General features: G+C 37.0%; 75 protein-coding genes and 2 tRNA genes (2 of these 77 cut by a window edge). 23 read left to right on the forward strand and 54 right to left on the reverse strand.

Annotated features, from left to right (window positions below):
* The 6 genes from GQ45_RS10160 to GQ45_RS10185 form a co-directional block, all read left to right on the forward strand.
* A protein-coding gene (locus tag GQ45_RS10160; RefSeq protein ID WP_047417502.1) for an aspartate-semialdehyde dehydrogenase crosses the window boundary here: on the forward strand, positions 1–429 show its 3' portion. 561 nt of this gene lie to the left of the window's left edge; 429 of the gene's 990 nt are visible here — the last part of the coding sequence; its start codon lies beyond the left edge, outside the window; its stop codon occupies positions 427–429.
* Between the two features lie 92 nt (positions 430–521).
* The gene (locus tag GQ45_RS10165) at positions 522–2,681 is read left to right on the forward strand and encodes a prolyl oligopeptidase family protein (RefSeq protein ID WP_047417504.1); all 2,160 of its coding nucleotides are present in this window, start codon (positions 522–524) and stop codon (positions 2,679–2,681) included.
* 99 nt (positions 2,682–2,780) lie between these two features.
* Positions 2,781–3,758, forward strand: coding sequence for an ABC transporter ATP-binding protein (locus tag GQ45_RS10170; protein WP_047417507.1), 978 nt, complete (start codon positions 2,781–2,783; stop codon positions 3,756–3,758).
* 2 nt (positions 3,759–3,760) lie between these two features.
* Positions 3,761–4,162 carry an alternative ribosome rescue aminoacyl-tRNA hydrolase ArfB gene (arfB, locus tag GQ45_RS10175; protein ID WP_047417509.1) on the forward strand — a complete coding sequence of 134 codons (402 nt, stop codon included), beginning with the start codon at positions 3,761–3,763 and terminating at the stop codon, positions 4,160–4,162.
* 62 nt (positions 4,163–4,224) lie between these two features.
* Positions 4,225–4,740, forward strand: a complete 516-nt coding sequence (locus GQ45_RS10180) for a DUF3124 domain-containing protein (RefSeq protein ID WP_047417512.1) — start codon at positions 4,225–4,227, stop codon at positions 4,738–4,740.
* Positions 4,741–4,791: 51 nt separating this feature from the next.
* Entirely contained in the window at positions 4,792–5,256 is a 465-nt protein-coding gene (locus GQ45_RS10185) for an FKBP-type peptidyl-prolyl cis-trans isomerase (protein WP_047417515.1), read from the forward strand.
* Positions 5,257–5,288: 32 nt separating this feature from the next.
* On the opposite strand, the gene GQ45_RS10190 is transcribed toward GQ45_RS10185, so the two are convergent.
* The 3 genes from GQ45_RS10190 to GQ45_RS10200 all read right to left on the reverse strand — a co-directional run bounded on the left by GQ45_RS10190 (position 5,289) and on the right by GQ45_RS10200 (position 8,336).
* Positions 5,289–5,744, reverse strand: coding sequence for a 3-oxoacyl-ACP synthase (locus GQ45_RS10190; RefSeq protein WP_047417517.1), 456 nt, complete (start codon positions 5,742–5,744; stop codon positions 5,289–5,291).
* 68 nt (positions 5,745–5,812) lie between these two features.
* Positions 5,813–6,925, reverse strand: a complete 1,113-nt coding sequence (locus GQ45_RS10195) for an FAD-binding oxidoreductase (protein WP_047417519.1) — start codon at positions 6,923–6,925, stop codon at positions 5,813–5,815.
* A 118-nt stretch (positions 6,926–7,043) separates the two neighbouring features.
* Positions 7,044–8,336, reverse strand: a complete 1,293-nt coding sequence (locus GQ45_RS10200) for a M20/M25/M40 family metallo-hydrolase (protein ID WP_047417522.1) — start codon at positions 8,334–8,336, stop codon at positions 7,044–7,046.
* A 360-nt stretch (positions 8,337–8,696) separates the two neighbouring features.
* Between GQ45_RS10200 and GQ45_RS10205 the strand changes: the two genes are divergently transcribed.
* Genes GQ45_RS10205 through GQ45_RS10215 form a run of 3 tightly spaced genes read left to right on the forward strand, consistent with a single transcriptional unit; the run spans position 8,697 to position 14,423 of the window.
* Entirely contained in the window at positions 8,697–9,794 is a 1,098-nt protein-coding gene (locus tag GQ45_RS10205; RefSeq protein ID WP_231555182.1) for a M14 family metallopeptidase, read from the forward strand.
* Positions 9,795–9,811: 17 nt separating this feature from the next.
* Positions 9,812–13,012, forward strand: a complete 3,201-nt coding sequence (locus GQ45_RS10210) for a SusC/RagA family TonB-linked outer membrane protein (RefSeq protein WP_052188189.1) — start codon at positions 9,812–9,814, stop codon at positions 13,010–13,012.
* 10 nt (positions 13,013–13,022) lie between these two features.
* The gene (locus GQ45_RS10215) at positions 13,023–14,423 is read left to right on the forward strand and encodes a SusD/RagB family nutrient-binding outer membrane lipoprotein (protein WP_047417526.1); all 1,401 of its coding nucleotides are present in this window, start codon (positions 13,023–13,025) and stop codon (positions 14,421–14,423) included.
* 290 nt (positions 14,424–14,713) lie between these two features.
* Here GQ45_RS10215 and accC read toward each other — a convergent pair whose 3' ends face one another.
* The 6 genes from accC to pdxA all read right to left on the reverse strand — a co-directional run bounded on the left by accC (position 14,714) and on the right by pdxA (position 19,790).
* Positions 14,714–16,063, reverse strand: a complete 1,350-nt coding sequence (gene accC / locus GQ45_RS10220) for an acetyl-CoA carboxylase biotin carboxylase subunit (RefSeq protein ID WP_047417529.1) — start codon at positions 16,061–16,063, stop codon at positions 14,714–14,716.
* A gap of 89 nt (positions 16,064–16,152) precedes the next feature.
* Positions 16,153–16,647 carry an acetyl-CoA carboxylase biotin carboxyl carrier protein gene (gene accB / locus GQ45_RS10225; protein ID WP_047417532.1) on the reverse strand — a complete coding sequence of 165 codons (495 nt, stop codon included), beginning with the start codon at positions 16,645–16,647 and terminating at the stop codon, positions 16,153–16,155.
* Positions 16,648–16,676: 29 nt separating this feature from the next.
* Positions 16,677–17,675 (reverse strand): beta-ketoacyl-ACP synthase III, encoded by a 999-nt coding sequence (locus GQ45_RS10230; RefSeq protein WP_047417534.1) that lies wholly within the window; start codon positions 17,673–17,675, stop codon positions 16,677–16,679.
* A 183-nt stretch (positions 17,676–17,858) separates the two neighbouring features.
* A complete protein-coding gene (gene rpmF / locus GQ45_RS10235) occupies positions 17,859–18,056 on the reverse strand; it encodes a 50S ribosomal protein L32 (protein ID WP_047417537.1) in 198 nt (65 codons plus the stop codon).
* An 8-nt stretch (positions 18,057–18,064) separates the two neighbouring features.
* Entirely contained in the window at positions 18,065–18,601 is a 537-nt protein-coding gene (locus GQ45_RS10240) for a DUF177 domain-containing protein (protein WP_047417540.1), read from the reverse strand.
* A 130-nt stretch (positions 18,602–18,731) separates the two neighbouring features.
* Positions 18,732–19,790 carry a 4-hydroxythreonine-4-phosphate dehydrogenase PdxA gene (pdxA, locus tag GQ45_RS10245; RefSeq protein WP_047417542.1) on the reverse strand — a complete coding sequence of 353 codons (1,059 nt, stop codon included), beginning with the start codon at positions 19,788–19,790 and terminating at the stop codon, positions 18,732–18,734.
* 58 nt (positions 19,791–19,848) lie between these two features.
* Between pdxA and GQ45_RS10250 the strand changes: the two genes are divergently transcribed.
* The gene (locus GQ45_RS10250; RefSeq protein WP_047417545.1) at positions 19,849–20,436 is read left to right on the forward strand and encodes a riboflavin synthase; all 588 of its coding nucleotides are present in this window, start codon (positions 19,849–19,851) and stop codon (positions 20,434–20,436) included.
* Positions 20,437–20,602: 166 nt separating this feature from the next.
* On the opposite strand, the gene GQ45_RS10255 is transcribed toward GQ45_RS10250, so the two are convergent.
* From GQ45_RS10255 to GQ45_RS10275, 5 genes are read right to left on the reverse strand one after another with little or no spacing between them, the layout of a single operon-like run.
* Positions 20,603–21,799 (reverse strand): hypothetical protein, encoded by a 1,197-nt coding sequence (locus tag GQ45_RS10255; protein WP_047417548.1) that lies wholly within the window; start codon positions 21,797–21,799, stop codon positions 20,603–20,605.
* Entirely contained in the window at positions 21,796–22,635 is an 840-nt protein-coding gene (locus GQ45_RS10260) for a type 1 glutamine amidotransferase (protein WP_047417550.1), read from the reverse strand. The genes GQ45_RS10255 and GQ45_RS10260 overlap by 4 nt, the downstream gene beginning before the upstream one ends.
* A 41-nt stretch (positions 22,636–22,676) precedes the next feature.
* Positions 22,677–23,774, reverse strand: coding sequence for a carboxylate-amine ligase (locus GQ45_RS10265; protein WP_047417553.1), 1,098 nt, complete (start codon positions 23,772–23,774; stop codon positions 22,677–22,679).
* 23 nt (positions 23,775–23,797) lie between these two features.
* Entirely contained in the window at positions 23,798–24,898 is a 1,101-nt protein-coding gene (locus tag GQ45_RS10270) for a RimK family alpha-L-glutamate ligase (protein WP_047417555.1), read from the reverse strand.
* Positions 24,899–24,919: 21 nt separating this feature from the next.
* Positions 24,920–25,630: an alpha/beta hydrolase-fold protein gene (locus tag GQ45_RS10275; protein WP_047417558.1), complete on the reverse strand. Its 711-nt coding sequence runs from the start codon at positions 25,628–25,630 to the stop codon at positions 24,920–24,922.
* 125 nt (positions 25,631–25,755) lie between these two features.
* On the opposite strand from GQ45_RS10275, the gene GQ45_RS10280 reads away from it, so the two are divergent.
* Entirely contained in the window at positions 25,756–26,565 is an 810-nt protein-coding gene (locus GQ45_RS10280) for an esterase family protein (protein ID WP_052188190.1), read from the forward strand.
* 7 nt (positions 26,566–26,572) lie between these two features.
* Here GQ45_RS10280 and GQ45_RS10285 read toward each other — a convergent pair whose 3' ends face one another.
* Together GQ45_RS10285 and GQ45_RS10290 are read right to left on the reverse strand one after the other, a co-directional pair.
* Positions 26,573–26,812 (reverse strand): DUF2007 domain-containing protein, encoded by a 240-nt coding sequence (locus tag GQ45_RS10285; RefSeq protein ID WP_047417561.1) that lies wholly within the window; start codon positions 26,810–26,812, stop codon positions 26,573–26,575.
* Positions 26,813–26,855: 43 nt separating this feature from the next.
* Complete coding sequence (locus GQ45_RS10290; RefSeq protein ID WP_047417564.1) at positions 26,856–27,947, reverse strand: acyltransferase family protein; 1,092 nt, start codon at positions 27,945–27,947, stop codon at positions 26,856–26,858.
* A 250-nt stretch (positions 27,948–28,197) separates the two neighbouring features.
* Between GQ45_RS10290 and GQ45_RS10295 the strand changes: the two genes are divergently transcribed.
* Positions 28,198–28,953, forward strand: a complete 756-nt coding sequence (locus GQ45_RS10295) for a sulfite exporter TauE/SafE family protein (protein ID WP_047417567.1) — start codon at positions 28,198–28,200, stop codon at positions 28,951–28,953.
* A gap of 42 nt (positions 28,954–28,995) precedes the next feature.
* Here GQ45_RS10295 and GQ45_RS10300 read toward each other — a convergent pair whose 3' ends face one another.
* From GQ45_RS10300 to GQ45_RS10400, 21 genes are all read right to left on the reverse strand, one after another.
* On the reverse strand, positions 28,996–30,450 hold the full coding sequence (locus GQ45_RS10300; protein ID WP_047417568.1) for a DASS family sodium-coupled anion symporter: 1,455 nt from the start codon (positions 30,448–30,450) through the stop codon (positions 28,996–28,998).
* Positions 30,451–30,583: 133 nt separating this feature from the next.
* Positions 30,584–31,363 (reverse strand): zinc-dependent peptidase, encoded by a 780-nt coding sequence (locus tag GQ45_RS10305; protein WP_047417569.1) that lies wholly within the window; start codon positions 31,361–31,363, stop codon positions 30,584–30,586.
* 94 nt (positions 31,364–31,457) lie between these two features.
* Positions 31,458–34,094: a glucosidase gene (locus GQ45_RS10310; RefSeq protein ID WP_047417572.1), complete on the reverse strand. Its 2,637-nt coding sequence runs from the start codon at positions 34,092–34,094 to the stop codon at positions 31,458–31,460.
* A gap of 370 nt (positions 34,095–34,464) precedes the next feature.
* A complete protein-coding gene (locus GQ45_RS10315) occupies positions 34,465–35,361 on the reverse strand; it encodes a DMT family transporter (RefSeq protein ID WP_047417573.1) in 897 nt (298 codons plus the stop codon).
* Positions 35,362–35,478: 117 nt separating this feature from the next.
* Positions 35,479–35,549 (reverse strand) — tRNA-Cys (locus tag GQ45_RS10320).
* A gap of 230 nt (positions 35,550–35,779) precedes the next feature.
* Positions 35,780–36,136: a dihydroneopterin aldolase gene (gene folB, locus GQ45_RS10325; protein ID WP_047417576.1), complete on the reverse strand. Its 357-nt coding sequence runs from the start codon at positions 36,134–36,136 to the stop codon at positions 35,780–35,782.
* 66 nt (positions 36,137–36,202) lie between these two features.
* Positions 36,203–37,153, reverse strand: a complete 951-nt coding sequence (locus GQ45_RS10330; protein WP_047420284.1) for a type IX secretion system membrane protein PorP/SprF — start codon at positions 37,151–37,153, stop codon at positions 36,203–36,205.
* Between the two features lie 20 nt (positions 37,154–37,173).
* On the reverse strand, positions 37,174–51,717 hold the full coding sequence (locus GQ45_RS10335) for a T9SS type B sorting domain-containing protein (RefSeq protein WP_052188191.1): 14,544 nt from the start codon (positions 51,715–51,717) through the stop codon (positions 37,174–37,176).
* Positions 51,718–52,375: 658 nt separating this feature from the next.
* Entirely contained in the window at positions 52,376–69,535 is a 17,160-nt protein-coding gene (locus GQ45_RS18015) for a T9SS type B sorting domain-containing protein (protein ID WP_197056940.1), read from the reverse strand.
* Between the two features lie 594 nt (positions 69,536–70,129).
* Entirely contained in the window at positions 70,130–70,897 is a 768-nt protein-coding gene (locus GQ45_RS10345; RefSeq protein ID WP_047417584.1) for a hypothetical protein, read from the reverse strand.
* A 110-nt stretch (positions 70,898–71,007) separates the two neighbouring features.
* The gene (locus GQ45_RS10350; RefSeq protein ID WP_156125409.1) at positions 71,008–71,946 is read right to left on the reverse strand and encodes a hypothetical protein; all 939 of its coding nucleotides are present in this window, start codon (positions 71,944–71,946) and stop codon (positions 71,008–71,010) included.
* 455 nt (positions 71,947–72,401) lie between these two features.
* A complete protein-coding gene (locus GQ45_RS10355) occupies positions 72,402–73,391 on the reverse strand; it encodes a 2-hydroxyacid dehydrogenase (RefSeq protein WP_047417589.1) in 990 nt (329 codons plus the stop codon).
* A gap of 129 nt (positions 73,392–73,520) precedes the next feature.
* On the reverse strand, positions 73,521–75,248 hold the full coding sequence (locus GQ45_RS10360) for an amidohydrolase (RefSeq protein WP_047417590.1): 1,728 nt from the start codon (positions 75,246–75,248) through the stop codon (positions 73,521–73,523).
* Between the two features lie 129 nt (positions 75,249–75,377).
* Entirely contained in the window at positions 75,378–76,913 is a 1,536-nt protein-coding gene (locus GQ45_RS10365) for an amidase (RefSeq protein ID WP_047417591.1), read from the reverse strand.
* A gap of 324 nt (positions 76,914–77,237) precedes the next feature.
* The gene (locus GQ45_RS10370; protein ID WP_047417592.1) at positions 77,238–78,047 is read right to left on the reverse strand and encodes an SDR family oxidoreductase; all 810 of its coding nucleotides are present in this window, start codon (positions 78,045–78,047) and stop codon (positions 77,238–77,240) included.
* Positions 78,048–78,155: 108 nt separating this feature from the next.
* Entirely contained in the window at positions 78,156–79,112 is a 957-nt protein-coding gene (locus GQ45_RS10375; RefSeq protein ID WP_047417594.1) for an alpha/beta hydrolase, read from the reverse strand.
* Between the two features lie 205 nt (positions 79,113–79,317).
* Entirely contained in the window at positions 79,318–79,824 is a 507-nt protein-coding gene (locus GQ45_RS10380) for a GNAT family N-acetyltransferase (protein WP_047417597.1), read from the reverse strand.
* 129 nt (positions 79,825–79,953) lie between these two features.
* A complete protein-coding gene (locus GQ45_RS10385; RefSeq protein ID WP_047417599.1) occupies positions 79,954–80,511 on the reverse strand; it encodes a hypothetical protein in 558 nt (185 codons plus the stop codon).
* 150 nt (positions 80,512–80,661) lie between these two features.
* Positions 80,662–81,450: a PhzF family phenazine biosynthesis protein gene (locus GQ45_RS10390; protein WP_047417601.1), complete on the reverse strand. Its 789-nt coding sequence runs from the start codon at positions 81,448–81,450 to the stop codon at positions 80,662–80,664.
* A 191-nt stretch (positions 81,451–81,641) separates the two neighbouring features.
* On the reverse strand, positions 81,642–82,496 hold the full coding sequence (locus GQ45_RS10395) for a cyanophycinase (protein ID WP_047417607.1): 855 nt from the start codon (positions 82,494–82,496) through the stop codon (positions 81,642–81,644).
* Positions 82,497–82,621: 125 nt separating this feature from the next.
* Entirely contained in the window at positions 82,622–83,230 is a 609-nt protein-coding gene (locus GQ45_RS10400) for a heme-binding protein (RefSeq protein ID WP_231555183.1), read from the reverse strand.
* A 334-nt stretch (positions 83,231–83,564) separates the two neighbouring features.
* Here GQ45_RS10400 and GQ45_RS10405 point away from each other — a divergent pair, with 334 nt between their 5' ends.
* Positions 83,565–84,728, forward strand: a complete 1,164-nt coding sequence (locus tag GQ45_RS10405; RefSeq protein WP_047417609.1) for a hypothetical protein — start codon at positions 83,565–83,567, stop codon at positions 84,726–84,728.
* Positions 84,729–85,167: 439 nt separating this feature from the next.
* On the opposite strand, the gene GQ45_RS10410 is transcribed toward GQ45_RS10405, so the two are convergent.
* The 10 genes from GQ45_RS10410 to rnpA form a co-directional block, all read right to left on the reverse strand.
* Complete coding sequence (locus GQ45_RS10410) at positions 85,168–85,611, reverse strand: hypothetical protein (protein WP_047417610.1); 444 nt, start codon at positions 85,609–85,611, stop codon at positions 85,168–85,170.
* Between the two features lie 384 nt (positions 85,612–85,995).
* Complete coding sequence (locus GQ45_RS17615) at positions 85,996–86,718, reverse strand: DUF6090 family protein (RefSeq protein WP_052188192.1); 723 nt, start codon at positions 86,716–86,718, stop codon at positions 85,996–85,998.
* 306 nt (positions 86,719–87,024) lie between these two features.
* Complete coding sequence (locus tag GQ45_RS10420) at positions 87,025–87,288, reverse strand: hypothetical protein (protein WP_231555184.1); 264 nt, start codon at positions 87,286–87,288, stop codon at positions 87,025–87,027.
* A 103-nt stretch (positions 87,289–87,391) separates the two neighbouring features.
* Positions 87,392–88,933: a M20/M25/M40 family metallo-hydrolase gene (locus GQ45_RS10425; protein WP_047417612.1), complete on the reverse strand. Its 1,542-nt coding sequence runs from the start codon at positions 88,931–88,933 to the stop codon at positions 87,392–87,394.
* 307 nt (positions 88,934–89,240) lie between these two features.
* Entirely contained in the window at positions 89,241–89,489 is a 249-nt protein-coding gene (locus GQ45_RS10430) for a hypothetical protein (protein WP_047417615.1), read from the reverse strand.
* Positions 89,490–89,680: 191 nt separating this feature from the next.
* Entirely contained in the window at positions 89,681–90,913 is a 1,233-nt protein-coding gene (locus GQ45_RS10440; RefSeq protein WP_052188193.1) for a serine hydrolase, read from the reverse strand.
* 277 nt (positions 90,914–91,190) lie between these two features.
* Complete coding sequence (locus tag GQ45_RS10445) at positions 91,191–91,781, reverse strand: YdeI family protein (RefSeq protein WP_047417617.1); 591 nt, start codon at positions 91,779–91,781, stop codon at positions 91,191–91,193.
* 21 nt (positions 91,782–91,802) lie between these two features.
* Positions 91,803–92,462 carry a DNA alkylation repair protein gene (locus GQ45_RS10450; protein ID WP_081980971.1) on the reverse strand — a complete coding sequence of 220 codons (660 nt, stop codon included), beginning with the start codon at positions 92,460–92,462 and terminating at the stop codon, positions 91,803–91,805.
* Positions 92,463–92,934: 472 nt separating this feature from the next.
* Positions 92,935–94,563: a S41 family peptidase gene (locus tag GQ45_RS10455; RefSeq protein ID WP_047417624.1), complete on the reverse strand. Its 1,629-nt coding sequence runs from the start codon at positions 94,561–94,563 to the stop codon at positions 92,935–92,937.
* Positions 94,564–94,647: 84 nt separating this feature from the next.
* The gene (gene rnpA, locus GQ45_RS10460; protein ID WP_047417627.1) at positions 94,648–95,037 is read right to left on the reverse strand and encodes a ribonuclease P protein component; all 390 of its coding nucleotides are present in this window, start codon (positions 95,035–95,037) and stop codon (positions 94,648–94,650) included.
* A gap of 255 nt (positions 95,038–95,292) precedes the next feature.
* Between rnpA and GQ45_RS10465 the strand changes: the two genes are divergently transcribed.
* Positions 95,293–95,622 (forward strand): hypothetical protein, encoded by a 330-nt coding sequence (locus GQ45_RS10465; protein ID WP_047417630.1) that lies wholly within the window; start codon positions 95,293–95,295, stop codon positions 95,620–95,622.
* 27 nt (positions 95,623–95,649) lie between these two features.
* On the opposite strand, the gene GQ45_RS10470 is transcribed toward GQ45_RS10465, so the two are convergent.
* The 3 genes from GQ45_RS10470 to GQ45_RS10480 form a co-directional block, all read right to left on the reverse strand.
* Positions 95,650–97,497, reverse strand: coding sequence for a M1 family metallopeptidase (locus GQ45_RS10470; RefSeq protein ID WP_047417632.1), 1,848 nt, complete (start codon positions 97,495–97,497; stop codon positions 95,650–95,652).
* Between the two features lie 96 nt (positions 97,498–97,593).
* Positions 97,594–99,231, reverse strand: a complete 1,638-nt coding sequence (locus tag GQ45_RS10475; RefSeq protein ID WP_047417634.1) for a S8 family peptidase — start codon at positions 99,229–99,231, stop codon at positions 97,594–97,596.
* A 56-nt stretch (positions 99,232–99,287) separates the two neighbouring features.
* Positions 99,288–100,151 (reverse strand): MBL fold metallo-hydrolase, encoded by an 864-nt coding sequence (locus tag GQ45_RS10480; protein ID WP_047417635.1) that lies wholly within the window; start codon positions 100,149–100,151, stop codon positions 99,288–99,290.
* A 189-nt stretch (positions 100,152–100,340) separates the two neighbouring features.
* On the opposite strand from GQ45_RS10480, the gene GQ45_RS10485 reads away from it, so the two are divergent.
* Positions 100,341–102,212 (forward strand): sodium:proton antiporter, encoded by a 1,872-nt coding sequence (locus tag GQ45_RS10485; protein ID WP_047417636.1) that lies wholly within the window; start codon positions 100,341–100,343, stop codon positions 102,210–102,212.
* Positions 102,213–102,308: 96 nt separating this feature from the next.
* Here GQ45_RS10485 and lepA read toward each other — a convergent pair whose 3' ends face one another.
* Complete coding sequence (lepA, locus tag GQ45_RS10490; protein WP_047417637.1) at positions 102,309–104,105, reverse strand: translation elongation factor 4; 1,797 nt, start codon at positions 104,103–104,105, stop codon at positions 102,309–102,311.
* A 225-nt stretch (positions 104,106–104,330) separates the two neighbouring features.
* Between lepA and GQ45_RS10495 the strand changes: the two genes are divergently transcribed.
* Entirely contained in the window at positions 104,331–106,751 is a 2,421-nt protein-coding gene (locus GQ45_RS10495; protein WP_231555185.1) for an outer membrane beta-barrel family protein, read from the forward strand.
* A 282-nt stretch (positions 106,752–107,033) separates the two neighbouring features.
* On the opposite strand, the gene GQ45_RS10500 is transcribed toward GQ45_RS10495, so the two are convergent.
* Complete coding sequence (locus GQ45_RS10500; RefSeq protein WP_047417638.1) at positions 107,034–108,143, reverse strand: PD40 domain-containing protein; 1,110 nt, start codon at positions 108,141–108,143, stop codon at positions 107,034–107,036.
* A 32-nt stretch (positions 108,144–108,175) separates the two neighbouring features.
* Between GQ45_RS10500 and GQ45_RS10505 the strand changes: the two genes are divergently transcribed.
* Both GQ45_RS10505 and dusB read left to right on the forward strand, forming a co-directional pair.
* On the forward strand, positions 108,176–109,399 hold the full coding sequence (locus GQ45_RS10505; RefSeq protein WP_047417639.1) for a M28 family peptidase: 1,224 nt from the start codon (positions 108,176–108,178) through the stop codon (positions 109,397–109,399).
* A gap of 85 nt (positions 109,400–109,484) precedes the next feature.
* Positions 109,485–110,477, forward strand: coding sequence for a tRNA dihydrouridine synthase DusB (gene dusB, locus GQ45_RS10510; RefSeq protein WP_047420299.1), 993 nt, complete (start codon positions 109,485–109,487; stop codon positions 110,475–110,477).
* 103 nt (positions 110,478–110,580) lie between these two features.
* Here the strand turns inward: dusB and GQ45_RS10515 are convergent, their stop codons facing one another.
* Both GQ45_RS10515 and rbfA read right to left on the reverse strand, forming a co-directional pair.
* Positions 110,581–111,783: an ABC transporter permease gene (locus GQ45_RS10515; RefSeq protein ID WP_047417640.1), complete on the reverse strand. Its 1,203-nt coding sequence runs from the start codon at positions 111,781–111,783 to the stop codon at positions 110,581–110,583.
* A 1-nt stretch (position 111,784) separates the two neighbouring features.
* Positions 111,785–112,177, reverse strand: coding sequence for a 30S ribosome-binding factor RbfA (gene rbfA, locus GQ45_RS10520; protein ID WP_047417641.1), 393 nt, complete (start codon positions 112,175–112,177; stop codon positions 111,785–111,787).
* Positions 112,178–112,247: 70 nt separating this feature from the next.
* Between rbfA and mce the strand changes: the two genes are divergently transcribed.
* From mce to GQ45_RS10545, 5 genes are all read left to right on the forward strand, one after another.
* On the forward strand, positions 112,248–112,646 hold the full coding sequence (gene mce, locus GQ45_RS10525) for a methylmalonyl-CoA epimerase (RefSeq protein ID WP_047420301.1): 399 nt from the start codon (positions 112,248–112,250) through the stop codon (positions 112,644–112,646).
* 234 nt (positions 112,647–112,880) lie between these two features.
* A tRNA-Ile gene (locus tag GQ45_RS10530) sits at positions 112,881–112,954 on the forward strand.
* Between the two features lie 340 nt (positions 112,955–113,294).
* Positions 113,295–113,753, forward strand: coding sequence for a hypothetical protein (locus GQ45_RS10535; RefSeq protein WP_047417643.1), 459 nt, complete (start codon positions 113,295–113,297; stop codon positions 113,751–113,753).
* 154 nt (positions 113,754–113,907) lie between these two features.
* A complete protein-coding gene (locus GQ45_RS17620; RefSeq protein ID WP_052188195.1) occupies positions 113,908–114,207 on the forward strand; it encodes an AlpA family transcriptional regulator in 300 nt (99 codons plus the stop codon).
* Positions 114,204–115,343, forward strand: partial view of a primase-helicase family protein gene (locus GQ45_RS10545; protein ID WP_047417644.1) — the 5' portion only. The gene runs 57 nt beyond the window's last position; only the first 1,140 of its 1,197 coding nucleotides appear in the window; it begins with the start codon at positions 114,204–114,206; its stop codon lies off the right edge, out of view. Before GQ45_RS17620 ends, GQ45_RS10545 begins: the two co-directional genes overlap by 4 nt.

A 115,343-nucleotide genomic window follows, 5' to 3' on the forward strand; every position in this document is an offset into this window, starting at 1 on the left:
ATTCCACATTGTGATGTTTTCCTAGAAAACGGCTACACCAAAGAAGAAATGAAATTAGCGCGTGAACCACAAAAAATATTTAACGATAAAACCTTCTCGGTAACCGCCACAGCGGTACGGATTCCTACTGCTGGTGGGCACTCTGAATCTGTAAATGTTGAATTTGAAAACGATTTTGATTTGGCAGAAGTCCGTAAATTATTACGTGAAGCTTCAGGGGTTATTGTACAAGATAACCCAGATACCAACACCTACCCAATGCCTATTTATGCCCATGATAAAGATGATGTTTTCGTAGGTAGAATTCGTAGAGATGAAACACAAAGAAATACCTTAAATATGTGGATTGTAGCTGATAATCTAAGAAAAGGTGCAGCGACTAATGCCGTACAAATTGGAGAATATTTAATCGCCAACGGATTAGTTTAAATTTAAAATATTAAAATGTGTTAAAACCTTTGTAATTAGAATATTACAAAGGTTTTTTTCTTGTATTTTTAGAACAACTAAATATACTTAAAATGAAAAACCTAACAATTATGGCACTTGCAGCATTGACAATTGTAAGTTGTGATACAACTCCTAAAAAAGAAAAAATTATTGTGAATTATCCTACAACTGCAAAAGTTGACACTGTTGATACTTATTTTGATATCGCTGTCAATGACCCTTTTAGATGGCTTGAAGATGATAGAAGTACCGAAACTGAAGCTTGGGTAAAAGAGCAAAATAAGGTTACTTACGGCTATTTAGACAATATTCCATTTCGGGCAGCTCTTAAAAAAAGATTGGAAAAATTATGGAATTATGAAAAACTAGGTTCGCCTTTTAAAGAAGGCGAGTACACTTATTTTTCTAAAAACGACGGCCTTCAAAATCAATCAGTCATCTATCGTAAAAAAGGGGATAGTGAAGATGCTGAAATTTTTCTTGACCCAAATACCTTTTCAAAAGATGGCACTACGTCTTTAGCGGGTTTAAGTTTTTCTAAAGATGGCTCTCTTGCTGCGTATTCTCTTTCTGAAGGTGGCAGCGATTGGCGAAAAGTGATTGTAATGAATGCAGCCAGTAAAGAAATAATTGAAGACACGCTTGTTGATATAAAATTTTCTGGTGTTTCCTGGAAAGCGAATGACGGTTTTTATTATTCTAGTTATGATAAACCGAAAGGAAGCGAGCTTTCTGCTAAAACAGATCAACATAAATTATACTACCATAAATTAGGTACTTCTCAAAAAGAGGATGAATTAATTTATGGCGGTGTTGCTGCTGAAAAACATCGTTATGTAAGTGGTACTGTTTCGGAAGATGGTCGTTATTTGTTTATATATCCAAGAATATCTACCTCAGGTAGTAAACTTTTAATGCGTGATTTATCTGATCCAAATGCACTTTTTGTAACAATTTTAGGCGACACTTCTACCGATAGTTATGTGGTTGAAAATGTAGGTTCAAAATTGTTTATAATGACCAACAAAGACGCACCCAACCAAAAAGTAGTCACCGTGGATGCTAAAAACCCAACACCAGAAAATTGGGTAGATTTTATTCCCGAAACCAATAATGTCCTTTCCATAGGAACAGGGGGTGGTTATTTTTTTGCTGAGTATATGGTTGATGCTATCTCAAAAGTTTTACAGTATGATTATGATGGCAAACTAGTTCGAGAAGTAAAACTACCTGGTGTAGGTTCCGCTGGAGGTTTTGGCGGTAAAAAAGAAGATAAAGAATTTTATTTTTCATTTACCAATTACAGCACCCCTGGTTCATCGTATAAATATAATGTTGAAACTGGCGAATATGTACAGTATTGGAAACCTAATATTGATTTTAACCCTTCGGATTACGAGTCGAAACAAGTATTTTATACCTCAAAAGACGGTACCAAAGTGCCCATGATGATTACGTACAAAAAAGGCTTAGCATTAAATGGTAAAAACCCCACGATACTTTACGGGTATGGTGGATTTAATGTCAGCCTAACCCCATCATTTAGTATCACAAATGCCATTTGGATGGAACAAGGTGGGGTCTATGCCGTTCCAAATTTACGCGGTGGTGGTGAATATGGTAAAAAATGGCATGATGCAGGCACTAAAACTCAAAAACAAAATGTGTTCGACGATTTTATAGCAGCTGCTGAATATCTCATCAAAGAAAAATATACCTCATCAGATCATTTAGCCATCAAAGGAGGTTCAAATGGTGGTTTATTAGTTGGTGCAACCATGACACAACGTCCAGATTTAATGAAAGTAGCACTACCTGCTGTAGGCGTTTTAGATATGTTGCGCTACCATACCTTTACCGCAGGAGCTGGATGGGCTTATGATTACGGTACAGCCGAAGATAGTAAAGAAATGTTTGAGTACATTAAAGCGTATTCGCCTATTCATAATGTAAAAGAAGGCATGGCATACCCTGCAACAATGATCACTACTGGCGATCATGATGATCGTGTTGTACCAGCGCATAGTTTTAAATTTGCCGCTGCACTTCAGGAAAAACAAATCGGAGACAACCCAACCTTAATAAGAATTGATGTAAATGCTGGTCACGGTGCTGGAAAGTCAACCGAAGCCATAATTAACGAACAAGTAGATGTAATGGCATTTACCTTGTTTAATATGGGATACGATGCATTGCCGAACCAAGCTGTATTAAAAGAGTTTAAGGAGTAAGTGTACTTTAAAGAATTTAGTTTTGATGAACATCTAAAATCCGTTTTATTATAAAACGGATTTTTTTATGCTAATTTTGCAACAGATTTAAACTAAAACATGTTACAGGTCTCAAGGCTTTCTTTTTCGTACGGTGCATCACCCATTCTTTCGAATATCAATTTTAAAGTAACTAAAGGAGCACATATTTCTATAATTGGGGAAAGTGGCTGTGGTAAAAGCACTTTACTCAAGTTACTATACGGAATTCTTCAGCCTAATGAAGGTGCTATATTTTGGGGAGAACACAAGATTTTAGGTCCAGATTTTAAATTAGTGCCTGGAGAAGTATTTATAAAATATTTATCTCAAGATTTTGATTTAATGCCCTTTATTTCGGTAGAGGAAAATGTAAGTCAGTTTTTATCAGTATTTTACCCTGAGGAACTCGAAAAACGAACCTACGAGCTATTAGAAATGATAGAAATGACCTCTTTTGCAAAAACCAAGGTTAAGTATTTAAGTGGAGGACAACAACAAAGAGTTGCACTAGCTAGGGTTTTAGCTCAAAAACCCGAACTCATACTTTTAGACGAACCTTTTAGCCACATTGATCATGCTAGAAAAAATAATTTAAGGCGAAGACTTTTCGAATATTTAAAAAAGGAAGAAATTACATGTATTGTTGCTTCTCACGACACTAACGATATACTCTCGTTCGCAGATGAAGTTATCGTCCTTAAGGATAACCATATTATAGCTAAAGATACGCCTGAAACATTGTACCATTTTCCGAAAAAAAAGTATATCGCCTCCTTATTTGGCGATGTCAATGAAATTGCTATTGAAAAACTAAAGCCCTATGCTACTATTGATAAATCAGTATTGTTATACCCCTCTGAATTAAGTATTTCAGATAAAAACGGACTCAAAATAAGTGTACAAAAATCGTACTTTAAAGGATCTTATTATTTAATAGAAGGGGCCTTGAATGCTACAGAAACTATTCTATTTAATTCAGAAAAACCATATGAAACAAACACCATCGTGTATTTAAATGTCGCTTTAGAAATTATAAATAATAGGCTAAAAAACTAATCGTGAACAAGGAGAACATTATTCAAGAGTTACAGTTTAAAGCAATTCGTAGCAGTGGTGCAGGCGGTCAGCATGTAAATAAGGTTGCTACCAAAATAGCACTTGTTTTTGATGTTCCTAATTCTAAAAGTTTAAACGATAGCGAAAAAGAAAAGATAGGGTTAAAATTAAAAAACAGACTCACGAAAGATAATATTTTATGGTTGCAATGTGATGAAAGCAGAAGTCAGTTTCGGAATAAAGAATTAGCCATTAAGCGTTTTTTTAAATTACTAGAAAACACTTTCAAAGAACCTAAGAAGCGCAAGGCGACAAAACCTAGTAAATCTGCAATTGAAAAAAGATTAAAATCAAAAAAGAAGTCGGCAGAAAAAAAAGTAAACAGAAATAAACCTGAATGGTAATACTCTTTTATTGTGCACTAAGTAATTAAGATTGTTTATTTTTATATATCAATTAAAATACCATGAAAAATCACCTTCCCATACTACTTTTAAGCAGCCTATTAATCTTAAATTCTTGCGGAGAAAAAGAAGAAGAAAAGGCCAAAAAAAACCTTGATTGGAGCACAAGAGTATTGACCCATAAGCTATCTGATAGTCTACTTAGCGGAAGTACCTATTTATCTATTTATTCTCAAATATACAGTGAAACAGAACATTTAACACACGATTTAACCGCAACTGTAAGTATTAGAAATACGAGTAGAACAGATACTATATATATTACAAAAGCTGATTATTTCGATACTAAAGGGCAATATATTAGGCATTATATTGATAAAACTATCTATTTAAATCCTTTAGAAACTACTGCAATAGTCATTAGCGAGAGAGATAAAGAAGGAGGTACTGGTGCTAATTTTATCTTTGATTGGAAAGTAAAAAACAATACGCCAGAACCGCTTTTTGAGGGTATCATGATTTCTACTTCAGGGTCTCAAGGTTTATCTTTCACTACACAAGGCAAAAGAATAGAATAATACATGTGAGTATTTAATTATATTTGCGCTAAAAACAACTAAAATTATCCTATGAAATATTGTTTACTTTTTGTGTGCCTTTTATTAAGTATAAGTTCTTGTAGTGAGGACAAAGAAAACCAAACCATTAAAGATTATTCCGCACAAAACGAGCTAGAAATACAAGCCTATGTAGCAGAAAATAATTTAATGGCTACCAGAAGCAATAGTGGCTTATATTATGTCATTGACAATCCTGGCACAGGGCAACAACCTGTTAGCAATTCAAGAGTCACGGTCATTTATAAAGGATACTATCTGAACGGAAAAGTGTTTGATGATAGTAATGGCGATGGCGTAACTTTTGGTTTAAACCAAGTGATTCCAGGTTGGACAGAAGGTATTACCTATTTTAAAGAAGGAGGTAGCGGAACCCTTATTGTTCCTTCGCAGTTAGGATATGGTAGTTTAGATTATAGAGGAATTCCTGGAGGCTCTGTCTTAATTTTTGATATTACCTTGAGTAGTGTAAACTAGAATAATTAAAAAAATTACGGAGATGCTATATCTTATAGAATTTCCGTAATTTTTATTTCGTTTTCATTAAACCTAACAGTAGCTCCTACTTCCTTTCCAAATAACAGTTGCCCAATTGGGGTTTCAGAAGAAATACAATACACAGATAACCCATCTGCTTTAAATTCCCCTGCCGAAATAGCTAAGAAATAATTCGCCTTTGTTGTTTTTACCAAATTACCCAAGCCCACATAATCTGACTTTGTTTTTATATTCACAAATTCAAGCACTTTAGCCATTTTTTGAGCCTCAGCCAATTGTACCCCTGATTTTTCAATGTCTAGTTGTAGCATGGCACGACCTGTTTCATGTTTATCACCTGAGCTACTTTTAGTTTCATCATCAAGAGCCTCGTTTAAATCTGCAATAGCCGTTAAAATTCTAGCTATTCTGCTGTCTGCAAAAGACCTACAGAAAGCAAACAATTGGCTTTTAAGATTTTGTTCCATAATTATAAGTGATTATTGAAATTATAAAAATTTAATAAAAAGTATGTTACCTTTTTAAAAGTGCAAAGCTAGATTAATTCTGCCAATTCTTTACCAACAATACTCCCAATTGCAATTCCCATACCACCTAATCTAATTCCGCAGTAGGTATGGTTGCTCAGTTGCTGAATTATGGGACGTTTCTGAATTCCCATCCCCATAATTCCGCTCCATCGATGTTCAATTTCAAAAGCAGTTTCTGGTAGTATTATCTCCCGAAGCATGGTTTCTAATTGGTTCTGAATTAGTGTTGTTTCGCCAAAAGTCATCGTTTCTTCGCCCTTAAAATCTAAATTTCTACCGCCGCCGAATAGAATTCTATCGTCTATATTTCTGAAATAATAATAGCCTTCGTCTACATGAAAAGTACCTTTAACATGCAAATTTTTTATGGGTTTGGTAATTAAAACTTGCGCTCTTGCAGGTTTTATATCTTGGTTTAATAAGGTGGATGCAAAGCCGTTGGTAGCAATAATCAACTTTTTAGTTGTAAACTCGAAGAGGTTCGTTTTAACGGAAACATGCGCTTCGCCTTCAACAAAACTTTCCACGGCAATAGCATTTAGGATGCTAATTCCTTTATGTTGTACCTTCTTTAAAAGCGTATACATCATTTTACCTGTATCGATTTGGGATTCAAAATCGCTGGTGATGTACTGATCTTGAATCCCTTTAAATTGAAAACTATTGTGATGTTTTTTAAAGGAATCGGCCTTAAATACAGGATGTAAAAGCGTATTTACACGTTCTAAATTCGCTATACAGTTTTCAAAAAGTACCTCTTGTTTATCCAAAAAGACTTCATGACCCCCAAGATTTTGAAAATCTATATTTTTATCTCCTAAATTTTTACGCAATAACTGAACACCATCCCATCTTTTTTGTACCAGTTGTACAACATCTTCTTCGGAGTGGGTTTGTAAGTCTGCTAAGACCTCAGAAATACTTCCGAAGCAAGCAAAACCTGCATTTTTAGTGCTAGCACCTTGTGGCAACATGCCTTTTTCTAAAATTAAAATTCTAGCGTTCGGATGTGCTTCTTTTAAAAATAAGGCACAATTAAGGCCAACAATACCAGATCCAACGATGGTAAAATCTATATTGTGGAGCCACGTTTTATATTCCCAATAGCTTAGGTTCATACGAAATAATTATGGCTATAAAGATACAACATAGCATTGGCCATCAATAAGCTAAAAATATACTACTTTTTAAAAATAAAAACGACTAAAGTTTCAAATGCTATCTACGTTTTAACGCTTATTTGGCTAAACCTGCTTCAGACAAGGTGATGAGTAAGGCCAATTGAATAGCTTCTGCACCATTTTTATTGATGAACCATTCGTTTAGAGAATGAGCCCCACCACCTTCGCCGCCTCGACCAATACAAATTGCAGGTATATTCATAGCTATAGGAATACTCGCATTTGTGGAACCAATAGTTAGTTCAGGAGTAATACCAAAGGTTTTCGTTGCCGCCATAGCACGTTGAATTAATGGTATACTTTCTGACAACTCTCCTGACGGTCGATCCCCAATTTTTTGAAGTTCTACGGTTATTTTATCTTTTATATTCGTTGCATTGTAGGCTGCAACAGCTTTGCTTACTGAATTTTTAAAGATAACTTCTATTTCATCTAATTTTTGTGCAGAAACAGAACGCATATCAACTTCCATTGTAGATTCAAAAGGAATTGAATTTACCGAAGTTCCACCTCCGATAACGCCAACATTAAAGCTTGTTTTAGGGCCTGAGCTGGTAAAGGCTGATGCTGCGGTGGTAAACTCATCAATCACTTTACCTAAAGCGTGATGCGGATTTGCCAAACCAAAGCTACCCCAAGAATGTCCGCCTGGGCCAGTTAAAATAACTTTATACCTTTTTGAACCCAAAGCTGCATTGTTAATTCGGCCTATATCACCTCCATCAATAGAAATCCAAGAATCAATTTTCAAATCTGATTTTTGAAACAAATGTTTCATCCCTCTTAAATCACCTAGGCCTTCTTCCCCAACAGAACCCACAAATAAGATATCATTTTCAGTTTTAATTTTTGCTTGGTTCATGGCTTTTAATACGGCTATGACCATAGACAAACCTCTTGTGTCATCGCCAATACCTGGTGCTTTTAAAGTGTCGCCCACCTTTTTTACAGTAACATCGGTTCCTTCTGGGAAAACAACATCCAAATGGGCGTCTAAACCCACTAATTTTTTTCCTGTTGTTCCTTTTCTTAGCGCTAATACATTCCCAACTTCATCGACCCAGACCGAATCAGCTCCCGCGTTTTCAATCATTTTTTTAAATAATAAGCCTCGTTCCGTTTCTTTAAAGGGTGGTGCAATAAGCTCAGTAAGCTCAATCATTTGGCTTATGGTTTCTTCGTCGTTATTTTGAATAAAACTATACGCTGCTTTTACCTGTTTGTTTTTTACGAGCTTATCAAGTTCTACGGTGTATTTTTTATCTATTGTAGCTTCATTCTGAGAAAATGCTTTGGTATAACAAGAAAGTACCACTAAAAAGATGCATACGTAATTAAAATTTTTCATACTCATGTTGTTTGTATTTTTTATGAATTACAAATTAGTTAAAATAGTAGACTCCAATTAAATTCAAGCTATCTGCTTTATGTCTTTTATCGTGTTTATAAGATATAAACAAAAATGGTCATAATATTTAGGTTTATGATAAAAAAGTTATCAACCTTATTAAAATTATTTATGATTGTTATAATATTTTGTTATACATTTAACTACTATTTAACATAATTTTAAGTGAAAAGATTAAACAAAATCTCAATCCTTACCCTCCTAGTATTTTTGATGCTTAACTCCTGTGGGGTTAAAAGAATAAATTTCGAAACACCAGTTGACACCAAAACAAGGCCTATTGTTTTACAAAAAAAACAAATGTACACCATAGATAAATTGGGGGTACATGCTAGCAATGATTTTGACGGAGCAAGGCTAAATGGTTTTGAACAAAAAAATGATTCTACGGTGATCGTAAAAATAATACCAGAAAACACACCCATAAACAATAGTCCCTATTACGCTTTTAGTACTTGGTCTAACGAGCCAAAACCTGTGTATTATACTTTTGAATATCCTGAAGGATACAAACACAGGTATTTTCCAAAATTAAAAGTTGATGGCCACTGGACCATCATAGATTCTAGCGCCGTTTTTGAAAATGATACAATAGTAACCATAAAACTAAATGTAACTAAAAGTCCAATAATAGTTGCAGCTCAAGAAATACAGTCCTCTACCCATGTAAAAGAGTGGTATATAAATTTGGCCAATGAAAACAAGAGCACTATTAAAATAGGTAGTGTTGGAAAATCAAAACTAAATAGAAACTTACCTGTTTTAGATATTGGCATAGGTGAGCCTAAAAATAAAGAAATTATTGTGTTATTAACACGACAGCATCCTCCAGAAGTTACAGGCTATTTTGCTTTTCAAGAATTCTTAAAGACAGTTACAAACAAGTCTGATTTGTCTACTGCTTTTTTGGAAAAATACCGTGTTATTGCATTCCCAATAATGAATCCGGATGGCGTTGATCTTGGGCATTGGCGACATAATGCAGGGGGTATTGATCTCAATCGAGATTGGTCAAAATACCACCAACCAGAAATTAAAAATGCAGTTACTTTTATTACTAAAGAATTAAAGCAAAACAATTCAAAATTAATTTTGGGTCTAGATTTTCATTCCACTTGGTATGACGTTTTTTATACCAATGAAATTAGAGAAGAAACTAGCTTGCCCGACTTTATTTCAAATTGGTTTAAAAAATTAGAGGAAAACATAACGAATTACAAGGTAAACGAGCAGTCAGCAAATAGTACAAAGCCTGTGTCAAAAGGTTGGTTTTTAATGGCGCATAGTGCCGTTGGTATTACCTATGAAATGGGTGATGCCACGCCCAAAGAAACAATACAAGAAATCGGCAAAGCAGCCGCAGAACAAATGATGAACCTCCTTTTAATAAATAACTAACTTAAAATCTTAATTCTATGCAAAAACTATTTTTAATATTACTAATCGCTATAGGAGCGATTTTTAACGGTAATTCCCAGACTATTTCAGGGAATGTAAGTGATCAGTCAGGACCTTTGCCTGGTGCCTCAGTTTTAATAAAAGGCACAACTCAAGGGGCGACTACAGATTTTGATGGTAACTATACTATTGATGCCACTACAGGTCAGATATTAGTATTTTCTTATATCGGCTATAAATCTGAAGAAATAGTTGTCGGGAGTCAAAAGACAATTAATGTAACACTAAAAGAAGATGCTGAAGCTTTAGACGAGGTAGTGGTTTCTGTACTTGGTTTTAAAGAAAAAAGAGATAATGTAGCTTCAACATATTCTGTAATTGGTGCTGAAAGTGTAACGCGATCAAAAGAACCCACTTTAATAAATGGACTAGCGGGTAAAGCGGCTGGTGTAAATATTACTGGGACAAGCGCCGATCCAGGAGCAGGTTCAAACATACAAATTAGAGGGGTGAGTTCCATAAATGGGAGTGCTCCTTTAATTGTTGTGGATGGTATCCCTATTAACAATAGTAATCTTGAAGGTTTTGGTAGCGATGCTGATGCTGGGGTTTCACAACAATCTAGATTAAATGACATTAACCCTGACGACATTGAAAGTATTCAGGTTTTTAAAGGAGCGTCTGCCGGATCTTTGTATGGCTCTAGAGCTTTGGGGGGGGTGATTGTAATTACGACAAAAAGAGGAAAAGCAGGTAAATTAAAAGCATCATTTAGCTCTTCAATCTCAGTCGACCAAATAAATAGAGTTCACTCTTTACAACAAAATTACGGTCAAGGTACTGGAGGTAACTATAGCCCGACGGCGGCAAATTCTTGGGGTGATAAAATTGCGGATCGTTCTGGAGCAGAAGATGTTTTTAATACCTCTGGCAGGTATTTTGAAGCAGCGAATGGCAACCGTTACTATCCCTTAGCTTCGGGTGGTAAAAATTCAAGAGCTGTTTTTAGCGACAGTAATTTTGATCAAGTTTTTCAAAATGGCCTAGCACAAGACACTAAAATAAGCCTCTCTGGGGGTACTGAAAAAGCTACCTTTTACTTCAGTGCAGCGCACCTAGATCAAGTGGGTATTATGAAAAATAGTGATTACAAAAGAAACTCATTAAGCTTTGGAAATACCTATAAATTTAACGATTGGTTAAGCACCTCAGCGAAAATTGCTTATACCAATAGTAGTTCAAACAGAATTCAGCAAGGTTCTAATACCGCAGGTATTTATTTGGGTTTATTAAGAAATCCAGCAGATTTTGATATTAGTGATTACATTGGAACCTATTACGATAACAATGGAAACCCAACGCCCTTTAGACATAGAAGTTACAGAAGGTATTTAGGTGATACTGCTAACCCAACCTATAACAACCCGTTATGGACTATATATGAACAAACTAGTGATACAAAAGTGGAACGTTTTTTAAGTTCTATTGATTTTAATATCAATGCTGCACCGTGGCTAAACTTTGTTATTAGAGGTGGTCTAGATTATTTTAACGATGATCGGGTTTATTTTCAACCCTTATTTTCAGGTGATGGCGCTAACAACGGTCGCTACAAAAATGAAATTTTTCAAAATAAAGAAATATCAACCGACTTTATTTCTTTAATGAACTTTCAACTGTCAGAAGGTTTAAGCACCAATATTACTTTAGGAGCAGCTTTAAATGATAGAACAAGAAAGCAAACTTACGTTGAGGCTATAGACTTTTTATACAATAGTAGATTACAAAACCCGTCTATTTCAAATAACATTGACACCCAACAAAGAGACTTAATTTTAAGAAATGTTCGTTTTTATGGGCAGACCGCTTTTGAGTTTCAAGATCTTATGAACCTTAATTTAGGTCTTACCTACGAGGATGCTTCTTCTAGTTCAAAATCTATCATGTATCCTAGTGCAGAATTTGCCTTAAAGTTTAGCAATCTATTTGATTTAAGTACCAGTAGTGCCTTATCATTTGCAAAGTTACGTTTGGCCTATGGAGAAGTAGGATTAGCTCCAGATGCACATAATTTTGAAACAGGTTATGAAACGGCTTCGTATTCGACCTATTCAGATGCTATTTCTTTATTTGCTTTTGGCGGTGGTTTTAGACTAAATGATGACCAAGGAAATCCAAATTTAGAATTTGAAAAGAAAAGAGAATATGAGATAGGTTTAGATTTTAGATTTTTTAGAAATAGACTGTCTTTATCTGGTACCTATTATTATAACAATACGAGAGACATGATTTTAAACGTTAGCTTAGATCCCTCTTCTGGTTTTGATTCGTTTTTAGGAAATATTGGCGAACTGGAAAACAAAGGACTTGAGCTAGAATTTAATTATGATTTTCTCAAGAAAGAAGACCTAACCTTAAGTTTATTTGGTAATTACTCACAAAACAGAAACGAAATTCTGGATTTAAAAGGCTTTCCTGGTCCTAATTTTAGTCCTGGCTCCTCTATTAATGTAACGGCACTGGTGGGGCAACCTGTTAGTGTTTTAACAGGTAGTGCAGCATTGCGTAATACAGATGGGAGTTTAGATTTGGATGCCAACGGTTTTCCTCAATTAGATACTTCTGGAGATAAGGTTTTGGGTGATCCCAACCCGGATTGGAAAGGGGCTTTAGGATTTAGAGCTAACTATAAAAATTTATCCCTAAATGTTTTGTTTGAAACTAGCCAAGGAAATGATATTGGTGAAAGAACTCGTTATGTACTTTATGGTTTTGGAACACATGGTGATGTTGGCAATGAAGTAACCTTAACACAAGATTTAATAAATAGTGCAGGTACCACCTTTGCAGCTGGATCAACAGTTCGTGGTAACATTCAAGATTTTGGAGGGGGTCCAGTTTTACTTGATGAAAGCTGGTACACTAGTCTTGGTGGTGGTTTTGGTGGTTCTGTGATTAATGAGTTTGCTATCGGAGATGCTAGCTGGACGCGTTTACGAGAATTGAGTTTGGCCTATACCTTAGATGGTAAAGGCATCAAAAAAACAGGCTTAGAATCGATCCAAATTTCTGCAACAGGTAGAAACCTATTTTTATGGACGAAAATTGATGGCATTGACCCAGATGTAAGTCAATTCTCAGGACTGGGTAAAGGATTAGATTATTTTACCAATCCTAGTTCAAAATCTGTTGTTTTTGGTATAACTATTAACTATTAAAAATATAACTATGAAAAAATATATTAACAAAATAATATATAGCATGTTGCTCCTTTCTTTTATAGGTTGTGACTCCTATTTAGATGTAAACGAAGATCCTAACGTGGCGATAGACGTTCCTCCCATCTTAATTTTTAAAGGGATGGAATTAGCCGATGTTCAAATCAACTCTGGTCATTTAATGCGAATTTCTCAAATGTGGTCAGGTCAAATGAGAGGTATAAATAGTTTGTACCAAAGAATTAATGATTATAATATTGCACCCGAAGAATCAAATTCTAACTGGGCACATTTGTACCACGGCGTTATCACTCAAAATAGGATTATTCAAGAAACTTCAGACGATAACCTTTTAAAAGGAATGGCCAACGTGCTTGAAGCTCATGCTATAGGGACTTCTGCATCGCTTTTTGGAGACATCCCCTATTCTGATGTTGGAAATCCAGAAGGTGCTGCATTTGATGGTCAATTAAGCATTTTTGAAGCCGCTCAGATACTTTTAACAGAAGCCATCGCCCAACTTGGAAACGTCCCTACAACGAGGCGGTTTTCAGACGATATTCTATTAGGAGGAAGATCTGTTTCTTGGATTCAAGTAGCCTATACCTTAAAAGCGCGCTACTATTTAATGAATGGTCAATATGGGGAAGCCTATCAAAATGCACTCCTGGGAGTCAATGCTGCAACCAATTCTTTACGCTATGCAGCTTCCTATGCTGAATATGGTACATCTGACGAAAACAGTAGCTTATATAACCTTATTTTAAGAGGTAGTAGAGCTGGAGATTTAACTACGGATGGTTCGTATATTCAAGACATTCTTTTAAACCCATTAAATGTTACTTCAAGAAATAATGCAAAAACCAATGAATCAAAAAGAAGAGATTTTTATGTTTTAGATCAAGCAAAAATTAACGCAAACAGGTTAAGTGCAGGAAATGCCACTATGCCCTTAGTTACTTATGAAGAGAACTTAATGATTTTGGCAGAAACTGGATTCAGAACAGTAAATTTCGATGAAGGTTTAACACAGTTAAATAGATTAAGAACCTATTTATCTAGTGCCACTGCCTTTGCCGGAGATGCGGGATTAACTTCTTTGTATGCTGCATACGATGTGACAGATTTTGCACCTGGAGGGATAGAGAATACAGATAATATAACTGCGGACAAAGCCCTGCTGCGAGAAATTCTAGAAGAAAAATACGTATCAACTTTTGGTACTATTTTACCTTTTGATGACTTTAGGAGAATTCGCAAAACGGATAGTGATATCGCTTTACCACTGCCAATTAATGCAGGAACTATTTATCCCGAGCGTTTTTTAATTGCACAGGATGAAATTAATGGAAATTCGAAGGCACCAAGCCCTATTCCTGATATTTTCCAAAAGACCGCAGTACATCAATAAAAACAAAAGCCCCAAAAACTTAATTTTGGGGCTTTTTATATCGGTATCTATCAAGGAATAACACTACTTGTTTATCTATCTTATTCGTAAAGTAATCAAACTATTTTTAAACTAGTCTTTTGTCCAAAGCGATTTCACTTTTTAGAGCGTACCCATAAATTTAAAGTACGTTTAACCAACCTTTAAACCCCCAAGAAAAATAAAGATACCTCTGGGACACTATTGTTTTCCTATACATAAGTTCTATACGCTGCTAAAAAAAACTCCGATAGACTTATCGGAGTTTTTTGTTATTCTGTGGCTGGATTCATTTTAAAATCTTCCATAAATTTAGTCGTGTAATTTCCCGCTAAATAATCAGGATGATCCATTAATTGCCTATGAAATGGTATGGTTGTTTTAATTCCTTCTATAACAAACTCATCTAAAGCCCGTTTCATTTTATTAATAGCCTCTTCCCTTGTTTGTGCTGTTGTAATTAGCTTTGCGATCATCGAATCATAATTCGGCGGAATAGTATACCCACTGTATACATGGGTGTCTAAACGTATTCCATGTCCTCCTGGCGTATGCAAGGTGGTAATTTTACCTGGAGAAGGTCGAAATTCATGATAAGGATCCTCAGCATTAATTCTACATTCAATAGAGTGTAATTTTGGTAAATAGTTTTTACCAGAAATTGGAACACCAGCAGCCACTAAAATCTGCTCTCTAATTAAATCGTAATCTATTACTTGTTCTGTAATAGGATGTTCTACTTGGATCCGGGTATTCATTTCCATAAAGTAGAAGTTACGGTGTTTATCTACTAAAAATTCTATAGTACCCGCACCTTCATACTTAATAAACTCAGCCGCTTTTACAGCAGCAGCTCCCATATCTTCACGAAGCTTATCGGTCATAAAAGGAGACGGAGTTTCTTCGGTTAATTTTTGGTGACGACGTTGAATAGAACAATCTCGTTCCGATAAATGACAGGCTTTACCATACTGGTCACCGACAATTTGGATTTCTATGTGACGCGGCTCTTCAATTAATTTTTCCATATACATAGCTCCATTTCCAAAAGCAGCTGATGCTTCTTGAACGGCACTATTATATAAGTCTTCCATTTTTTCTTCGCTCCAAACGGCACGCATTCCTTTTCCACCACCACCAGCAGTTGCTTTTATCATAACGGGATATCCCATTTTTTTAGCTACTTTTTTGGCATCAGTTACATCTTTTAACAAACCTTCTGAACCGGGTACGCAAGGTACCCCTGCTTCTTTCATGGTTTGTTTAGCCGTTGCTTTATCGCCCATCTTATCGATTTGGTCTCCTGAAGCTCCTATAAATTTAATCTCGTGCTCTGCACAAATTCTAGAAAATTTAGAGTTCTCAGATAAAAACCCATATCCTGGATGTATCGCATCTGCGTTTGTGATTTCGGCAGCCGCAATGATGTTCGGAATCTTTAAATAAGATTCACTACTCGCTGCTGGTCCTATACAAACAGCTTCATCGGCAAACCTTACATGTAAACTCTCTTCGTCTGCTTTGGAATAAACAGCAACTGTTTTAATTCCCATCTCTTTGCACGTTCTAATAATTCGCAAAGCTATTTCGCCTCTATTAGCAATTAATATTTTTTTGAACATCTCTTTTTGTTTTAAATTTTAAGTTTTAAGTTTTAAAGGGTTTAAATACCAATTTGTGGTGTATTTTACATTTTAAGACTTAAAATTTACTAAGATGGATCTACCAGGAATAATGGTTGATCAAATTCTACTGGAGAAGAATCGTCTACTAAAACTTTAACAATTTTTCCAGAAATTTCTGACTCAATGTCATTAAATAATTTCATTGCTTCAATAATACAAAGTACATCACCTTTCTTTATAGTGCTCCCTACTTCTACAAAAACAGGTTTTTCGGGTGATGATTTTCTATAAAAAGTACCGATAATAGGTGACTTTATGGTAACATATTTATCATTTTCAGCTTTTTCTGCATTTGCTTTAGTTTCTGCGGCAGATAGTTCTTCATGTACAGCTGAAGGAGCAGATGGCATCATTTGATTTTGTGCCATTGGTACCTGCTGTACATAAGTCGTTGGTTCACCATATGATCCTGCAGCACCTGTTCGGATGGTAATTTTGATGTCTTCCATCTCTAATTTAACCTCGCTAGCACCTGATTTAGCTACAAATTTAATCAAGCTTTGAATTTCTTTAATGTCCATCGAATTCTTGTTTAATTTAGTTGATTTTGTTAGTTGTTATTATATGCCCATTTTAAATAAATAGATCCCCAAGTAAAACCGCCACCAAAAGCAGCAAACACAAGGTTATCTCCCTTTTTTAATTGGCCCTCATAATCATTTAATAATAATGGCAGTGTGGCCGATGTTGTATTGCCATATTTTTGAATATTCATCATGACCTTATCGTGATCCAGACCCATTCTATTGGCTGTTGCGTCAATAATCCGCTTGTTGGCCTGATGCGGAACTAACCAATTGACATCGGCATCAGTTAAATTGTTGCGCTCCATAATTTTGGCAGCGGCATCGGCCATATTTGATACTGCAAATTTAAATACCGTTTTACCGTCTTGAAAAATAAAATGTTGTTTGTTTTTTACTGTTTCTTCGGACGCTGGCATAATAGAGCCCCCAGCATTCATATTTAAAAAATTACGACCAACACCGTCAGAACGTAAATATTCGTCTTGTACGCCTAGGCCATCTGTATTGGGTTCAAAAAGTACGGCACCAGCACCATCACCAAAAATGATACAGGTGGTTCTGTCCGTATAATCAATAATCGACGACATTTTATCCGCTCCTATTAATAGCACTTTTTTATACCTGCCGGATGCTACAAAGCTTGCTGCCGTTGACATGCCGAATAAAAAGCTTGAACAAGCGGCTAACAAATCAAAAGCAAATGCATTGGTAGCGCCAATTTCAGATGCAACATATGCCGCTGTAGAAGCGACTAATGTATCTGGTGTTGCGGTACCTACTAAAACTAAATCAATTTCTTTAGGGTCTATATTCCCTTTTTTTATTAAGTCTTCCGCAGCTCTTATGGCCATAAATGACGTTCCTGCCCCTTCTTCCTTAAGGATTCTTCTCTCCTTAATACCAGTCCTTGATGTTATCCATTCGTCATTAGTATCTACTAATTCCTCTAACATCTTGTTGGTCATAATAAAATCAGGAACATATGCTCCTACCGCCGTAATGGCCGCCGTTAGTTTACTCATTCCGTAAAGGTTTTTGCCCTGAAAACTTTAAAAAAAGCCATAAATTTCGTGAAAATTAGTGATTTTTAACGACTTTTTGCAACTTTTTATCTAAAAGCTATTGTTTTAACAATTTAAATAGTCTTCATAAAAAAACTCCTACTTAAAATAAGTAGGAGTCTTTGTACTGCTATAAGATACGAATTAAGCGGCTACTTCTTCAGTAGTATCGATTAAAACCTGACCTCTGTAATATAATTTACCTTCATGCCAGTGTGCTCTATGGTACAAATGCATTTCTCCAGTAGTTGGGTCTTTTGCAAGTGTTGGGGCAACAGCCTTATAATGTGTTCTTCTTTTGTCTCTTCTTGTTTTGGAAATTTTCCGTTTTGGATGTGCCATTTTACAACTTATTTATCCGTTAATAACTTTTTTAATGAATCCCATCGCGGATCCGTTTTTTTATCTTTAGTTTCTTTTATTTCTTTTGGATGCAATTCTTCTAGTTTGTCTAATGTTTCAGATTCTAAAGTACCATCTTCTACTCCTGGATGTACTTTTTTCAAAGGAACTGCTAACACTAACATTTCGTAAACATATTGCGAAATTTCTACTTGATATTCTCCGTGTGGAAGAATTAAAATTTCATCATTGTCATTATTGAACTCTTCTCCAAACTTAACCACTAACTTTAAATCAGCAGTTATGGGTTGGTCATAGGGTTCATTGGTAACATCACAATAAACATTTACCGTACCGTTTGCAGTCATTACTAACTCCAGCATGGTACTCGATTTATTTAAATCTACTACTAAATCAATAGTAGCCTCATTAAACTCATTATATTCAAAAGATTCAAAGAACGTATTGTTAACCTTAAAATCAAATTCATGTGCTCCTATCTTCAATCCTGAAAAAGGAATCATAAACTCTCTATGCTTCTTCATGTTTGACACTTAATTTTAGTGCTCCAGCCATTCAAAGGCGGGTGCAAAGATACTATTATTTTACTAAAACCCAACTTTTTAAAATAAAAAAATCTAAATGAATAAACTCAGCTTTGAGCTTATTCAATTTTTACCTAAACTCTCTTTTTAAACGCGATTTTTTTAAGGGGTTTGCGGTTAATTCGCTATACTCTTTTCTGTTTCTAAAAATTTCAATTGCGGTAAAAACAGCTTCTTTAAAAGAGCTATAATCTGCCTTTCCTTTTCCTGCAATTTCATAGGCCGTACCATGATCCGGCGATGTGCGCACCTTGTTTAGCCCAGCCGTATAATTTACCCCCTTCCCGAAAGATAAGGTTTTAAAAGGAATTAGTCCTTGATCGTGGTAAGCCGCTAATATAGCATCAAAATTTTTATAGCCATCGGAACCAAAAAAACTATCTGCGGAATAAGGTCCATATATTAATTGTCCATTATCAAACAATTCTCGAATTACAGGCTTTAAGATTTCATCATCTTCATTTCCAATAACCCCGTTATCACCACTATGAGGGTTAATCCCTAAAAGTGCAATTTTTGGTTTGCTGATCCCAAAATCTATCTTTAAAGATTTTTCAATGGTATTTATTTTACTTTTAATCAATTCAGGTGTTATCGCTTTCGCTACATCTTTAACGGCGATATGATCTGTTAAAAGCCCTACTCTTAATTCATCGGTGACCATAAACATTAAACTTTCTCCCTCCAATTCATGGGCCAAATAATCGGTATGGCCAGGAAATTTAAAATCTTCAGCCTGAATATTATTTTTGTTGATGGGTGCTGTTACTAAAACATCTATATCTCCATTTTTTAATGCTTGCACAGCTGCTTTTAACGATTTTAGGGCATAGTCTCCTGCCTCTTTTGTAGCTACTCCAAATTCAATTTTTGGGATTTCTTTCCAAACATTGACTACATTTAGTTTTCCGTCTATAGCTTTCGAGGCCTCTTGAATTCCATTATAGTTGATCTCTAATCCTAATTCTGACTTTTGGTAGCTTATCGTTTTATTCGATGCGAAAATAACTGGCGTACAAAAATCCAACATTCTTATATCTTCAAAAGTCTTTAGAACCACTTCGCAACCTATTCCGTTTAAATCGCCAATAGAAACCCCAAGTTTTATTTTTTGTCTATCCTCTGCCATGTTATTAATTGGTTTATGCTAAATTTACACTACAAAATTAGGTATTTAAAACGACAACATGTTTACTGGGATTATTGAAACTTTAGGAGAGGTTATAGAATTAAGAAATGAGGGGTCTAATTTACATCTTACGGTGAAATCGACGATAAGCCCAGAATTAAAAATAGATCAAAGCGTAGCGCATAATGGTGTTTGCTTAACAGTGGTTTCGACTAAAAACAACACCTACACTGTTACCGCTATTGAAGAAACCTTACAAAAAACAAATTTAGAGCATTTAGCGGTGGGTGATTTTGTAAATTTAGAGCGCGCCATGATTTTAGGATCTCGCTTAGACGGACATATAGTTCAAGGGCATGTAGATCAAACTGGTGTTTGCACTTCAGTCGAAGAAAAAGAGGGAAGCTGGTTTTTTACTTTCGAATACCGTACTGATTTGAACAATCATACTATTGAAAAAGGTTCTATTACCATTGATGGCACTAGTTTAACGGTCGTAGACTCTGGCAAAAACACCTTTAGTGTTGCAATCATACCCTATACCTATGAACATACCCGATTTAACACCTATAAAATTGGAACTGTTGTCAACCTAGAATTTGATGTTATTGGCAAGTATGTGGCAAAATTAATGGCGGTAAGGTAATCTTTAAAGCTTAACAGAAGGTGAAGCTCTTGTGCCTCTCTGGGCAACCCAGCTAGGATTTAAAAATTCTCCTAGTTTCACATTGAAGTATAAACTTCCATGGTTGAAGCAATTTAAAATTTAACTTGCCACACTTTACCTATACTTTTAGCAGAAAACTTAAGTCTTATTCCTCAAAGAAACTTATGGAGCTCCCAATCCAAGTGTCTTTGGTTTGGAAAGACACGTTTATTAAATCTCCTTTGCTCATTCGGGTTAAATTTACGACCGGTTTAAACCTATTTTCTGCTGTATTCCAAACAAATAAAATACGCAACTCTACCTTTGAGTTGGTTTCGGACGGTGTTTTTATTAAGGAAGCGTAGGTCACTTTTTTTTGTAATATATAGTTTTGTTTGTCTTTAATTTTATTTATTTCTTCTTGAGTTGGATTTAAATTAACCCCTTTTCCCGCAAAGGAAAACAAGGGTTTTAAAACGTATTCTTGCAAAGCAATAGTTTCTGGAAAATCATTTAAGTAATATGATTTTGGAATGTAGGTATGCGCTAACAAAGGCATCATACATTTTGAAATGATAAAAAACCAATCTGGGTGTGTTACCCATTGTACCTCAAGGTCATCATTAAGATTAAAGCCTAATTTGAGATCTTTTGCAGCTTGAATTTCGTCAAAAATTACACGATTATAAATTCTATGAATAGGGGTTTTTGATCCGTTACGCTCGTAGAATAACTTTTTGCCTTCTTTTATAACCTTCGTGATACAAACCACAGGGATTCCCAAAGCTTTTTGGGTGGCCCAAAAGTCGATTCTCGTTTTTTGCTTTTCAGGAAATAACTCTAATAGAATTACATTTTCAGGCTTTTCATTACCTAATATAACCGTTTTTAATTCTTCTAAATAACTAGCCTCATCTAATCCACTAAAAAAATAATGAAGCTTATTTTTAGCTATGCTTGGAAAGTTATTTAAATAGGCCTTACCTAAAAAAGGCTGATAAAAAAATAGGGTTGGAAATGCTTGTAATTCAATTAATTGAGGAACAATTTCGCCATCAAGGCCTTCACAAAGTCCAAAATCTATCGCTAAAAAATGAGGCTTGTTTAAAGGCGCAGGCGATTGTAAGTTTTTTGGAATAAACGTATTTCTAATCTTTTGTATATCGATACTTTCGAGTTGTTCTAGAATGGCATCACAAGCATCAAACACTTTGGTTTTAAGTTCCTTTGAGATAAACACAGGTGTTTCTGATAAGCGAAAAGCTGTGGGTTCGCCAAATGCCGCAACAATATCTTTTTGTACATTTTCGTAAAGCTCTTCTCTAAAATTTTGATTAAAAGCTTCTCTTATTTTTGGTATCATACAGTTAATAGTAATGATTCTTTGATGGCAATAGCAGCTTGTTGTAGAAAATTAGGAATAATTATAGCGTTCGTTTTTGCTATTTTAGTTTCATCATCTAAAAAGTTGATCATTTCTAAATACTTCTTTTTTCCAAATTTTTTTATGATTTGGGCTCTTTTCTCTTCTTTTTGAAAGTGCCTTAACATGCCTTCCGCATCAGCTTCGGGATGAAATTGAGTGCCAAATATTTCTTTAGTGAACCTAATTGCCATAACCGCACGTTCTAAAGGGATATGGGGTCTTGATTTTTCTATACAAAGTACGCGGCCATCTAAACTGTCTAGTTTCCAGTCTTTAGGGCCAATAACCTGATAATCTCGAGAGTCAACAGCATAAAAAGGATCACCAAGACCCATTAATACGGGTTCTTGTTCTCCACTTTTGGTTCTCGACATCGGTAAAACACCAAACGAGGTTGAACGTCTTTTTGTTACTTTAGCCAAATCCCAATGCAGGCACGCCAATTGAAATGAATGACAGATTAAAAAGGCGTGTTTCTTTTTATAGTGGCTAAGGTTGTAATTTAAAATATCATCTAACAAACCAAAAAACAAAGGCTCCCATGCTGCTCCTGCGATTAAGGGAGAACCTGGCCCACCTGACGAAATAAAAATATCATAGGCGTCCACATTAGGAATTTCATTTTTAACACGAACATCAAAAATAGCATAACTGCCTGTAGTAGTATCTTGTGCTAAAAAGTTCTCCACCAACAATTTTATACAGCGCATACCTTCGTTAGCATGCCCCGCATTCATATCTAAAACTGCTATTCTTAAACCTTGAGTATTCATTATTTTTTTTAAGGGGACGAAATTACGTTATAAATTAAACATTACAATCCCTTTTTTGTTTCTTCTACCACGTATTTCATTACTTGTTTTAGATCTTTTGTCTTTTCAAATATTCTTAATTGACGATCTGCGCCTGAACCTTGTTGTAGCATTTGGTAAACAAAGTTAACCTCGTTTCTGCATCCCAATTCGTCTACAACATCATCAATAAATTCTAGAAGCTCATTAATTAAAGTTTCATAAGGCACCTCTTCTTCTTTTCCAAAATCGATAAGTTTGGCTTCAATGCCCCACCTAGCGGCCCTCCATTTATTTTCATTAATTAAAATTCTTCGATAGGATCTAAAGCTTTGGTTTTTTTGATGTAGTTTGCTTAATTTGGCAATAATACATTGCATTATTGCTGCAACACAGGTTACCTCATCAACCGTCATCATCATGTCACAGATTCTAAATTCTACCGTTGGATAAACGGGATGTAAGCGAATGTCCCACCATATTTTTTTGCCATTGTCGATACAATTTGTTTTTACAAGCACCTCAACAAACTTATCATATTCAGCAACACTTGCAAAATAAGGGGGAATCCCCGTTCTAGGGAATTTATCAAAAACTTTAGAACGAAATGACTTAAACCCAGTTTCTCGACCTTCCCAAAAAGGAGAATTAGTAGAAAGTGCATACAAATGAGGTAAAAAATACCGCGCAATATTCATAATTTGTAAGCCCTCTTCTCGACTGGGAATACACACATGTACGTGCATTCCAAAAATTAGATTTGATCTTGCCACATCCTTCATTTCGGCAATTAGTTGATCGTAACGCGGATCTGGCGTTATTAATTGCTCGCTCCAATGGGAAAAAGGATGAGTCCCTGCCGCTGCAACTTTTAAATCTTCTTTCGCGGCTAGTTCAATAATTTGTTGTCTTAAGTACGAAATTTCATCACGTGCTTCAGTGATATTTTCACAGATATTCGTGCCCATTTCGACCACAGACTGATGCATTTCTTCTTTAATACGTTCTTTTAAAAAAATTTTACCACCTTCTAAAATTTTCGACATTTGAGAGCGAAGCTTTAGAGAGTCTCCTTCTAAAATTTGGAATTCTTCTTCAATCCCAATTGTAAATTTATGCATGGGTATCTTGGTTTTTAAAACTACTATTTACTTTTTTTAGCCGTTGATGTTTTTTTTATGGGTGCCTTTTTAACAGCTTTTGGTTTTGGTTTAGGCATTGTTGGTTTTATAACCGTTTTCTTTGCTTCTGCCGCATTTTTTAAATTTGGCTTTTTTGGTGCTTTTTTTGATGGCGACACACAGTTTTCAATAAAAGACCCCCAAGAGGTATTGTTCTGCTTTGGCTTGTGAGCGAGGGCTTTTTCTACAGCTAATTTTGCAGAATGCATAACAATCCAATCAAAATTTTCTTGTCCTACAGAATTAATATCTGCATCAGGAGCAGGGTTGCAAAAATCAATGGCATAAGGGATGCCATTGCGTACGGCAAATTCTACGGTATTAAAATCGTAGCCTAAAGCTTTGTTTAATTTTAAAGTATAGTCATGAATGGTTTTCATTAACTTTTTATGCTCTTCACCTTTGGTTTTTGGTTCAGTTGCATACCGGGCATGAAATTCATTTCTGGGCTCATACGGCATAATATGTACATACTTTTGGCCTAATGAATACACGCGGTAATAGTCATCAAAAATAATTTCTTCTTGCAACATCATGACCAATTGTTCGGTTTCTTCATGCTTTGCAAAAAGATCGTCCATATTTTCAACGCGATACACACTCTTCCATCCGCCTCCGTCGTGAGGTTTCATATAAGCAGGAAAACCAATGTAATTAAAAATATACTCCCAATCTAAAGGAGCTACCAGGTTTCTAAAAGAAGTGTCCGAGGTATTGTCGGGCCTTACTTTTGAAGGTAACAGTACGGTTTTAGGAACAGGAATCCCCAACTGCATCGCCAAACAATTATTAAAAAATTTTTCATCTGCACTCCACCAAAATGGATTATTAATCACCGTGGTTCCCAATAAGGCCGCATTTTTTAAATAGGCCCTGTAAAAAGGTACTTCTTGTGAAATTCTATCCACTATAACATGGTAACCATAGTCGATACCTTGTTGTACTTTATCAATTTTAACAGCTTCTGCAATTACTTTTCCATTCCCTAATTCGTTTACTTTATCAATAAAGGCCCATGGAAACGTATCTTCCATGCCGAATAATATTCCTACTTTTTTTACCATTTTTTCTAATGTTTTTAGTTCTTAAAAATAATTTTCTATGTATTCCGGAAATACCATTTTCCACAAAGGCCAATCATGCGATATCCATTTTTTTTCATCATACCAATGGGTAATGCCTTTTTCATTTAAAATAGCAGACATTCGTTTATTTTTGTCAAGACAAATATCCCAGTCAGAAGTGCTTAAAACAATCTGCATATGTTCAAATTTCCAGCCTTCCTCATGTTGCATAAATTCATCTGGACAATTATAATAAATACGCATATCATCTAAGAGCGGTGTCATATTTCTTATGCTAAAAGCGGCACTCATGGCTATTAAATGACTCACTAGATCGGGGAATCTAAAAGCGGTATTGGCGGCATGGTATCCTCCAAAACTTACCCCCGCAACCGCAATTCTGTGCACGTTACACTCTTTCTGAATGTAGGGTATTAATTCATCTTTCAAAAACTGCATATACAATTCATAGTTGTGTATTTTTGTTGCAGAATCCATATGGTCATCATAAAACGAAATCATATCAATCGTTTCGACATTATATAGCTTAATACGCCCTTGGTCTACATACTTCATTACCGATGCAGATAAGCCAAAATCTGTATTTTGTGTATATTGCCCCCCTGAAGAAGGAAACATTAAAATAGGGTAGCCCCAGTGACCCGAAATTTCCAAATTAATATTTCTTCCTAAGGTATTTGAATAATAAGGAATGTGATTTATGTTTGCCATCGTACTTTTATTAAATATAGCCTAAATATTTTATTTTTTAATGTCAAAGAGCCATTTAATTAATAAATAGTCTTAAAATACCATAGTATTCTTAAAAAAGAAAACGCACATTATAAAATATAATAATGAATTTTGAAATTGATTACATAAGTGCTAAAGGAGGATTTTTTTCAGCTTCCTTACATAGAAAAGTAACTTTTAGATTAGTTGCACCTTCTATGTATACCCATGCAAGCCATACGTTTCCTGTACTATTGATGAATGATGGTCAGGATTACACAAATATGCATTTAGAAAAAATCTTAACTGCCGCTTTCAACGATAAGAAAATTTCTCCATTTGTTTATGTAGGTATTGAGGCTAATGAAAACCGAATTCAAGAATATGGAACAAGCATTTCGGCTGATTTTAAAGGAAGAGGCTCAAAAGCACATGATTATGCGAAATTTATTGTTGAGGAATTCATTCCTTTTTTACAAAAAGAGTACAAAATCTCAACAAACAATGAAGATTGGGTGTATGCGGGCATGTCATTAGGGGGCTTATCGGCCATGGATATTGTTTTAAATCATTCTCATAAATTTGGAAAAGTTGGAGTTTTTAGTGGTTCTTTTTGGTGGCGAAACAAGGCCTATATAAAAAATGATAAGGCAGATCGAAGCAGACTAATTTTAGAAGTCATAAAGAATTCAAGGTTCGCCTCTCATCTTAAATTTTGGTTTCAGTGCGGGTCTGAAGATGAAAAAGCGGATAGAAATGGCAATGGGATTATTGACGCTATTGATGACACACAAGAGGTCATAAAAGAATTGAAATTAAAAGGCTATAAAGCACCGAAAGCAATTAGCTATGTAGAAATTTCGGGAGGTAAACACGATTTGCATACGTGGAGTCAGGCATTTCCAAAATTTATCCGTTGGGCATTTGGCAAATAGTAATACATCACTTTTGTTTCTGAGCGATAAACGCTTGTACTATTTTTTCTGCTTTCTCTTTATCAACTTCTTGTACAGACAATCTTATTGTAGATTGTGTTCCGCCCACAAAACCAGCAATAACACCTGAGTTCTGTTCATTTTTTTCTATAACACCAATTCCCGCCTCTTCCAATAAGCCTTTTAAAAGAATTACTGATACTTGGTTTCCGCTATAAATCTTAGTGTACTTATTGCTATCACTCATAAACTATGTTTTTTTAAAGATATTGTTTCTATCGTATTTAAGACTATACTTTAATAAAAATTTGTCTTTTGTACAAAAAATAGGCTAGCCCTAAGTAAAAACTTGTAACCGACAGCGCATAGAGCAAGGATGAGGCTTGCAAAGAGATCCCCTCGTATACATAAAAGGTGTGAAATAACCATGAATGGATTGAAGTTCCGGAAGCATCAACCTTTATAAGTCCAAACAACTTAGCTATAAAACTTGATACAAAGAAAACAGCAATGGCATTTGCTCCTGCATACCTAAAGGCAGTCCCAAATTTTATTTTTTTGATGTCTGTACAATAATAAATTAGGGCTAAAATTAAATTAGACCATCCCGCCGTGACTAGAACAAAACTACTTGACCATAGCGCTTTATTAATTGGAAAAATAAGATCCCAAAAATGACCAATCAGCAGTAATGATCCACCAATACCCATTAAAATAGTGGCCTTTTTTTCTTGTTTTGAATTTAAAATTAGCCCTGTAAAAATGCCTAAAATACAACTTGCTACAGCAGGAATGGTACTTAAAAACCCTTCTGGATCGAAGTCTTTTTTCCACATATGGTTACCTAAAACTTTCAAATCTATATAATTTGCTAAATTATTAGGAGCCCTTTCAAAAGTAGATGCTACGCCTTCGACAGGAATAAAACCCATAGCTAACCAATAGCCTATTAAAATAAAAATGGTGATTGAGATTAGTGTCTTCCACTTAAAATTAATGAATAGTATGGATGTGATAAAGAAAACAACCCCTATTCGCTGTAAAACTCCCGGAAATCTAATACTTGAAAATTCCTTAAAAAAAGGAAACGTAATGGTAAAAGCCCCCAGAAAAAGTCCCAGTGCTATTAGTTTTAAACTTCTGACTGTAATTTTTTTATAGGTATTTGCAGTTGCTGTTTTGTTTTGATACGCAAAGGCGATAGAAGTGCCCACAATAAATAAAAAAAAGGGAAAAACTAAATCTGTTGGGGTATAGCCATGCCAATCCGCATGTAAAAAAGGAGCATAAACGGCGCCCCATGTACCTGGATTGTTTACTAGGATCATTAAGACAATGGTCATTCCTCTAAAAATATCAACCGCTACAATCCGATTTTTCATTGCTGATCTTTTTTACTGCGTTTAAAGTTAACTATTTTACTTTAGTTTGATATACACCTCGCAGTAGATACACCATCCTATAATATTTAGAAAGGGGGTACTCCTTCATTATATTTCTTTTTGTCTTTCCTTAGCGAAGCTATGGGCCTTACAACGTTTGGCATAAAATAACAAACTAATGGTCGGCGAATCCTAAAAAATCTAAATCAGTTCAATACTTTTGCTTTTTAACCTTAATAAAAAACTTTCGGTGTTCTACGCATTAGCTGCAAATACAACAACAACTTCATGGGTTTTGGCCTTTTTGGCAGCGTTTATTTTAGGTATTTCAAAGTCTGGAATTAAAGGAATTGCTATCATCATTGTAACGCTTATGGCCCTTGCGTTTGGAGCTAAAGAATCTACTGGTTTAATTGTTCCTTTATTAATTGTCGGCGATATTTTTGCGGTAATCTATTACAACCGTCACGCCCAATGGAATTATATTGTTAGATTTTTACCATGGATGGTATTTGGGGTTTTAATCGGCGTTTTTATAGGGAAAGACTTGGATGAAGAAACCTTTAAATACGGAATGTCTTTTATTATTCTCGGGAGTGTTATTATAATGTATTGGTGGGATCAACGTAGCTCTAAAAACGTTCCAACGCATTGGGCTTTTGGTAGTTCTATAGGTATCTTGGCTGGGATTACCACTATGATTGGAAACCTTGCTGGCGCATTTTCCAACATTTTTTTCTTGGCGATGCGATTACCTAAAAATGAATTTATTGGTACGGCAGCTTGGTTATTTTTTATTGTCAATGTTTTTAAACTGCCGTTTCATGTTTTCGTTTGGCACACCATCACTCCAGAAACCTTACTCATAAATCTAAAATTAGTTCCTGCCATTGCAGTGGGACTATTTGTGGGTGTGCGCTTAGTTAAAATCATAAAAGATGGCTTTTACCGGAAAATGATTCTTGTTTTAACGGCTTTAGGCGCCTTATTGATTTTACTTCAATAATCCCTACTTGGTGCTAAGCGAGAGCCTCATAAAACCTCGTGATTAAAATGCGAAACTATCCAAATCCCAAAGAAGGGGCAACACAAAATACACTATAAGGGTTAGTAAAATTATAGATATTAAATTCATCCAAAATCCTGCTTTTATCATATCGGCAATTTTTAAGTAGCCAGACCCAAATACTACTGCGTTTGGTGGCGTTGCTACCGGGAGCATAAAAGCACAAGATGCTGCAACGGTAGTAGCTACCATTAATATAAACGGATTTACATTGAGGTTTAAGGCTATAGGAGCTAAAATGGGCATCAGCATGGCGGTCGTCGCTAAGTTTGAGGTTACTTCCGTTAAGAAATTTACTGCAGCTATGATGATTAAAATTAACAAGAAAAAAGATAACCCTTCTAATAATCCCATTTGATTGCCAAGCCAAACCGCTAAACCTGTTGTTTCAAAACCTGTTGCTAGCGCCATACCACCTCCGAATAAAAGAATAATTCCCCAAGGGATTTTTATGGCATCTGACCAAATAATTAATGGTTTATTTTTCTTGCTCGATGGCAAAACAAAGAGTACTACTGCTGCCGTAATAGCAATGACAGTATCGTCAATACCTGGAATTAATTTTTGAAGAATAAAAGACCGGGTTATCCAACATAAGGCGGTTAGTATAAAAACTAAAAAAACAATTTTTTCTTCTTTTTTAATGGGTCCTAGTTCTAGTAAAAGTCGTTTTATTTCTTGTTTTCCTCCAGGAAATTCGGTTTGCTTAAAAGTGTAGGCAACTCGCGTTAAGTACAACCAAGCAATACCCAGTAATACAATAGATATAGGCAATCCAAATTTTATCCACTGCGAAAATGTAATTTCTATACCGTAAGTTTTTTGAACAAAGCCGGCAAAAACAAGGTTGGGTGGTGTGCCAATTAGGGTGGCAATACCCCCTATAGATGCGGCATAGGCGATACTTAGCATTAATGTTTTTCCAAAAATAGAATTTTCATTTTCATCGGTGGTAGGGTTGTCTTTGAGCGTTGAAACTATAGACATCCCCATGGGTAACATCATCACAGCGGTTGCTGTGTTTGAAATCCACATCGATAAAAAAGCTGTAGCCACCATAAACCCTAGAATGATCCGATAAATATTAGTTCCTATAAGGTTGATGATATTGAGGGCCATTCTTTTATGCAAGTTCCATTTCTCAATGGCGATGGCTAGAATAAAACCTCCTAAGTATAAAAAAACATATTTATCGCCAAAAGCAGCTGTGGTTTCGCTACTATTTAAAATTCCGGTTGCAGGAAATAGTATAATAGGCAAAAGGGAGGTTACGGCAATGGGAACCGCTTCGGATATCCACCAAATAGCAATCCATAGGGTGATACCTACCATGATAAAAGCATTACTCGACATTCCTACAGGTGGCTGAAGAATCAAAAACACTATAAAAACTAAAGGACCGAGGAGTAAGGAAAGTAACTTTTTGCTCAAATTCATGGGATAGCTAGTTATAAATATAAAATAAAGCTAAAGATAGAAAAGATGACGTACATAATACATTTCTTTTATGGCCATGAACCTATAGACCATTAAGTGTATCATTATCAGGTTTGAAATAGGATGTCAACTTTTAAGCTTTAGGGTCTTGCGCATAAATTTTACTCATCAGTGCATATAAGTCTGGATGCTTTTTTTTAAATTTTTTAGGTTGATTAAAAAAGTATTCACTAGCTACGCTTAAAAATTCGATTTTACTTGTTGCGCCATAGGGGTTTATGTCTGAGTCATTTTCTTTGATGTCGGTAATCTCTTCGTGCATGGCATTTAACCAAGGTAGTACAAATTGTTGTTGCATTAAACTTTCTGGAATTCCGTCTACAGCACCGTCCGCTTTATCAATTAAGTGCACAAACTCATGAATACCTACATTACTTTTACTTTGCTGTTGACTAAACCCCGCTCGTAAGGCAGACAGTGAAAGTATCATCAAACGGTTCATGGTGCCCGAACCTACTTTCCCTAAAATATTTCTTTTTTCACCTTCAAATTGATGGTCTTCATTAAAGGCGTCCTTATAAAGTAATACTTCGTTGATATTTCGATATCGTAGCCCAGCGAAACCAAAGAGAGGAATTACGGCACTTGATGCTACCAACAATCGATCTGTATCGTCAATTTCCACTTTTACACCTGTAATGCTTACCGTATTAAAAAAATACAAAATTTCTTCCTCAAATCTGAGCTTTTCTGGAGCGGATAAAGCCGCATAAAAATAGACCTTATCGTTTAAAATAGCACTCCAATGCTGATCGAAAGACTTATTTTTAGTCGGTTTTTTACCAAACCAAATATTCCAAAGTAAAATAAACATCAACAAAAAAGGCAATGCCCAAAGAATCCACATGTACATAATTAAAATTTTAAGTGCTGAGTTTTAAGTTAATCACATAAAGTTCAGGTGTCAACTTCAAGCACAAGTTTAAAAAAACACCATCAACAAACAACTATTTATCAGGCTGTATTTCATCAATTAAATTAGACACCAACGAGGTCCATCCCGTTTGGTGTGATGCTCCTATTCCGCGCCCATTATCGCCATCAAAATACTCGTAATACAATATTAAATCTTTAAAATCTTCACGGGCATAAGTTTCTTTATGTAAAGCATGCACAATCCTATCTCCATGTTCATCCTTCTCAAAAATAGCAATCAACCTTTTGCTAATCTCAATACTAATTTCTTGAAGTGTTAGTCGTTTTTTACTCCCCGTAGGGTATTCAAATTTTAAACTATCACCAGCATAGGAATGATATTCTTTTAAGGCTTGAATAAATAAGTAATTCATAGGAAACCAAACTGGTCCACGCCAGTTTGAATTACCCCCAAATAGCGGTGTTGTTGATTCATTAGGTTCATAACTTATACTAAATGTATCGCCATTTATTCCTATATAATAGGGTTTTTCATGAATTTTTGAAAGGGAACGAATACCGAAGGGACTTAAAAATTCTTTTTCGTCTAAAAGCACATTCACTAGAATTTTCATTCTGTCTTTCGGTACTAAAGATAGTAGCAAATCATTGCCGTCTGCAAACTCTTGTACCACCGGGTATTTTAAGCGTTTCATTCTATGGTTTTTAAACCACTGAACTGCTCGTTTAAACTTTGGAAGTTTTTCTAGGGTTTCTTTTTTGATGCAAAGCACGGCCGCAATAGATAACATACCCGCGATAGAGCGCACTTTTATAGACGTAGCATTACCATTGGGTAGTATTAATTTATCATAAAAGAAGCTTTCTTGTTCGTCCCAAATTCCTTTGTTTTCGATACTCATTTTATTTAAAGCCTCGGCAATAAAAATAAAATGACCAAAATATTTAATGGCCATATCATCATAAGACTCGTCTTCTAAAGCCAATTCGATACTTATTTCGAGCATATTTAAGCAATACAATGCCATCCAAGCAGTACCATCTACTTGATCTAAAGTGCCGCCTCCTGGAACACCATGACTTCTATCGAAAACCCCAATATTATCTAAACCTAAAAATCCACCTTCAAAAACATTATTTTGACTCCCGTCAATACGATTTACCCACCAGGTAAAATTTAATGCTAGTTTATTAAACATCCGTTTTAAAAACTGACGATCTGCTATTCCAGTTTTTTCTTTTTCGATTTTGTAAATTCTTAGCGTTGCCCAGGCTTGAACAGGTGGATTTACATCGCTAAAATTCCATTCATATGCCGGAATTTGGCCGTTAGGCGCCATATACCATTCTCTGGTAAACAACAACAATTGTTCTTTAGCAAAATGAGGATCAATTAATGCCATGGTCACACAGTGAAAAGCTGAATCCCATGCCGCATACCATGGGTATTCCCAGGCATCGGGCATGAGCATAATATCATGATTTCTAAGGGTTTTCCAAGTATTATTTCTACCACTTAAGCGTTCCTGCGCAGGAATAGACGCTTTTGGATCCCCATCAAGCCAACGCTCCACATCGTAATTATAATACTTTTTTGACCACAGTAGACCAGCAAAAGCTTGTTTTTGAATTTCTTGCTGTTCTTTGTCTTCTAGTTTGTTGTCATAAAAAATAGCACATTCTTCCTGCCTTTGCTTAAAAATATGATCAAAATCATCATTAAACGGATTTTTAACAGCATTTTTACTAAGCCTTAGTTTCACCACCTCTGTGGCGCCCGCAGCAATATTTAATTGATAAAGGGGTGCAAATTTTGTCCCTTTTTCAATCGCAGTTGGCAAGCTATAATCGCCCGAAGTTACTGCCTTATGAAATAAATCTTTTTTATAGGGGCTGTCATTTTTAGCCATAAAAACGGCTTCCCTATTGGTTTCATTCTCAGTAAATAAGAGTTCGGAAGCTTCTTCAAAATACAAATTATACTCCCCAACAAAGCAATGCTTAACACGTACATAAGGTACGCCGTTCTGCTTTTTTTTCTCAATACTTGGCTTCTCAGGCATTTCCCGAAAACTCCAATAATTCCTAACCCACAAGGTGGGTAACACGTGAATCGGTGCCTTTTTTTTGCCTTTATTGCTAATACTAATTTTGATTAAAATATCTTCATTATCAGCCTTTCCATATTCGGTAACCACATCAAAATAAGCCTTTTCGTCGAAAATACCCGTATCTAATAACTCGTACTCAAGCTCGTTTCTATTTCTTTTCGCGTTTTCTTCAACCAGTTTCTCGTAAGGAAATTCTTGTTGCGGATACTTATACAAATGTTTCATATAAGAATGCGAAGGGGTATTTTCTAAGTAGTAATACAACTCTTTAACATCTTCCCCATGGTTTCCTTGTGGGCCTGTAAGCCCAAATAAACGCTCTTTTAGTATCCTGTCCTTACCATTCCATAATGAAACACCAAAACAAATATTACTGTATCGGTCCGATATGCCAGCCAACCCGTCTTCTCCCCATCGATATGCTCTACTTCTAGCGTGTTCATGAGGAAAATAATTCCAGGCATCACCATTTGCGCTATAATCTTCACGAACTGTTCCCCATTGTCGTTCACTTAAATAGGGACCCCATTTTAACCAATCTTTTTCTTTACTGTAATTAGCCTCTATACGCTGGTCTTCTGCTGTGTTTTTATTCATATCAAAAAATGATTCTGGAAACTGCTCTAAAAAAGTTTGACTACCCTCTTTAACCCACTAAGTGTTGATTCAAAAAAGCAGCGCTTTTTTTGTGATCTTAAATACATTTCATTTAGAGCAGCGCAAAAATAACACTCATGAGGCTAAAAGGAGTCTTTATTCGCTTACTTTTTCTGATTGAAACCAATTTTGAACATCCAAATGAGACTTAATGACAAAAAAGTACTATTGATAACACCACAGCAGCTGTTCTGGTTTCGGCGATAAAAAAGGTGAGTTAACTCACTTTTATAGCCCCTATAGTTCTAATAAGTACCTTCCCCAATCCATATAAGGTCGGAGATTTTTTCCTTTACTGCAGTAGACAGTGCTATTTTATGGATAATTTTCTTTTAGAAAATAAATTTTGAAATGTGATAGGTTTGTCTATAAACGTAATACCGATTCCTACTAAAAGCACTAGCCCACCCAAAATCATTTGCAGACTGATTGCTTCATTTAAAAATAACCAGGCTAAAAGAGCTGTGATAAAAGCCTGTGCCAAAAGACTTAAAGACACTCTTGTAGTTCTAATATGCTTTATGGCATAGCTCAGTGAAAACCAAGCTAAAAGCTGACAAACAACAGCTTGTATGATTAGTACCATCCAAGTTTTTAGCGTATAGCCATAAAAATCCTCTCCTGCTGCAAAGTTTATAAAACCTAAAAAAATAGCCGACGAAAAAAGGCTCATAAACATAAAACTAAGGATGTTTACTTGGGCCAATACACGTTTAGAAATTAATAAATAAAAAGCATAAAACACGCCTGACAATAGACCAAAGATAAATGCACGGTTAAATTGAAATGCTATAAAAAATTGGAAGCCAACAATCGTAATCATACCTAAAAGCGCTATTAAAGTGCCCATCCAAAAATTAGAGGAAGGTTTGTTTTTTAAAAATAAAAAAGTAATAATTCCCACCCAAATAGGCGATAAATTTGTGAGAAGCGAAGCCTGAGTTGCTGTAGATTCTACTATAGCGATGTTCCAAAATGCCACATCGCATCCAAATAATACTCCACTCAAAAGTGCTAAAAGTGTTAAGGATAAGCTTGGTAGCTTCCATTGATTTTTCCAAAGCACCACAGGTAAAAGCACGATAAATGCTATGGCCATTCGGTAAAAGGCTGAAATTAAACCTGAGGTATATCCTAATTTTACCAAAAGAGGGAAAATTGAAATACATAAAATACCGACTGCTAAAGCCATTCTAGGTTTCTTCATTGCCTTATTTTAATCTGAAATTGTGCAACTAAATTAAAATCAGTTGATTAACTGTGTATAAGATAGTCCTCTTTAAAACAAAAAATCCCCTTCTAAAATAGAAGAGGATTCTTAAAGAGGCATCGAGCGGATTCGAACCGCTGTACAAGCTTTTGCAGAGCTCTGCCTAGCCACTCGGCCACAATGCCTTTTTGCGAATGCAAATTTACAAAAATTTATGAGTAAGTGTAAAAATACTTACATAAAAAAAGCCCTTTCTTTCTATTAAAAAAAGAGCGGGCTTCTCTGAGGCATCGAGTGGACTCGAACCACTATGGAAGTTCTTGCGGAACTTTGTCTATCCAATTCGACCACAATGCCTTTTAATGTTACAAAGATGCTGTTTTATTTACAAAACATAAAACCAAAAAGGTGTATTTCAACGAGTTAATTGTAAGTTTATCGAAACCATTTCAACGTCTCCGTTAATAGGCGGGTTAATTTTTGATACCCTAACTTCTGCTTTAGAAACTGAACCACAGGAATCAAAAATTCGGTCTAAGATACGTTTTGCCACATGTTCTAACAGCTTTGATTTAATCGCCATTTCTTCTTTTACGATGTGATTGATCAGCACATAATCAACGGTATCCTCGAGGTCATCGGATATTGATGCTTTCGTTAAATCGGCAACAAGCTCAACATCAACGCTATAGTCACTCCCAATAATACTTTCTTCTCTTAAACACCCATGATAGGCATACACTTTAATATTGCTTAGCTTAATTTTTCCCATACTTGTTTTTTTGCAAAGCTAGTAAAACCCTAGTTTTAATTCGGGAACATTATGGCTAAAGGGCATTTAGTAGGTACATCTACAATTACTTATTCCTTGAAATAAATCTACACCTAAGGTTACCACATGGGTTCCAGTACTATAATTACTTATTTCATTTAATTGAATTTGGTAGGAATAGCCAAAATATAAATTATTCTTTTTGAAACCGAAAAGAGGTGTTAAAAAGTTAGGAGATCCTGGCTGCTCAATTAAAACTCGATAACTTAAACCTAAATAGTAATAATCTTCAAAATCATAAAATCTAAATTTCAAGTTAAAATCTGTTTCAGATCTATTGTCACTTTCAAACATTTTAAAAAGTAAAGAGGGTTCTATTTCTAAATCACTGGTTTTGCTTTTTTTATAGCGATAACCCGTATACAAATAATAGTTTCTTAACCTGTTTGGTTCAAAAGTTACATTGAAACCAGTAAGATCTTTGTCAAGTATATTTGAAACATTAAGGCTAAAGTAAAAATTAGCTTTTCGATACAACAGACCAACATCTAAATTGTGATTTGTTGTTGAACGGTCATCGGTAACGCTTGGGTCTCCACCTGAATCAATAAACTCTTGAATGTCGATTCTAAATTGATTAAAATTATAGGATAGCCCAAAAGATAAAAATTCATCATCGTAGCGGTCTAAGGTTAAATGATGCGCAAATGAAAGTCTTGCTCCTTGCTGTTTTGTATATCCGTTTCTATCATTGTATAAAAAAACACCTACTCCAGATCTATTGCCTAACCTCATATCAGCGGCCAAGGATTGTGTATCAGGGGCATCTTTGATACCTACCCACTGCGTTAAACCATTGACACGTATTTTAACATGATCACCAATACCCGCATAAGTAGGCGATAACACAAATGGGTTATCTGCCAAATATTGGGAGAGCTGGGGAGAGTTAAGCTCTTGAGCTTTACTTAAAAAAGTAAACAAAAGAAATACTCCTGTTATTATTATTTTCTTCATGACACTGTAGGTTAAATTCATTATCTATATAAGGTAAAATGGCCAACAAATTCTCTCTCATCGTTTTCACCTTGTAGCTTAATTACATACCAGTAATCTCCTGTAGGAAGATCACTGTTTTCGTAAATACCTTCCCATCCTGGATCATTTTGACCCATGCGATATATCTCTCTTCCATAACGGTCAAAAATTACGGTTATTATATTCGGGAAGCCTTCTAAGTTTCTTGGTTTCCAAATATCATTGTTACCATCTGCATCTGGAGTAAAGAAATTAGGGATTTCTATATCGATAAATTCCATTTCTATCGTGGCTATAACCTCACAACCATTACCATCGACCACTCTAACGGTATACGTTGCAGTACGATTAATAAAGTAGGTATTGTCATCCCCATTATCAACAGCATCAAAGTAAAAGGTATAATTCCCATCTCCGCCACTGGCAACAGCCGTTATTTCGTTGATATTATTGTTCTCTAGGCTTAACACCAAAGGATCAAAATTTTCTATAGTGAATGGTATTATCTCCACACAACCATTTAACGAAATAATTAAAGTATGATTCCCTGCAGGAATATTTGTGAAACTAGGTTCTAAACGAACATCCGTGGAGTTTACATCATCTAATTGATACAATACAGCTCCTGCTACTGATGGGTCATCCAATGTTACCATCAAATAATTATCAGGCACAGTTGCCGTACATTCATACATTGGTGCCACTGTTGCTTTAATATTCACTCCTGGGTCAACAATGACTTGAACACTGTTTTCACAACCTAAAGCATCAAGAACATAAACAGTATGTGTGCCCGATGGTAAATTGGTATACGAAAATAGGTCAGCTACATAATTGGTATTGTCTAATCGCGTACTGTAGGGAGCAAGGCCTCCAGTGATCACAAGGTCAATAACACCATCGCTATCGCCCAAACAAGTTTCACCCGCTGCAGTAGCATCAATAGCTATCTCGCTAGACTCAGCTATCGTATATTCTGTTTGTACAAAACAACCATTGGCATCTTGGGCAATTACCGTATAGGTACCTGGTGCTAAATTATCAAACTGATTAATATCATCAAATTGAGCCAAGTTTGGAGAAATTGCATATTGGTAATTTCCAGATCCACCTGATAAGGACACGTGGATATACCCCGTGTTTTCACCAAAACAAATCATGGCCGAATAATCATCCGTATACACTAAAGGTGCTGGCTCTGTTACAGTAATGACAGCGCTAATGGCTTCACAATCGCCACTGGTTACTTTTACATAATAATCACCCGCAATTAAATTTCTAAATACCCCATTAGCACTTGGTCCTTGTAGTGGCGTTGTGCTCGTTGGGCTGGCTAACAATTCATATTGATAATTGCCCAAACCGCCACTTCCTCTAGCTATTAAAATAGCGGAATTGTCTCCACTACAATTCACCGAAGCTGCAGAAGCGTCAATAGTAATAACTAGGGGTTCTACGGTATCCGCTGTAATCTCATTCGATAAAATAGACGTACAGTTGAACGCATCTTGAACATAATAGCGATAGGTTCCAGCCCCAGCATTACCCGAAGGCAAACTATTAAATACATGTTGATTACCGCTATTAAACGGAATAAAGCTTACACCATCAGTACTGTAATTGTAAGGCGCTGTTCCACCATTGGCGGTTAACAATAATTCTAAATCATCCACACAGCTTATAGCTTGAGTCATCGTTAATGATCCAAAAACATCTACAGGATCTGAAATTATTGCTATAGGGGTTTCTGAAATACAGCGAACCGAATCACTAACACTAATACTATAGCGACCTGAGAATAACCCTGTGAAACTATTAGCACTCTGAGCTACCGAGGTAGAAATAATTACCGTACCCGTAACATCGTAGGTGTTTAATCGGTACTGTAAAGCACCTAAACCACCTGAAGTTACCGTTGCAGTTACTATTCCTGTATCATCGCCATAACAATCCAAAACTATGTCTGCTGAAATAGTAGCAACAATTGGTGCTGGTTGTAGTAAAGTTATGGCATCTGTAAATAAACACCCAAAACTATCGGTAACGTTTACCGTAAAATTTCCAGCTGATAAGCCTGTAAAAATATAGGCATCAACCCCCGCTTGTGTGAAGGTTTGTGTCGATGAGCTAATCGTAATCGTGTACGAACCTTTGCCACCTGAAGGGTCCACTAATATGCTACCTCTGTTATTGTCACAAGTAACGTTTGATTGTTCACTTATCACTGCGGTAATCGGGAATTCAGGCGTAAGTATCGTTACGGCATTAGAATTATCAGAACAGAAGGTGCTTGTTGCATCGGTTTCTATAATCTGAACATAATAACTACCCCCAAGTAAATTGTCTATAACTAAGGGTGTTGAGGTATTCCCTGATAGAACGGCTGAAACAGAAGTTCCGTCTGCTCTAAATACTTGATAGCTATACCCCCCTGTATAATTAGCAATGCTTACGTTAAAACTTCCACCGTTTACAGCATCATTTAAGCAGGTTTCATCGGTGGCTTTCACCGCAGTTACTTCAATAACTTTAGGGTCTGAAACTACGTGCGTTGTTGTTAATATACAACCCGTATCTGTATTGGTAATTGTAATTACATAATTACCAATACCTAAGCCTGTAAAGTTTTCTGAGGCATTCGTTGAATTTATTGTTTGGTTGTAACCGTTTGGTCCTGTCACCACATACGATAAGTTGGGCGTAGCACTTGCAGGTGAAATCGTCACCCCAACAGTAATTTCTTCATCATTACCATTACAAGTCACAGTATCAACAAGACCAACAGTTGGCGTATTAATGCCTACAAAAGGAGCTATGCTAGCCGTTGTGGAAGCCGAACATCCCATATCATCGTAAACAGTAATCGTATAATTACCACCCAATACATTGGTTTCGGTATATATTGAATTGCTACCATCTTGTACCGGAGTACTTGGCGTTGCATCATTGACAAACACATAGCGCACATAGGTACTAGAGCCCCCAGTTACTAATCCAGTAATATCAATTGTAGCATAGTTCGTTGTATTTCCTGAAGTACAATCAAACTCAGACACTACAGGTGCCGAAATGACTACTGCCGCGGTAGGCTGACTTATGGTTTGGACTACTGTTGTTGTACAACTATTGCTTCCCGTTACGCTAATGGTATACCCAGCTCCTACCGTATTCGCTAAGCCTGTAAATTCAGCACTTGTAGTAGTACTACTTGTAGGATTTATTACGATAGCTGTACCATCTCTATCGGTAATTTGGAATACATACGGATCAATACCATTGTCTAAAACACGAACGGATATCGTACCGTCAGCAGCATTAAAACAAGTAACATTGGTAACGGCATCAATAGTTGGTGTTGGTGGTTGTACCGCAGCTGCTAAGCTTTGTCTGATGGTTTCAGAACACGTACCATCGGTAATGATAAACGTATATTCGCCCACTTGTGTTAAGCCTGTAAATATTCCGTCTGCATTTGGTGTTAATGCGCTACCATCAGGGAAAGTTCCTGAATATGCATAGGTACCTGAACCACCTGTTTGAGAAATAGTTATTTGCCCACTTGGATCAAGGGTACAGTCTATCGGTTTCACTATGGTAGCTAAAGGCACTAATTCATCATATAAAGTAATGGCATTCGCTGTAGCTGTAGCACAGCCCCATTGATCAGAAACGATTACTTGGTATTGACCAGCACCTAAGTTGCTAAATGTAGCTGTAGTTTGTAAGGCTCTTAAGTTTACATAAGCTGTACCATCCCAGCGTTGTAATTGGTAGCTATAATTACTTCCTTGCCCCCCAACTTGATTCATAACTTGCAACTCACCTTCAAAATTAGTACAGTTTTCATTGTTTAATTGTAGATCGGCCGTAATCGGTGTTGGAACAGCTAAAGTAATGTCTGTTAATTGTAAAGGGCAGCCGCGACTATCTATTACCCATATTTCATAGGTGCCTGCTCCTAAGTTTTCAAATCTAGGATTCGCTACATAGTTTGTTGCATCATTTGGATCTGGATTGGCAGTTGTACTTACATAATACGCATAGCCTCCCCAACCACCAGTAACATTGGTAATTTCGATAACTCCGTCAGCACCAGGAACACAAGTAATCGGTGTTACCATTGGTATTCCCGCTGCTAATGCAGAGCTTGGTTCAGAAATACTGAAATCTCTTCTGTTGTCGCATGTAGGTACCCCATCTTGTGTAAAGCTTACGTAATAATCACCAGCGATTAAACCTGTTACAGTTAAAGCTGCAGAAGTTCCTGTAATTCCTGTTGTTGTAGTATCACTATTGAATACTTCCCAAGAATACGTACCCGCATAGGATGCATCATTGACCGTAAATGTAGCGGTACCTGTGGCAGACCCCACACAAATAACGTCTGTAGTAACAGGTGTGCCGACTGTAAAAGTATTCGGGTTGGTAATATTGATAGAAGTAAATAATTCACAATCCGTATCTATATGTCGTACGATGAAATTATGTGTTCCTTCTGCTAAACCAGCAAATACATTTGATGGCTGCCAAGTGGTACCATTATCAATACTAAATTCAAATCTAGTGGCATCATTAATAGTAGAAGCAACAGCAATAGTCACTTCTCCGTCATTACCCGGAGTACAAGTAATGGCACTTGAAATAGTAGCATTAATGGTTAATAATTTATCAAAAGCAGCTATGCTTGCTGTAGTTGTCCCTATACAACCATTGGCATCATAAACTGATATATTATAAGTACCACCAAGTCTGTTGGTTTCTATATATACATTGTTTGCACCGTCTTGAACAATTGTTGAAGTAGCAGTGTTTTCAAAAACGTATCTAACATAAGTTCCAGAACCACCCGAAATATTAGCTGGGTTAACCGTTATAGTGGCATTAGTATCAGTATTGGTGTTTGGAGTACATTCAAAGGGTACAATATCCACCAATGGATCAACAGTTACTACAATAGCATTAGGCTCTGAAATGGTAATAGCAACATCAAATGTACAAGCATTCGTTCCAATACCTCTTACGATATAATTATTAGGCGCTAAGTCAGAAAAAGTTTGTGTTGCAGCATCAAAAGTAAAATCAGCAGCAGCCACTAATGGATTCCCAGCAGTTGCATAGCGTAATTCATAGCTTAAAGGATTAATGCCGTTATTGGTTTGATTTAAGGTAATGGTACCATCATTAGCCCCATTGCACGTAAGCTCCGTATGAGTTTCGGTGAAAATAGGTTGAATAGCCGCTGGAACATTTACGGTAAACGTTCTGTTGCATACCGCACTGTTAGCTGTTGCTGTATCATAAATAGTAATGATATAATCTCCAGCAGTACTAGCACTATATACAAACGGACTCGTCAAAGTAGTTTGTGCTACCGTTGCAGCTCCTGAAATTGAATATTCATAGTTTCCAGAACCTGTTAATGCTTCAATAGTAATGGTAGCATCTGGTGTTGCAGAACAATCTAATACTTTAGTCAATTCTGCTTTTGCCGAAAGCACTGGGTTAACTATGTAAGCTGCTTGCATAGCCATACAACCGTTACTATCAATGATATACACATCGTAAGAACCTGGTGTAACATTATTAAAAATACCACCATTGTTTACATAGGTACTAGGAGCCGTTGCGCCATTTGTAACAATGGCATACCGAATAGTTCCAGCTCCCGTAGCAGCTACAGTTAATCGTATTGGTGAAGTACAATTGTCTTGTGTGACACTATCTATTGTTGGGTTAGGGCTTAAACCTAAGCTAACCAAAGGTAAGGTTACAGGACAACCATATTGATCGTTAATGGTTACCATATAATCACCCGCTGGTGAATTTACAGGAATGTGTATCGGGTTACTTGTTAAACCTGTTAGAGCAGTAAACCCTACAGGACCCGTTACATCAAAGGTATAAGGCGCACCGCCCCCACCTGTAATTCCAGTGACAGAAATTAAGCCTGGTAAATTACAAGAGATATCTCTAGTCGCTGTAGCGGTAGCCATAATTTCATCTAATTCTTCTACTAAAGCATTTTCACTACCTCCTCTACAAGTATCAGGGGAAGTACCATCGTTTTGAAAAACATCTATATAATATTCCCCTTCCGGTAAATTAGAAACAGAAATCGTATTGTTATAGCCAACATTTATTGCTGGAGCTGGGGCAATAGCACCACTGACCGCAATAGGTGTTGGGTTTCCTAATTGAAAAACTTCCCATCGCATATGTGTACTAGCGGTAGTAGGGTTAAGCGTAAACGTGATTTCGCCATTACCAATACCTGGCGTTGCATTAAAACAACTAGGAGTGACCATTGTTGTTATTTCAATAGGAATATTAGGAACAACATCATTAACATTAACATTACTCTGTCTGATACAACCCGCAGTATCTTCAACATAAAACACATAGGTTCTTCCCGGCACCAATAAAGGCAAACCTGGTAGTTGCGGTGTCGTTGGGTTTATATTTGCAAATGTGTGGGATGTTCCAGACGGTATTCTAGCTGTCCAAATAGGCGTAGATAATCCAAAACTAGCAGGATCATCCGTATAAGTATATCTATAACCATTGGTACCATCTCCGTTACTACCTCTTACGGTAACTTGTAAGTCGTTACAATCTAATATTTGAGGAAATATGGTAATATCTAAATTGTCTAAAGGAAAAGGTATTATATATCTTGGAAAATCTCTTTGACAAATCGTTCCACTGGCTAGAGTCACTCGAATAGATGGATTTACTGGCGTTCCTGAAGCATATCCTCTAAGTTCAGAAGAAGATTGCCATGTGGAACCACCATCAGCACTATATTCTACTGTACCTGCTGAGGTTATTACATTTGTAAATTCAAAGCCATATTCTAAAGGATCAGGATCATCACAGGTTGCTGGCAGTAAAGGTTCTACATCCGCTGTAATTTGAACGGCATTATTGATGATAATCGTTGCAGAAGAAACAGGGCAACCGTCAGTATCAGTAATGTCTATTCTGTAGTCACCAACTCCAATACCAGCGAAGCTGTACGTTGTTGTTCCTACATTTGAATAGCTTACACCGTAATCGATACCGTCAGCTGGTGATAAATCTACTAAAGAATACGTAAAAGGGGCATTCCCACCAGTAACAGTGGCATCGATAGCTCCTAAACCATTAAAACATTCAGGATCCGTGGCTGTTCCAGTCACGGCTAAAGGAGTCGCTGTGGTAATCACAATATCTTCTTGTTCAAAGGAACACAAATGACTTACCCCATTGTTATCGCGAACATACACATCATAACCCAAAGGGTTCGCGGTAGCCATGGCATTAGTTACAATTAAACTATTTGATGTCGTAAAGCTAGTTGGGACAGTGTTTGCAGGAACGATAGCGTACACTAAAGTACCGTTTCCTCCTGTTGCGTTAACGGTAATGCTACCATCTGCACAAGAGCTTACATTTATAGCATCAACAGACACCACTAACTGCGGACTTAAAACTACGGTTTGTTGCACTGCATCACAGCCAAAACCATCCTGAACATCAATCGTATACGAACCATTGGCCAGTCCTGAAAAAATATGTCGAGTGGCTGAGGTATTCCCATTTAACCAAGCACCTCCATCAATTCTAAATTGGAAGTTTCCGTTACCAGGTAATGAGGTAACATCAACTTGAATAGTACCGTCATTGGCACCAGAGTAGCAAGCAGTAGGTAATACATCAAAAGTAGGTACTTGTGGGGCATTGACCGTGACAGTTGGCAATGCCATATTCACACATGATCTACTATCAGTAACTCGCACTACATAATTTTCGGTGGCTGCATTGGCAGGAACATTGGTAAATATAGAAGATGCCTGATAGGCTCTTAAGATGGTTCCAGTATTTGTTTCTAACTGATAGGTATAGGTCGGTGTTCCACCACTGGCTACTGCCGTAATAGTTGCGCCTGTATTATCACAGGTAAATTCGGTGGTTATTGAAGCCGTTGCTGTGATTGCTGTTGGTTCTGTTAAAGTTTGATTTAAAGGCACAGTGCATCCCGTTGGGTTGTTTACATCTCTAACTTCAATCGAATAGGCTTGCGCGGTTAATCCCGTTACCACTTGTGATGTAGTGTGTGGTCCTGAGAATGTTACGCCTCCATCAAGCGTATATTCAAATCCAGCAGCACCAAAGTTGGTCGCATTTATGGTGAAACCTCCGTCAGATCCTGCAAAACAAGAAACATTAACAGGAGCAGAAATAGAAGCATTAAAAGCTCTACCATTGGCTACATTAACTACAATATCCGTAGTACAGCTACTGCCATAATCCACAGTAATCGTATGATTTCCAGGAGTAACGTTAGTAAATACATTAGCAGAGGCGCCTGTTTGAGGTGTTCCACTGTCTAAAGTGTAGGTATAAGAAGCATCAAAAGGAGTAATGGTCATATTTCCTGTGCCATCACAATTATAAGCTACTGCACTAGTTAATATTGGAGCCACGGGTAATGGGTCAATCACCACATTAGCTAGTGAAATAAAACATGTTGGTGCATTGGCATCTCTTACACGTATCGTATAAGAACCATCTGTGAGTCCAGTAAATACAGTTCCACCAGTGGTTGAAGCGGTCCAAGAACCTCCATTGATACTATATTGATAATTCCCTGAGCCACCAGCTGTAGGTGTAATACTACCCACGCTAATCGCTGCTTCACCACCTGGTAAACACGTGTAATCTGTGGTTTGTATGGCTTCGGCAGTAAGTGCTAAAGGTTCATTTACCGTTACACTTAAGGGTTGTGTACACAAATCGGCGTCTTGTACTAATACCGCATAGGTACCTGCAGTTAAATTTGAAAAATTATTTGATGTTTGATACGTAGTCCCATTGTTAATACTATAACGATAAGGTGCATTTCCACCGGTTACTGCTAAGGCAATAGCGCCGTTAGCACCACCAAAACAAGAAACGTCTGTAACCGTTTCTGTAATTACTATAGGTGGATTTTGAGTAATGATGAGATCAACCATTACAGTACAAAAACCAGCTGTACCGCCATTATCTCGTACATATACATCATATGCACCAGCAGCTGAAATAGCTCTTGGATTGGTCGTTGAAAAATCTCCATTGGTTGGTGTTGCTCCATCGGGAACGATAGCATATACATAATTGACATCGCCACCAATTGCTGTAATATTTACATCTGTGGCGCTACCACACGTGGTAATCGCATTTGCTGACGCGCTTAGGCTTAATCTTTCATTAATAGTTATGGTTTGTGCAGCTACTGTACATCCTAATTGGTCTCTTACATTGATGATATATGACCCAGAACCTAAATTAGTGAAGGTATAGGCTGTTGCTGTGGTTGGACTAGGTGCTAAAAATGGTCCATTATTTATGCTAAATAAAAGTCCGCCGTTACCTCCAGTGACATTCACCGCAATAGTACCATCATTGGCACCAGAATAACATTGTGTAGGCGTCGCTGTAAATGTTAGCGCTGACGGAGCTGTAATAGGTATTGCTGTATCTATAAGATTGTCACAGCCTCTAACATCTCTTGCTCTTACCAAATAAGTACCTGCTGGAACATTGGTAAAATTTACTGAAGTTTGATAGGCTCTTGTGATGGTTCCAGAAGTATCTTCTAATTGATATTCATATCCTGCAGTACCTCCTGTTGCACTAGCCGAAATCGTAGCACCCGTGTTTGAACAGGTAAAAGGGGTGCTTACCGAAGCACTAGCTTGAATGGCTGTTGGTTGGGTAATTGTTCTTGTTATTTGTTGTGTACAAGAGATATCATCAATTCTTCTGATATCGATAGTTCTTACACCAGCAGCTAAATTAGCTGTGGTAGTTACAGGTGAAGAAAGCGATGTTACATAGGCACCTCCATCAATGGAATATTCAAAACCTGTGGTTGGGTTAAAGTTTTCTACTTCAAAAGTAATGCTACCATCTGATGCGCCAAAACAGCTCACGTTGGTAGATGAAAGATAATTGGCTTCAAATGCTCTATTCCCTTCAATAATAATAGTAGAATCGATGGAAAGCTCACAAACTTCAGGAATTTGATAAATTTCAATATCGTCGATAGCAAAATCGTTACCACTATTACCCACTTTTTCTGATCGGATCACAAACTCTAAAGTGGTATTATTGCCTGGGTTCAGGTCTACACTAAAGTTTTCCCATTGTTCTGTTTTTGGAATATCGCCAGTTCGGATAGATTGCACAACAGTTCCCGCCGTTGTTCTTATTTCTATCGTTAAATCTGGGTCTAACTGATTATTTGTACTTCTTAGAAGGTTAAAAATATATAATGAAATTCTTAAATCCTGATTTGGAATAACATCATTGATTGGTTTTGAATAAATAATTTGACCCGGACTCGGAGTACCTACATTTATGACTAAATAACGTCCATTGGGATTAGCACCATTGGTGGTATTATCGCCGGGCTGTACCCAAGCACCAAAGGGTGCTACAATGCTGTTGGTAACGGCATATTCAAAATCATTAATTCTGTTGTTGTTATCTCCAGGAGGATTTGTCGTTTGATCTTCATAGGTATATCCTAAAGTATTTGGGTTTGGAACTGTTGTTCCATAGCCAAAATCCTCTACCAATAGTAAACTTGGTGTTGGTGGTACTTGAGAAACATAATTGGTCGTCACTGTATAGGTACCTGGACCTATATTCGTAAACACATTACTCGTTGGGTCAGGACTATTTAAAGTGCCATTTAAGGCATAGGTATAATTGTAGTTTGTAATATCACTTGTTAGGGTAATAACTCCAGTACCATCACAGTTATAATCGGTAACCGCTGTTAATACAGGGTTAACAGGATAGTCTTCTACAAACACATCCATTGGAAATTCACAGCCAACAGCATCTCTAACCACCACCGTATTGTAATTTCCAGGAGGTAAGCTAGCAATACTTGGAGTACCGAAGGTAGCGCCTCCGTCAAAACTATAGGTATATGGTGCTACACCACCTACGACATTGGTAATACGAACTAAAGCCCCTGAAGGATCGCAAGTAACGTCTCGTGCTACTCCTGCTGATGCCGTTAAAGGCGAAGGGTTCGAAATACTGTGATCTAGGGTCGCGCTACATCCAGAATCGTCTAATACCAGAACAGTATAGGTTCCGGCAGCTAAACCGACAAAGGAAGGGGTGTCCTGAAACGTTACACCATTGTTAATACTGTATTGAAAAGGGCCTACGCCATTTACAGTATTGATCGTAATGCCTGCACTACTTGAGTTAGTACAGGTTATTGGGCTATCGTCATTCACAGAAATAGTCATATTTCCGCGATCTTCGAGGGTCACAGCATTTGATATTTTAAAACAGCCATTGGCATCGATAGCTACAAAAGTATATACGCCTTCTTCATTCGGTATTTTAGTATAGACAAAAGGTGCCGAAGGATCTGCTTCTGTGGGACCACCGGATACCGTATAACCAAATTCAAAAATGGGATCAATTTGATAGGCATTTGCGGGAACATTGCTAATATCACTATAGAGTGGCGTTCCATTTTTACTCCAGATAGCATAGCTATAATTAGGATCTACAAATCCTCCTGATGCTGTTAGTTCTATGGTTCCTGGAGAACAGCCTATATTGGATAAGGTTACGGCAGAAAGTAAAACTTCATCTACCTCATTTACGGTAATGTTCTGAGTATCTGTACACCCGTCTTGGGTGGTAACAATGACTGTATAATCGCCCGGGTTTAAGTTGTTAAAGGTATAGTTATTACTTGTTTGAGCTGAAGCAATATTTACTCTGGTGCCAACACCATAAGGGTGATTCACCCCATCATTAAATCGTAAATCATAGGTATAATTTGCTCTTACATTTAATACTTGAACATTTATAGAGCCTAGGGAATTACAATTGGCTGGTGTCGTGGCAAGATCTACATCAAAATTTCGATCTAAAATTCCAATCTCAACACTTTGAAATTGACAAGAATTAGGAATTGGGTTACCAGAACTATTTAATTGACGAACGTCTACGCGATAACTCCCGTTGGTAGCGATATCAAAGCTAGGGCCATTATTAGCGCTAAAAGGTACCACTACAGTATTTGTTGCTGTATTAAATAATTGAAAACCGTACCCTGCTCCTAAATTTGTAACGGTGATATTCCCATTACTAGCACAAAAAATATCTGTTTTAATTGTATTTACCGCTAAATCGTTTTTAAAGGCACTAAAGTAAAAGCGACTTGAACATCCGTTTTGATAGTTGATTACTAATCGGTATTTACCTGTATCTGTTACATTGAAGGCATTCCCTGTCGCCACGGTAGCATAGCAGCTGTTCCCTTTGTTGGGGCATGCTGGATCAGATGATGTACAGGTGCTTTCATCGAGTTGTTGCCACTCTAAACTTTGTGCATCGGGAATATTTATTTGTAAAAGCTCGGTGTCTGTGCTACCACATAAAAATATGTTAGCCATAAATTCACCATCAACAGAACATCTTAAAACTTCACCTTGAATATCATTATTGGGGTCAGCATCACTATTTCTAGCATTAAAAAAATCTAAGATTGGGTTGGTTTGGGTGGTGCCAAAAAGCTCAACGGTTATAATTTCTTGAAATCCTATACAAGGATTAGCAATAATTTTATCAACGATATAATTTCCGGCTTGGGTAACATTAAGCGTACTAAGGTCCCCATCAGGGTTTCCATCGTTGACCACAATATCAACACCAAGATCAATAACATCATTATTATTTACATCTCGGTACCAAATATAATCATCAAAATTATCACCTGCATTGAGCAACACATTGCTACCACATAACTGTACTGTTCTTTTAAATGAACAATTTGAAAGATCGTCCAGTAAAAAGTTGGTAGCTCCAGGGGTAATAAAACCACAATTATCAAAATCAGATACACTAGGATCATCGGTGATAGTAGCACCATTAATTACTCCAGCATAGGTAGAAAAGGCAATATTTTCTATTTGGTTTGAACAAGCGTCCACAAAATCAAAACAATTTTGAGCCACAGTTACCCGCATGCGAATGCTTGTAGCAGGCCCATTTATAAGGACTAAATCGTTGGGAACAGCAAATTCAATTTCATTTAATACACTATTGTATCTATACGTAACTCCGGGAGGAAGACTAAGGTTAATTTGGTCTAAAGTTATATTTGCAGGCAATACGTCACGAATGGTGTAATACCGTTGAAAGGGGTCTGAACTTGCTGGGTTAACTCCTGTGCCATGGTCATTCCCAATATTTTTAAAAGTCAATACATAATCTAAAGTCTGCCCTAAATTAACGCCTAAACCAGTAATGTCGTTTCCTGCAATGTCTTCTACCCTTTTTTCAAGAATAATATCAGGTTCAATTATTTCTACTGAAAAAGTAGTTAAAAAAGCACCATACCCATCCCCTGAAGAGGTAAATCGGAGGGTGGCTCCTGTTTCGTCATTTGGAAGAATATTATTAGAATTGTTGATCAGGTTAAAAAGATCTAAATCAATACCCAATGTATTGGTGCCGTAAGGTGTTCTTGTCGGTACCTCTGCACCGTTGGTGGTAATCGTTGAATTAAAAAAGTTATTTGCAGGGTTTAAGCCCGTAGTTAAATTGGTAAAACCAGGCTTAGAATTTGCCTTGATAAAAAAACGATCGTTCGAAATGCCTCTATCTCCTTCTAGCGCACCTACTCCAATTCTAGCTCTTACTGGAAAAGGATTGGGTAAGGTTTTAAAACCGTTTACGTTGACATCAACATTACCAACAGCTCCTGAAAGTCCGGCATAGCCATCAAATGTAGAGATGAATTTACCAGTTTCTGTAGGGTTTTCGTAAATAACCACGAGGACCCAGCCTGCAGAACTTGAACCGTTTCTTCTTCCTTTTGTAGCCCTTATGTTGGCTACCGTGTATTCTCCGTTCGGGTTGGTATTAGAACGCACTAAATCTGTTACGTTTTTGTAACAGATATACGGAGAGTCTTTAAATGAATTGTTGATATTGACAGGGTCATAACCATCAAAAATAATATCGTCTTCTTGGCCCACGGGGTCTGGAGCTGTATCTGCACTTAAATCGACATACGCTCCTGAAGGCAGTTTAAATTTTATTTGATTCCACTCTTCTATTCTTGGGGTTCCAGAGAATTGTGCACTACCATTTGTGCTCCTCTCATTAGGGTATGTTGCTGCCCAATACAAGCCGGCATAGCGCACTTGTGAACAATTAGGGTCTGCAATAGCAAGCTCAGCACTACTAGAACTAAAGGTAGACGGATCGCCATCGATATCGATATACTCCATCCACAAAGAGTTGTTATTTTCATTGCCATTATAAGGTGTATTAGCTTGGGTTGGATTGGCCTGAGTTGCTCTGTTTAAAATGTTGTTTCCAACAAAAACAATGTCTCCTCTTATCTCTATATTACCTCCAGTAAGCCTTGGCGTAAATGGAACAGCCTCCTGTGCATGTGCTCCAAAAAGAATACAAAACACCAGTATAAAAAAAAGAGTGGTCTGCTTTTTAATCGAAATAGTTTGGTTCATTATGTGCTGATATCTGTAATAATTTTTTTTCTAAAAACCTTTTCGTATAAAACTTGCTTGCGTTTTGTCGATAAGGTCTTAGCAGTAAGTATTTACCAACAAATATGAAACAGAAGCCTTAGCTACAAAATTTAATGTTGTAGCCTAGTTTGTTTATGTTGTGAAAGGCAAATAATTTAAGGTGTCTTCTTTTTAAAAAAGCAATTATTTAGGCTTTTAAGTGGCTTTGTTTTCTAGAAAATCAATTCATAAAACAGTAAAAAGCTGTAGGTTTACTCGTAACTATGGTCTTGAAACGAGTCTTTTAATACTCAGTTTTAGAGAAATCTAAGGACAGATTCCTTTTTAATTTGAGCAGAAAAGCAACACTTAAAACTAAGTTCAACGCACAAAAAAGAGGTGTTAATTTTCTAAAAAGATATGCTTCTGATGAAGGTTAAACTAGGTAAAAAATTGCTTTAAAAAGGGTACTATTGTTCGTTATGTAACAGTTTCTGTTCCTAAATCTAAGGATGATTAGAGCTATCACGTTTGAGTGTTAATTCTAAAGTAAACGAAAAACCTCGAGGCAAAGCCATCGAGGTTTCAGTATCAATACTGATGTACTAAGAATCAAAACCTTTTATCATGATTCTTGGTTCCTATATCTTCATTATCATTATCTATATAAGGTAAAATGACCAACAAATTCTCTCTCATCATTTTCACCTTGTAGCTTAATTACATACCAATAATCTCCTGTCGGAAGCGGATTATTTTGGTAAATACCGTCCCATCCCGTATCATTTGCTCCCATTTTATGTACCACTCTTCCATAACGGTCATATATGATCATTAATATATCCGGGAAGCCTTCTAAGTTTCTAGGTTTCCAAATATCATTGTTACCATCTGCATCTGGGGTAAAGAAATTAGGGATTTCTATATCGATAAATTCCATTTCTATCGTGGCTATAGCCTCACAACCATTACCATCGACCACTCTAACGGTATATGTTGCAGTACGATTAATAAAGTAGGTATTGTCATCCCCATTATCAACAGCATCAAAATAAAAGGTATAATTACCATCTCCGCCACTGGCAACAGCCGTTATTTCGTTGATATTATTGTTCTCTAGGCTTAACACCAAAGGATCAAAATTTTCTATGGTGAATGGTATTATCTCCACACAACCATTTAACGAAATAATTAAAGTATGATTCCCTGCAGGAATATTTGTGAAACTAGGTTCTAAACGAACATCCGTAGAGTTTACATCATCTAATTGATATAACACAGCTCCTGCTACTGATGGGTCATCCAATGTTACCATCAAATAATTATCAGGCACAGTTGCCGTACATTCATACATTGGTGCCACTGTTGCTTTAATATTCACTCCTGGGTCAACCATGACTTGAACACTGTTTTCACAACCTAAAGCATCAAGAACATAAACAGTATGTGTACCCGATGGTAAATTGGTATACGAAAATAGGTCAGCTACATAATTGGTATTGTCTAATCGCGTACTATAGGGAGCAAGGCCTCCAGTGATTACAAGATCAATAGCACCATCGCTATCGCCCAAACAAGTTTCACCCGTTGCCGTAGCATCAATAGCTATCTCGGTAGACTCAGCTATCGTGTATTCTGTTTGTACAAAACAACCGTTGGCATCTTGGGCAATTACCGTATAAGTACCTGGTACTAAATTATCAAACTGATTGATATCGTCAAATTGAGCCAAGTTTGGAGAAATTGCATATTGGTAATTTCCAGATCCCCCTGATAAGGATACGTGGATATACCCCGTATTTTCACCAAAACAAATCATGGCCGAATAATCATCCGTATACACTAAAGGTGCTGGCTCTGTTACAGTAATGACAGCGCTAATGGCTTCACAATCGCCACTGGTTACTTTTACATAATAATCCCCAGCTATTAAATTTCTAAATACCCCATTAGCACTTGGTCCTTGTAATGGCGTTGTGCTCGTTGGACTGTCTAACAATTCATATTGATAATTGCCCAAACCGCCTGTGGCTGTACTTCTAATTGTCGCTGTATTTTCTCCATAACAATTTATAACTGCCGCTGTCCTATCGATAGCGATCTCTAAGGTTGGCACAGCATCAATGGAAACTTGATTTGATATTAAAGCTTCACAACCAAAACTATCAATTACATAATATTGGTATACGCCTACCCCTACCGTAAACGTATGTGTAGATCCTCCAGACATAGGATAAAAAGTAAGGTTATCAGTACTGTACTGGTAAGGCGCTGTTCCGCCCGTTGCCGATAAAGTAATGGTAGCATCATTTTGACATGTAAGGGCAGTTACCTGTACCAAAGAAGCATCAACTTCCGTAGGCTCAGAAATAGTAACCTGTACTGTTTCAAAAGCACAATCCCAACCATCAGATACGGTAATACTATACACTCCAGCGCCTAAATTGTTAAATGTTGGACCTGCTTGGTCTCCACTAGTAAATAATAGTGTTGTGCCAGTAGCATCATAATAATTTAATTGGTATTGGTAACTATTTTGTCCTCCAGTGACGCCAGTTGCGGTTACTGAAGCATCGGTATCGCCAAAACAAACCAAGGTAGTAGTACTTGCTGTAATTCCTGCACTAATGGGTACTGGGGCAATTAAAACTTCTGAATCTGTTATTTGACAACCATTGTTATCTGTAACCACTACAGTATATGTTGCAGCTGATAATTCTATAAAGTTAAAGCTAAACACATTAGTTTCATTGAATACTTCACCCGTTGTTGTGTTGGTCAATTGAATATCGTATGGGCCATACCCACCACTTGGGTCTACTAAAATTTCGCCTTTATCGTTGGTACAGGTAACATCTGCAATTTTATCAACAATAGCGGTTAAAGGCATGTCAGGAGAAATTATAGTAATCATGTTAGAATCTTCTGTACATGAAGGGTATGCCGTTTGAGCTACGCGTACAAAATAGTTGCCACCTGTTAATCCTGTAATAGATAAAGGATTCGTAGCCGTATTCCCTGAGCCAGTTATGGCCGTAGCAGTTCCGTTTGAGTTGTAAACTGTATACGCATACGGACCTGTGTAACCCGAAACGTTAATTTCTACAGTTCCTTCATTACTACCAAAACATACCACAGGAGCTGTCGCCGTAGCCTGAACCCTAATTGTATCATACACAAGAACAGTGTGCTCTATAGTTTCAAAACATCCTGTTACCAGATCAGTTACTCGAATCGTATAGGTTCCTGGTGACGGTAATAGTACAGTAGCTTCAGCTGCGGAAGGAGCGGTAACGGTTTGAGCTATAGCTGTACCCAGTACTTCAAAATATACATTCGTTGGAGTTGAAGCACCTGTTGCCACAACCGTAATTTGTTCTCCTAAATTATCACAAGCTATCGGTACCACATTGGTGATACTCAATGTCATTCTTGCGATCGTATTTATGCTTGCTGAGGCTGTTGTTACACATCCATTAGCATCTCTTATGGTAAAATTGTAAGTAGCATTACTTCCAGTATCTACTACAGAGAATACAGGAGAATTTTGGAAATTTCCACCATTTATGCGATATACATAAGGGGCGGTTCCACCACTAGGGCTTAGGGTGATTTCACCTCTCGCTGCACTATTATCCGCATTACAAGCGAATTCTTGAGTAACAGCAGCAGTAGCTGTTAGTATTGGTGGATTTATAATAGCTACCACTTCGGTTGCCACACAATTTCTATCGGTAGAAACACGCACGGTATACGTATCTGCTGGTAAGTTGTTGAATACAGAACCTGTCTGAGGTCCTCTTATAACACTCATCGTACCATCTAATAATTCATAGGTATAAGGAATATCACCTGCCGTAACACTTACGGTAATACTACCATCACTACCACCATTACAGGATACATCGACCTTGGACGTTGTAAAGGCAACAGGTACTGCAGCATCTAATAAAACTGGAGCATCGATAATACAACTAGAATTAGTATCTGTTGCTCTGACAGTATAATTTCCTGAAGGAATTCCTGTAATGGTAGTACCCGTTATGGTAATTCCTACCACTGGATTTAAAGAAGCATCTAATAAATTATAGGTATAGGTTCCTGAACCTCCAATTGCGGTTACTGTTATACTACCATCGTCATCAGAACAAGAGGGTTCTGTCACCACTTGAGAACTAAGTCCGAGTGGTGCATCTATAGTAATTGTTTCTGTAGCAACGCAACCATTTTTATCGCGGATGCTTATGGTGTTAAGTCCAGAGTTCAATGCTGTCGCGTTATAGGGTAAACCAGCAATATTTTGGAACGCAGCACCATTTATACTAATGGCATACGGTGAAATTCCTAGATCTGTTGCATTGGCAAAATCTACTGTTACCGCAAATTGTCCTTCTGCCACACAGGCATCAACTAAACTCAGTGCAATGGCAGGACTAGAATCTACTACGATAGTGATAGCTAAAACAGGAGATGGGCAACCATTACTGTCTAAAACATATACATCCCAATCTAAACTAATAGCAGGATCTAATTGTGCTGTTGCATTGGCCGTATAGAATCCTATGGGAGAGTTTCCATTTGGAACAAAAGCATACGTATACCCAGGTGTTCCGCCAGAAGCTCTTACGGTTACTTCAGCAAATGCATTACAATTTGCATTACTATTACTTAGCTCAACAACACTAACCGCTGCTGCAGGCGAAGCTATCGTTATGGTATTCGATGTTTTATCACAGAAAGGCGTATCTAAAGCTTCAATTTCTACATAGTAGTTACCCGCCAATAAATTAGAAATGGTCACTACTCCAGGAGCCACACCTGCTGCAGAAATACCCGCAAGCGTTCCGTCACTATTGAAAACAGTATAGGTATAGTTGCCAATATAGTTGGTTACATTAATTTCTAGTTCTCCATCATTACCTCCAAAACAACTAACAGCTGCAGCTGGGGTAGCCACCACATTTATGGTGTTGTATGGGCTAACCGTATAAGGCAATGTTGTAAAGAAACAACCGGTAATATTATCTGTCACTCGGAAGGTGTAATCACCAGGACTTGTCAACACAAAATCAGCGGTATTGCCTACTAAACTTTGTGAAGGACCACTTGGCAATAAAGTATAGGTAAAATCACCAGACCCACCAGATACTGTAACTCGAACAGTTTCAGGATTATCACAAGTAATGGCAATTAGCTGTGCTACCGTTGCATTGGTTAGTACAGGTAAAGCATTAATTGTTTCATTAACTGTAATAATACATCCGTTGGCATCTTTTACTGTGAAAGTAAACGACTGATTGGTACCATTGTCTATGATATCAAAACTGTTATCAGAAACAAAGTTAATACCATCAATACTGTATAGATACGGCGCTGTTCCAGTTCCAGGAGATACGCTTACCGTAATTTCTCCTACCGCAACACTATTGTCTGCATTACATATAAACTCTTGCGTTACCGCTGCAGTAGCCGCTAATTGTGGATTTTCGATGATAGTTACCGAATCTGTTGCTATACAATTTCTATTAGAGGTTACTGTAATAGCATAGGTACCACTCGGTAAGCCACTAAATGAACCTATATTATTGGTAAGTGAAGTTCCAGTACCATTATCAATGGCAAATACATAAGGCGGATTATCATTAACACCAGTAGAAGGATTTACTAATAAAACTGTAATGGATCCATCAGATGCTCCAAAACAACTCACATTTGTAAATTGTGTTGTTTGAAGTGTAACTTCTGTGGGTGCTTCCAATGAAACAGCAACATCTTTACTACAATTTGAAGGCGCACCTAATGTGTCATCTGTTACTCTCACAATGTAATCACCGAATCCTACTCCAGTAAATTGATTGCCAACCGCAGAAATTCCAGCTAAGGTGATACCATCACTTTCATATAATTCGACCGTACTTGAACCAGAGCCACCAGCTACTGTAAATTCAATGACACCATCATTTGTTGTACATGTTGGTTGTGAAAGAACATCGGCCGTTAAAAGAAGCTCAGAAGTAATAACAATAGTTTCTAATTCAGTACATCCATTGGCATCTCTTACGGTGATGTTATGAGAACCAGAACTTAATCCTGTATAGGTATATGGAAAAGCAGATACACTTTGGAAAGTACTGCCATCAATACTTAAACTATAAGGAGCCACACCAAAATTAACAGCATCCATAGAAACAGATACAGTATAGGTATTCTCTACCGCACATGCATCATTTAGCGTTAAGCTAATATCTGGAGTAGTATCTAAAGTAATGCTAATATCTAAAACTTGAGAAATACAACCATTAGCATCTCTAGCATAAACATCCCAGACCAAGCTTGTTGCGGGGTCTAAATTTAAAGTTTCATCTTCCGTGAAAGCCCCAACTAAAGTTGGTGCTGCACTACCATCAACCAATACAGCATAGGTATAACCAGCCGTACCTCCACTGGCTTGTACTACGACAATAGCATCAGAAGAACAGGTTGCAGGTGTATTACTAAGCTCAACTACGATTACTTCTTCAGGCGCATCAATCGTTACCGTGTTTGTCTCTGCAATACATTCTGGGTAGGCAGTTTCTGTAACTCTTACGGTATATGTTCCAGCAGCTAATGTTTGTGGAATCACAAAATTATAAGGATCAGTTGCTGCATTATCACTACCATTAGCGCCTACAACTGGGTTTCCTAAATTATCTAAAACTTGATAATCGAAGGTACCTGTGTATCCTGTAATATTTATTTGTAATTGACCATCACTACTGTCACTACAGGTAGCATCAGTAACCAATAAAGCCGTTACATTAATAAGGTTATAGGGAGCCACATTATGCTCCACGATGACAGTACAATTCGTCGTGAGATCTAGAACTTCATAAACATAATTACCCGGTGTAGTAAGTACGATGTTGGTAGGATCCGCAACAGGAGTTCCACCAGGCAATTCAAAATACGAATAATTACCAGAACCATTTAAAGCCGTTATAGAAATGATTTCTTCTCCGTTAGAACAATCAATGGTTTGTAGTACATTAATAGTTGCGGTCACCTTAGTTACAACAGGCACTGCCACCGAAGTAGTAACAGGACATCCGTTAGCATCTTGTACACTTACAGCAACATTAGGAGATCCATAGGCTACTTGATAGGTATTATTTGGTTGGAACGAACCACCATTAAAACTATATAAATAGTCTGGGCCTGTTCCTGATGGGTTTCCAAAACCATCATCATCTACGGTCACCGTAATGGTACTCGCGGCATCATCACAGGTGTAATCAGAAGCTACTGCTGTAATGGCTAATTGCGTTGGCTCATCTAAGCTTATCGTTGCCACTTCTGTACATCCTTTGGCGGATACTACCGTTACGTTTTGGGTGCCAGCGGTTAGGCCCGTAAAAATGTTTGAAGGCTGACGCGTAATACCGCCATCTAAACTATATTCGTAAGGAGTATCTATATTACCCGGGTCAAGAGTTACCGTAATAGTACCATCATTTCCTCCAAAACAGCTGATGTCTGTTTTGGATAAAGAAAATGTTGGGTCAACCGTAGGAGCTATAGTTGCAGAAACGGTATTGATACAACCTGTTACATTATCTTCAACCTCAAAAGTATAGGTACCACTTGTTAATCCAGTAAATACACCATTATTAACTTGTGTTGGTCCAGCAGGAATTGTTTGGGTATAGGTATAATCTCCAGATCCACCATGTGTAGCGATGGTAATTTCTCCACTATTGGCCGGATCACAGAATTCTTCCCCTGTAACGTTTGCCAAGGACTGCATTGGTGGGAATATGTCTATAGTTTCAGCCACTTCTCCACAACCACTAGAATCGATGACACGAACAGAGTGCGTTCCTGAGTTAAGGTTTGAAATCGTCACGGTATCACCTATATTATTTAATGCCACGGGAGTAAATGCACCCCCATCAACACTCATATAATGCTGACCTACACCGGCACTATCCATCTCTACAACTATTTCATAACTGCCTTCAGTGGTGACACAAACAGTGGCCAAGTCAATTGAAATTGTAGCTTCCGGATCTGTATTAATCGTTATTGTTATTGGTGCTGTTGGGCATCCATTGGCATCTTGTACATAAATATCGTAATCTGCCGGGTACGTTGGCGCTATTATTTGGAAGGTACTCGATTCTGGAAACGTGACAGGTGCTGGATCTCCAGCTGGCACATAGGCGTAGGCATAAGGCGCAGTACCTCCACTAGCTCTTACGGTAACAAAGGAGCCATCTACACAATTGGCATTTGTAGCACTTACGAATTCTAATTGAACAGGTGTAGGTTCTAATATTCTAAATGCATAGGTATTTGAACATGTTGGACCCGTTGCTTCTTCAAAAAATAAGATATAATCGCCAGGCGCTAAATCAGTAATTGTTAATACAGATGTTGGTCCTCCACCTGGTCCGGTTACAGTACCTGTATAGGTGCCTGCCCCAGAAGCTGGATTATTGGTTAGTGCTTCTAAAACACTATAGCTTACATCGGTAACTCCTGCATCATGACCTTCTATTTGGAACGTGATACTACCATCGGTATTTCCAAAACAACTTGCGTTGGTTACTACTGGCGTTGCCACAATAGCAATATTACTGCCTGGTACAGTTGGAATCGTAACCTCAACAAAACTTTCACAGCCATTGCCTGTATCTACAGCCTTAAAGATATAAGTCTGTCCTGGATTTAAATTATTAAACGTAGCGACAACGTCAGTTGCTGGATTTGGTCCCGCTGCTCTAGCGTCTTCATTTATACCTGAACCATAAATTTCAAAAGTATAGTTTCCAGAACCATCGGCTGCAGTTATGTCTACACTGCCGCCTACCGCACAATCTGGAGGCGTAATATTACTGGTTAACGTTAAAAACGGATTCGCAAGAATACGAACAGGGTTTTCATAAAATTCGCACCCCTTAGAATCTACAACGCGAACATAATAATCACCAAATTGTAACCCTTCGAACAGCACATTAGTATCAGGCGTATTTACATACGGATTTGGTGTGGCACCCGTTACGGGAACAATATTGTTTAAACGATCATATAAAGTATAGGTAAAGTTGGCATTTCCACCACTTATAATATCTATTTCGATGGTTCCTGGAGTTACAAATCCTGTTCCACTATCACAAGAAAGCGGAGTCGCTGTTACATTAGCATCAAAAAGTGGTGGGTCCACTAAAGTTACGCTGTAGGTGTTAGAACATCCTTTAGAATCTCTAATCGTATAGGCGTAAGGTATCCCTGCTGAAAGCCCTGAATAAACTCTTTGTGCAGTAAATGGACTACCATTAAAACTGTATTGGTATGCAGGTGTTCCTGTACCGTTTACAGGTACTATTTCAACCACCCCGTCTGCACCACCAAAACAATTTGGATCTGTAGCAATATGTGTAGCTTCTGGATCTATAGCAGCCTGAATATCAACAGTTTCAGAATCTGCAATACAACCAATAGCGTCATATACCCTAAAAATATAATTCCCAGGTGTTGAACTTACAAAGGTAAATGTGTTTGTGGCAGGAGCAATAGCAGCGCCTGGTATAAATGAAGTTCCACCGTTTATGCTATATTCATAACGATCATAATCGGTATAACCCCCTTCAATGGTAACTACAATAGTGGCATCGGTAGGTACCGCACAACTTAAGTCTTTCGTTAATACAGCATTTGCAATTATTAGCCTCGGTGGAATAACGACTTGCAGGGTTGCTGCGCTACAGCCATAAATATCTGTAGCTATAAAATCATAGGTTCCAGGAATTAAGCCTGAAAAAGTATTACTCAGCTGTCTTGCACCGCCATTAACGCTATAGCGATAAGGTGCTACGCCGCCAGTTGCTGTTAAAACAATGGTCACGCCATTAGCATCATAACAAAGGTCAGAACTTGGATCTAGTGCTAAAGTTGGGATCGACGCAGGAGCTATTGTTAGTGGCTTACTAACAATACAACCATTCGCATCACGAACATAGATGTTGTAACTCCCCGCAGGAACATTTGAGAAATTATTATTACTCTGGTACGGCCTAATAATCGTAGGACCAGAAATATCTTCAAGTTGATATTGATAAGAACCCCAACCTCCAACGGCTAAAACGCTAATAGTGGAATTATTTAAACACGTGACATCTGTATTCGTAAACGTAAAGTCTAATGAAAGTGCTGGCTCGCTAATGAAAGCTGGTGCCGTTGTATCACAGGTTGTGGTATCATCAACGACAAACACAACATAGGTATCTGCCGCTAAATTTGGAACAGCTATAGGCGTTGTGGTTGCTATTCCAGAAGCAGATTGTACTACAGTTCCCCCACTGTTTTCAATGGTATAACTATAGGTACTTACAAAATCTCTAACCGTAAATGCAAACTCACCATCAGCATCACCTCTGCAGGTGACGTTATTGACCAATTGATAAAGAACGCTTACTTGTGGAATCGGGTTTATGGTATAATTTTCTTGAAGCACACAGCCTTTGGCATCGGTTACTTCAAAGGTATAGGTGCCTGGAGTTAAAAGAGTAAACGTAGGGTTATTTCCATTATTTGTTACACTTGTTAAAGGGGCAATTATTCTATAGGTAAAAGGTCCGTTACCGTTTGTAACAGCAACAGTTACATCACTTGCAATTGCAGGACATGTTACCGCTGTTGGCGTAAATGAAAGATCTGTTGGTGGATTTAGTGGATCAATTGTTTCCACACTTGTGGTTGTACACATATTTGAATCACGCGCAGTAATGGTATACGTGCCCGCTACTAAGCCTGTAAATGATGTGGTTCCACTAAAATTAACACCATCAATACTATATTGGTAGGGAGCTGTTCCGCCACTAGCCAATGTGCTTACTTCAATAGTAGCCGAATTTGTAATACAATTATAAGCTTGGCTAATCGACGTGTCGAACATAATTGGGGCTGGTTCAGTAAGCAATACTGTCCCAGGAGTACTACATCCTTTACTATCTGTTATGGTATACGCATAGGAAACACCCGCAGATAAACCTGAATATACTTGTTGGGTTGAAGCAGCACTCCCATTAAATACGATGGCATAAGGAGCTGAACCACCTGAAACGGCTAGATTTACACTGCCATTAGCATCTCCGTTACATAAAGGACTTGTTAAAATAGGAGTTGCTGTAGGTGGCGTATTAGGACTAACCACAATATCATTTGTAGTGATACTACATCCTGCCGCATCGCTAATGGTAAACGCATACGTTCCTGAGCTATTCGTAGTAAATGTAAACGGATTAGCAGGTACAGCTGCAGAGGCTTGAAAAGAAATTCCGTTTCTAAAAACTTCATAGGTATACGCCGTTGTTCCGCCTGAAATAGCAATATTTATTTCTGCATTAGGTGAAGCAGAACAATCTAAATCTTTTGCTAATGCTGCATTAGCTGTTAAAGTAGGATTTACTGTTAAAGTAACCGTATCCGTGCAGTTTTTGCTATCTATAACGCCAACGGTATAGGTCCCTGGTGCAAGTCCACTAAACGTAGTACTTGATTGGTACGATGTTCCTCCGTTAATGGTATATTGAAAAGGCGCTTCACCACCAGAAGTTATAGTAGCCGTAAGTGTAAGGCCCGTAGTGCTGTCATAACAGAAACTATTAGGTGAAACACTTAAAACAGGTGCAACTAAAGGCGCTAAAGTAAAAGTATCTGAAATTAGACATCCATTGGCATCGGTTACATTCACTGTATATGCACCTGAAGTATCTGAAATACCGTTAAATATTCCTGTTGTATTGCTGCCTATACTCGTTGCACTAGGATCAAACAATTCATAAGAATAGCTACCCCATCCTCCTGAAACATTAACCGTTACAGCACCTGGAACATTGCCAGATGTTGAACATGACGGATTAGTAACCGTAAAACCATCGATAAGCAACTGTGAAGCAGGTTCACTGACAACGACACTTCCCGTTGCCGTGCAATTTGTTGTGTCATCAGTAACGGTTATGGTATAGGTGCCTGCTAATAATCCTGAAAAGTTTAAAGGATTTGTACTAATTGCCGATTGTGCTGCAATAGCCGTTGGACCCGTAACTGTAAAACTATAATTACCCGAAAATCCGCCTACATTAAATGTAATTTCTCCATTAGCATCGCCCAAACAAGAAACATTACGAACTAAGGTTCCTATAACACTAATGGGTGCTACTGGATTAATGGTATAGTTTTCGGTATAGGTACACCCATTTTCGTCAGTAATTCTAAACGTATAGGTATCTGGTGCTAAATTAGCAAACACATTATTGGTTCCGTTAGGAACAGCAGATGGTGCTATTATTTCATAGGTAATGGTTCCAGAACCACCTGTAGTGGTCAAGGTAACATCAGAGGTCTGAGTAGGACAATTAGGAGCCGTAGCTACAAAACTAATATCGGTTGGCGGTATTAAAGTAGAAACTGTTGTTGAACGCGTAATAATACAGTTATTTGCATCTCTAATAGAAATGGTATAAGTACCTGCACTTAATCCCGTAAATACTCCTGTAGTATTGGTAAAATCAACACCATCTATACTATAGGCATAGGGAGCAACGCCACCTACCACATTAATGGCAGATATGGTTCCACCAATATCATTATTAGACGCATCACAAGCATTATCCACAGTAAGCTCTGCGTCCGAACTCATAGCTGCTGGTTCATTTACCTGTACTGTTCCTGTAAACTCACAGGACTTACTATCTCTAATCGTATACGAATAGGTATTTGCAACTAAGCCAGAATATAAGGTTTGGTTGGTAAATGCACTACCATTAAAACTTATGGTATAGGGTGCTAATCCATCTGCTGGTATAATTTGTACCGAACCATCATTCCCTGCATTGCAACTTACAGCGGTTACATTGGCTGTACCGCTGGGTAAAACAATTGGATTTACGCTTATAATTTCAGTTTGATCAGCACAGGTTTCAGTATCAGTAATTGTAAATTGATACGTACCCGCAGTTGAAGTTGTGTAGGTAAAAGCACTTCCCACTACATTCACTGGTGCACTCGCTGCAGCACCATCAATGGATACGGTATAGGTATAGGCGGCATAACCACCTGTAATCGTAACATTAATAGTAGCATCCGGACTTGCAGTACAGTCTAAATCTTTGGTTAATATAGCTGTAGCCAATAATTCTGGCGCTATGCTTACTGAACTTGAGGTGGCTGTACATCCGTAGGCGTCTGTTACCGTTACCGTATAATTACCCGGTGTAAGGTTATTAAACTGCGGACTATTTTGATTTGCTCCACCATTAAGGCTGTACACAAAAGGTGCAATTCCTCCTGATACATTGGCCGTTAAGCTCACTCCAGAAGCGTCGTAACACAAATCGGTGACAGCATCTAAGCTTACTGTTGGCGCCACTACGGGTGGAATATTAAATGTTTTAGAAAGCACACAACCATTTGCATCTCTAACGGAAATGGTATAGTCTCCAGTAGCGCTAATAGGATTAAAAGAGCTTGTATTTGAGTAGGCGTAAACAATCCCTAAACTTGTTTCAGATAATTGATATTCATAACTACCCCATCCTCCTGTTGCAGTAACATTTGCAGAGGCATCTGATGTACAGGTTAAAGGCGTTGTCGTAAAAGTAAAATCTAGTACTTGAGTAGGTTCACTTACAATTACTGATTCGGTAGACGTACAATTGGTAATATCATCGGTAGTGGTAATCGTATAGGTACCCGCTAATAAACCCGTAAAATTTAGAGGATTTGTGGCTATACCCGATTGTGCAGCAATAGTCGTTGGTCCAGTAATGGTAAAACTATAAGTTCCTGTAAAACCAGTTACATTAAATTGTATTGCACCATCCGCATTCCCTAAACATGAAACATTATTTACCAAAGTACCAATGGTGCTAATAGGGGTTACTGGTGCAATGGTATAATTTTCAGTATACACACAGCCCTTATCATCTGTAACTCTAAACGTATAGGTGTCTGGTGCCAGATTCGTAAACAGGTTACTAGTTCCATTGCTAACAACAACAGGCGCAATAATTTCATAGTTGATAAGACCAGATCCCCCTGTAGCGGTTAAGGTAACATCAGAGGTTTGATTAGGACAATTCGGCGCTGTTGCGGCGAAACTAATATCTGTAGGAGGGTCTAATGCCGCTACTACAATTGAATTTGTTACAAACGTACAGCCTTCAGCATCACGAATCGTAATGGTGTAGGTGCCATTTGTTAAGTTAGCAAAGGTATTCGCTCCAGCCGTAGTATCCGGAATAAAATTTATACCATCAATGCTATACGCATACGGTGCTGTTCCGCCACTTACATTTTCAGCTCGAATAATAGCCTCTTGAGTACAGGTATACGGCTGTATTTCAACAGCATTTCCTGTAATGCCACTAGTAGGACCACTAATGGTGAAATCAGAGTAATAATCGCAAGAAGCACCCCCTTTAGATTGTGTTAAGGCCACCGAATAGTTACCTTGTGGTAAATTGTTAAATGAACCAGAAGCATTCGTAAACAACGGAGTACCTATGGCATCATAAAGTGTATATTCTACTTTATAACCATTTGAATTTACAATGGTATACACAATGGTACCATCCTCAAGGCCAAAACAGGTTTCATCTGTTATGGCAGTGGTAAAATCTACCGCCGGACGTAACTCAATGGTTACAGGATTAGAAAAGCTAGAACAATTATTTCGATCAATAACCACAAAAGTATAGGTGCCAGGATCAAGAATATCGAATATTTGACTTGTTTGAAAGTTACCTGCAGGAATATCATTTACTGTAGGGAATGAGGTAACCACAGTTCCGGCTTCATCAACATAGGACCAGATAGCGTAATTGTGTGGTGTTTTGCCGCCACTTGATTCCATTAAAATATTACCTTCTTTACATGAGATATGTTGTGATATTCTAGCGGTTAGTTCTAAATCTGTAAGATCATTGATGACAACTTGTTGTGTTAAGGTACAACCATCATCAGTGGTAACCAAAACATCATAAGTACCATCATTTAGGTTTTCAAATGTATAGTTATTATCATTTACAGGACCATAAGTATCTACAACCACGCCTCCTTGAGAAATCTCATAATAGTATTGTGGTTCTACATCCAGAGCCGAAATACTGATTTCTCCTAAACCACTACAATCGGTATCTTTAGTGGTAACAGCTACATCAAAAGCGCGATTTCTAACACCAATATTATCAATACTAAACACACAACCATCAACGACACCTTGTTGTCTAATTTCAACCGTATAAGCGCCATTGGTGGCAATATCAAAACTAGGGTTGCTGGTATAGGCCACTACTTCGGCATTGGTTACCGCATTCATAAGCCTATATTCATAGGTTGCAGGCAAATTAGTGACGGTAATATTACCAGGGGTAGCGCAAATAATATCGCTTACGGTAAATTGTGGGTCTAAATTGTTTTTGAAGGCGGTAAAATAAAAGCGACTTGAGCAGCCGTTTTGGTAGTTAATAACAACTCTATAAGCACCCGAATCGGTTAGCGTATACGCATTACCCGTAGCCACATTTGCATAACAACTACTTCCTTTGTTAGGGCAAGATGGATCAGTAGAAGTACATGAGGTTTCGTCGAGTTTTTGCCATTCTATACTTGTAGCATCCGGAATATTTATTTGTAAAAATTCAGAATCACTTGCGCCACATAAAAAGATATTGGCAATGAATTCGCCATCAATTGAGCATTGCAGTATTTCACCTTGAATATCATTATTAGGATCGGCATCACTATTTTGGGCGTTAAAAAGATCTAAAATTGGATTCGTTTGCGTGGTACCAAACCTTTCTACGGTAATTATTTCTTGAAATCCTTTACATGGATCTGCTATTATTTTATCTACAATATAGGTGCCGATGTTAGTCACTAATAAGGTGCTTAAATCCCCGTCAGGATTACCATCATTCAGTACTGGATCACCTGCATCGATGAGTCCATCGTTATTAGCATCTAGATACCAAACATAGTCATCAAAATTATCACCTGCGTCTAAAAGCACATTATCCCCGCATAACTGTACCGTTCTACTGAAATTACAATCGGCTAAATCATCTAATAAAAAGTTGGTCGCACCAGGGGTAGAATAGCCACAAGCATCAAAATCTGATACACTTGGATCATCCGTTATTTGGTTGTCGTTTATTTCACCTCGATAGGTGGCATAGGCAAGGTTTTGGATCAGATCAGTACATGCGTCGACAAAATCGTAACAGTTTTCTGCTACCCGAACTCTTAATCGTATTCTAGATACCGGATCACCTACTTCTACTAAATTAGGAGAAATTGTAAATGTGATAATATGCGTACTAGGATCGTATACATACGTAACTCCTGGCGGTAGTATTAAGCTTCCAGGAATAAAAAATACATTGGTGGGAAGAATATCTCTTAAGGTAAAATTTACGGCATTATCATTTCCAATGTTTTGAAATGCTAAAATATAATCTAACTCTTGCCCTAAATTAACACCTAAGCCGGTAATGTCATTACCGGCTATGTCTTCTACTGTTTTCTCAACGACCACACTGGGTTCAATAATCTCAATATTAAAAGAGTTAAAAAACGGGTAATACTGATCTCCAGACGAGGTAAACCTAAAGTTGGCGGCAGTTTCGTTGTTTCTTATGATGCTGTTACTCGGCACATTGTTGAGAAGAAATAAATCTGTATCGTAGCCTAAGGTATTTAGGCTATTTGGGGTTCTATTGGTGGTGATAACATCATTTAGCGTGATGTTGCTATTAAAGAAATTTGCTCCAGGATTGGTCGTATTAGCTATTCTTGTAAAGGTAGGCGTAGTAGCCCCTTTTATATATAATTCATCACCCAGTATTCGGTTGTCACCTTCTAAAGCTGCCACGCCTACGGTTGCGTTTACTGGGCCACTAGGAATTGTTTGAAATCCCGTATAATCTATATTGATATTCGGATTGGCATTATTTACCCTTGCAAAGCCATCGTAGGTAGTAATTAGTTTACCCGTAACCGTTGGATTCTCATAGACAATCACTAGGGTCCACCCAGCAGAAGCACCACCACCAGGACTTAAGGCGCCTTGAACAGATCTAACATTGGCAATGGTATAGTCACCGGTAGGATCCGCCATTGAGGAAACTAAAGCGGTTACATCTGCATAACAGGCATAAGGGCTATTTAGCCTTATGGAAGGATCGGTACTGGTAAAACCATCAAATAACACCTCATCTGCAGTAATATCGGCATAGGTCGCTGAGCCAGGAATTTTTAATTTTACTTGATTAAAATCGTTTTGACGATTTGTTCCTATGGCTTGTGAAGTAAGTTCACTGGGATAGGTAGCCGACCAATACAAGCCCGCATATCTAATTTGACTACAGTTAGGCTCAGGGAATACAAAATTTGCAGAACTTGAACTAAAGGTCGACACATCCGAATCAATATCCACATAGCGCATGTTGATATTATCATTGTATTCTGAGCTGTTTCCAGTATCATTGTACGGAACGTCAGTATCTTCTCCTGGAATTGTTGTTTCCACATACACCCAATTACCACGCCTTCTTTCCCAACGTCCTTCCGTGCGGTCTTCTGTTTTTCGATTCAGAATGTTATTCGCAATAAATGTTAAATCTCCCTTTATATTCGCCTGATACCTAAAGTTGTCACCGTTGGTATACGTTCTTGTAAAAGGGGTATATTCTTGACTATAGGCCTTAGTAAAAAAGCCTAAACCTATACATAGTACGAGAAAAAATAGCGTTTTTTTTAAAAACAAAGTTTGCATTTGTAATTTAGTTTGGTACGTTGGTTGTGTACATCTTTGGTTGTCTCCTATCATTTTGCATGAAAAACATTGATAAAAGTCAATTGGACGTAACTTATCCAAGATTTACTAACAAATATGCCATATATCCCTAAGCTGTAGAATTTTATGTTGTAGCTTGGTTTGTTTCTGTTGTGAAAACTTGGAAATGTATAGTTTCTTACAAATTAAAAGCCCTTTTATAAGGATGACTAGTGAAGTTATTATGGGTCGCAGGCATTTTTAGCAGCCATCCAAAAGCAGTATGGAAGAGAAAAAACTTTAGCTCTTTCGACGCATTTAGAGGTCAATTTTAAGCTGTCTCTAGGGCTTGAAAAACATCAAAAAATGCACATCAAGGGTTTAAAAATACTGTTGAAGCCCAAATAAGCTTCGCAGCTTGCTGAAGAAAAATAGTTTTTTTAGGCTGATGAGCGGCTTGTTAAACATTACATCGAGCTTCGTTAAGAAGCCTATAAAGAAGATTATGGCTGCATAAAGAAGTACCTAAAAACGTTTTGCCCTTAACCATGTATTTTACAGGAATTCGTATGTTAAATTCTGGATCATCATTTATTACAAAATCGCCCCATTGTCTAACCAACGCTGTAAAAGTACCTCGTTATGCGATATAGCGACTAAATGAAAAGTCGTAAAACGTTTAAAAACTCTTGATGCTTCTAGCGGTTCTATACAGACTGAGATTGGAGCAAGATAGTTAGAGTGAATAAGAAGTAGTTCTCCCTCACGTTTTAAAAGATAGCCTACATGCCCTTCGTCAAAGCCAATAAAATAAATGCCTTCTTTGGTTAAGCTATCGATTTCCTCGAATGCCTTTTCTGGAGTATCTTGGGTAACGGTCTTAATTTCAGCACCACAGCTAATCATTTTAGCTTCATCGATTGGCGATTTTTGTGCTAAAGTATAGCGGTTGAGTTTCATTCCCATATCGCGAAGTGTGGTCGAAATAAAATAACCACAAGCAATTTTACCCTGATTGGGGATCGCCGTATGACCACCAAAACTCCAAGGAGTACCATACCAATGAGGTATGATTTTATCTACGAGCTGATTTGTAAATTCTGTTTTCACATGATCAAAAGAAATAGTCCCTAATGAAAGGTTTTCTTTTAAGCTTTTTCGAAGTTCAGCAGCACTTATTTTTGTATTGGAATAGGAAATTGCAATACTGTCTAAATTTTTTTTAGACGTCCTAAATTTTGCATTCTTAAAATGCATCATTTCAGCTATTGGCAGGGGCTTTTCAATAGTAAGGTCGTTGGCTGAATTTGTGGGTATTTCGTTTAAAAAACCAAATGAGAGTAGTAGGTACAATAAGAACATAAGCGTTTTTTTAGATAGATTAGGGGGTAATCTTATTTATGCTTAACGTTTTAAGTACTAAAAAATTTGATTATAAATGTTAAATTTTAATTTTCCCTTAACTTTTTAGTCTAAATAGTGAGGTTTACGGCCCACCATACTTGGTAATCACGAGGTCTTAAGGGACGGTAACTTTGAAAACCCTGATCTGCAATTTTAAGACCAATGATCTCTTTTTTTTCATCGCGTACATAGCCTATAAAGATGAACGAATGGCCATAGGGATCTAGTTTTTTTACATTTACACCGCGTACAACTTGTTCATAGTCATCTTTAAAACGCCAAACCTGCATAAGTGCTCCAGGTCTTAAATGGCCACTCCAAACTCCAGATGAATCAACCAAGGTACCCATACCGGCATAGGCAATAGCTCCGGCATTACCCTTGCCTCTATAGATTTCTGGTAGACTTCGCCATCCGCTGTGGGTGCCCGAAGCGGAAACATAGAGAAAATTAAATACTTCTTTAGGGGTATAAAATTTTGAGCCCATGCTATCGGGTAAATCTTGGTACAGCAAATGCCCATAAATTTCTTTATAGGCTTTTTCAAAACGGTCTTTACTGACGCTAAGGCAATGACCACCAGGCTCTTTGTTGGTACTATTCAAGTAATTTTCAACAATCCTATCTGCCACCGGACTGCTAATGTCTACAATATTAGGGTTTGCAAATTCTTCGACTAGTATTGCTTTGGCTATAATTTCGTTTTCTTCAGGAGTGGTGAGTTGAATCCTTAGCGAATCCGCTGTATGGGGTTGCATTGGTGTTTTGGGATCCGAGTTTCCTCGAATAAGTTGGTGATCATCAAAACCATAGGCTTGTTCCTCATGAACAGCACTACCCGTATTGCTAGTGGATTGCAATGCATTTTGATCCGAACCCGCAAGAATTGTTTTTTGCTTTATTTTTTTATTCGATAGGCAGCCCATCATTAAAAGACTCAAAAGCAGTGAACAGGTAAGGTAGTTAGAACGTTTTTTTTGCCTTGGGTTTAAAAAGATACACTTCATTTTTTAATCTTAATCTGGTTTTTTAAATGCACTCAAACGAGCCGAATCCTTGGCCTAGTGGTATTTTTAAATTTTCCAAACCAAAAACAAAGATAGTACAATTCCCGACGTCTTTTTAAGTGAAATCATTTCGAAAACCGATGAACATGTAACAGCTTTGTTTCTTGAATTTTGATGGAAAATAAAATTATTGAAAGGTTTTGTCCTAAATCTAAGGAGAAATTCTCCAAAAGATAAGTCTAAGAAGCTTAACTAAGTTCCCGAAAGGTAGTTGTCTTTAGCCGCTAATGGCTGGCATCATAAGAGATTTTTCGGCTTCTTGTACTCGCTTGAGTCACCTTCGCTAAGCAAGATTTTTTTTGGGTGCTACTAATGTGTTTAGTTTAGAAAAAAGTAAGTCCCGTTTTTAATAGTTCAAAATTTTATTTCTGTACAAGCAAAAAAAGGTAGAAAACTTATTTTACTTCATTTACTAATTCTTGGTTTTTTTCAAAAGCCTTAATATTATCCAATGTCGTCGTGGTAATTTCGGCCATCGCTTCTTTCGTAAAAAATGCTTGATGAGAAGTGATCAATACATTGGGAAAACTATTGAGTCGTAATAAAAGATCATCTGGTATGATACGTTCTGAAAAATCTTCAAAAAAAAGATTTTCTTCTTGTTCATAAACATCAATTCCTAAGTAGCCGATTTTTTTATTCGAAAGCCCTTGGATGACATCGAATGTATTTATCAATGCACCTCTACTGGTATTGATAATCATAACCCCTTCTTTCATTTGAGCTATAGACGTTTTGTTGATGATATGTTTGGTATTGCTATTTAATGGGCAATGTAAAGACAAAATATCTGATTGTTTAAATACCTCATGTACTGGAAGATAACGTACGCCTAAAGCGATCAATTCTTCTGATTGTAAAACATCAAAAGCAATAATCTTACAGCCAAATCCTATCATTATTTGGCAAAAGGTTTTACCAATCTGACCCGTGCCAATGACGCCAATGGTCTTACCCTTTAGATTAAACCCAATTAAATTTTTTAATGAAAAGTTTCCTTCTCGGACTCTATTGTAGGCTTTGTGTGTTTTTCTGTTTAAGGTTAGTATTAAGGCCACTGCATGTTCCGATACTGCCTCAGGGGAGTATGCGGGCACACGAACAACTTTAATGTGCTTGTTTTTCGCAGCTTCAACATCAACATTATTAAATCCGGCGCATCGTAATACAATTAGTTTAACGCCATTTTTTGAAAGTATTTCAATGGTATTTTTATCCACATTATCGTTTACAAAAACGCATACGACATCAAAGCCTATGGTTAGATTAGCCGTGTCACTAGTAAGCGCTGTTTCAAAGAACGAAAAACTATTCGAAACATCTTTGCTATACTTTTCAAAATATTCTTGATCATATGATTTTGTACTAAATACGGCTATCTTCATAGGAATATGCTGATTTTTTGCAAATAGATTGCTTTCTATATTTTTAATTCCTGTTTTTTATTTGCGACATACCCGCCAAGTTTAAGCCTAAAAAAATGCCCTATTCCTGAGCTTGCTTTTTTTAGATGTTTAATCTTTTGCCTGATAAACGACCTTTCCATCAAAAATAGTCATTGCTATTTTAGTCTTTAAAATATCATCTTCGGGAACGGTCATTAAATCTTGATTGTAAATCGTAAAATCGGCCAGCTTACCAGCACTGATAGAGCCTTTAATCGCTTCTTCAAAAGCACCATAAGCAGCGTCTAAAGTATATGATTTTAAAGCTTGAGCTCTGGTCATTTTTTGTTCGGGTTCGTAACCACCTTCTGGCATCCCTTTCAATGTTTTTCTACTCACGCTGGCATAAAAACTAGCAATAGGGTTAATAGGTTCTACCGGAACATCGGTACCATTTACAATGGGAACACCACTTTGCAATAAGGCTTGCCACATATAGGCGCCTTCCTTAATGCGTTTTTCCCCTAAACGATCAATAGCCCAAGGCCTGTCGGAAGACATGTGCACCGCTTGCATCGCGGGAATCACACTTAATTCGGCAAACCTAGGAATATCATCTGGATGCAAATGCTGTGCGTGCTCAATACGAAACCTATGATCGGTACCTAATTTTGAAGCTTCATTTAATGCAGCCTCATAGCGATCTAGAATTTCTCTATTGGCCCTATCCCCTATGGCATGGGCACATACTTGAAACCCATGCTGTAAGCCATTTAATGCCGTTTCTTTCACAAATTCCATCGGAAGTGTTTCATGGCCAAAATGGTCTGGACGGTCTGTGTAGGGTTCTAAAAGCCAAGCCCCGCGTGCTCCTAAAGCTCCATCACAATTTAATTTTACCGAACGAATGGTAAAACGATGGTCTGGATCTACCTGTGGTCCTTTTGAGTACCACTCCTTCAGCAGTTCTTCATCCCATCCCGTAAGCATGGCATAAATTCTTATCCCCATATTATCCTTCGCTTTCATTTCATCATAAAGAGATATGGCTTCTCGACCAATCCCCGCATCATGAAAACTAGTTATCCCGTTTTTATAACAGGCTTCGACAGCTAGATTAAAAGCTTGGGTATTTGTTTCTGTGGTCTTTTGAGGGATGTGCTTACCAATTAAGGATTGCGCACGCTCATTAAAAATACCAGTGGGTCTACCCGATTTATCAACGATTACTTCGCCACCTTCAATTTCAAAGCTTTTAAAACCTTCTGGATTTACCACTTGTAAACCAGCAATTTCCATTGCTTTTTCATTGGCAAAGCCCGCATGGCCACTAGCGTGACTTAAATATACAGGATTGTCAGGAGACACCTCACTAAGCCTATAGTGTGTTTGAAAGCCCATGACATTGTCAGAAGGAATACTATCCCACTTACTTTGGTGCCAACCTCTGCCTACAATCCACTCACCCGGTTTCGCCGTTTTTACGCGTTCTGCCACCGCATCAATAATTTCTTGGTAGCTGTTCGTATTCATTAGATCGAGCTGTAGTTCATTATAGCCTAAACCCATAAAATGACCATGGCCTTCAATTAAACCTGGCGTCATGGTCTTTCCTTGTAAGTCCATATCTTGGGTTTGTTCGTTTTTGTAGCTCTCCGCTTCGGCCAAACTTCCCGCAAAAAGAATGGTGTTATCTTTTATAGCTACTGCCTCAACGGTGGTTTGGGTCGAGTCGACCGTGTAAATGGTTCCCCCATGAATAATCATGGTGGCAAATTCTTTGTTCGAATCGGCACAAGAACCCAAAAATAGTAGGGCAATGGCCATGGTGCCTAAAAGAGAAAATCGTGATGACATAGTATTTATTTTTATATGTGTAAGTTACATTATTTAGAGCATATGGATCATTTTGACTTTTCTATTTTTTTTGGGCCTCTACTTTAACTCCTTATGCTTATGCTTTTGGTTTCTAGTGATAGCCTTCCTCTAAAGTGATGGTGGAATTCTGTGTTTTGTACCCTGCTCGTAGCCATAGGTTATTTTGATTAAAGTTGGCTCGTCATACATCCTTCCAAGAAATTGAAGACCTGCAGGCAGCTGTTCAGCACTAAAACCCATGGGGACTGTAAAGGCGGGTTGTCCTGTATGAGGTGCAATTATTTGGCTGTTATCTCCTTTATATTCTTCCTGAAAACGGTCAAAATGGGCTGGTTTATTATTCCATGAGGGATAGATAATTGCCTGTATATTTAAGGAGTCCATAACATTTTCTATGGCTTCTCGAAAAGCAATTCTATGTACATCATGGTACGCATCTAAACATTCGGCATCAGAATCTCCCCACCTTCCTTTCGCCGTGGTACTCTCTATTAATTGTTCTTTTGAATAGTCAGAAGTGCTACCGATTCTAATAATATCTTCTAAGGTTTTAAGGCTGTCTCTTTTTACATAGGTCGCTAAAAAAGACTCCACATCAGTTCTAAAGCTAGCGCACCATTGGTTTTGTCTAAGCCTGCTAAAATTAGGAATTACTAGGGGGTCAATGATGACAGCGCCTAAGGAATCTAAATCCGAAATTGCTTTTTCAAATAAAACTTGAATATCAGTATCAATTTTATCATCGCTGAGCTCCCTAAGAACACCTATTCTAGCCCCCTCTAAGCCATTTGCAACTAAATATTGTCGATAGTTCTCAGGTGTTTTATTGATAGAATTTTGAGTACTAGGGTCTTTTGCATCTACACCCACCATTACTTCCATTATTTTTGTGGCATCTTCGACGCTGCGGCACATGGGGCCGACCACATCATTTCTTAAAAATAAAGGAACGATTCCTTCTCTACTGATGAGGCCAATCGTAGTTCTAAACCCTACTAGCGCTGTGTGCGATGAAGGGCCTCGAATAGAATTCCCTGTATCAGTACCCAAACCACCTAGGGCAAAGTTTGCAGCCACCGCTGCCGCCGTACCACCGCTTGAACCCGCAGGAACATAATCGCGATTGTAAGGGTTTAAGGTTGTTCCATGGGTAGAGCTTTCTGTATGCTTGGCAGAAAAGGCCCATTCGGCCATATTTGATTTTGCGAGAATAATTGCACCTGCCTCTATAAGTTTATCAATCACAAATGCGTTTTCGTCCGGAACAAAATCTTGAAGGGCGAAAGCACCAGCAGTCGTCGGTAAACCTGTTGTGTTGATGTTGTCTTTAATGATAATCGGAATACCATGAAGCGGGCGTAAAACCTTGGTACGCTGGTATTCTTCGTCAAGAGCACATGCTGTTTGTTCCGCATTAGGATTGATGATCGTGATGGCATTAATTTTGTCATCACTGGTATGTATAGCTTCTATATAGGCCTTCACTAGCTCTTGACTATTGTATTCACCTTCCTCATAGGCTTTGTGAATAGCAGTAATGCTTAGTTCTTCAATCTTGAAATTCTTTTTTTGCTCCGTTGGTTTACAAGAACTTACACAAACAAAAAGCAGCGTAAATCTTGCAAAAAATTTAAATATATTCATGGTATTATTTTGGTTATACTATGCTTGATAATAAAAAGTAATGCGCTGAACAGTCAGTTTTATTTTGATGCCCCTAAGCGCTGGATTAAAGATAGCACAATTGCTTTGTACCCCCAAAAAATGGTAAACTAAGCCCAGTGGATATCATACAATTTGCCTTTTAAATCTTTTAGATGAAATTTGTAAATACCTGACTCACCTAATTTGTACCTCTAGTTCCTTTGTCTATTTCTTTCATTGATGGGGATTAAAATACCGTATCGATGCTGCTGTACATTTGTTTTTTCTTCTCTTGGGTTTTGGATAGGCTACTACTTCTATTTTTTATTCTGGTTTTGGACCTTTGGCAACAATAGTTCTCACCAAGCTAGGAAACCAGCGCTGCAACCAAACAAAAACTCTTCCGTGCGTTGTGAAAATATAGGTTCTTTTTCGCTTAATTATGGCTTTCACGATAACTTTTGCCGCTTTATCTGTTGGCCACATTAATTTTGACGGACGTGGATCTGAACGTTCAGGATGCCAAAGGCCTTCATTATCAATTCTGGCAATCTCAGACTCCACAAAGCCAGGATGTATCGTTGTACAGGTCACCCCAGTACCCTTTAATTCAACTTGTAAAGTCAGACCAATCGAATGAACCGCTGCTTTTGACGCGCCATAGGCACCTACATTAGGATTAGGAAGATAAGCCCCTACACTGCCGAGTAAACCAATCCGACCCCGGTTTTGCTTCAAGTGTGGTAGCGCATATTTTACTGTTAAGGCTAAGCCTGTGACATTGCCTCGTAATTGTCTGTCCCAATCTTTAGCCGTTAATTTAGCTATACTTCCAAAAACACCAAATCCAGCATTGGCCACAGTAATATCTAAACGTCCCCAAGCGCTTATAATTCTTTGAACAGCATCTTCTATGGATGCTTCTTCCATAATATCAACAGGGACGACCAATACTTCACCACCCGAATGGCGAATCTCTAGAGCGATTTTTTCTAATAGTTCTTTGCGTCTGGCAGAAACAACCACTTTATATCCTAATCTTGCCCACTCAAAGGCCATGGCCTTGCCTATTCCGGACGAAGCACCTGTTATCCAAACAACCTTTTCTTTTGTATGTGTTATGGCTTGTTTCATTTCGTTTGACGCTTATATTTTCAGGTTATTGATGGGAAGAACAACGCTTCTTTGGATTAAATTCGCACTCGTTATTTTAGGAGTAAAGACCCCTTTTGAAGAAAGGCACTATTCATTAAAACTATCTATAAATGCGCTTAATGAATGAATAAATTCTTCTCTGGGTGTTTCCATAAAGGCGGCATGGTCTCCACCTGCAATGACACGCCAACTTTTATCAGATGATTTTAACCGCGTAAATAGTTTAGCCTGATGTGCTGTGGGTGACAGTGGATCGAACTCTCCTTGCAAAAGTAACACGGGTACGGTGATTAATGAAGGGTCAATAGCATTATAGTCACTTTCATTTTTCCAATCAACGCGGATAGGGTCACTCGCTAAGGCCATTTTTACATAGGTATCAATCGACTTTTGGCTTATGCTTCCTGGGGTGATAAAATCACTGGCAGCGCTTTCAGCCGTATTTATGCGTTTCTCTAACTGCATATCACTTGAACTCTCAGGGATTTCAACGTCTAAATCTTGCCAATAACCAAAAACCGTTAAACTTGCTATTTTAGTTGCATTTTGTTGCGTTGCTAATAAGGATAGTGTGGATCCCATAGACCAACCAAATAGGTGCACTTTACGATCCTTATTTTGAGCAGAAATCCAATCTAAAACCGTCAAAATATCCTTTGAAGCCTTATTGGGTGTAGCCCATTCTGTGGCATCTCTTGGTGTGCCTCCATAACCTCGTAAATCAATAGCGTATGTGGTATAGCCTTGGGCCACCAAACCATCCATCAAAGATAAATCTTCACCTTCTACTTGCAAATCAAAATCAGGAACGCCGCTCCACGTGCGCCCATGCACAAAGAGCATAAGGCCTTTAGGATTTTCTGCTTTCTTTTCCCAAACTGCCATAGGATGGCCCTCTGATATTACCTTATGTTTTAACAGGGCGTTGCTAACAAAGCTTGTCGCTGTTCTAGGGTTTTCAGCGTTTTTATTTTCTGTTTTACAGCCTATGGCTACTAGTACGATAAGAACTAGTAAGAATTTATTATTTAAAATATTTTTCATTAGAATACTCTTTTAATGCATTAATGCTTTTGATTTTTGATAAGGTTGCTAATGTTAGGTGTATGATTCATGGCTTCTTTAAACACCTAATTTAGTACATACAAATAATATAGAAAATACAATAGGATTTTAATACGCTGACTTCCGCCAGCAATTCATTGTTTCGGTTTAGTCACCAGGATTTTCCGATGCCATGAATTTCCTGTTAAAGGCTCATTTGAAATAAACAAACGGTGGCATTACTGTAATGCGCCGGAAGTTGAGACGTATCTTTTAATTTGGATAAGCCTAAAAAATCGAACCCACATTTTTTATAATACCTAATGAGGCCCATATTTTCTCCTACAGTATCCATTCGTACATACTTTTTATGATGCTGTTTGGCATAGGCTTTTGACCAATGTACAATTTCGCGTACTAAATTTCGACCTCTAAAGTTTGGGCTTGTCGCAATACGATGAATATAAACTGCGGGATCTTCGTTTCTTTTTTCCCAAATTTGAGCATCACTTTCTGTAATTGCCCAAACACAGGCAATTTCATTATCTACTACTATTTTATATTGTCGGTTTTCTGCAATTTCTTGTTGAATTAATTTTCTGTCGAACATCGGCCAAGGAACTGCTGATTTCGTTTTTTGAAAGTCGGTGGCTAATTTATAAAGTTCAAATATGCTATCAATATCTTCACTTTCGCTATTACATATGTGCATAGGCCTGTTGTTTGTTTCGCTTGCTTAGCAAGTATCGTATGTGGTTTCGAGCTTTTTTAAACACTAATTTAGTACAACTTTCTGCTACCAGTACTTATCTTTAGGTTTAAGTCCTTTCCCATCTTTTTGTCACATTTTTTTTAGCAATCGTTGAATGGGTATTCGATGTTTACGCTGAAGTAGTATCGGGTAAAAATTCAGTATAACGTTCAAAGGTTGCATCCACATAAAAACATAGGTGTGCCCTTTAAAAAGCAAGACCAGAGAAAGCGCAAAAACCAAAATGAATGCCATAAGATGTCCAAATTCAGATTGCTTGGTATGGTAATTAAAAAGTAAAATGCCCGATTTTGTACCGTTAAAATATTTTTTATTCTCTTTTTTTCGATAAAAAGTTTTCAAAAGAAACCACCTAAAATAGGCAACGCCAAGCCATGTATACCATATATGAAGCGTTTTTGGGTTTTCAATTTGATAGTACTTCTTCGGTAAAATTTTGTTGGTGGGGTACACAAAGCCTAAGAAAGCTAGAACACCTGTGATTAAAAAGGTAAAGGCAATAGCGGATACACTAATGGCCAAAAGTGAAAATTTTTCTGGTGCTACCTCAAAAAAAGTGATGGTCAGCTTGTAGGTGTTATAGGCTAAAAAAGCAGCAAGCATCGTGAATACAATTTTTTTTGCCATATGCTTTCTTTTAAAATCTTTTTACCTTGTGTTGACTTTCTGTTTTCTGCCTCATGTTAAATATATGGTAAGTAGGGCAAAAACCAAACCTTTATTTTAGGTCAAAGACTAACCAGCCCTATTTGCTGTATATCATGTTGGCCGTAATTTTTATTCAGTCCATATATTTCCGATAGAATAGGTTTTCGCTTTTCCGCTGATGATTACTCTATCGCTTTTATTTATGCATTGTAACGCTCCACCTCTATCCGAAATTTGTAGTGCCTTAAGTTTTTCTTTTCCAAGTCTCATTGACCAAAACGGGATTAATGAGCAATGGGCTGAACCAGTTACTGGGTCTTCTAAAATTGAAGCTTGTGGTGTAAAAAACCTCGAAACAAAATCACAATTTTCTCCTTTAGCTGTAGTAATTACTCCGCCTGTACCAAGGTTTATTTGGTCAAAGATTTGCCTATCAATTTTGATATTCTCAACTTCTTGCTTTGTGTCATACACCAACATATAATCTCTCGATTTAAAAACTTCTTTAGGTTGTATGTTTAGTGATTTTTTAATTATTTCAGGTAGCTCAGCAGCAACAGGCATTCGTGACGGGAAGTCTAAACTGTACACATCATTTTTTATGGAAACAATTACATCGCCACTTAGTGTTTCAAATATGATGCTGTCTTTTGGATAGTTTAAGATTGTTTTTAAACAATGAGTTGTTGCGAGCGTTGCGTGACCACATAAATCCATTTCAATTTCAGGGGTAAACCAGCGTAGATGTATTTTAGCTCCTTTGTCTACAAAAAAAGCCGTTTCAGCAACTGCATTTTCTTTCGTAATCTTGAATAATATAGCATTAGGCAACCAATCATTTAAAGGAACAACGCACGCAGGATTTCCGCCAAATATTTTATCTGTAAAGGCATCTATTTGATATAGTTCAAGTTTCATTATTATTATTCGTTTTACTTTCTGGTATCCATTAAAAATACAAAATTATCTAGATAGGTTTTGTGTACGGTTCGTTGTGTGTTAAGCAAATCTGCCGGTGAGGTGGCGGGCATCACATCAGATAGGGTTTTCCAGATGAGCAGAGACTAAGGCATGGCTTAGCTATAACTTTGTTGGCAGCTGTGTTTTTATTATTTTACTTTTCTATTCAACAAATCGTAAGTATCTCCTTTTCTAAGAAAATAAAAAAGACTAGATTTTTCAGGTAGTTTTTTTAGCGAAAAACCCTCTTTAGAATAAAAATTTCCGTCATAAACAAGTACATAGTTTTCTCCAATGACTTCAAACTCATTTCCCTTAACCACTATTGCCGTATTTTCATCAATGCCAATACCCAATAACTCTGGGTGGTTCTTTAATATCTCAAACATATCGAAGTGTCGATTTCTTGCCAAAACATGTTGGTCAATAGCTACATTCTTTAGGTAGTTAAAGCCTTCTTCATGGTCGCCCATCATAATTTGATTGTTTTCCGTGTCTCCACGTGCCAGGTAGCTACCCTGAATGGTTGCGCCAGCAGAAGAGCCACCGACCACACCACCACGCTCTAGAACCTTTCCAATCATTATTTCGGTCTTGGTGTTTTTATAAGAATCAACAAGTCTCCACTGTCTGCCTCCTCCAAACCAAACGGCATTAGCATTTTGCAATGGCTCCACAAAAGCATCAGAATCCGCAATTTTTCTGTCGTAGGTATGCAAAACACTTACATTGGTAGCGCCTAAGGCTCTTAATCTTCCAGCAAAACCAGAATTTTGATCATAGCTATCGCTACCACTTGCCGTTGGTATTACGACTATCACAGCATCTTTACCACCCGCTAATGCAATAAAACGGTTGATTATGGCTTCGCTTTGCATCGCTCCTCCTACTATGACCAACGACCCATGAGCGGGGCCTATGAGTTCTTTATCATTTTCTGAATTCTGGCTTTGTAAAAGTGAAAAACTTAAAGCGAAAATTAATAAAAGATGTCTATTCTTCATATCATTTTGATTTTTAATGTGGATTACTATGTGCTAAGCGTTGGTCTATGAAGCACAACATCGCTAAGGGTGCCATTAATTCATGTACACGGTTGCTGTTCGTTTTGTTTTTAGTCAAACGCTTTTCATTGTAATTCAACTATGATTTCATTTTTGCGATTAAAAACTTCATAAGGTGCATTATAGCCCAAAAAGTAAAACCGGTCAAAATAAGGAATGTTCTCTGCCTCTAAAGCTGATTTTAATTCTTGTTGATACCTTGCTATTTTTTTATCATTAGCCCAACCCTTAAACTGTATGGCAGCAACAGTTTTTGCCGGCTCTTCCTTAAATTCTATAAGAGATTGATCAGGTTTAGGAAGCATTTCTTTGTTAAATTTCTTTGGAACCATAAACATCATCGTCATAGAATCTTCTAACGACATAGTTACTGGAGCGGTCATCGCTATTTTTTCATTCCTTTCATTTCCTCCAAAAATATATCCTGCTAAAACAGAGAACCCTTTACTTGAAGAATTTTTATACCCAGTAGTGGAGAGTTTAACGGCCGTAAATAACCTTGCCTCATAACTTCTTATTTCAAAGGTGTCATATGTTTTATTAACGACATAAGGATAGGTCTCAATATTTCTTTGACTAGTAAAAGAAAAGACTTGGCTAACGATAAAAACAAGGAGGAGTATTCCAAGTACGATGAATAGTATTTTCATTTTTGTGTTTACGTATTTAGCCATATTACCTTTTAATGCACCCAACCATTAAATATACAAAATTATCTAGATAGGTTTTTTTATTTGAACTGTGGCGTGTTTTATAGCCTTTACGCTAACGAATAAATAAAAGATAGAAAGTCAACTGGGTCAGGAGGACATAGGAAAAAAGAAAACAATTAATTGTATCTGATGTTGGCAGTAGTTTATGACCATACAAGCCCCAATAAATCTATTTTTCAATAATTTTTGATTTTTGAGTATACCAACTTTTATACTTACTTGACAATTATTGTTTAACTAAAAACATTAAACATTAAACAAAACAAATATTTATTGTATCTTTATAAAAAAAACTATGAAAAATTTAAACAAAAATTTACTGTCCTTTTTACTAATGATTCCTTTGATTTTTATTAGTTGCAGTGATGACGAAGAAGTAAGTGTACCCGTAACTGAATTAAATTCAAAAATCTATGCCTTAGAGGCACTGGGTGATTTTGGTATTTCCGGTACAGCTAAATTTATCGAAAATAGCGATGCCACGTTATCTATTGAAATAGATGTACAAAACACCCCTGCAGGCGGTATTCACCCAGCGCACATTCACTTTAATACTGCTGCTCAAGGCGGTGATATTGCATTATCACTTGAACCTGTTAATGGCAATACAGGAAAAAGTATTACTACATTTACAACCCTTAATGATGGTACAGCCATTACTTACGAAGGACTACTTGATTTTGATGGTTATATCAATGTACATTTAAGTGCCCAAGAATTATCTACAATAGTCGCACAAGGAGATATAGGGCAAAATGAACTAACCGGCGAAAAAATAAGCTATAATTTAAACGAAAAAGATGTTCCTGGGATTAGTGGTACTATCGAATTTGCTGAACGTATTAATGAAACGACCTTGGTAACCATCAATCTTACGGGAACCCCTCCTGGGGGTAGTCACCCAGCTCACATCCACGAAAATGATATCGCTACTACAGGAATTATTATAGCGGGTTTAACTGCCGTTAATGGAGATACAGGTATTAGTAAAACGCAAGTAGAAACTTTAGTTGGTGGTGCTGCGGTAACCTATACCGAGTTATTGACGATTAACGCTTATGTAAATGTTCATCTTAGTGATTCTGATTTAGCTACAATCGTCGCTCAAGGCAATATTGGTTCTAACGCAGGCGCGGAGTCAAAAACATATAATGTAACCAATAGCGGAGCATCAGCGTATATTTTTAACGGAGAAGGGCTTTCAAACTCGAGTAATCCAAACTTTACGTTTAAGAGAGGGAGTACCTATACTTTTAACGTAAATGCCCCAGGTCACCCCTTCTTTATAAAAACAGTACAAGGAACAGGCACAGGAGACGCCTACAGTTCAGGTGTTAGCAATAATGGCGCTGTATCTGGAACAATAACATTTACTGTACCTACCAATGCACCAAATACCTTATACTACAATTGTGAATTTCATGGTTCTATGACTGGCACAATTACTGTAACAGATTAATTAGTAGTAGATTAAAACTATAAATTTGTTTAAAAAGTGAGATGGTAAACATCTCACTTTTTGCATTTCACCGTTTACTTTTTTGCTACATGATTTAAAGAGGCCAAAACAAGTATAGGCCTCAACCGGTATGCGGCACATATTCTATGGCTAATTTTTAAATAGTAAATGCATCCTTAGATGGTTTCTCTAATAAGCTGTCCTTTTGATCATTATTGTATATTTTAGAGTTTGATGTTATTTAGATAGTAGTTTCATAACTATTGTCAACGGTTTAGCTCGTATGTTTGCTTTATAGTTTGAAGATAGAATTTTTTTGGAGATTTATAACTTGCGTTTTAGGGCGTAGATTATAATACTTACTTTTCAATTTTTAATATGAAATAAAAAACCCTGCCAAGGTTTTTGACAGGGTTAAATATAAATTGTTTGCTTTCAATTAATTTCCTTCGCTTAGGGAGAAACTACCGTCTCCATTAAAGTTAGTAACCTGAATAGTTACGGTCCATATACCTGAACTTCCGGAAGATGTAAGCCCTCCTATAGTATCAGGCTCAGTACCGCCATCAATGGTTCGATCAAGCACTGTAACTCCTTCAGAATCCTTAACAATAATTTGAAATGAACCTTCAGTATTAGAAGTTATATCCGCATTATAGTCTGCTGTATTGAGTCTATTATTCCAGCTAAAAGTACGAGACGCAGAACCGCCGTTACCCTTAAAACTCGCATCTATGTCTCCATTAAAATCTGAACGGTCTCCGACCAGCAAAGTACCATTTACGGTTACATCGACGTACGTGTCATCATCTTTGCTACAGCTAACAACTGAAATTATTGCCATTAAAACTATAGCAATTTTTAAAAATCCTACTTTTTTCATGTTATTTTATTTGGTTTATAATTTTAAATAACGGCAGGAAAGGGAATAAATTATATTAAATGTTTTTAGTTTTTACATAAAAACATTTAATGATTGCGCGTTTTAAGTCTTTAGTTTAGATGCTCATCTACCGGGTAAAAAACAAATTGCTGATGTTTATTTTAATGACAAATTTAATGAATCCCCAAAGTTTTCTAAAATTGTCAGTATAGCAATACGAATAGGTTAAGAAATAGAATTGTAAAGGATGTTTGTATAAGGTACCCAATAACAAACAACGCTTGAGCTAAGCGGAGTGCGGAGGCAAGGAAACTTTTCGGTTTTGCCCTAATGTCCGCACTGCGTTTAGGTTTTGTTGTGCTTTCGTTATTTTTTATTCAGCTATTATTCTAATAATTCTTTGTCAATTTGAGAAATAATATCCTTAAGGCTTTCCTGGTTTATTACAAATGTTCTCCAATAATAAAAATTCTTTGATTGAAAATAAATATTAAGATCAGCAATTAAATACTCATCCGTTAAATCACTAATGTTTTTATAAGGCTTATAAGCTATTATATGAGCATATTTATAATTTAAATCAGATGATTCCTGCCTCAAGATTTCAAAAAGATTTTCATTGGTCGGTGCATTAAAAGTATAAAACCTTTGAATATTTGAATATAAGGTGTCATTTGTTATAAGGTCAGAATTGCCATCAGCAATCATTGCATCGTAGGCACTTGTGCTTGACCGAAAGGGCATATCATATCCAAATAACTCCGAATAAGATATTTTGCTAATAGTATCAAAACCTTCAATTGAAGTTATTTCTTTTCGAGGATTAAATGAAGGTAAAACCTTTTTAAAGTACATAATCTCTCTTCCCCAATAAGGTTTTAATTCTTCGATTAACTCTAAATCTTTAAACATATCCGAACGAATTTCTTTCAAAATAGTGGTAGCTTTCATTTTGCCCTTTTGAACTTCATTCCAATTATTAATCTGCAATGCAATCAAAATTCCAATAACGACCAAGATTATTTCTCCAATGGCATAAATCAGATATTTGCTGAATTTATTTTCAGTCAGCAATTTTTGTCTAATTTTTCTAAAAAACTTAATCATAGTTTCAAATTAATAGGTCTTTGCCGCTTTCGCGGGTACTTCACTTAATTATCCTCAGGAAATTTCGTTGTGCTAGGCAAAACGTCGTTTAGTACCATCATTAGTTAGCGATTCGTTATAATGATGCACAAAGGTCTCAGCTCGTATGTTTGTTTAATAGTTTGAAGATAGTATTTTTTTGGAGATTTAGAACTTGCGATGTATGGCGTATATTATAATACTTACTTTTCAATTTTTAATATGAAATGAAATAAAAAACCCTGCCAAGGTTCTTGACAGGGTTGAATATAAATGGTTTACTTTCAATTAATCTCCTTCGCTTAGGGAGAAACTACCGTCTCCATTAAAGTTAGTAACCTGAATAGTTACGGTCCATATACCTGAACTTCCGGAAGATGTAACCCCTCCTATAGTATCAGGCTCAGTACCGCCATCAATGGTGCGTTCAAGCTCTGTAACTCCTTCGGAATCCTTAACAATAATTTGAAATGAACCTTCAGTATTAGAAGTTATATCCGCATTATAGTCTGCTGTATTGAGTCTGTTCGTTAAGGGGCATAATTTACACAAGTTAAAATTAGCCTTTACTGTAAATTATAGGTTTGTAACTTAGCTTTGTTTTATATTTATTCTTTCTTATAAGCACTATTATCGCTATTTTTTATATTCGTTTTTACTGGGGGTTATTTTTCTTTCTAGGGATTTTTTCTTTCATATTATCCAAAGAATAAATGGTCCAGGCTAAAATGACAGCATTTTTAATCATGTCATTTTCATGAACATATTCCAATAGGTCAAGATTGGTATGATGCGTAGAAGTGTTATAAGCTAGGGCATCTTGTATAAATTGAAATGATGGTATATTATAATGATCAAAAGTTTCGTGATCTGTAGAAAGTGTATTTTCAATAGTTATAGCTCCAGAACTTAAATTAGAAATTGGCTCAAATATTTCTTGAAAAATTGGCCTTGCCAATTCATTTTTCTGCAAATAAACCCCTCTAATGACCCCAGCGCCATTGTCTAAATTTAAATAGGCTGATACTTTTGTAGATTCAGCGTTTGGTTTTTCATTTAAAGCTCCAAAGTGTTCTTTTGCATATGCAGCCGATCCTAAAAAAGCTTGCTCTTCACCTCCCCAAAGTCCAATCCTAATTGTTCTTTTGGGTTTATAGTTAATTTGTTTAAGAATGCGCAGCGCTTCTACTAAAACAATGCAACTAGCGCCATTATCGGTAGCACCTGTTCCAGAATGCCAAGAATCGAAATGTGCTCCTAGCATAATACTCTCTGACTTTAGTTTAGCGTCAGCACCTGTAATTTCCCCGATGATGTTTACATTATTTTCGGGTTCACTATAAAATTCAGCGTTCAAATTAAGACGTATAGTGGGTGTAGTATTTAATTTTATCATTCGGAACAATCTGCCAAAATGTTCAGGCATAATTGAAAAATAAGACAATGGTTTTAGGTCGCTATCCTTATAGTAATAAATTTCTTTAGGGTGTAAAACGCCTAAATAACTGGGCTGTGTGTTCAATAAAGCTAAAGCACCTTCGGCTTCTAAAAACTCAAGAAAGGGCACTTCCTGTTCATCTTCTATTTCCCATTCCTTAAATAGTTCGGGTAATGGTGTTGTTTTCACTTTAGAAGTTACTTGCTGTTCCATTCGTTTTAATTGTTTATCTGAATATCGAAACTCAATGGTATCTAATAATGATTTCTTCTTTGGTTCTTTTCCTAAAAGAATTATTTTACCCTTCAGTTTCCCAGAAAACTCATTTCGAACCTTAGTCATATCGCCAATATCCTCAATGCTTATTATTTCGCCAGAAACAATACCATCGGTACTTTTAGACATAGCCAAAGGATAGGCCGCAATTTTCATATAGTTGGGAGCAACCATTTCTACATTAAAGGTTTTAATACTCCAACCACGACAATCGGAACAATAATTCTCAAAATGTACATTTTGAAGACCAACTTTTTTCATCTTATTAGAAATCCAGTTGGCCGCCTTGTAATATTCTCTAGAACCTGTAAGCCTTTGACCGTAAACGTCAGTGAACTCACTTAACATGTTCATAGCTTCAGAATTATTGAATCCTTCACTACGAATTTTTGATAAGGTGTTTTCCTTAGCTGTTAATTGTGAATAGTTGTTGATCGAAAATCCTAGAAAAAGTGATAAGGCAATAATAGTTTTTAGTTTCATAAGTGTACCTAAGGATTGTTATATGTTGATTTTTTATGTATTCATTAGTAAGGTTTGGTGCATAGTTAGTTGCTTGGTTAAGCACTTAATTTAGCAACTAAATCACAGATAGAACATTCCTGCGGAATGTTCGTAAGTCTGCATTGAACAAGCAATTACTTATATACGGTTTTGATAACAGGATTTTATTATTAACAAAATCCGTGAATTTTTTTGCTCTGATTTCCGCTTCATTTTTCACCTTAATCAATTGAATTTAGCTTGTAATAAGTATTAATTTACCTCTATCTAGAAGGTTTATTAAAATCTAATTGGTGTGTTCCCGTAGTTTTAGTTCAGATTTAATTTCTTTAATAGCATTAAATGATAAAGGAATAAATGACCAACATGTGCAGGCTACAGCCAATAAGGCTATGAAAGTCTGTACATTGTCTTTAGCAATTAATCCATAAATTGAAAATGCTGTTAAAAGCGTTAATAGAATAATTAAGGCTTTATAAATCAATTTGTTAGCATTTAGTTTGGATCGTAATTGTTCAGATGTTCTGTTTTTCATTTCGTTTTGTTTTTAGCTCTTTACCAGCGTTTAGTATAAAAATCGCAGCCTGCCGATAGGTGGCTATGATTTCATATACCGTGTTATGGGCTTTTGAGCGTTGTAATTTCTGTATCACTGAATTCCAAAAATGTTGTCGCCTTATCAAAGAATAAATCTTCTTTTTATCTAATATGGGAAAATCAATATTGTTAATCAATCAATGCCCTATCGACTGTAGACTTAAATTCATTAGCGTAATCAGTTTTTGCTTGCATCAATTGGGTATAGCAGATAACGATTAGATTATGGGTCGGATCTATCCAGAATTTGGTAGACGCGGCACCTCCCCAACTATATTCACCAGTTTCTAGATGTACCGTACCTGAAAGTCCATGCCCGGTTCCTAAACTGGACTCCGCTTCCTTCGGGAATTGATCGGTCATGATCATTTGGGCCGCTTTTTCTGATAAGACACGCTTACCATTCAATTCTCCCTTATTCAAAAGCATTCTACAGAATTTTTCATAATCGGTCAATGTTGAGATGAGACCTGCGCCACCCAATAATAACTTTGGTGGGTGATCATCGTCTAAAGGAAGTAAATTCTCTCGTGCCTTAATCTTGCCGTTTTCGTCATGGGTATAGTTTACCGACATCCTGCCTCTTTTTTCTTCAGGTAGGTAAAATGCTGTATCATCCATTTTCAAAGGATCAAAAATGACAGACTTAAAATAAGCATCCAAGGTTTTACCTGAAATTACCTCTACAATATAACCGGCCACATCTATTCCCAAACCATAGTTATATTTTGTGCCGGGCTGAAACTTTAGGGGTATTGTAGCCAAATCTTTGGTCATTTCTGCAAGAGACCAGTCTTGACTCATAAGTTGCCTGGCCGCATAAACAGAATCCGTATAACTCTGTTCCCATCCATAAGGTATTCCAGAGGTGTGGGTCAATAAATGTCGAATGGTCATTTCATTTTTTTGAGGCTGTGTGCTGTGGTTACCATCCACTTTCTTATAAACAACAGTTTGGGCAAACTCAGGTATGTATTTAGACACCTTATCGTCTAATTCTAGCTTTCCTTGGTCGTAAAGGGTCATGATGGCTACAGCGGTAATAGGCTTGGTCATTGAGAAAATTCGGTACAAGGAATTTTCTTGTGTGGGTTTGTTATTGGCGACATCGATCATGCCATAGGTATCATTGTAGATCACTTTACCATCTTTGATTATTCTGACAAATGTACCAGGAAGTTTGCCGTCATCTACGTGTTTGTGCAAACGTTGGGTAGCTACGACCAGTGAGTCTGACGATATACCTACTGATTCAGGTGTTGTGGTATTGATCTTCGAAAGTGCTCCCGCATTTGTCTTGCAGGAACTGATCAGTAGAACAATTCCAATTCCTAATAAAAGTGTTTTTAGATTTTTTTTCATTTCAAAAATGTGTTTCGTGTCAAGTCAAACAAAAATATCAGCATTATTCCCTGTCTTCTTTTAGTTTCAATTTGATACAAGTTATAAAATTACTTTCTTTTTAAATTGCCCACAATCTCTAAATATACATACTTAAAAATACAAATTTTCTATATTGGTTTTGTTTTTTGGTTCTTTGCATGTTATAGCTTATAATGAAGCAGAACTGCAAGTAGTTGTAAGTAGGCGAGAACTAGCCATTAATTTTATGGGGTGTTTCCTGCTAGCTTTTCCACTTTCATTTACTGTATTTATCGATTAAACCTATTCCATCGAGAATTTTATCGGTACATTTTTCAATTCTCGCTTCCCGAGTTTTAGATTGTTTCGCTTGCGAAAAATATAGAAGATAACCTCTTTGTCGTCCAGGTGTTAAAGCGTAAAACGCAGTTTTTAAATCAGAATTATTATCCAATGCTTTTTTAAATTCAGCTGGCATTTCAAATTCTGAAGTCTTTTTCATTTTAACTTCTAATCCTGCTTTTTCTGCGTTAATTGCCTCAAATATATAGGTTTTGATTACTTGTTTTAAATCAATTATTTCTTGCAAATTTATGAATCGAATTTGGCGAGCAGATTGAACATTTTTAGTTTGTTGAATTAAAATATTATTAGTGTCTTTCAGCAATACTCCTTTGTGGAATAAAAGCGCACAATAATCTTTAAATCCATGAATTAAAACAATATTGTTTTTCCGAAATGTATAACAAGGAACTCCCCATTTCAATTCTTCGGTTAGTCCACAGTCCAAAACAATAGCTCGAAGCTTTTTATATTCCTTTTGCCATTTTGTGTCTTTCTCAAAGAACCAATCTACTTTCTGATTCATTTAATCACTTTTAAACTTCTATTACTTACTCTTTATATTCTTTAAATTTAAAAAATATTCCCTTGTTTTCTTGTCGAATTTTTCTAGAGCATAACGTAGCGTTATTCTTGACATTTTAGTTGCGTGTTTTTCAAGGAAAGTTTTTAGCTTTTCTTCATTACGTTTGCCTGCTTCCCCTATCCAACTTCCAACAGCTTTTTGGACATATTCGTTTTTGTCATTTACAAGTATTTCAGCAATTTTGAAAGTGTCTTCTATTTCGTTTTTTTGGATAAAAAAGTAGGTCCTTACAATTGCTGTTCTTCTTTCCATTGGATTCTCGGATTTTGCCAAATCGTATAGTGGTTTCGTGTCTTTGCCATATAAATATCCGCCAACCACATAAGGCGCACTTCTGTCTACCAAACCCCAATTATTTATCCACTTATGATTATCAATATACGCTCTGTATATTTTTTCTCGTTCCTCATGAGAAGTTTTCTTATTTCTAGCTTTCCAGTCTAGAATTGATACAGCACCAATTCTATGATTATCATTTTTATCTTTTAGCAATTTCACTACTTCAATCACTGGAGTTTGCTGATATTCTTTGGCTAAAGAAAATATTTCTCTTTTCGGAATTTCTCCCGAATAATCTTGTCCGATAATCTCTAAGGTTTCGATGAATTCTTTAGCGGTCATTTTTTTCAGCTTGTAGGTAACCATTGAACATAGTTAACTTAAGTGCTATCCCTCTTTTTTAAAAACCACTAAAATAAAGAAAAAAGCTACTTGAAATTAAGGCTTCACGGAAAAAAGAGGTGTATTCTATAAGCAACCCCAATACTCGAACAGCAGTACTTTTGGGTTGAAAACCCCATTATAATTGCGCCTTATCGATAAAGGAGAGCCTAGTTAAATGCAAAAAAGCCTGCCTTTTTTAAGACACGCTTTTAGTATTGGGTATGTTGAAGTGCTTATTTAATCTGAAATGTCAGTTCCAGTGAAACCCTGCAAGAGGTTTTGTATCGAGAACCATGGTAATCGGTAAGGGTTCTCAATAGTTCCACTGAGCGAAGTAAAAGTACAAATTAGTTTTCCGCTAGCGCTACCCACTAATTCACTCGAACTGACACCTCAACTTGCGCTTGAACTTGTATGTGTTTTTTGAACTCTATTTTAAAATACTCTTGTATTTCCCAGCATCATTCAGCAGGGCTGTAGCGGTTAAAATGGCTTCGTCATGGCTAAGGTAATATTGAAAAAGGCCTTCGGTGTAGAAATAGCGTTTTACAATTTCATCTTCTAACTGCTTTACGATTTCTTTTTTTGACTTGTCTAAGCCTGTGATTTTTTTGGTGTTTATTTCGGCTAATAAGCTGCGGTATTTTTCTTGAACACTAGCATCTAACAAATCGCTATCGTTTAAAACCATGGCTTTATTTAAGGCTTTCTCGGTTTCTGTTTCAAAAGTAAAACCAGAGGTTTTTATATAGTTTTTAAAGCTCTCAAAATCGCTATCGGAGAAGGTAAAATTAGCCACCTCAGCTACTTTATTTTTATAGTAAAAATCGGTCGCGAAGTCAAAAATGGCATTTTCTCGCAATAAGGCAGTGGTTAAGGTATTTGTTTTTAAGGCGGTAATTTCTACATCAGGCAATACCCCACCCCCATCTTGCACTTTTCGCCCATTGCGGGTTTTAAAATCTTGAATATCGGCGGTTTTGGTGGCGTTTCCTGAAGCATCGCGCTGTGTATAATCAAGTGACTGTATGCAACGCCCAGAAGGTGTAAAATACCGCGAAATGGTTACTTTAAGCTGGGTGCCATAGGTAAGTTTTAGCGGTCGTTGTACCAAGCCTTTGCCAAAACTACGGGCACCCATCACTACGGCGCGGTCTAAATCTTGCAAACTCCCTGAAACAATTTCACTGGCCGAGGCACTACTGCCATTCACTAAAACCACTAAAGGAATCTCAGTATCTACCGGCTGATTTTTAGTTTTGTATTCTGAATTAAACTTTTTGACTTTCGATTTTGTGGTCACAATCAACTCCCCCTTAGGCACAAAAATATTGGTCACATTAATCGCCTCAGACAGTAAGCCCCCAGGATTGCCTCTTAGGTCTAATATTATTTTTTCAGCGCCTTCTTTCTTTAAAGAAATTAAAGCCGCTTTGGTTTGCTCTGATGCTTTTTGGTTGAATTTTGACAGTACAATATAGCCTGTTTTTTCGTTCACCATCTTGTAAAAAGGCACGGCATCAACTTCAATCGCTTCTCGTGTAATGGTCGTGGTTCCGGTTGCCCCTTGCCGTTTATAGGTGACGTCCACACTGGTGTTATTGGCTCCTTTTAAAAGTTCACTGGCATTGTCATCAAAGTCACTTACGAGAATATCGCCAATTTTAATAATTTCATCGCCTGCTTTTAAGCCTGCTTTATCGGCGGGGTAGTTTTTATAGGGCTCTACGATTACTAATTTGTCTTTGTAAGCACGCACAATGGCGCCTATCCCGGAGTATTCGCCTGCGTTGCTAATTTTATAAGCTTCTACATCTTGTTCGTTTAAAAATCGCGTGTAAGGGTCTAAATCTTCCAGCATGTTTTTAATCGCGGTATCCATCAATGCTGCGGGGTTGGTTTCATCCACATAATTCATGTTCAACTCTTTAAAAAGCGTGGTGAAAATTTCAATTTGTTTGGCAATTTCAAAAAAATCGCTCTTAAAACTACTCCCAACCACGACAAAGACGAGGGCTAGAACAGGAATAATAATTTTCTTTTTCAGTATGTTTTTCATTTTATTTTTTTAAAAATGTTTAGGCGTTGAGCTTAAAATTTAAAGATAACAGATGTAATGTTGTAGTGCCATTCCAAACAACGATCAATGCTCAGCAATTTTATCCTTAAATTTTCCCAGCAGCTGCACCATCGCTTTATGCACTTGGGCTGATTCTGGCATTTCTTTTCCAAGATACATAATTAACAACGCATAGTTGGCTTGGCTATTGTTAAAAACAATGGCTTTATTTAGCCGATACGCCTCACGCAGTACCCTTTTAATCCGATTTCTTTGTACAGCGCTCTTAAACTTTCGTTTCGATACGGTTACGCCCGCTTTTATGGCGACATCTTGTGTGGCCTCTGTTTGTACATACACCATACGCAAAGGATAGTGCATAAGGCTTTTACCCTCTGCAAACAGTTTTTCAAAAAGCTTTTTGCTTTTTAGCTTTTCAGCTCTTGAATAGGTAAAATTAGCGTTGTCTTCCACGTTGGGGCTTTAAATCGATATGAAATAACAAAGATACATTTTCGATGCTTAAACTTTTGTCGGGCTGACTTTTTATTAACATGGGTTTATGCCCCTAAGACGTATTCGCCATCCCTACGCAACCGGCAAGCAAAATATGTATCGAGAAGCGGTTGTGCTAGCACAAGGTTCACGATACAAAATGGATGGCAGGATTTCACTACCAGGGACCTATTTTTTAAGATATTGAAAATCAATTAGATACAAATTCACAATATGTTGAATTTTAAAAAGCTCCCCTCTTTAAAAAAAGAGGGGAATGAATCCGACTTTAGGAGGAGAAAGGGGAGTTTTTTTGATAAAAGTATTCGTATAATTCAAAACTTTACGCTTTCAAACCCTCCTATTTTTCCACACTTAAGTGGAAAAACCACCTCCCTTTTTCTAAAGGGAGTAGCTTTATTTGATCGAGCTAATATTTTAAAAATGTCATTGTTGACGGTTGATAATTTTTTTCTTGGGCCTCGACTCGAACTGATAGTTATGCTCAACAAAAAAAACCAAGAAACAATAGCGTTCTTGGGTTTTAAAATATCTAATGCTTAAAGCATATAGCTTACAGCCTTCAGCCTTTTACTCCTGCTGCCAGGTATTGTTTTCTGCATTTACATCAGCCATTAATTGCGAAGGATCAATCATGATTCCTTTTATAGCCGCTAAGGGCTTTTGAAGGACCATCTCATAGGTTGGGTTGGTCCAAGGCCAGTCTTGTAATACTGTGCGTTCTAAATTAGGATACGGGTTATCTTTTTCACCGCGCATCATTCGTAGCGGTGCATAGAATGTTTCTTGAGTGCCATCTTCATACACCACTAATACATCAATAGGCATCGGCATTTGCCCAATACGTTCTAATGTAATCTTGGTAGTTTCACCATCAGCGCTCACCGTTTTAATCCCGTAATCGATGGTGTTTGTAGTTCGTGTCCAATCGTTTAAATACCATTCTAACTCCATACCTGAAACCTTTTCAGCACTTCTTTTGATATCGTTTGGCGTTGGGTGTTTAAATTTGAAGTCTTCGAAATATTTTTTAATGGTTTCCATTAATTTATCTTGACCAATCACATAGCCCAATTGTGATAAAAAGATAGATCCTTTACTGTAGGCCGCAATACTATACGGCGTATTTTCTGCGTAACGATCCGCGTGTGTGGTTTGTGGTTGTTCTTTTCCGGAGTTTACTAAATAATAATAGCCTCTATAGGAACCTTCAAAAGGATTCGCTTTTTTCTCACCCATATATTCGTTCATGTATAAACCAGATATAAAAGAGGTAAAGCCTTCGTCCATCCATTCGTACTTAGCTTCGTTGGTCGCTAAAATATGCTGAAACCAAGAATGTGCTAATTCATGAGCGGTAACACCTACCAAACTACCAAACTTACGCTCGCCAGTAATTAAAGTTCCCATAGCATACTCCATTCCACCATCACCCCCTTGAATCACCGAATACTGCTCGTAAGGATATTTGCCGATGTTTTTGCCGAAAAAATCCATCATCTCAGCTGTTTTTGGCTGTAGATTTTTCCAATTTTCTGCAATTTCTGGCTTGTTTTTATAGAAAAAATGAAGCATAGGTCCATTTTCTACTTGTAGTTTATCGTGTACATATTCTGGATCAGCAGCCCACATAAAGTCGTGTACCATAGGCGCTTTAAAATGCCAAGTAAGGGTTTTCCCTTTTTGCTTTGCTATTTTAGTGCCTGCAGCTTCATAGCCGTGGCCTATTTCTTGTGGATTTTGTAAATAGCCTGTTCCCCCAACGGTATACTCTTTATCGATCGTTAATTTTACATCAAAATTACCCCAAACACCATGAAATTCCCTTGCGATGTAAGGATCCGCATGCCAGCCTTCGAAATCATATTCTGCCATTTTTGGATACCACTGGCTCATAGAAAGTGCTACACCTTCTGAGCTATTACGACCCGATCGTCTAATTTGTAAAGGTACTTGCCCTTTAAAATTCATCTCGAAAGTAGCTTTACCTCCTGCAGGAATAGGTTCGGCTAATGTGACCACTAAAACAGTACCTTCTTCACTAAAAGTAACTGGCGTTCCGTTTTGCGAAAGTGAATTAACCTTTAAATACCCTATTTCGTCTGGGCTTAAAGTCGCAATTCTACTTTTATCACCATCCATCATTCTTTTATCTGGGTCTGCGATAGTCTGTAAACGCACATCCATTTCGCTACCTGGTTGAAAAGCGTTAAAATACAAATGATAATACACCCTATTTAATTGTTCGGGAGAATTGTTGGTATAGACCAGTGTTTGTGTCCCTGTATACTGGTAAGTTTTCACATCCATGTTTACATCCATGGAATAGTCAACATGCTGTTGCCAATAACTCGTGTTTTGTGCTGAAACAGCAACACCTGAAATGGCCATTAAAAACGATAGAAATACTTTTTTCATTGGAATAATTTGGTTTAAAGATTTAATACTAATTTTTTTAGGCTAAAGAAAAAAGATGCTTTGTATTTTCTTTTCCCTAAGCTCTTGTCTCTTTAGCTATAACTTAACCCTAACGCCTGATACCTGATCGGCAAGAATAAGGGCATTATACGCATTCGCCATCTTACCTGACTTAGATAAAACGTTAAAATTACTAGAAACAGATGGGTTTCCTGGGGTCACAACCTTGGTTTTGGTGGTTAAACCCGATTGTAAAATAATTTGTTTAACCTGACTGGCTTTTAGTTTAGGATACTGTGATCTGATCAAAGCTGCAATCCCTGCAACCCCAGGTGCCGCCATGGAGGTACCGTTATTAAATTCGTACTTGCTACCTGGAACTGGAGCATAAATATCACTTCCGGGCGCAAAAACATCAACATTTATAGTACCGTAATTAGAGAACGACGACACCATTTCTGAACCGTATTTGTTGGTTAATGAGCCTACAGTAATGACGTTATCCGCAAATTCTTGGCCGTTATTTATTTGATCGTTCGGAAAATTAGCATTTTCTGGATTGTCTAAATCCAAGCCGTCATTTCCTGCTGCATGCACAAAAAGCACATCGTTTTCAGCAGCATATTTAATGGCATCATACACCCATTGTGCATTGGGAGAGAATCCTTTTCCGAAACTTCCATTAATTATTTTTGCGCCATTATCTACCGCATAACGAATTCCTAAGGCAATATCTTTATCATATTCATCTCCGTTTGATACGGCTCTAATACTCATGATAGCCACATTATTGGCAACGCCATCAACACCTTTTCCGTTTCCGCGTTGGGCAGCAATAATCCCCGCTACGTGGGTACCATGGCTCTCTGCTTCTGAGCGACTTTGAGGGTTACCATTTCCGTAATTGGTATCGGTAATGTCATAAGGGTTATCGCCCACTACTTTTCTACCGTCAAAATCAACTTTTAGATTATAGTTTAATTGTTCGGTCATGACCCTAACTCCTTCAGAAATATCTTTTATAAAACTAGGCACATCGTCAGCGAAACTAAAAACTTGGCCGATCATTCCTACACTTTGCTGCATGGCTTCATCTTTTGGTTTTATGGCCGCAACTTCTTTTTTAGTATAGGTGGCTTTGCCTAATTCTTTTTGAATAGCGGCATCGGCAGTTTTTACGGTTTGCAGTATTTGCTCGTAATATTGTTTGTTTTTAAGCGCCTCATCATATTTTTTATCTAATGCTGCTTTCGCTTTGGCTTGATAGGCCGCATCGCCAATTTTTAAGCGAACAATACGCGCCATTTCTAATTGCTCATAATATGATTCTCCTAAAAAATTATACCCGTGAATATCATCTACATAGCCATTATTGTCATCATCTTTATTATTTCCTGGAATTTCTTTGGTATTGGTCCAAAGCACGTTTTTTAAATCTTCGTGCGTTAAATCAATCCCTGAATCTAAAACGGCTACAATTACTTTTTCTCCTTTTTTGTTTTTGATAATATCCGCATAGGCTCTTTCCACCGACATACCAGGGATAGTGTCTAAAATAAGGTCTGCATGACCCCACCGTTGCTTTTGGGTTTCGGTGACCTCCGTGATTTTTAAAGGTATACTATCTATGTTTTCAACGGGTGTACTTACCAATACTGGTGCTGAAACACAACTTACTAGAAATGCCGAACCTGCGATAAGGCCAAGCATTGATTTTGAAAAATTAAAATTCATAGGGGTTCTTTTTAGAAAACTATATGGTGTTTAATAGGAAATATACGTGGTTTAAATTAGTTAAAAATTTCTTCGAAAGTATGGCTATTTTTTAAATGCACTCTATTTTCTCTTTCGCCCAGGGTACATATTTGGTGGTGCGCATCGTGTTCTAAAAAAAGATAGAACTCATTTTTTGCTGCGTTCTTTAGAAATTTTTCTTTTTCTGACAGTGTCAATAAGGGTCGTGTATCGTACCCCATCACGTATGGGAGCGGAATATGCCCCACTGTGGGTAATAAGTCTGCCATAAACACCAAGGTTTTGCCTTTATAGCTGATATGAGGAATCATTTGTTTATCGGTATGCCCGTCCGCAAATAAAATATCAAAACCAAATTCTGATCCTTTTTGGAAATCTGTTGTGTTTGTTTTATTTATAAAATACAATTGGCCACTTTCTTCCATAGGCAGTAAGTTTTCTTTTAAAAAAGACGCCTTTTCACGATTGTTAGGTTCCGTTGCCCATAGCCAATGCTCTTTATTTGTCCAGAATTTTGCGTTTTTAAAAGCAGGTTCGTATCCTGTTCTGTCTTTATTCCATTGAATACTGCCGCCACAATGATCAAAATGTAGGTGGGTCATAAAAACATCGGTAATATCATCTTTGTGAAAACCGTATTTTTTTAAGGATTTTTCCATGCTGTGGTCGCCCCACATATCATAGTAACTAAAAAACTTTTCCGATTGTTTATTCCCCATTCCCGTATCAATCAAAATTAATCGATTGCCATCTTCTATGAGCAAACTACGAGCGGCAAGGTCTATTCTATTGTTGTGATCTGCTGGGTTGGTTCTGTTCCAAAGCGTTTTGGGAACCACACCAAACATAGCGCCGCCATCTAATTTAAAATTACCTGTTTCTATTGGGTATAACTGCATGTATTCTAATTAATCTCGAAATTTAAGAAAATCAAAAAACAATTTAGATGAATTAAGAATTTTTAACGCTTTTAGGGAAGGAAGCGCAAAGCATATAGAAATCAAATCTTAAAAAAATATTGGTTCAAAATGAAATTAAAATTCTATAGTTTTAAATAGAATCCGTATTTTTCCGAAAAAACATCATACATGCTTGAACTTGCAGGAATTATTGTCTTGGGTATTATCGCGCAATGGGTCGCGTGGCGTTTAAAACTTCCTGCCATTTTACCTTTAATTTTAATTGGGCTGCTTGTAGGGCCTATTGCCACCCTATATACAGTAGATGGTGCGAAACTCATTGAGCCTATTTGGAATGGAAAAAAAGGCTTATTTCCTGGCGATGGACTTTATTATTTTGTTTCCTTAGCGATAAGTATAATTCTTTTCGAAGGCGGGCTCACCTTGAAGCGCGCAGAAATTAAAAACGTAGGACCCGTCATTACCAAATTAATTACTTTAGGAAGCGTCGTTACTTTTTTCGGTGCCGCCATTGCTGCCCATTATATTTTTGAATTAACCTGGCAGATTTCGTTCTTGTTTTCTGCATTGATAATTGTTACGGGGCCCACCGTAATTACACCTATCCTTAGAAATATTCCCCTTAAAAAAGATGTTTCAACAGTACTTAAATGGGAAGGTATATTAATAGACCCTATTGGAGCTTTAGCGGCGGTTTTGGTGTTCGAATTTATTAGTGTAGGGGAAGGTCAGGCCTACACACAAACGGCTTTAATTGAGTTTGGAAAAATTCTTTTATTTGGTTTTACCTTCGGATTTACCTTTGCACATGGTTTGGCTTTTGCCATTAAAAGAAACTTTATTCCGCATTACTTGTTAAACGTTGTTTCCTTGTCTACAGTGCTGTTGGTATTTGTAGAGTCTGATATTTTTGCCCATGAATCAGGCCTTTTAGCCGTTGTGGTGATGGGAATGGTTTTAGGGAATATGGATTTACCGAATAAAAAAGAACTGCTTTATTTTAAAGAATCTTTAAGTATTCTTTTAATTTCGATCTTATTTATTCTCTTAGCCGCCAATATTAATATCACTGACTTACAGCTTATTATGACTTGGCAAACCCTTGTGTTGTTTGCTATTATTGTTTTTATTATTAGGCCCTTGGGCGTATTTTTAAGTACCCGAGGCTCTAATCTAAAATTTAATGAGAAACTATTTATAGGTTGGGTTGGACCCCGTGGTATTGTTGCCGCAGGAATCGCATCCTTATTCGGCTCTAAATTAATTGCCAGAGGAGAACCTGGTGCGGAATATATTACTCCATTGGTTTTTATGATTGTTTTAGGGACTGTGCTCTTAAATGCTACTACTGCTCGACTTTTTGCTAAACTTGTAGGCGTGTTCTTGACCAAATCAGAAGGTATTTTAATTATTGGCGCCTCAAAAGTTTCAAGGCTTATCGGCGGCTATTTAAAGGATAATGATCGGCATGTGGTCTTGATTGACAATAACGCAACCAACGTCAACAAAGCAAAGAAAATGGGGCTTGAAGCCATCGAAGCGAATATCTTTTCTGATACCTTAACAGACAATATTGAGTTGAGTGATGTAGGGTATTTAATGGCCTTAACAGGCAACTCTGATATCAATAATTACGCTATTGATAAGTTTACAAAACAATTTGGTGAGCATGGTTCTTTTCGCTTGGTTTCCGGGGATGAAATGAGCGATCCCAACAACAACCCATCAGAGGGTTTATTTTCACATACAGATGATTTTATAAAGCTCACAGAAACCGTAAGGCGCTATCCTATAATTCAAGAAATAGCATTAAAGTCTACCGAACACTACAATAGTTTAATAGAAATTACCAAAGCCGATACGGACATTATTCCTGTTTTTCTAAAAACAGCTGATGGTGATTTAAAAATAATATCTTCGTTTAGTACTGAATTTGAAGATATTACAGAAGAGTTTAAACTCGTATATATCGGTAAAAAGTTCGAAGTTGATCCGGCTGCGGACCCAGCCTTAGCATTAGACAAGAAACAAAAAAAATAATCCAGTTCCGGTTTACCATACACCATAAAAAAGCCATCATACATTCGTATGATGGCTTTTTTTAATACCTCTATTTTGTAATCAATAATGTAAGCCTTAATCGTTTAATTTAAGAACTGCCATAAAGGCTTCTTGTGGAATTTCTACGTTTCCTACTTGACGCATTCGTTTTTTACCTTTCTTTTGCTTCTCTAAAAGCTTTCTTTTACGTGAAATATCACCCCCGTAACATTTGGCAGTAACATCTTTTCGTAAGGCTTTAATGGTTTCTCTTGAAATAATTTTAGAACCAATGGCGGCTTGAATCGGAATATCAAACTGTTGCCTTGGGATTAATTCTTTTAACTTCTCACACATTTTTTTACCAATAGTTGTGGCGCTGTCAAAGTGAATTAAAGCCGATAAGGCATCAACAGGCTGAGCATTCAATAAAATATCAACACGCACTAATTTTGAAGCACGCATGCCAATAGGCGTATAATCAAAAGAAGCATAGCCTTTAGAAACCGTTTTTAAACGATCGTAAAAGTCAAATACAATTTCAGCCAAGGGCATATCAAAACTTAACTCAACGCGATCCGTGGTTAAATAGGTTTGATTGGTAATAATCCCTCTTTTTTCAATACAAAGAGACATGACGTTACCCACAAAGTCAGACTTTGTAATAATCGTAGCTTTTATATAAGGCTCTTCTACACGATCAATCGTAGAAGGATCAGGTAAATCAGTAGGGTTATTAACAATTAAAGGAACTTCAGAATCTTTTCTGGTAAACGCGTGATAACTAACGTTGGGTACGGTTGTAATAACCGTCATATCAAACTCACGCTCTAAGCGTTCTTGAATAATTTCCATGTGCAACATTCCTAAAAAGCCGCATCGAAAACCAAAGCCAAGAGCAGCACTACTTTCTGGTGCAAACACTAAAGAAGCGTCATTTAACTGTAATTTTTCCATCGAGGAACGTAGCTCTTCAAAATCTTCAGTGTCCACAGGATAAATACCTGCGAAAACCATCGGTTTTACATCTTCAAAACCTCCGATTGGATTTTTTGTAGGATGTAAGGCATCGGTAATGGTATCCCCTACTTTGACCTCACGTGCATCTTTTATTCCGGTAATTAAATACCCAACATCGCCTGCCTTAATGCTTTTTTTAGGGTGTTGAATTAGCTTAAGTGTACCCACCTCATCTGCATAATAATCTTTGTCGGTAGCTACAAATTTAATTTTTTGCCCTTTTTTAATTTCCCCGTTGATAACTCTAAAATAGGTTTCAACGCCTCTAAACGGGTTGTAAACAGAGTCAAAAACTAAAGCCTGTAATGATTCATCAACATTGCCTTTAGGTGCCGGAATGCGTTCAATAACAGCGGCCAAAATTTCTTCAATACCTATTCCTGTTTTAGCACTTGCCGGAATAACATCTTCTGCTTTGCAGCCTAATAAATCTACAATATCATCCGTAACTTCTTCCGGGTTAGCGCTGGGTAAATCAACCTTATTAAGGACTGGAATTATTTCTAAATCGTTTTCTAAGGCTAAATATAAATTACTGATAGTTTGTGCTTGAATACTTTGAGCAGCATCAACTACTAATAGAGCCCCTTCACAGGCCGCGATAGACCTTGAAACTTCGTAAGAAAAATCTACGTGACCAGGAGTGTCTATTAAATTTAAGACGTACTCTTCCCCTTTATAGGTATATTCCATCTGTATCGCATGACTCTTGATGGTGATACCACGCTCACGCTCTAAGTCCATACTGTCTAATAATTGCTCTTTCTTTTCACGATCCGTAACAGCCCCTGTAAACTCTAATAACCTATCGGCTAAGGTGCTTTTACCGTGATCAATGTGGGCAATAATGCAGAAGTTTCTTATGTTTTTCATGTATGCTGAATATTTTCAGTAGTCAATTTTTTTTAAAATAGTGGTACCTTAGGTTGATTTAAGCAACTGCAAATATAATTCATTTGTTATCCACTACTTAGGGGAAACATAGAAATATAGTATAAATAGCTACAAAGCAATAAAAAACTTCAAAAGATTACATTTTTTGTAAATAAAAACTTAAATAAAACTTAAATTTGAGAATTACTAAAAACCACCCATTTCTTGAATACACGAAAAAGTATATTCTTTTTATTTTTTATTCTTTTAGCAGAAATTTTAAGCGCTCAGTCCTTTAAAGTTTCTGGTCATGTAAGAAATACCAGCAATCAAAATATTGGTTTTGCCAACATCGTATTGCTGAGCATCACAGATTCTACAATGGTATCAGGGGTTTCTGCCGATGAGAATGGGTTTTTTACCTTTCTCAGTATTGTACCAGATATTTATTTTTTACAAGCAAGTTATATTGATAAAAAATCAGCTTTTTTGCCTGTCGATATTTCAAAAGATTTAAATATAGGGGCTATTATTCTTGAAAATGATGTTGAAAACTTAAACGAAGTAACCGTATTTTCAAGAAATCCTACCATAGAAAGAAAAGCAGATCGATTGCTTTTTAACGTTGAAAACAGTGTTGTTTCTCAAGGAAGTTCTTGGGATATTTTAAAACGAACACCAGGTGTTATTGTACTTCAAGACGAATTAAAAATCAGAAATCAAAATGCTACTTTTTATTTAAACAATAGAAAAGTACAGCTTTCAGCGAAAGAGGTTAAAAGTTTATTAGAAGGTTTTTCCGGAATTAATATAAAAGCGATTGAGGTAATTCATAATCCTCCTGCCGAATTTGAGGCAGAAAGCGGAGCCATCTTAAATATTATAACGAGTAAAAAAATAATTCCGGGGTATAAGGGCAGTGTGAATGGAAGCTTTACTCAAGCTATTTTTCCTAAGTATGCCGCAGGAACAAGCCACTACTATAAAACAGATAAACTAAATATTTTTGCAAATTACAGTATCAATCCAAGAAAAGAGTTGAAACGAGACGATAGCAACATTAAATTTATAGACGCTACAGATACGGAGTTTGCTGATTGGGATACAAAATTTAGCAGAATAACAAGGTCCTTGGCGCAAAACGCTACTTTGGTTTTAGATTATGATTTTGACGCAAGAAACTCACTTAACATCATATCAAATTTAGCCTTTTCACCTAATAAACGTTACGACAATACACTCGCTACTCAAATGCGCAATCCGCAAGCCCTACTAGATTCTACCCTGTTCACCAAAAGCGCTTTAGAAAACGACAATTTAAATTTTGGAGCGGACCTTTCGTTTCAACATAAATTAACGAAAGAAGGCGCATCGCTAAATTTTAGCGCTCATATCACTAAGTTTAATGAAAATCAAAATCAAGCTGTTTTTTCGGATTATTTTGATGCAAGCAATCAATTTATTAGAGCCTTTGACTTTTCAACCGAATCAGAACAAAGTATTGACATCATTACAGGTCAAGTAGATTATACGACACCCATCGAAAAGCTCTCTTTTAATAGCGGTTTAAAGTACTCGGCCATCCGTTCTTCTAGTGGTATAAATTTTTTTAATGTAAACGGCAACGCATCAATTTTAAACCCTAGCCTTTCAGATGTTTTTGAATACCAAGAGCATACCGCTTCTGGGTATATTAGTGCATTACAAGACTGGGATAAATGGTCGTTAAAGCTAGGTTTAAGAGGAGAATATACCGATGTTACGGGTACATCTTCAAGTACAAACCTACAAAACATTCAAAACTATTTTGAAGCTTTTCCTAGCCTTTACATTTCACATAGCCCATCATCAAATCATAATTTTTCATTAGATTATAGTCGTAAAATAATGCGGCCAAGGTATGAGGAACTAAACCCTTTTAGTTATTTTTTGAATGAAAATAATTTTAACACCGGAAATCCTAATTTAACGCCTGCCTTCAGTCATAACTTAAATTTTAATTACACCTTAGAAGACACCTATTATTTTGACCTGTATTACCGAGATAATGGTAATTTTATTAGCACTTTAGTTTTTCAAGATAATGAAAACCAAACCATTAGAGAATTAAATCAAAATGTTTTAGAAAGTGAATCCTATGGTTTAGACTTCACGTATAGCAAACCGGTCACTAAAAACTGGTATCTGTATGCGTATAACTCTGTTTTCTCAGAAAAAGAAACCTTTTTAGCGGTAGAAAGTAACAATCAAATAGTAACTAACCGGGTACAGGGTTTTTATGGCTCATTAACCAATTATCTTAGCTTATCAAAAGACGGTACCTTTACAGGAGAGCTAGGCCTTGTTTATATGTCTAGCTTTTTAAAAGGCTCTTATGTTTTTTCAGAAACGACGAACTTAACTTTTGGTTTGAGAAAAACGCTGTGGCAAAAAAGAGCTGTAGTATCTTTAGTGGCCGAAGATTTATTAGGTAAGGCCAATGCAACCCTAAGTTCTAGGTATTTAAATCAAAATAATTTTAGGTTTAGCCGACCAGAAACACAATTCGTTCGTTTTGGGTTTACCTATAATTTTGGAAACTTTAAGCTTTTGGACAATAAACGCAACCTTGAAAAAGACGAGCGCGAAAGGTTAAACAAAGAGTAAATTCCAAAATCTTCTCACAAAAAACACCCTAGGCATTAACCCTTCAAATTCCATAAGCTTTTGCTTTTCTATAAAAACTTTTGTCGTTTCTATGTTTTGATAAGCGGTTACCTATACCCCAAAAGAATCGTTAAGTAGGAACAACAAGCCAAAGGGAACAAATACCGCCAAAATAAGCAACGATACTGCCGTATTCTCAAAATTTGTGATGTCGAACAATTTAGTGCCTTGAGATTATAATTTCCTCCCCAACCCCTCCTTTAGAGGGTCGGGGGAAGCTTCCTATTCTTGCCACTCCACTATAAACAAATTGGTATCTCTATCGACGCTATTATTTCGGTTACTGGAGAATACAAGGTGCTTCCCATCATTTGAAAAAACAGGAAATGCATCAAAAGTTTCGCTATGTGTTACGCGTTCTAGATTTTTTCCGTCTACATCAATCATATATAAATTGAAAGGAAAACCTTTTTCGGCTTCAAAATTACTAGAAAACAGTATTTTTTTTCCTGAAGGATGAAAAAACGGACTCCAATTGGCATTTCCTAAAAAGGTCAATTGCCGTAAGTCGCTCCCATCTGCATTGCAAATAAACAATTCCATATCGGTAGGTTCTACCAAGCCATCTGCCAATAAATCTTTGTATTTTTTTATCGCTTCAGGGGTTTTAGGGCGCGACGCTCTAAAGATGAGTTGCGTGCCATCAGGTGAGAAAAAAGCACCACCATCATAGCCTAATTCATCGGTTATTTGCTTTACATCAGTACCATCTAAATTCATGGTATACAATTCTAAATCGCCACTTCGGGTCGAAGTAAATACAATTTTATCGCCTTTTGGAGATACCGTAGCTTCCGCATCATAGCCCGGCTCGGTGGTTAATTGAGCCGTGATGTTTCCTTCTAAATCAGCCACAAAAATATCGAACGAATCATATACCGGCCACACATAATTTCCGTTTTTACGCAAAGGCACTTCCGGACATTCCTTGTCCGCCAAATGGGTAGAACCATAAACAAAGTGTTTGTTGTCGGGTAAAAAATAAGCGCAGGTAGTTCTGCCCATTCCTGTGCTTATCATGGGTGGTTTCTCCGCTTCAAAGCTTTCAGAAGCGTTCATCAAAAACATTTGATCGCAATTAAGGCCCCAATTTGCATTATTCGATTGAAAAACCAATTGCTTATCGTCAAAACTCCAATAGGCCTCGGCGTTATCACCGCCAAAAGTGATCTGTCGGATGCTTTTAAAGTGTTTTTCCTCAGGAAATATTAAGGAATCTTTACCAGCTACTAGTACTGGTATTTCTGCTTTATCGGTAATTTCTACTTTTTTTGGCTCACTTTTACAACCTGTTAATGAGATAATTGAAAGGAATAGTAAAAAATTCTTCATGGATGCTTAATTTTACACAAAATTACAGCAAAATGATAAATAGAGTACTACTGCCGGTTTTTTTATTCTTAATTATTGGATGTTCATCAGAAACTAAAAAGGTGGTAAGCCTTGCTGACGACGTTACTTTTTTAGCGAATGATGCTTTACAGGGCAGAGAAACAGGCACAGCCCAAGAATTAGAAGCTGCCGAATATATCATGAATCGCATGAAAACTATCGGGCTAACTCCAAAAGGTAACGCAGGTACCTACTACCAAACCTTTACGTTTAAACCCAAAAAAGATCCACACGGTCAGGTAGAATATATGGCTGGAGATAGCACCATAACGGGAACAAATGTTATTGGGTACATCGATAATAAAGCGACTAATACCATTATTATTGGTGCACACTACGATCATTTAGGTATGGGTGGTGAAGGTTCTTTATACCGCGACGGAGAAGCCATTCACAACGGCGCAGATGACAATGCTAGTGGTGTGGCTATACTTTTGAAATTAGCCGACAGCCTACAGCAGGTGAATACGAATAACAACTATTTGTTTATGGCTTTTTCTGGGGAAGAAATGGGACTTTTAGGAAGTAATTTTTTTGCTAAAAACCCTACAATCGATTTATCAACAGCGAATTATATGCTCAATATGGATATGGTTGGCAGACTGCGAGAAGATAAAACCTTATCGGTAAGCGGAACAGGTACTGCGCCTATTTGGAAGCAAGTATTGAACAGCTCAAATACCGCTTTTAAATTAGTCTTACAAGAGTCAGGGGTGGGTCCATCTGATCATACTTCTTTTTATTTGCAAGACATTCCAGTGTTGCACTTTTTTACGGGTCAGCATGAAGATTATCACAAACCAAGTGACGATGCGAATAAATTAAATTACGAGGGCATGCAGCTGATCACCGAATATATTTTTGAGGTGATCTCTGAATTAAATACAGCAGAAAAATTAGCCTTCAGAAAAACAAAAAATGAAAGTGAAGAGGTGCCTCGTTTTAAGGTGGCTTTAGGCGTTGTTCCTGATTACTTATTTGATGGCAAAGGCATGCGCATTGATGGGGTAAGCGAAGATAGACCAGCTCAAAAAGCAGGCTTACAAAAAGGCGATATCGTAATTCAATTAGGCGATAGTACTGTTATAGATATGATGAGCTATATGCGTGCACTATCTACTTTTGAAGAAGGAAATACAACCAAGGTTGTAGTCGATAGAAACGGAAAAAAAATAGAAGCTGATATATCTTTTTAAAAAGATGTAAGGCCTCACCAAGAATTATTAAAAATAATTCTGACCCCTCCTTTTGAGAGGTAAAAAACAATTAAAAAATTATACTGTGCCAAAAATAGGAGACATACAATTACCTAATTTTCCTTTACTACTTGCACCTATGGAAGATGTAAGTGATCCGCCTTTTCGTGCCTTGTGCAAAGAACAAGGTGCTGATGTGGTGTATACCGAGTTTATTTCCTCAGAAGGGTTAATTCGCGATGCTGCGAAAAGCGTGATGAAATTAGATATTTACGAAAAAGAAAGACCTGTAGGTATTCAAATCTTTGGCGCTAATTTAGAGTCCATGTTACAATCTGTTGAGATCGTAGAAAAATCGAACCCCGATATTATTGACATCAACTTTGGTTGCCCCGTAAAAAAAGTAGTGAGCAAAGGGGCTGGAGCTGGAATTTTAAAAGACATAGATTTAATGGTTTCACTAACCGAAGCCATGGTAAAGCACACCAAACTGCCGGTTACGGTAAAAACGCGTTTAGGTTGGGATGAAGACTCTATTAAAATTGTAGAAGTCGCTGAACGCTTGCAAGACGCGGGTTGTGCCGCTATTTCTATTCATGGGCGAACACGTGCTCAAATGTACAAAGGGAGTGCCAATTGGGCACCTATCGCAGCGGTAAAGAACAACCAAAGGATGCATATTCCTGTATTTGGAAACGGTGATGTGGATACGCCAGAAGCCGCAATGAAAATGAGAGACGAATATGGTTTAGATGGTGCTATGATTGGACGCGCCAGTATTGGTTATCCCTGGTTTTTTAGGGAAGTAAAGCATTTTTTTGAAACAGGAACGCACTTAGATCCTCCCACGATGGAAGAGCGGGTGTCGGTGGCAAGACGACATTTAGAAATGGCTATCGCTTGGAAAGGTGAACAATTGGGTGTTTTTGAAACCAGGAGGCACTATACCAACTATTTTAAAGGCATACCCAATTTTAAAGAACACCGCATGAAAATGGTGACCAGCGACCACGCTGTTGATGTTTTTGCTGCCTTTGATGAAGTTTTAGAGGTTTTTGGAGGTTACGAATTTTCGTAACATCGTCAGGAAATCAATCATTGATAATTAGTTCATGTATTTTGACTAGGCTCAGCCATCTGAAAAAACAACCTCAAATTTTCACATGGATTTGATCAACTATTTAGGCCAGTAGCCCTTTATTAATTCTGCTGCTTGCAATTTTTGAAGCGATGATGCCTAAAACGGTAATGGTACCTAATACAATCAATACATTAATCCATTGGTATGCCACAGGATAGGCAAGATTAGCACTGATTTTTAACCATTCAAAAGCCAATTGAGACCAAATCAAAAGCGAGCCAATAAGCACGCCTATAAATCCACCAAAAAAAGTAACAATAACACCTTGCACAAAATAAATGCGTCTTAACTCTTTAATGGTCGCTCCCAAACTGTATAAGGTTTTTGAATTGCCTTGCTGATCTAAAATCATCATGATAAAGGCGCCCACTACGTTAAACAAAGCGATGATTAAAACTAAAGTAAATATTAAATAGGTGGCCATGTTTTCTGTGTTCAACATCTTGTAGAGCGTGCTGTTCAGTTCTTTTCTGTCCTTTAAAATAATGGCATTATTAAAAATTTTCTGAATATCATTCCTCACTTGGCTCACTTCCACATTTTGGGCATATTTAAAATTAATGCCTGATATTTGGCTGCTGTCTTTTTCTAATAACGCTTGCACTAAGGCAAGGTCTGCAAAAACATATTTGTTGTCTAACTCTGCCTCTACCGCATAAACACCACTTAAAACTACCGGAAACGTATTAAAAAATTTAGCATTTGGTCCTTGTTGTGTAAGTGATGTAGTGCCTGGCTTTGGCACTAATAATTCTAAAGGACTGCGATAACTATTGATACTTAAGCCTAATAAATTAGCGATACCAATACCTGTCACCACCTGTTGTTCATTAAACCAATCACCCAGATACAAGGTGCTATCCATAGCAATAACTTCGGTGTAGTTTTGATCAACACCTTTGATAAATGCAATATGGTCTTTTTGTTTGTGGGATAAATAAACGCGATCTTCTAATTCATTTGAAAAAGCTACAATTCCATCTAATTTTTTTAATGCTGTTTTTTGTGATTCGGAAATGGAAAAAGACTTTCCAATTTTCGGTAATGCCTTTAAATCAGGATCAAAGGAGTTGGTATACGAAAGACTAAAATCTTTTAGTCCCGCAAATCCTGATAAAACAATAAAAAGTGCTGCTGCACCAATAACGATAACCCAAAAAGTAACAGCATTTATAATATTAACCGCCGTTTGTTTGCTTTTTGACCTTACGTAACGCTTAGCGATGTAGAGCGAGAAATTCAATTTATGACTTTTTTCTTTTCTCTAATAAATCTGGGTTTTCAATAGGGTTATTAACGCCCTTTAATGATTTTTCAATACCGTCAATATATTCTAAAGAGTCGTCTAAAAAGAATAAGAGCTCAGGCATTCTACGCAATTGATGTCTGGTACGTTGTGCTAATTCGTGCTTAATGATAGACTGGTTAGATTTTATCCCTTTTAAAAGTTCCTGAGCATCTTTTGTTGGAAAAATACTCACATATACCTTTGCAATAGAAAGGTCAGTAGTGACCACTACTTTAGATACTGAAATTAAGGTACCTCTGAGTCCACCATCTGTTGCGGCTCTTTGTAAGACATCAGCGATATCTTTTTGTATAACGCCCCCTATTTTTTTTTGTCTTTGTGTTTCCATGCCACAAAAGTACACAGATTATGCGTATTTTAGGGGTATAGGAAGGAGATACTCGTATAAAAAATTAAGAATGAATAAAATAGAACATATAGGGATTGCCGTAAAAGATTTAAAAACATCAAATAGTTTGTTTGAAAAACTCTTAGGAGTAGCGCATTATAAAGAAGAAGAAGTGCTTTCAGAAGGCGTAAAAACCTCCTTTTTTAAAACAGGTCCCAATAAAATAGAACTCTTGGAAGCGACAAACCCAGATAGCCCTATTGCTAAATTTTTAGATAAAAAAGGCGAAGGTGTTCATCATATTGCTTTTGCTGTAGATGATATTGTAGCAGAACTAGCACGACTTAAACAAGAAGGCTTTACAGTATTAAACGAAACTCCCAAAAAAGGAGCTGATAATAAGTTAGTTGCTTTTTTGCATCCTAAAACCACCAGTGGCGTGTTGATTGAGTTGTGTCAAGATATTTAAGAGCAGATGTGCTTTAAGTTTTAGATCTTAGACTACTTCTTTACAAAGAATCAAGCGATAAAAATCAAGACAAAAAAGTCTAATGACGACCCACGGTAACTGGAATAATCCTAAGCGGAGAATTTTTTTATTAAAAATTAATGTTTGCAACGTTTAAAAATAAGTAGTAATATTGCATCCGCAAATTGCGGTATTTCAATCTTATTTTAAGCCTGAAATATAAAAATAATCAACGGTCCTATAGCTCAGTTGGTTAGAGCACCTGACTCATAATCAGGTGGTCCCTGGTTCGAGCCCAGGTGGGACCACGCCAGTAAAGACAAGCCTTTCAAGAGATTGAAAGGTTTTCTTTTTTCCCATCAGTACAACATCTGTACAACAATTCATTTTTCTTTTGCTTTCATTTATTCTTATCTTTAGGATGTGGAACGATTAGGCGAAATATTGGCAAGTTGGCTATATAAAAGCAGAAAGGATTTGAAACTTCTTTGGCTTAGGCATTCTTCGTTAACAACAAATAGACTTTCTGCTGTCGTAGTAATTATCTTTGGCATATTACCATTGACCCTTTATTTTTTAATTTCCACTTCTTCCTATTCTCTCATTCAAATTATAGCAAGTTATCTATTTGTTATCTTGTTGTTTAGTTTGACCTTATTACTAGTGATTACATGGTTCAAATCTGAGGTATTGTTCAAAAGTAATATTCAAGGCTTTTCTTTTTTGCAATTGTCTATATCAAAAATCGATACCGTTTTTTTTGGTTTTGACAGTCATGATATTGAGAACCTCCTTAGACTGGTTAATGGACTACCCGCAGATCAAAAAATTGTAATCAGGGAAACCCCAAAAAACAAACAAACAGGAAACATTCGTTTTTTATTTACTTTTTTGGATTTGATAATTCGTGGAGGGATCTTTAGGATGGACACAAAACCCAAAGAGTCATTGAATATGCTTATCTCCGAAAGGTTTACGTTTCAAGACGCTGAAATTAATCCAAGCACCCTTCCCTCAAGTTATTCAAAATGGTGTTCTACCACTCATGAAGGTAAGTATGATGACGTGCGAAAGGACATTTCTAAAGCATTAGGTATCACCCAATAGTTATACTTCTTCAATTTTTATAAAGAAAACTTAGAGCAATTCTAAAGCAATCGTTATTTCTCTATTGTTTTTACTGTATTTAACGTCATATGTTTGTCCTGTACAATCATAGTAAAAGGCCTTTTACTCATTATTAATTCTTAATACAAAGATTATGAATGAGCAAGAAAATGTGGTGGACTTATTGCAGGATATCAAAGGTCTGCTTTCACATACCAAAAAAGTATTCAACATCGATGACCTTGTTAAATATACAGGTCTATCTAAGAGTAAGATTTACAAACTCTCGCAGTTAAAACTCATACCAACAGGTAAAAACAAGCACATCCGTCAACTATTTTTCAGTAAAGAAGAAATTGATAACTGGCTTTTAGGAGAACCCAACCTATCTGATGAATTTTTAGAGGTGCAGTTCAATGAACAACTTCTGCGGAATAAAAAATCAGGATTATGAAAGATACCACATACATCCGAGTTGGAACGTGCTATTATAAATTGGTACATGTTCCAACTATTGCTGGACATTTTAACGAAATTATTGTGCCGTGGACACTGGAGACAATTCGACAAGATCATGGAAGAAGTTTTATTGGTACAATTAAAAAATATGATGGATTCACCTGTATTCCAAGCCATGTTCACTTTGAACAGGAATGTCATGGTTTTTACAATACTTATGCTCCCTTACCTCACAAACTTGAAGAAGGCGATTTTCCTTTTACTTTAAAACTATTGAATCATATTTTCGGTGAGCAGTTGAATATAGGAATGGATTATTTACAGCTGTTATTCGAAAAGCCTATCCAAATATTACCAATACTTTGCTTAGTCTCCAAAGAACGTTCTACAGGCAAGACTACCTTTCTAAAATGGCTAAAAATGGTTTTCGACAATAATTTGACCTATTTAACCAATGACAGTTTCAGTAGCCAATTCAATGTAGATTGGGCCAATAAGCTTTTGATTTGTATAGACGAGGTGCTTTTCAATAAAGAAGAATTGACAGAACGGATTAAATACCTTAGTACAACCAATTTCAATAAACTTGAAGCTAAGGGGAAAGACAAAAGAGAGGTAGAGTTCTTTGGAAAGTTTATTCTTTGTAGTAACAACGAGGATAACTTTATTAAGATAGATAACAATGAAACTCGTTTTTGGGTATTAAAGATACCTTCCTTAAAAAAAGAGGAAACAAGATTTCTAGAATATTTGGAATCTGAAATAGCGGCATTTCTCTACCATTTGCAACATCGAGAATTGATTAGTCCCAATAAAACCCGGATGTGGTTCTCACCTTCACAAATTAAGACCATTGCTTTGGAAAACTTAATGCAGAACAACAGAAATCGTGTAGAGAAGGAACTTGCAAGTATTATTCTTAGTGCCATGGAAACCTTGGAGTTAGAAGAAATAAGTTTATGTCCCTTAGATGCCGTTCAACTATTAAACCGCACCCGAATCAAAACCGACCTTACCCAATTAAGGCATATTATTAAAAAGGACTGGAAGCTGAAAAATCAAGAAAATTCAATGGCCTACAGGAAATTAATGATCTGGCAGGACGGAGGTATGGGGTTAACTGATACTAAA

This window comes from Cellulophaga sp. Hel_I_12, assembly GCF_000799565.1.
Lineage (GTDB): Bacteria > Bacteroidota > Bacteroidia > Flavobacteriales > Flavobacteriaceae > Cellulophaga.

Excerpts from the sequence above, each read along its gene's own strand:
- GQ45_RS10165 (WP_047417504.1), top strand. The coding sequence starts at position 522 with ATGAAAAACCTAACAATTATGGCACTTGCAGCATTGACAATTGTAAGT.
- GQ45_RS10170 (WP_047417507.1), top strand. The coding sequence starts at position 2,781 with ATGTTACAGGTCTCAAGGCTTTCTTTTTCGTACGGTGCATCACCCATT.
- GQ45_RS10180 (WP_047417512.1), top strand. The coding sequence starts at position 4,225 with ATGAAAAATCACCTTCCCATACTACTTTTAAGCAGCCTATTAATCTTA.
- GQ45_RS10185 (WP_047417515.1), top strand. The coding sequence starts at position 4,792 with ATGAAATATTGTTTACTTTTTGTGTGCCTTTTATTAAGTATAAGTTCT.
- GQ45_RS10190 (WP_047417517.1), bottom strand. The coding sequence starts at position 5,744 with ATGGAACAAAATCTTAAAAGCCAATTGTTTGCTTTCTGTAGGTCTTTT.
- GQ45_RS10195 (WP_047417519.1), bottom strand. The coding sequence starts at position 6,925 with ATGAACCTAAGCTATTGGGAATATAAAACGTGGCTCCACAATATAGAT.
- GQ45_RS10200 (WP_047417522.1), bottom strand. The coding sequence starts at position 8,336 with ATGAAAAATTTTAATTACGTATGCATCTTTTTAGTGGTACTTTCTTGT.
- GQ45_RS10205 (WP_231555182.1), top strand. The coding sequence starts at position 8,697 with ATGTACACCATAGATAAATTGGGGGTACATGCTAGCAATGATTTTGAC.
- GQ45_RS10210 (WP_052188189.1), top strand. The coding sequence starts at position 9,812 with ATGCAAAAACTATTTTTAATATTACTAATCGCTATAGGAGCGATTTTT.
- GQ45_RS10215 (WP_047417526.1), top strand. The coding sequence starts at position 13,023 with ATGAAAAAATATATTAACAAAATAATATATAGCATGTTGCTCCTTTCT.
- accC (WP_047417529.1), bottom strand. The coding sequence starts at position 16,063 with ATGTTCAAAAAAATATTAATTGCTAATAGAGGCGAAATAGCTTTGCGA.
- accB (WP_047417532.1), bottom strand. The coding sequence starts at position 16,647 with ATGGACATTAAAGAAATTCAAAGCTTGATTAAATTTGTAGCTAAATCA.
- GQ45_RS10230 (WP_047417534.1), bottom strand. The coding sequence starts at position 17,675 with ATGAGTAAACTAACGGCGGCCATTACGGCGGTAGGAGCATATGTTCCT.
- rpmF (WP_047417537.1), bottom strand. The coding sequence starts at position 18,056 with ATGGCACATCCAAAACGGAAAATTTCCAAAACAAGAAGAGACAAAAGA.
- GQ45_RS10240 (WP_047417540.1), bottom strand. The coding sequence starts at position 18,601 with ATGAAGAAGCATAGAGAGTTTATGATTCCTTTTTCAGGATTGAAGATA.
- pdxA (WP_047417542.1), bottom strand. The coding sequence starts at position 19,790 with ATGGCAGAGGATAGACAAAAAATAAAACTTGGGGTTTCTATTGGCGAT.
- GQ45_RS10250 (WP_047417545.1), top strand. The coding sequence starts at position 19,849 with ATGTTTACTGGGATTATTGAAACTTTAGGAGAGGTTATAGAATTAAGA.
- GQ45_RS10255 (WP_047417548.1), bottom strand. The coding sequence starts at position 21,799 with ATGATACCAAAAATAAGAGAAGCTTTTAATCAAAATTTTAGAGAAGAG.
- GQ45_RS10260 (WP_047417550.1), bottom strand. The coding sequence starts at position 22,635 with ATGAATACTCAAGGTTTAAGAATAGCAGTTTTAGATATGAATGCGGGG.
- GQ45_RS10265 (WP_047417553.1), bottom strand. The coding sequence starts at position 23,774 with ATGCATAAATTTACAATTGGGATTGAAGAAGAATTCCAAATTTTAGAA.
- GQ45_RS10270 (WP_047417555.1), bottom strand. The coding sequence starts at position 24,898 with ATGGTAAAAAAAGTAGGAATATTATTCGGCATGGAAGATACGTTTCCA.
- GQ45_RS10275 (WP_047417558.1), bottom strand. The coding sequence starts at position 25,630 with ATGGCAAACATAAATCACATTCCTTATTATTCAAATACCTTAGGAAGA.
- GQ45_RS10280 (WP_052188190.1), top strand. The coding sequence starts at position 25,756 with ATGAATTTTGAAATTGATTACATAAGTGCTAAAGGAGGATTTTTTTCA.
- GQ45_RS10285 (WP_047417561.1), bottom strand. The coding sequence starts at position 26,812 with ATGAGTGATAGCAATAAGTACACTAAGATTTATAGCGGAAACCAAGTA.
- GQ45_RS10290 (WP_047417564.1), bottom strand. The coding sequence starts at position 27,947 with ATGAAAAATCGGATTGTAGCGGTTGATATTTTTAGAGGAATGACCATT.
- GQ45_RS10300 (WP_047417568.1), bottom strand. The coding sequence starts at position 30,450 with ATGAATTTGAGCAAAAAGTTACTTTCCTTACTCCTCGGTCCTTTAGTT.
- GQ45_RS10305 (WP_047417569.1), bottom strand. The coding sequence starts at position 31,363 with ATGTACATGTGGATTCTTTGGGCATTGCCTTTTTTGTTGATGTTTATT.
- GQ45_RS10310 (WP_047417572.1), bottom strand. The coding sequence starts at position 34,094 with ATGAATAAAAACACAGCAGAAGACCAGCGTATAGAGGCTAATTACAGT.
- GQ45_RS10315 (WP_047417573.1), bottom strand. The coding sequence starts at position 35,361 with ATGAAGAAACCTAGAATGGCTTTAGCAGTCGGTATTTTATGTATTTCA.
- folB (WP_047417576.1), bottom strand. The coding sequence starts at position 36,136 with ATGGGAAAAATTAAGCTAAGCAATATTAAAGTGTATGCCTATCATGGG.
- GQ45_RS10330 (WP_047420284.1), bottom strand. The coding sequence starts at position 37,153 with ATGAAGAAAATAATAATAACAGGAGTATTTCTTTTGTTTACTTTTTTA.
- GQ45_RS10335 (WP_052188191.1), bottom strand. The coding sequence starts at position 51,717 with ATGAACCAAACTATTTCGATTAAAAAGCAGACCACTCTTTTTTTTATA.
- GQ45_RS18015 (WP_197056940.1), bottom strand. The coding sequence starts at position 69,535 with ATGCAAACTTTGTTTTTAAAAAAAACGCTATTTTTTCTCGTACTATGT.
- GQ45_RS10345 (WP_047417584.1), bottom strand. The coding sequence starts at position 70,897 with ATGTTCTTATTGTACCTACTACTCTCATTTGGTTTTTTAAACGAAATA.
- GQ45_RS10350 (WP_156125409.1), bottom strand. The coding sequence starts at position 71,946 with ATGAAGTGTATCTTTTTAAACCCAAGGCAAAAAAAACGTTCTAACTAC.
- GQ45_RS10355 (WP_047417589.1), bottom strand. The coding sequence starts at position 73,391 with ATGAAGATAGCCGTATTTAGTACAAAATCATATGATCAAGAATATTTT.
- GQ45_RS10360 (WP_047417590.1), bottom strand. The coding sequence starts at position 75,248 with ATGTCATCACGATTTTCTCTTTTAGGCACCATGGCCATTGCCCTACTA.
- GQ45_RS10365 (WP_047417591.1), bottom strand. The coding sequence starts at position 76,913 with ATGAATATATTTAAATTTTTTGCAAGATTTACGCTGCTTTTTGTTTGT.
- GQ45_RS10370 (WP_047417592.1), bottom strand. The coding sequence starts at position 78,047 with ATGAAACAAGCCATAACACATACAAAAGAAAAGGTTGTTTGGATAACA.
- GQ45_RS10375 (WP_047417594.1), bottom strand. The coding sequence starts at position 79,112 with ATGAAAAATATTTTAAATAATAAATTCTTACTAGTTCTTATCGTACTA.
- GQ45_RS10380 (WP_047417597.1), bottom strand. The coding sequence starts at position 79,824 with ATGCACATATGTAATAGCGAAAGTGAAGATATTGATAGCATATTTGAA.
- GQ45_RS10385 (WP_047417599.1), bottom strand. The coding sequence starts at position 80,511 with ATGGCAAAAAAAATTGTATTCACGATGCTTGCTGCTTTTTTAGCCTAT.
- GQ45_RS10390 (WP_047417601.1), bottom strand. The coding sequence starts at position 81,450 with ATGAAACTTGAACTATATCAAATAGATGCCTTTACAGATAAAATATTT.
- GQ45_RS10395 (WP_047417607.1), bottom strand. The coding sequence starts at position 82,496 with ATGAAGAATAGACATCTTTTATTAATTTTCGCTTTAAGTTTTTCACTT.
- GQ45_RS10400 (WP_231555183.1), bottom strand. The coding sequence starts at position 83,230 with ATGGCTAAATACGTAAACACAAAAATGAAAATACTATTCATCGTACTT.
- GQ45_RS10405 (WP_047417609.1), top strand. The coding sequence starts at position 83,565 with ATGAAAAATTTAAACAAAAATTTACTGTCCTTTTTACTAATGATTCCT.
- GQ45_RS10410 (WP_047417610.1), bottom strand. The coding sequence starts at position 85,611 with ATGAAAAAAGTAGGATTTTTAAAAATTGCTATAGTTTTAATGGCAATA.
- GQ45_RS17615 (WP_052188192.1), bottom strand. The coding sequence starts at position 86,718 with ATGATTAAGTTTTTTAGAAAAATTAGACAAAAATTGCTGACTGAAAAT.
- GQ45_RS10425 (WP_047417612.1), bottom strand. The coding sequence starts at position 88,933 with ATGAAACTAAAAACTATTATTGCCTTATCACTTTTTCTAGGATTTTCG.
- GQ45_RS10430 (WP_047417615.1), bottom strand. The coding sequence starts at position 89,489 with ATGAAAAACAGAACATCTGAACAATTACGATCCAAACTAAATGCTAAC.
- GQ45_RS10440 (WP_052188193.1), bottom strand. The coding sequence starts at position 90,913 with ATGAAAAAAAATCTAAAAACACTTTTATTAGGAATTGGAATTGTTCTA.
- GQ45_RS10445 (WP_047417617.1), bottom strand. The coding sequence starts at position 91,781 with ATGAATCAGAAAGTAGATTGGTTCTTTGAGAAAGACACAAAATGGCAA.
- GQ45_RS10450 (WP_081980971.1), bottom strand. The coding sequence starts at position 92,462 with ATGACCGCTAAAGAATTCATCGAAACCTTAGAGATTATCGGACAAGAT.
- GQ45_RS10455 (WP_047417624.1), bottom strand. The coding sequence starts at position 94,563 with ATGAAAAACATACTGAAAAAGAAAATTATTATTCCTGTTCTAGCCCTC.
- GQ45_RS10465 (WP_047417630.1), top strand. The coding sequence starts at position 95,293 with ATGTTGAATTTTAAAAAGCTCCCCTCTTTAAAAAAAGAGGGGAATGAA.
- GQ45_RS10470 (WP_047417632.1), bottom strand. The coding sequence starts at position 97,497 with ATGAAAAAAGTATTTCTATCGTTTTTAATGGCCATTTCAGGTGTTGCT.
- GQ45_RS10475 (WP_047417634.1), bottom strand. The coding sequence starts at position 99,231 with ATGAATTTTAATTTTTCAAAATCAATGCTTGGCCTTATCGCAGGTTCG.
- GQ45_RS10480 (WP_047417635.1), bottom strand. The coding sequence starts at position 100,151 with ATGCAGTTATACCCAATAGAAACAGGTAATTTTAAATTAGATGGCGGC.
- GQ45_RS10485 (WP_047417636.1), top strand. The coding sequence starts at position 100,341 with ATGCTTGAACTTGCAGGAATTATTGTCTTGGGTATTATCGCGCAATGG.
- lepA (WP_047417637.1), bottom strand. The coding sequence starts at position 104,105 with ATGAAAAACATAAGAAACTTCTGCATTATTGCCCACATTGATCACGGT.
- GQ45_RS10500 (WP_047417638.1), bottom strand. The coding sequence starts at position 108,143 with ATGAAGAATTTTTTACTATTCCTTTCAATTATCTCATTAACAGGTTGT.
- GQ45_RS10505 (WP_047417639.1), top strand. The coding sequence starts at position 108,176 with ATGATAAATAGAGTACTACTGCCGGTTTTTTTATTCTTAATTATTGGA.
- rbfA (WP_047417641.1), bottom strand. The coding sequence starts at position 112,177 with ATGGAAACACAAAGACAAAAAAAAATAGGGGGCGTTATACAAAAAGAT.
- mce (WP_047420301.1), top strand. The coding sequence starts at position 112,248 with ATGAATAAAATAGAACATATAGGGATTGCCGTAAAAGATTTAAAAACA.
- GQ45_RS17620 (WP_052188195.1), top strand. The coding sequence starts at position 113,908 with ATGAATGAGCAAGAAAATGTGGTGGACTTATTGCAGGATATCAAAGGT.